This is a genomic window from Luteibacter sp. NPDC104163, from assembly GCF_055584245.1.
Window position 1 is genome coordinate 1 of sequence record NZ_JBVJMK010000019.1, and the last position, 85,483, is coordinate 85,483.

An 85,483-nucleotide genomic window follows, 5' to 3' on the forward strand; every position below is an offset into this window, starting at 1 on the left:
ACCAAATAACCCCAACCACTAGTTACCATCCCCCCCCCGGCCCGCCCCGCTGCTGCACGCCCTTCATAAATAGGGGTGGGGCCCGGCGGGGGGGCGGGGGGGGGCGCCGGCGCCACCCCCCCCCCCCCCCCCCCCCGCTCCCACATACAAAAAAAGGGCGGGGTTGATCCCGCCCTTTCTGATTAGCCCGCCTTTTTCTTCGCCAGGCGCAGCCAGGTATCGACGACGGTATCCGGGTTCAGCGATACCGATTCGATGCCCTGTTCCATCAGCCACTCGGCAAGATCCGGGTGGTCGGACGGGCCCTGGCCGCAGATGCCGACGTACTTGCCCTTTTCACGTGCCGTCTTGATCGCCAGCGCCAGCAGCTTCTTCACCGCGGGGTCGCGTTCGTCGAACAGGTTGGCCACGATGCTCGAGTCACGGTCCAGGCCCAGGGTGAGCTGGGTGAGGTCGTTGGAGCCAATCGAGAAGCCATCGAAGATGTCGAGGAACTCATCCGCGAGCAGCGCGTTGGACGGCACCTCGCACATCATGATGACCTTCAGGTCGTTCTCGCCCTGCACGAGGCCGTTCTTCCGCAGCACCTCGATGACCTTGCGGCCTTCATCCAGCGTGCGCACGAACGGGATCATGACCCATACGTTGTCGAGGCCCATGGTCTCGCGCACGTACTTCACGGCCTTGCACTCCAGCGCGAACGATTCGGCGAAATCCGCCGAGACGTAACGGCTGGCGCCGCGGTAGCCGATCATCGGGTTTTCTTCGTGCGGCTCGTAACGCGAGCCGCCGAGCAGGCCGGCGTACTCGTTCGACTTGAAGTCCGACAGGCGCACGATCACCGGCTTCGGGTATACCGAGGCGGCGATGGTGGCGATGCCTTCGCCAAGGCGATCCGTGTAGAACGACACCGGATCCTTGTAACCGGCGATGCGCGCATCGATGCGGGCCTTCGTCTCCAGATCCTGCTTCGCGTATTCCAGCAGCGCCTTCGGGTGCACGCCGATGTGGCTGGCGATGATCATCTCGAGGCGGGCCAGGCCGATGCCGCCGTTCGGCAGCATGCCGAAGTCGAAGGCGCGCTCGGGGTTGGCCACGTTCATCATGATCTTGAGCGGGGCTTCCGGCATCGCGCCCAGGTCGGCGGTGATGCGATCGAACTTCAGGATGCCTTCGTAGATCGTGCCGGTATCGCCTTCCGCGCAGGAGACGGTGACGTCGGCGCCGTCCGGGATGGTCTGCAGTGCGTTGCCGCAACCGACCACGGCCGGCACGCCCAGCTCACGGGCGATGATCGCCGCGTGGCAGGTGCGGCCGCCACGGTTGGTGACGATCGCCGCGGCACGCTTCATCACCGGCTCCCAGTCGGGATCGGTCATGTCGGCCACGAGCACATCGCCGGGCTGCACCTTGTTCATGTCGGCCAGCGACTTGATGACGCGCGCCTTGCCCGAGCCGATCTTCTGGCCGATGGCACGGCCCTCGGTCAGCACCTTGCCCTTCTCGTTGAGCTGGAAGCGCTCGAGGGTGGTGGCATGCGAACGCGACTTCACCGTTTCGGGGCGGGCCTGCACGATGTAGAGCTTGCCGGTGTTGCCATCCTTCGCCCACTCGATATCCATCGGGCGGCCGTAGTGCTTCTCGATGATGAGTGCCTGGCGCGAGAGCTCCTCGACATCGGCATCGACGATGCAGAACTGGTGGCGCAGGGTGGAAGGCGTCTCCTCGATGCGTACGCGCTCGCCCGGCTGGTCGGAATAGACCATGCGCTGCTGCTTGGCACCGAGGCTGCGGCGGAGCACGGCCGGCTTGCCGGCGCGCAGGGTCGGCTTGAACACGTAGAACTCGTCAGGGTTCACGGCACCCTGGACGACCATTTCGCCCAGGCCGTACGAGCCGGTGACGAACACCACGTCGCGGAATCCGGATTCGGTGTCGAGGGTGAACAGCACGCCCGACGCGCCGACATCGGAGCGGACCATGAGCTGCACGCCGGCGGACAGGAACACGTCCTCGTGCTTGAAGCCCTGGTGCACGCGGTAGGCGATGGCGCGGTCGTTGTACAGCGAGGCGAAGACTTCCTTGACCTTGTGCAGCACGTCGTCGATGCCCACGACGTTGAGGAAGGTCTCCTGCTGGCCGGCGAACGAGGCGTCGGGCAGGTCTTCGGCGGTGGCGGAGGAGCGCACGGCCACGGCGATATCGGTGGCGCCGGCGTCCTTGCAGAGCTTGATGTACGCGTCGCGGATGGCCTGCTCGAGGTCGGCGGGCAGGGCGGTATCGACGATCCAGCCGCGGATTTCCTTGCCGCCGCGGGTGAGCTCATCCACGTCATCCACGTCGAGCGTGGCCAGGCGTTCCTGGATCCGCTTCGCGAGGCCGCTCTTTTCAAGGTAGGTCTGGAAGGCGTCGGCCGTGGTGGCAAAGCCACCGGGGACGGAGACGCCCAGTTTCGCCAGGTTGCCGATCATTTCGCCAAGGGAGGCGTTCTTGCCGCCTACCTTGCCCAGGTCGGTCATGCGTAGCGCGTCGAGCCAAAGTACCAGGTCGCTCAAAGGAAGATCCTCACATCGGTTGGGCGGCGGGCCGCGCTGGTATAAAAACCGGCGCATTGTCGCGGTGGTATGGTCGATGCACAAGGGGCGTTGCATCATTTCCCTCGTGATAATGGGGGGTGGATGGTTATGACGGCGTATTGGTCTTAAGGTGGGAGTCATGGAACCAACCCAGGGAAACCGTCCGATGCGGCGCACCGTCTTTTTCATATCCGATTCCACCGGCATTACCGCCGAGACCATCGGCAACAGCATGCTTACCCAGTTCGACGGGGTGGAATTCGATACCCACAGGCTGCCGTTCATCGATAACCCGGCCAAGGCGGAATCGGCGGCCCTGCGCATCAAGACCAAATACGCGCAGGACGGGCAGCGCCCGATCGTCGTCAACACCATGACCTCGAAGGCGCTGTGCGATATCGTCGCCGGTAGCGGGGCACTGATGCTCGACGTGTTCGCGCCCTTCATCGATCCGCTGGAGCACGAGCTGGGCGTCAAGCAGTCGGGTGCGGTGAACCGTTCCCATGGCCTGGTGGATTCGGCGCGTTACGAGGCGCGGATCGAGGCGACGAACTACGCCCTGGCCCACGATGACGGCCTGGACGTGGATTACAACCAGTCCGATGTGGTGCTCGTGGGCGTGTCGCGATCGGGCAAGACCCCGACCTGCCTGTACATGGCCTTGCATTACGGCGTGTGTGCCGCCAATTACCCCCTCACGGACGACGACCTCGACAAGCTCGAACTGCCGATGCGTCTCCGTCCTTACCGCAGCAGGCTGTTCGGCCTGACGATCGACCCCAACCGCCTGGCCCAGATCCGTGAGCAGCGCCGACCCGGCAGCCGCTACGCCACGCTGAAGCAGTGCCGTTGGGAGCTGGAGCAGGCGGATCGCCTGATGCGCCGGGAGAACATCCCGGTCCTCAACACGACGCACACCTCGATCGAGGAAATCTCGAGCAAGATCTTCGAGTACCTCGGCATCGAACGGCACATGTATTAACCAGAGACATTGACGGAGACCGACCCCGCTTATGACCGCCATCCTCGAACGCCCAGCCTCACTCATCCCGGGACGCTTCGAATTCCTGATGGGGCTGTATTCGGAGAACTACCACCGGCTCGCGCGGCTGTTCGCCCCGCAGCGGCTGGAACCGGGCGTCTATCTGTCCGATGTGGACGACGGCCTGAACGTGCGGCTGGAAATCCAGGAAAAGCACCCGTACACGCTGGAGCTGGAGCTCACCTACGATTTCGTGGATGAAGCCACCGGCCAGCCTTCGCCCTCGGCGCAGCTGCGCATGTATACCGACGCCCACGTGGCCGAGGCCCTGCATTGCCACCCCGGGCGCAAGCTCTGGCAGGTGCTTGGCCCTTTCCCGCCGGCGGACACGGTCCTGCAGCACCGCCTGCGCATGAATGGGTTCCTCAGCCGCTGGCTGGAGTACCTGGCGGAGCAGGGCCACTCGATCGGGACGTTGGCCAGGGTCGAGGGAGCCTGATCGCGGGCGGGTGCCCGTGGGAGCGTGCTTGCACGCGATAGGCCCGCGGAAGAGCTCGTTCGCAAGCTCACTCCCACAGCGGTACCTGGCCCAATGAGACCCCAGGCGACCCGGTAAATTCCAGGCAAAAAAAATCCGCCAGATGGCGGATTCTTCTTTGGAAAGTGGCGGAGCGGACGGGACTCGAACCCGCGACCTCCGGCGTGACAGGCCAGCATTCTAACCGACTGAACTACCGCTCCACACTAGTTTTCCAACTTCCAACAACTACCAACTTCTACATCCATTACACTAACCGGCGGACCGGAAAGTGGCGTCCCCACGGGGATTCGAACCCCGGTCGCCACCGTGAAAGGGTGATGTCCTAGGCCTCTAGACGATGGGGACGTACTAGAAGTTGGTGGAGCCAGCCGGGATCGAACCGGCGACCTCCTGCATGCCATGCAGGCGCTCTCCCAGCTGAGCTATGGCCCCCTGCTGGAAGCCGCAAAGATTACGTCCGAACCCCCAGTCCGTCAAGCATTCGTTACATTTTTTTTTAAATTATTTTCGACAATTTCAGAATAACCATGCAGGGCACGGACTTGCGTGAATCGTGGATTTCAGGGGTCTGGTCAGTGTTTGACCACTGCATGGACGCGGACATGTTTTCGGAAGTTCGTGCGGGTTAACCTGTCCCCTCATACACACAGGGAAAGGCATGCACGGCATCGTTTTCATCCAGGACCTCGCCACCGTGATGCTGGTGGCTGGCCTTACCACGGTGCTGTTCCAGCGCCTTCGCCAGCCGGTCGTGCTCGGCTACATCATCGCGGGCCTGCTCATCGGCCCGCACACGTTCCCCTTCATCTTCATCCACGAAGAAGAGACGATCCGCACGCTCTCCGAGCTGGGCATGATCCTGCTGCTCTTCGCGCTCGGCCTCGAGTTCAGCCTGAAGAAACTGCGCGCGGTCGGCGGCGCGGCCCTGGTGGCCGCCTTTGCCGAGATCGTGCTGATGGTGTGGATCGGTTACGAGATCGGTCGCTTCTTCGGCTGGAGCACGATGGATTCGCTGTTCCTCGGCGCCATGCTGTCGATCTCGTCGACGACCATCATCATGAAGGCGCTGGAGGACCTGAACCTCAAGCGCGAGCGTTTCGCCCAGCTGATGTTCGGCATCCTCATCGTGGAGGACCTGCTCGCCATCGTGCTGATGGCGCTGCTCACCGGTATCGCCAGCACCGGCGGCCTGGAGGCGGAGCAGGCGCTCGCCGCGGTGGGGCGGCTTGGCCTGTTCATGGCGGTCTCGCTCGTGGTCGGGTTGCTGCTGGTGCCGCGGGTGGTGGATTACATCGCGCGGGTGAGCCGTAACGATGTGCTGCTGATCGCCGTGCTCGGCATCTGCTTCGGCTTCTGCCTGCTGGTGACCGAGCTCGGCTACAGCGTCGCGCTGGGCGCCTTCATGATCGGCGCGATCGTGGCCGAGGCGGAGAGCGTCGCTCGTATCGAGCGCATCATCATGCCGGTGCGCGACATGTTCAGCGCCATCTTCTTCGTCGCGATCGGCATGCTGATCGACCCGGCGTTGCTCGCCGAATACGCGTGGCCGATCACCATCGTGACGATCGCCGTGGTCCTGGGGAAGGTAGTGACCTGCAGCTTCGGCAGCTTCGTGGCCGGCAACGACGGGCGAACCTCGCTGCGGGTGGGCATGGGCCTGGCGCAGATCGGCGAATTCTCCTTCGTCATCGCCACGCTGGGCCTCAGCCTGAAGGTCACGAGCAACTTCCTCTATCCGGTGGCCGTGGCGGTATCCGCGATCACCACCTTCCTCACGCCTTACCTGATCCGCCTGTCCGACCCACTCGCCACGGGGCTGGGGCGGGTGCTGCCCGCGCGGGTGACGGGCGTGTTCGGCGCGTACACGGAGTGGATGGGCAACCTTGGCCTGCAGGGGCAGGGCGCCATCGTGATGAAGATGATCCGGCGCCTCGTCTGGCACGTGATCATCAACATGGCGCTGGTCATCGCCGTCTTCATCGGCACGGCGTTCGCCTACCGCCGTGGCTTCATGCACCTGGATCTCTTCAGTGACAACCCGGTCGTGCGGCGCAGCCTCGCGTGGTCCGTGGCCGCGCTGGTGTCGCTACCCATGGTGGTGGCCGCCTACCGCAAGGCGGGCGCGCTGGGCATGTTGCTGGCGGAACTGAGCATCCCCGACCGGTTCGGCGCGCGCACCTACCGGATCCGGGCCGTGCTGGGCCGGATCATTCCGGTGGTGGTCATGTTGATCCTCGGGCTGCTGGTGGCTGCCCTGGCCTCCACGATCCTGCCGCCGCGCGAAGTCGCAGCGGTACTGATACTGATCGGGATCGGCCTGACCTGGCTGCTCTGGCGGGTCCTGGTGCAGGTGCACGCCCGTCTCCAGGCCGCCCTGCGCGATACCCTGGACAAGCCGGGCCAGGGCCACGGGGAGTAAACCGGACGAATTCACGAAAGGTCCATGAACTTTTCGTATGAAACCTTGTCTCTGCCACCGTCATTGCAAGCGGGGCGCGAAGCACAGCACAATGGCGATTCCGCCTCCACACGGAGGTGCACACGGCGGCCTCGCCGATTTTCTCCAAAGAGAGGGAGTAACGAATGAAGCACTTTTTGCGTCCCACGATGATGGCCGTCGCCCTGGCGGTTTCGCTGGGTGCGGCCGCGGGCGCATCCGCCCAGGCTGCCAAGCCGGCAGCTGCCCCCGCGGGCGGCGTCGATAAGCAGAAGGCCAGCTATGTCGTGGGTTGGGACCTTGCCAGCTCGCTTCCGCCGCTCGTCGCGCGCGAAGTCGACCCGGCTACCGTCGCCAAGGCCCTGCAGGCTGCCCTGTCCGGCCAGAAGCCGACCATGAGCGAAGCCGAAGCCAAGACCACGCGCGAAGCCTTCGTGGCCCAGCTGAAGGTCAAGGCCGAAGCCGAGTACAACAAGGTGGCGAGCCAGAACAAGTCGGAAGGCGATGCCTTCCTGGCCAAGAACAAGTCGGCTGCCGGCGTGAAGACCACGGCCTCGGGCCTGCAGTACACGGTCGTCCAGGCCGGTACCGGCCAGCGTCCGGGTCCGAACGACACGGTCACCATCAACTACACCGGCACCTTCGTGAACGGCGAGAAGTTCGACTCCTCGGCCGACCACCAGCCGGCCGGCCCGGCCCAGATCCCGCTCGCCGCGGTCATCCCGGGTTTCCGCGAAGGCCTGCAGCTCATGCAGACCGGCGGCAAGTACAAGCTCTTCATCCCGTCGAACATCGCTTATGGCGCCAAGCCGGAAAACGGCTTCCCGCCGAACGCGACGATCATCTTCGACGTCGAACTCCTGAAGACCGGCCCGACCCCGGCCGGCCAGGGCCCGGGCGCTGGCGCCCCGGCTCCGCAGGGTGGCAAATAATCCGCTTCGCGGCTTATCTGCATGAGAGGGGCGCTTCGGCGCCCCTTCTTTTTGTCCTGGCAGCGCATCGTTGGACTACAATCGGCGACTGATTTCCAGGAAAAGCCAGCAGCATGGCTGATGCCGACGACCGCCTGATGGAACTCGAGGTGCGCCTCGCCTTCATCGATGACACCGTGAATGGCCTCTCGTCCGCGGACGCCGACCTTGCGCGCCGCCTCGATGCCCTCGAGCGCGCCGTGCGCGAGATGCGCTCCGACCTGGCCACGATGCGCACCGGCGCGGGTGGCGACCCCGCGGTCGAACCGCCGCCCCCGCATTACTGATACCGCGTAAAGAGCCTTACCGACCATGGCAGAGTCCCTGCGTGACCAGTTGTTGAAGAGCGGCCTCGTCAAGGAGATCCGCGAAGAGGCGCGTAAGTCCGCGCCGCCGCCGCGCCAGGGCGGCAAGGATGGCCAGCGGCCACAGGGTGGCAACCGCGGTGGCCAGGGCGGCCAGGGCGGTAATCGCTCCGGCCAGGGCGGTAACCGACCCGCGCAGGGCGGTTCCGGTCGCGGACAGGGGAATGGCCGACCGCACGGTGGCCGTCCGCAGGGCGCCCAGGGCAATGCCCAGCGTCCGCCGCGTAAGGATGGCGAGATGGACCTGGCCAAGGCCTACGCCATGCGTGCACAGACCGAGGCCACCGAGCGCCGCCAGGCCGAGGCTGAGGCCGCCGAACAGGCACGCCTGCGCAAGGAAAAGAAGCGCAAGGTCGAAGAAGTATTGAAGGGCAAGGCACTCAACCTCGCCGATGCCGACCACGTGCGCCACTTCCCCTACGGCGAGAAGATCCGCCGCGTGCATGTCGACGCCGCGCAGCTCGCGCGAATCAATGCAGGCGAACTGGGGGTCGTGCAACAGGGCGGCCGTTACCTCGTCGTCGAGAAAGCCGTGATCGATGCGCTGCGCGAGATCGCGCCGGAATTCATCGCACTGCTGGTCGACCCGAATGCACCCAACGAATCCGACGATGGCGTGCCCGACGACCTGATGTGGTGATGACCTGACCGCCTGTGGGAGCGCGCGCAAGCGCGCTCCCACAGGTTATGCCGGCGGCGTGGCCAGTTCCGGGTTGTCCCAGCCTTCCTTCTTCGCGAAGCGCGCGCCGTGCTTCTGCTCAAGCTTCGCCAGGCGTTCGCGTACGACGGCGACGCCTTCAGTGCGCACGTACTGGATCGGGCCGCCGCGGAAGGGCGCGAAACCGGTACCGAAGATGACGCCTGCGTCGAGCAGGTCGGCGTCGTCGACGACGCCTTCGGCGAGGCAGGCGATGGCTTCGTTCACCATGGGCAGGATCATGCGGTCCTGCAGGTCGGCCGGCGGCACGTAGTCGGGATCGACCTCCGGCTTGTCCGGCTTGCCTTCCTTCCAGACGTACAGGCCTTCGCCGTCCTTCTTGCCGCGCTTGTTCGCCGCAAGCTTCTCTTCGAGGCCGGCGGGTACTTCCAGCCCGAGGAACGGCGCGAGTTCCTTGCCCACCGATGCGCAGACATCGAGGCCCACGGTATCGGCCAGTTCGATCGGGCCCATCGGCATGCCGAACTTCTTCGCTTCGCGATCAAGCACCGGGCCCGGGACGCCTTCGTTGTACAGGCGCATCGCTTCCATCAGGTAGGGCATGAGGATGCGATTGACCAGGAAGCCGGGCGTCCCCTTGACCGGCACCGGGAGCTTGCCGATCGCCTTGCAGAAGGCGAGGGCGCGCTTTTCGATAGCCGGGTCGAGCTGGTCATGGCGGACCACTTCGACCAGCGGCATCTGTGCCACCGGGTTGAAGAAATGCAGGCCCAGGAATCGCTGCGGCGCAGCCAGGCCCTGGCGGAGCTGATCGAGCGGGATCGACGAGGTGTTGCTGGCGAGGATCTCGTCAGCCTGGAACTGCGGCTCGATCGCCGCGTACAGCGCGTGCTTCGCTTCGGGATTCTCGAAGATGGCTTCGATGGCCAGGTCGGCATCGGCCACGCCCTTGCCTTCGACATCGGCCCGCAGCCGCGCATTCGCGGCCTCGACCTTGGCCGCGGCCTTGAGCTTTTTCTCGAACATGGCGCGGGCGCGCTTGATCGCGGGCTCGATGAAACGCAGTTCGCGATCCTGCAGGGTCACGTCGAAGCCCTTCAGGGCCGACCATGCGGCGATATCGCCACCCATGGTGCCCGCACCCACGACGTGGACGTGCTTGATCCCGTGATCGATGCCACCGCCGAGGCCCTTGAGGCGCTCCTGCAGGAAGAAGATACGGATGAGATTGCGCGCGGTGGACGTGGTGGCGAGCTTCGCCACCGACTTCGCCTCGAGCTTGAGGCGCTGCTGGATGCTGCTGCCGCCGTTCGCCCAGACATCGATGAGCGCGAACGGGGCCGGGTAGTGTTCCTTGCGCACCTTGGCCGCGGTCTGCTTGCGCACCATGGGCGCAAGGATCAGCCGCGCGGGCAGGGTGTTGGTGGCCCATGCCTTCGCACGCAGCGCGAACGGGCGTGGCGGCGGGCGGCGGGCCAGTTGGCGGGCCTCGGCGAGGAGCTCCTCGGGGCGGGCCAGGCGATCGACCAGGCCGACGGCCTTCGCACGCCGCGCATTGAAGGGCTTGCCGGTCAGCATGGCCGGGAGCGCATCCGGCGCGCCGATCAGGCGCGGCAGGCGGGCGCTGCCGCCCCAGCCGGGATGGATGCCGAGCATGACTTCAGGCAGGCCGATCTTCGTCGCGTCGTCGTCGGCCGCGATGCGGTAGCGGCAGGCGAGCGCGAGCTCGGTGCCACCGCCCATGCAGGCGCCGTGGATCGCCGCGACCGTCGGGAACGGCAGGCGGGCGAGGTTCTCGAAGATGCGCTGGCCGTTCTCGATGTTTTCGAGGACCGTGCCGGTGTGCGCGTACTCGACGAATTCCCTGATGTCGGCACCCACGGCGAAGCCGGACGGCTTCGGCGAGTGGATCACGACACCCTTGGGGCCCTCGATGGCCAGGCGTTCCACCAGGGTGTCCAGCTCATCCAGGACCTCGCGGGCCAGCGCGTTAGCGCTGCTGCCCTCGCGGTCGAGGCTGAGGACGACGATGCCATCGTCGCCTTCGCTGGTCTTCCAGTGCTTGAATCGGAGTCCTTCGAACATGGCGGTCGTGCGTGGCGAATGAGCGCATCACCATACCTTTCCGCCGTGCCGAATGCGAGATACCCCGCCGTATGGTCATCACCGCCCGGGCATCTGGCGCTGCGCTCCCTTAGGTCCGATACTGCGCGCCAGTCAAGTAGCCAGATGGCCGATGCCAGTGGATTCCATCGCAGGAACGGATGTCTTCGACCGCATCCTCTCGGCCGCCGGCCCCCTCGTCGCGCTCAAGGCCGAGGAGCAGGCGCTGCTGGTCGATCAGTTCCGGCTGGTGGCCCGGCGCACCGGCCAGGCCGTGTACCTGTGGCGCGGTGGCGAAGGGCTGACCAGCCTGCGCGACGCCCAGATGCGCGTACCCGGCTGCACCCGCCTGGGCGATGCCCTGCGCTACATCCTGCAGAGCCTGCACTTCGGCGTGTACCTGCTGGACATGCCCGCTGGCGTCCCGAGCGCGACAGACGGTGCACTTTTACGGCAACTTGCGAAGGCCCAGACGGGCCACGTGCGTCGCGTCGTCCTGCTCGGGGCGAGCGCGAGCCTGCTCGCCACCTTTGATGACGACATCGTCCGCGTGGATGCCGACCGCGGGGCACGGGCAGTCATGCCGCGCCTTCGTGACGGCCGCTGGGTGGTCTGACCGATGATGCAGATCCCCGACGCTAGTGGCGTCCTGATCTTTACCCCGCGCCGCGATACCCGCCGCGCCGTGTTCGACGCCCTCGATGCGGATGGCGGCTTCGTGCTGCTCAGTGCGCGCGACGCGTTCCAGCTGGAGGCCTTGCTGGCGGATGCGCCGCCGCTGCAGGTCGCTGTCGTGGGCGGCGATGGCAGTGACGATGTCCGCCTCGGCATGCGCGTGTTGCGCAGCTTCGCGGCGTATCGCGACATTCCCGTGGTGTACCTCGTACCCGATGGCCCGCTGGCCGTCGCCCCGGACGACGGCTCCGCCTGGCTGCGCGAAAGCGCGATCGGCGCGGAACTGGCGCAGCGTGTGCGCATGGCCGTGGCCGTCGAGACCGCGCCGTCGCCCGCGCCCGTGGTAAACGCCGATTTCCGTTTCGCCTTCGACGCGGGTGCCGCGTGGGTGATCGCTTCCGCCGCGGACGGATGCATTGTCGATGCCGGTGCCGCCATGCAACGCCTGTGCGCGGACGACGCTCCGGTGCAGGGCAGGGTGCTGCGCGACGTCTTCAGCATGATGGATGGTGGGGCGTGGCCCATGCCCGATGGCGATGGCATGGCCTGCGTGCTGCGCAGAGCCGATGGCATCGAGATTCCCGGGGAGGTCGATGTCCGTCATCTGCTCGACGGGCAGGGCGGCCACCGTATCGCGGTGGCCTTCCGCGACATGCGCGCAGGCGATTCCGCGGCGCGCGCGCTTTCGCTGCTTTCCGTGCTGGATGCGTGCCCCAGTGATGACGAAGGCCTGGGCGAGGCCGCTGCGATGCTGGCCGACGCGCTCGACCTCGATGTCGTCGGCATCTGGTCCGCGCTGCCGGAGAGTGATGCCGGCCCCGAGGTCATCGCACGCATCTGGAACGGTCCGGGCCAGGTCGAATGGGCCGAGGCCGCCGACCTGCCGCTGCTCAGGCAGTGCCTGGGTGGCGAAGCGCTGGTCCGGCTTGGCGACGGTCGTGCCCAGCCCCTGGCCGATCCGCTGATCGAAGCACTGGGCCTCGGCGCTTTCGTGTTCCTGCCGCTGCTGGATGAGCGGCGCAGCCCGATCGGCGCCATGCTGGCCGGCCGTCGGCGCAGCGCCGGCGACGGCCGGGTCTTCGAGCTGGCCCTGCGCGCCGCCTCCGCGCGCTTCAGCGCCGCGCTGGAACTGCGCCGCGCGCGCGACCAGGGGCGCGAACGGGGCCTCGTCGATACGCTGACCGGCCTGCCGAACCGCCTGTTGTTCCACGATCGCCTCGATACCACCATCCGCGAGGCTTCGCGTACCGGCGAACTGTTCGCCGTGCTGCTCGTCGATCTCGATCGCTTCAAGGGCATCAACGAAACCCTCGGCCATGCCGTGGGTGACCAGGTGCTCTCCGCGGTGGCCCGGCGGTTGCGCGCGAGCGTCCGTGGGTCGGATACCGTCGCCCGTTACGCGGGCGATGAATTCACCCTGGTGCTGCGCCACATCATCAAGCGCGAGGACGTGCTGCGCATCGCCGAGAAGATCGTGCAGGCGATGGAAGTGCCCCTGCATCTCGACGACGGCTCCGAGCTCCAGGCAACGGTATCGGTGGGTATCGCCTTCTTCCCGGACGACGCGGTCGAGGGCGAGCTCCTACTGCGCCACGCCGACGAGGCCATGTACGGCGCCAAGAGCCTGGGCCGCAACAACTACCAGGTCTACGCGGCCAGCGTGGATACGGCCCAGCAGCAGCAGGGCGAACTGAAGGCCCGCCTGCGGCATGCCGAGCGCAACGGCGAGTTGCGGGTGTTCTACCAGCCGCAGGTCGACGCGGGCAGCGAAGACATCGTGGGCATGGAAGCGCTGGTCCGCTGGGAGCATCCCGAGCTCGGGATGATCAGCCCGGGCTTCTTCATTCCGCTGGCGGAAGCCAGTGGCCTCATCGTGCCGATCGGCGAATGGGTGCTGCGCACCGCGTGCGCGCAGGCGAAGGCCTGGGAGGACCGCTACGGCATGGGCCTGCGCCTGGGCGTGAACCTGTCGGCGGTGCAGCTGATGCAGAACAACCTGGCGGCCGTGGTGGCCAGGGCGCTCGAAGACACCGGGCTGGATGCCTCGCTGCTCGAGCTCGAGGTCACCGAGAGCATCAGCGTGAAGACGGTGCCGCACCTGGTGGAAACCCTCGACGCGTTGCATGCCATGGGCTGCCGCATCGCCATCGATGACTTCGGTACCGGCGCCGCGTCGCTCGACTACCTCCGCCGCCTGCCGGCTGACCGGATCAAGATCGACCAGAGCTTCGTCCGCAACATCGGTGTCGATCCGGACGACGAAGCGATTGTCCGCGCCACCATCGACATGGCCCACCGCCTCAAGCGCGGCGTGGTGGCCGAAGGCGTGGAGATCGAGCAGCACCTGCAGTTCCTCAAGGCCAACGGCTGCGATGAGTTGCAGGGCTACCTGTTCTGCCGTCCGCTGCCCACGGTTACCTTCGACAAGCTCCTGGCTGAGCGCGAGCGCATCGTGGCTGAGGGCCAGGCGCTTGCGACGGGTTAGCTTGAGCTTCATCTGGCGAACCGCATATTTTCGTCCAGGGCGCGCATGATTGAACTTGCGGGGCCCCGGCAGGTCTCATCTGCGCCCGCGACTGGACCGAATGATGTTGAGGAGACGGCCCGGATGGGCGAAAACGAACTGGATCAAGCACTTGTCGAACGCGTGCATCAGGGGGACCGCCGCGCCTTCGATCTGCTTGTCCGCAAGTACCAGCACAAGGTGGTCGCGCTGATCTCGCGCTACGTCCATGACTGGACGGAGTGCGAGGACATCGCCCAGGAGGCCTTCGTGCGCGCGTGGCGCGCGCTGGGCTCGTTCCGCGGCGAAAGTGCTTTCTACACATGGCTTTACAAGATCGCCGTGAACACCGCCAAGAACCACCTGGTGGCCATGGGCCGGCGCCCGCCGACCGGCGATATCGACGCCGAGGATGCGGTTTACGTCCCCGGCGCCACCCGCATGCACGAGAGCGCCACGCCTGAGCGTGAACTCATGCGAGAGCAGGTGGAACAAACGGTGTTTTCTACTGTCCAAGCCTTGCCCGAAGAACTTCGGGTCGCGATTACCCTGCGCGAGGTGGAAGGCAAGAGTTACGAGGAAATTGCCGCCGCCATGGATTGTCCCATCGGGACTGTCCGTTCGCGTATCTTCAGGGCCCGCGAGGCCATCGATGAAAAATTGCGGCCGTTGTTGTCCGACCGCGAGGACCAGACCCCATGAGCGAAGCCAATCGGGAAATTCTCTCCGCCGGCATGGATGGAGAACTGTCACGGGAGGAGATCCGCTTCCTGTTGCGCCGCCTCGAGGCCGATTCGGCCCTGGCGAACGCATGGTCGCGCTACCACGTTGGCCGTGACGGCCTGCGCCACGAGGCGTTGCCACCGGTCTCGGCGGGTTTCGCCGATCGGGTCATGGCGGCTATCGAAGCCGAGTCCGCGCAGCAGGTCACGACCGTGGCCGCGCCGCGCCGTCGCTGGCTGCACTGGTCGGCCGGTGGTGCCATCGCCGCTAGTGTCGCGGTCGCCGCACTCATGGTTTCGCAACCCGCCGGTAACCACGGCGCCGCGCCGGAGATCGCACATCATGCCGCCACGTCCGCCGGTGCGGATCTGGCCGATGCCACGCCGGAACCGGCATCCGCCCCGGTCGCCCCGCGCTGGCTCACGGGTAACGTCGCTTCGCAGTTCACCGAGAAGGCGGCGTTCGACAGTTCCAGTGACGACGCGGCCACGGCTTACCTGCCGCGTTCCACGCCTTACCAGATCCAGCGCGCACATCCGGTCGATGCGCGTGATGCCAGCCGCGCGCAGTACCAGTTGCTGATGACCCGCCCGGATGGCACGCGTTACGCGCAGCCGCAAGCGGCGTCCGGCGCCCGCTAAGGCTCCCCGGTGCGCCGCCGTCCCCGGCGCGCCGTATCCCCCCATCTTTGTTAACCCCGTGCGGCGCAGCCGCCGCACGGGCAGCCATGCCTGAAAAATGAAGGAGGAACACCCATGGCATCCTGGCACGTACGCGCGCTGATCGGTGGCGCGCTCGTCTTGGCGAGCGTCGGCGCGCAGGCTCAAACCTTGCCCGATTTCACCGGCATCGTTGAGAAAAACGCTCCCGCGGTGGTTCACGTGGAGGCGAAGTCATCCGGCAAGCCCACGCAAAAGGGAGCCGGCCGGGGCGCACAGATCGCACCCGATGACCAGGACGAACTGCTACGCCGTTTCTTCGGCATGCCCGGCATGCCCATGCAGCCACGCGAGCAGACCTCGCTCGGTTCCGGCTTCATCATCTCCGCCGATGGCTACGTGCTCACCAATGACCACGTGGTCGACGATGCCGATGAGGTGAAGATCCGCCTGCAGGATCGCCGCACCTTCACCGCGAAGGTCGTGGGCAAGGATCCGCAGTACGACATTGCCCTGCTCAAGGTCGATGCGAGCGCGCTGCCCACCGTCACCATCGGCGATTCGCGCAGCGTGAAGCGCGGCCAGTGGGCCCTGGCCATCGGTTCGCCGTTCGGCCTGGATGCCACGGTCACCCACGGCATCATCAGTGCCGTCGGTCGTAACCTCGGTAGCGGGGACCAGCCCTACACCTCCTTCATCCAGACCGACGTGCCGATCAACCGTGGCAACTCGGGCGGCCCGCTGTTCAACCTGCAGGGCCAGGTCATCGGCGTGAACTCGCAGATCTACTCCACCTCGGGCGGCTACCAGGGCTTGTCGTTCTCCATCCCCATCGACGTTGCCATGAACGTGGTCCAGCAGATCAAGGAGAAGGGCTACGTCTCGCGCGGCATGCTCGGCGTCACCGTGCAGCCGGTCGACCAGTTCGTGAAGAACCTCAACCTGCCGGACGCCAACGGTGCGCTCGTCGCCCAGGTCACGCCCGGCAGTGGCGCGGACAAGGCCGGGCTGAAGCAGGGTGACGTGATCCTTGGCTTCAACGGCACGCCGATCACCCAGTCGGTCGACCTGCCCCCGCTGGTAGGGATCACCAAGCCTGGCTCGATGGCGAAAGTGGACATCCTTCGCGATGGCAAGAAGCAGACGGTGGAGGTCAAGGTCGGCGAACTGCCTCGCGATAAGAACGCCATGGCCGACGCTGCGGCCGGCGGCGCGTCGGGCGGTACCGCCGCGGCCCTTGGCGTGGCCGTGGAGGATATCGACGCCCAGACCCGTGGGGACCTCGGCCTCAAGGCGGGCGAAGGCGTGGTGATCAGCAAGATCACCGGTCGCGCCGCCGCCACCGCCGGCCTGCAGTCAGGCGATGTCATTCTCATGGTGAACCAGAAGCGGGTCGGCAGCGCCAGCGCCTTCCGCGACGCCGTGAAGGGCGTGAAGGAGGGCGACACGGCCATGTTGCTGGTCCGTCGCGACGACTCAACGCGCTTCGTCGGTATCACGGTGCCCAGCGACAAATAGCCGGGCAGCGCGGGCCACCCTCGGCGGTGGCCCGCCTTCCATGCGATAATGCGGGATTCGCACCGGCCAAGGCGGCCGTTGCGCGTCGTTCGCGCCGCGAGCGATGGTGAACACGACCACGGCGCTCCATGGAACTCATCCGCAACTTCTCCATCATTGCCCATATCGACCACGGCAAGTCGACCCTGGCCGACCGCATCATCCAGCTGTGCGGCGGCTTGTCCGAGCGCGAAATGGAAGCGCAGGTGCTCGACAACAACCCGATCGAGCGCGAGCGCGGCATCACCATCAAGGCCCAGTCGGTCTCGCTGCCGTACAAGGCGCGGGATGGCAAGACCTACCAGCTCAACTTCATCGACACCCCCGGGCATGTCGACTTCAGCTACGAGGTGAGCCGCTCGCTCTCCGCGTGCGAAGGCGCGCTGCTGGTGGTCGATGCGGCCCAGGGCGTCGAAGCCCAGTCCGTGGCCAACTGCTACACCGCGATCGAGCAGGGCCTGGAGGTCATCCCGGTCCTCAACAAGATCGACCTGCCTACGGCGGACATCGACAAGGCCAAGGCCGAGATCGAGGCGGTGATCGGTCTGGACGCGTCCGACGCGATCCCGGTCAGCGCCAAGACGGGCCAGAACGTGATCGAGGTGCTCGAGGCCATCATCCATCGCATCCCGGCGCCGAAGCCGCGCGATACGGACAAGCTCCAGGCGCTGATCATCGACTCATGGTTCGACAACTACCTGGGCGTGGTCTCCCTGGTCCGCGTCATGCAGGGCGAGATCAAGCCGGGCGACAAGATCCTGGTCATGTCCACCGGTCGCACCCACCTGGTCGACGATGTGGGCGTGTTCACCCCAAAGCGGAAGAAGCTCGAGAAGCTTGCCGCGGGCGAGGTGGGCTGGATCAATGCATCCATCAAGGATGTCCATGGCGCCCCCGTCGGCGACACGCTGACCCTGGCCGGCAAGCCGGCGGAAGAGCCCCTGCCAGGCTTCCAGACCATGCAGCCGCGCGTGTTCGCCGGCCTGTTCCCTGTGTCGGCGGATGATTACCCCGCGCTGCGCGAGGCACTCGACAAGCTGCGCCTCAACGACGCCGCCATGTTCTTCGAGCCCGAGAGCTCCGAGGCCATGGGCTTCGGCTTCCGCTGCGGCTTCCTTGGCATGCTGCACATGGAAATCGTGCAGGAGCGCCTCGAGCGCGAATACGACCTCGACCTGATCACCACCGCGCCCACCGTGGTGTACGAGGTGGCCAAGACCGATGGCACCGTGATCAACATGGATAACCCGGCCAAGCTGCCCCCGCCGCAGCAGATCGCCGAGATCCGTGAGCCGATCATCGTGGCCAACATCCTCACGCCGGCCGAATACGTCGGCAACGTCATCAAGCTCTGCGAAGAGAAGCGTGGCGTGCAGCGCTCCATCCAGTACCTGGCCACCCAGGTGCAGGTCACGTATGAGCTGCCGCTGGCGGAAGTCGTCCTCGACTTCTTCGATCGCCTGAAATCCGTATCGCGCGGTTATGCCTCGATGGATTACCACCTGGACCGCTTCGATGCCGGTCCCTTCGTGCGCGTCGATATCCTGATCAATGGCGACCGCGTCGATGCCTTGAGTCTTATCGTGCACCGCTCGCACGCGGACCGCCGCGGCCGCGAGCTGGTCGAGCGCATGAAGGACCTGATCCCGCGCCAGCAGTTCGACGTGGCCATCCAGGCCGCGATCGGCGCCGCCGTCATTGCCCGTTCCACGGTGAAGGCCCTGCGCAAGAACGTGCTCGCCAAGTGTTACGGCGGCGACGTCTCGCGTAAGAAGAAGCTCCTGGAGAAGCAGAAGGAAGGCAAGAAGCGCATGAAGCAGGTGGGCTCCGTGGAGATCCCCCAGGAGGCCTTCCTTGCCGTGCTGAAGGTCGACAAGTAAGGTTCGCCCCCGGCGGCATGACGTTCTACCCATGGAAACCCGGCGCCGGATGCGCCGGAATGGACCCACCGGGTCCTTCACACGACTAACGGAGTTGGCATGGCGGCATTTGATTTTTCGGCATTCCTGCTGGGCGTGACGGTCCTTTTCGGCGTCATCTGGCTGCTCGACTGGCTGTTCCTGGCCAGGGCACGCCGTGCCCGCGCCGAGGCCGAGGGCACGGAGATCGCCGAGCCGTGGCCGGTCGACTGGGCGCGCTCGCTGTTCCCGGTGATCCTAGTGGTACTGATCCTGCGCTCCTTTGTCGCGGAGCCGTTCCGGATCCCCTCCGGTTCGATGATGCCGACCCTCGACGTCGGCGATTTCATCCTGGTCAACAAGTTCTCGTACGGCCTGCGCATGCCGGCGTTCAACAACAAGCTGGTTGAGAACGGCGAACCGCGCCGCGGCGATGTCGTGGTGTTCCGGTTCCCGGGCTATCGCTGTCCCGATGCGAGTGGCCAGATCGTCCGCAGCGGCGATGCCACGTGCCAGGATCCCAGCGCGCCGGTGCCTAGCGAGAACTGGATCAAGCGCGTTATCGGCGTCCCGGGCGACCGGATCGAAACCCGGGGCAGCGAGCTCTTCATCAACGGCGAGCGCGTCGCGATGGACGAGCTGGGCCCCTACAAGGGTGACGTGAAGCAGCCGGAAGACCACCTGCTGATGACCTACGGCTCGAAGCTGTACACCGAGCACCTGGGCAGCGTGAACCACACGATCGCGCTCACCCCGGCCTACAACATGCCGATGGATATCCCCAACGCCATGGTGCCCTCCGAAGTGCCGAAGGGCTGCTACATCGTCATGGGCGACAACCGCATGAACAGCACGGACAGCCGCTGGTGGGGCTGCATGCCGGAGGAGAACCTGGTCGGCAAGGCCTTCTTCGTCTGGCTGGCCTGGCGCGGGTTCGATAACGGCATCTCCGGGATCTTCGATTTCTCCCGCATGGGCAAGGTCATCCATTGACCCGAACGGTGGCCCCGGTCACGTCCGGGGGCGTTGCACCCCGGCGCGGACAAGGTAATCTCCGCAGCGGGGCGCATCGGCGCCCCGTCGGTATCCGAATCACACAGGGGAGCCGCCTGGCGCGGCGGGGTCAATCTATGAAATCCAGGCAATCGGGCATTACGCTCATCGGCTTTATCATCGTGCTCGTGGTACTGGGCTTCTTTGGCTTCATGGCCATGAAGCTGGTGCCGTCGTACATCGAGTACATGGGCGTGGTGAAGGCCATGAACCAGATGGCTACCGAGGGTGGCAACGACGATGTCGAGCAGGCCCGCCGCCAGCTCGCCTTCAAGATGAGCTTCCAGTACGTCGACGACTCGACGATCAAGCCGAAGGACATTACCGTCATTCGCGAAAACAACCTGCCGACGCTGCATGTCGCTTACGACAAGCGCATCCCGTTTATGTACAACATCGATTTCCTGCTCCATTTCGAGAAGTCGGTGCAGATCCGCAGCAACAGCGCTGGGTAATGAGGTTTCGTGGAATTCCCGCATCGTTTTCGTGATCCCGGTCTGGCGACCCTGGCACTGACCCACCGTAGTGCCGGGAAGCCGAACAACGAGCGGATGGAGTTCCTCGGTGATGCCCTGTTGGGCGTCATGGTGGCCGAACTGTTGTACGAAGCGCACCCGCATGCCAGCGAGGGCGAGCTCTCGCGGCTGCGCTCCCAGCTGGTCAACGGCCAGGCCCTGGCCGTGGTAGCCCGGGAGCTTGAACTGGGCGACCGGCTCAAGCTCGGCCCGGGTGAATTGAAGAGCGGCGGTTACCGGCGGGATTCCATCCTGGCCGACGCTTTCGAGGCCATGGTGGCCGCCGTCTACCTCGACGACGGCTACGATGCCTGCCGCCAGGTCGTGCGCAGGCTTTTCACGCCCCGCGTGGGAGAACTCAAACGCTCCAGCAAGGACGCCAAGACGCGCCTGCAGGAGTGGCTACAGGGCAGGGGCCTGCCGCTGCCCGTTTACGAACTGACCGCCAGTTACGGCGAGGACCATGCCAAGGTCTTCGACGTGAGTTGCGCCATTGAAGAGCCGGAAGCCATCCGCATCGAAGCGAGCGGGGGCAGCCGGCGTGCCGCCGAACAGGACGCCGCCGAGGCGGTGTTGCAAAGGCTGCTGGAAAAGAAACCATGAACGATAACGATTTCGAAGATAACGATACCCTGGTCGACGACGACTTCCGTTGCGGCTACGTCGCGCTGGCCGGCCGGCCCAATGTCGGCAAGTCCACCTTGCTCAACGCGCTGATCGGCGTGCGCCTCTCCATCGTGAGCCATCGGCCGCAGACGACGCGCCATCGCATCCTTGGCATCTCGACCAAGCCGAACGGCCAGATCCTTTACGTGGATACCCCGGGCCTGCACCGTGGCGGCAAGCGCGCCATGAACCGCAGCCTCAACCGCGCGGCGCGCGCGGCGGTGACCGAGGTCGACCTCGCCGTGCAGGTGATCGAAGCCGGCAAGTGGACCGACGAAGACGCCGCGATGTACCAGGCGCTGTGCGAACAGACGGACATGCCCAAGCTGCTGGCCATCAACAAGGTGGACCTGCAGAAGGACAAGGGCGCGATGCTGCCTTTCGTCGCCGACCTGATGCAGAAGCATCCGTTCGATGACGTGTACTACGTGAGCGCGCTCAAGTCGAAGGGCCTGGAGGGCCTCGAGAAGGGCATCCTGAAGCGCCTGCCCGAGCAGGAAGCGATCTACGGCGAGGATGAAATCACCGACCGTAGCGAGCGTTTCCTCGCGGCCGAGATGGTGCGCGAGCAGCTCATGCTGCGTCTCGACCAGGAGCTTCCGTACGCCACGACCGTGGAAATCGAAGGCTTCGCCGACCGCCCCGACGGCGTCGCCGAAGTGCACGCGGTGATCTGGGTGGAGCGCGATGGCCAGAAGGCCATCGTGATCGGTGCCGGCGGCGCCCAGCTCAAGGCCATCGGCACCTCCGCGCGCAAGGCCATGGAGACCATGTTCGAGCGCAAGGTATTCCTGAAGCTCTGGGTGAAGGTGCGCGAAGGCTGGGCCGACGACGAGAACCTGCTTAAGCGTTTCGGTTACGAATAAGCCCTTCGGGCGCCCCGCGCATGCGTGTCGAACAGCAACCCGCTTTCGTGCTGCATGCGCGGCCGTATCGCGAGACCTCGATGCTCGTGGAGTGCCTGTCGCGTGACCACGGGCGCATTGGCGTCGTGGCCCGCGGTGTGCGCAACGAGCGTGCGCGGATGCAGCGCGCGCAGCTCGAACCGTTCCAGAGGCTCGAGCTGGATCTGCTTCTGAAGGGCGAACTGGCGACCCTGCGTTCTGCCGAGCCGGTGGGTACTCCGCTTCGGTTGACGGGTGACGCGGGCCTGGCCGGGCTCTACCTCAACGAACTGGTGGTCCGCCTGACCGGGCGCCAGGACCCGAATCCCGAGTTGTTCGACCACTACGAGCGCACCCTGCAGCGGATGGCGGCAGGCGAGCCGCTCGGCTGGACCTTGCGTCGCTTCGAGCGCGACATGCTCGATGCGCTGGGCTACGCCTTGCAACTGGAGGTGGGCGCGCTCGATGGGGAGCCGCTCGACCCGGGTGGCACCTATGCCTACGACCCCGAGTCCGGCGTCATGCCGGGGCGCCCCGGCGATCCCCGTGCCCTGCGTGGCGCGGACCTGCTCGCGCTCGCGGCGGATACCTCGCCCGACCAGGCCGGTCTCTCCGCGCTGCGCCGGATGATGCGCCAGGTGATTACGTTCTACCTCGGCGGCGGCGAGCTGAAAGCCTGGCGCGTGTTGCGCTGAGCGCGGCGCCATCGCGCGCAAGCGCGCTCCCACAACGTCAGGTGCTACACCGCAAGCGCGGCGATTGTTGCCTCGAGCTCGCGCCGGAATCGCTCCATCATGGCCGGCGCCACCTGCCGCGCCTCGTAAACATGGCCCTGCAACGCCTTGGCCTGCGCGCCCAGGCGGAGCGCCCCGCAAAACCCGCATGCCGAACGAAGGCGATGCAGCCGGTCGACCAGGCTGCCGGGGTCACCGCCCAGCTCGTGCAGTTCGGTACGCAACTGGATCAGCTCCCCACGGAGCAGCTGGCGCAGCGAAGCCATGATCTGTGGATCGCCCGTGGCCACCAGCCCGTCGCTATCGCTCAATACCGCCATGCGCGGGTCCACGCCCAGCGCGGCATCGAGCGCGTGGCCGAGCGAGGCGATCCTGCACGGCTTCTCGATGGCTCCGGCGAAGCCCGCGGCATCGAGATCGCTACGCAATAACGGCGAAATTTCCGCGCTGGTCGCGAACGCCGGCACACCCGCCGATGCGGCATCGATGCTGTCGTGCAGGTCGCGCAGCACATCCAGCGCGCCCCCGTGCGGCATCCGGCAATCGAGGATCAAGGCGTCGAAGCGGGTGGCGCGCGCATGGCTCAGCGCATCCGCGCCATCGACCGCCAGGGTGACGTCGTAACCCAGCGACACCAGCGCGCCGGACAGGAACTGGCGGGTGGACGGATCGTCATCGGCCACCAGCACCTTGCGCAGGTGGTCGCGGTCAAGAGGGGGAGGGCGGCGCGAATCCATGCAACGTTCCATGTTGTTCATCTGAGTTTGGCAGAATGGAGCAGCATGCGCCGCGTATCAACCCGCCCCCTCGTATTCGTCCTGCTCACCTGGGTCGCCCTGGCCTGGGGTGGTGCCGCGCATGCGGGGCTCTCGATCGGCGCGGATAGCCTCAGCGTGCCGGGCCTGGCGATGACCGACATGCAGGCCGACCTGGATCCCCAGGCCGATGGCAAGGGGATCTCGTTGCGCCTCACGGCGAAGAAGGCCGACGTGCCTGCGCTCGGCTGGCGCAAGCTCGGTGTAGCGCTCGACGGGCAGCTCGATCGCGATGAACTCGGCCGCTGGATGTTCGACGGCCGCATCCGCCTGCGCGGCGCACCTGGCGGTGCGTTGACGGATGCCTCGGTGAAGATCGTCGCGGACGAAGCGGCGAACACCCTGGCCATCACCATCAACCAGGACAAGGCGCTCGCCGAGGTCGCACTACCCATCGACCAGGTGACGCATGCACAGATCACCCTGAAGAACCTCCCCGCCGGCTGGCTGCAGGGCCTGCTGTCGACGGCGTGGGCGGGCCACCCGACGGCAGGCAAGGTCAATGCCGACCTGGCGCTCGACCTCCTCGACACCGGCACCCAGGCCGCTGGCCAGTTTGCCCTCGATGGCGTCGGCTTCGAGACGCCGGGGGGTGCGATGGCCGGCCAGAAGATCAGCGGAAGCGGCCGGCTCGGGCTGGATATCGGTCGGGATGGCGCGACCATCGATCTCGACGCAGGCCTGCGCGGTGGCGAATGGCTTCTTGGCCCGCTGTACGCGAGCCTGCCCGACCATGCCGTGCAACTGTCGCTGTCCGCACGCTCGCAGAAGGGCACGCTCGGCGTGCGCCGCCTGCGCCTTACCGATCCGGACGCCCTGCAACTCGAAGGCGAGCTCGGCTTCGATGCCAAGGGCAACCTTGCGCAGCTGCGCTTCGACCGCTTCAACGCGCGCTTCCCGGCGGCTTACGAGCGCTACGGCAAGGGCCTGGTGCGTTCCTGGGGCCTCTCCGGCCTGCAGGCCAATGGCGAAGTGGCCGGCCACGCCGAGATCGGGCCCGATGGCCCCACGGCCTTCGCCTTCCAGACCGGTGGGCTCGATCTCGCCATGGCGGATGGCCGGCTGGGCGTGAACGGCTTGCGTGGCTCGCTGGACTGGAGCGCGAGCGAAGACCGCCCCACGACGAAGCTTGGCTGGCGCAACCTCCAGGTCTACCGGATCCCGAACGGCGCGGCGGAAGGCACCTGGCGCAGCAAGGGCGGCACCCTCGCGCTCGAGAAGCCCATGGCCATCCCGGTGCTCGATGGCGACCTGCGCGTCCTCTCACTGGGATGGAAGCCTGCGGCGGCGAGCGGTGAGCGCCTGCAGACCTCGCTGGCGCTCACCCAGATCGACATGGCCGCGTTCTCCCGCGCGGTCGGCTGGCCGGCGTTCGGCGGCACGCTGGGCGGAGCGGTTCCGTCACTGCGTTACATCGATGACCGCGTGGAACTGGGTGGCGGCCTTTCGCTCAACGTGTTCGACGGCTTCGTCGACATCACCGGCATGACCCTGTCGCGCCCGTTCAGCGATGCGCCGGTACTGGCCGGCAACATCGCGCTGCGCGACCTCGACCTGGCGCGGATGACCTCCGTGTTCGATTTCGGCAGCATCACCGGACGCCTGCACGGCAGCATCGACGACCTGCGCCTGGTGGCCTGGCAACCCTCGGCGTTCAGGGCAAACCTGCTTGCCGACCAGGGTGGCCGGATCAGCCAGCGAGCGGTCAACAACCTCACCTCGGTCGGCGGCGGCGGCATCGCCGGCGGGTTGCAGGGCACCGTGCTGAAACTGTTCAAGACCTTCGGTTACCGGCGCATCGGGCTCAGCTGCACGCTCAAGGGCGATGTCTGCAGCATGGGTGGATTGGGCGCCGCGAAGGATGGCTACACTATCGTCGAAGGCAGCGGGCTGCCGCACCTGACCGTGGTCGGCCACCAGCGCGAAGTCGACTGGCCCACCCTGGTCCGCCGCCTGCAAGCCGCCACGAAAGGCGACGGCCCGACCATCCAGTAACACCCTGTGGGACCAGTAGCATCCGTGGGAGCGCGCTTGCGCGCGATACGCCAACAACGCGGTGATGCAGCAAACCTCAAAAGGACGTAAAAAATGTCGCGCAAGCCACTGATTGCCATGATCTTAGCCGCAGCAGTCGCCCTGGTCGGCTGCGTCACCATCAACGTCTACTTCCCCGAGGCCGCAGCCCAGAAGGCCGCGGACCAGTTCATTGGCAACGTGCTCGACGAAAGCGGCGTCGCCCCGGCGGCCAACGGAAGCAAGGCGCCACCCAAGCCCGCGGCCGGCAAGCAGCCCTCGGCGTCGCTGCTCGATCTGGTCATTCCCAAAGCCATGGCCGCGGAAAGCCCCGACATCCAGGTGCGTTCGCCGGAAACCGACGCGATCCGCGCGCGGATGAAAGCCCGCTTCGGCGGCCCGCTCAAGGGCCTGATGGACTCGGGCGCCGTCGGCTTCACGAACAACGGCCTGGTCGCCGTGCGTGACGCGGGGTCGCTCCCGCTCGACCAGCGCTCCCAGGCCAGTAACACCGTCCGTGATGAGAACAGCGACCGCGACCAGCTCTACGCCGCAATCGCCAAGGCCAACGGCCATCCGGAGTGGGAGCCGCAGATCCGCAAGACCTTCGCCGCCGGCTGGGTCGAGCGTGCACCCTCGGGCTGGTATTATCAGGACGCCTCCGGCGCCTGGAAGCGCAAGTAGGCCCTCTCCGCCAGGATCGCTCGCCGCGCTGTTCATCCGCGCGGCGCCTCCCAGCCCCGGCCCGGACCCAACGTCCGGGCTTTTAGTTTTTGAGCGCATGACCGAATTCGAAGCCACCATCACCGACCTCAGCCACGACGGCCGGGGCGTCGCCCGCATCGATAACAAGGCCACGTTCGTGTCCGGCGCGCTGCCGGGCGAGCGCGTGCTGCTGAAGTACCGCAAGCGCCACCGCAACTACGACGATGCCGAGGTGGTCTCGATCCTCGAGGCCTCGCCCGATCGCGTTGAGCCGAAGTGCCGCCACTTCGGCCAGTGCAGTGGCTGCTCGTTGCAGCACATGGCGCCCGGGGCGCAGATCGCCGCGAAGCAGCGCGTACTGGCTGAGAACTTCGAGCGCATCGGCAAGGTCACGCCAGAGAGCTGGCTGGCGCCGCTCACCGACCAGCCGTGGAGCTACCGCCGCAAGGGTCGCTTCTCGGTCCGCTTCGTCAACAAGAAGGATCGCGTGCTGGTCGGCTTCCGCGAGGAATCCAACCCGCGGTTCGTGGCGGATATCGATGTCTGCGAGGTGATCCACCCCGCGATCGGCCCGAAGGTCGGCCTCCTGGCGACCCTGATCCAGGGCCTGGATACCGCCCGCGACATCCCGCAGATCGAGTTCGCCGCCGGCGACGACACCGTCGCGCTCGTCTTCCGCCACCTGTCGCCGCTGACCGAGGGCGATCGCGCGAAGCTCACCGCCTTCGCGCAGGAACACGGTTTCGCGATCTACCTGCAGCCCGGCAACCACAGCACCGTCGCGCCCCTGTGGCCGGAATCGCCGCGCCTGTCGTTCGCCATCGCGGCCGATAACGTCACGCTCGACTTCCTGCCGCTGGATTTCGTCCAGGTCAACGCCGGCATGAACCAGAAGATGCTGGCGCGCACGCTGGAACTGCTCGACCTCCAGCCGGGCGACAAGGTGCTCGACCTGTTCTGCGGCCTCGGCAACTTCACCCTGCCGATCGCGCGGCATGCCGCGGAGGTCGTTGGCGTGGAAGGCGAACACGGCCTGGTCCAGCGCGCGGCCGAAAACGCGGCCCGCAACGGCCTGGCCAACGCGAGCTTCCGCGTTGCCAACCTGTTCGAGGACCAGCGCAACGAACCCTGGGCTAAGCAGGCATGGGACAAGATCCTGCTCGATCCACCCCGCGCGGGCGCCGACAAGGTGCTGGAGTACCTGCCGCGCAAGGGCACCAATCGTATCGTGTACGTCTCGTGCCACCCGGGCTCGCTGGCCCGCGACGCCGGCATCCTGGTCGAGAAGCACGGCTTCCGGCTGGTCTCGGCGGGGGTGATGGATATGTTCCCGCACACCGCGCACGTCGAATCCATCGCGCTGTTCGAGCGCGGCTGACCGGGAAGAACGCATGGGCGTCGAAATCGAACGCAAGTTCCTGCTCGCCGGCGAGGGCTGGCGTGCCCTGGTCGAGCGCAGCGAACCCATCGCGCAGGGGTACCTCGTCGCGATGGCCTCGATCGCCGCCGGGCACGCGAAATCCTCGGTGCGCGTGCGCATCTCGGGGGAGAAGGCCTGGCTGAACATCAAGTCGGCCACCCTCGGGATCGAGCGCCAGGAGTACGAGTACCCGATCCCGCTGGACGATGCCCGGCACATGCTGGACACCCTGGCCGACGGCGTCCTCGAGAAGGTTCGCCACCATGTCATGCTCGATGGGGCACACTTCGAGATCGATGAGTTCGGCGGCGCCAACCAGGGCCTGGTGGTGGCCGAGATCGAACTCGAGGCGGCGGACGCGGCTTGCCCCACGCCCGCGTGGCTTGGCGCGGAAGTCAGCGACCAGGTCCGCTACTACAACGTCAACCTGATCGACCGGCCGTTCAACACCTGGACGCCGGCCGAGCGCGAAGGGAAGGAGAACGCCTGATGCTGCTGATCGGTCTCGAAGGCAAGGAGCTCAAGCCGCACGAGCACACGCTGCTCACCGCGCACGGCGTGGCGGGCATCATCCTGTTCGGCCGTAACTTCGAATCGCGCGAGCAGGTCACCGCGCTGATCGATGCGGCGCGCGAGGTGGCGGGCGACGACCTGCTGGTCTGCGTCGACCAGGAGGGCGGCCGCGTGCAGCGGTTCCGCGAGGGCTTCACCCGGCTGCCGCCGTTGCGCGCCATCGGCAAGCTCTACGACACCGACCCCGGCGAGGCCGTGGACCGTGCCGAGGAGCACGCCTGGATCATGGCCAGCGAAATGCGCGCCATCGGCGTGGATTTCAGCTTCGCCCCGGTGGCCGACCTCGACCGCTGCAGCAAGGCCATCGGCGACCGCGCCTTCCACGCCGACCCGGCCATCGCCGCCGAGCTCACCCAGGCCTACGTGCGCGGCATGCACCTCGGTGGCATGGCCGCCGTGCTCAAGCATTTCCCCGGGCATGGTTCCGTGGCCGAAGACACCCACGAATCCGTCGCCGTGGATACCCGTAGCAAGGATGAGATCCTGCGCACGGACCTCCTGCCGTTCGTGGCCGGCATCGAAGCCCGCGCCGAGGCGGTCATGGCCGCGCATGTGAAATACACGTCGGTCGACGACCAGCCGGCCGGTTACTCGCACGTGTGGATCGAAGAGATCCTGCGCGGCGAGCTGGGCTTCCGTGGCTGTGTCTTCGGCGATGACATCAGCATGGCGGCCGCCGCCAGCGCCGGCGGCATCGCCGCACGCGCGCACGCCAACCTCGATGCCGGCTGCGACCTCGTTCTGGCCTGTTTCCCCGATGTGGTCCCCGAAGCGATCGCCGCGGTCAAGGGCCGCCGGCTGTCGCCGCCCGAGCGCCTCGCACCCTTGCGCGGTGCGATCGGCTCGACGTGGGAAGGCCTTGTCGACAATCCCCAACGCGACCGCTTCATCGCGCGCGTCACCGCCCTGGAGTCCTGATCCGCCCATGACCGCCGCCTCGCTTGAGCAAGCGCTCCAAAACTCGGATGTCCTCTTTACCCGCGACCAGCTCGATACCGAGATTGCGCGCATGGGTCGCGAGATCGATACCGCCCTGGCCGGCGAACGCCCGGTCTTCCTGACCGTCATGCACGGCGCGCTGATCTTCGCCGGGCAGCTCTCGCTGGCGATCCGGACCGACCTCGAGTTCGATTACGTGCACGCCACGCGCTATCGCGGCGCGCAGACCGGCAGCGACCTGCACTGGCTGCGCGAACCGCACGTGCCGCTGGCTGGCCGCACGGTGTTGCTGGTCGATGACATCCTCGATGAAGGCCACACCCTCAAGGCCGTGCGCGACGCGTGCGTCAAGATGGGGGCGAAGCGCGTCCTGCTCGCCGTGCTCTGCACCAAGCTGCACGGCCGCCGCGCCGAGGGCATCGAGGCCGACTTCAACGGCGTGGACCTGCCTGACCGCTACGTGTTCGGTTACGGCATGGACTACAACGAACAGGCCCGCAACCTGCCGGCCATCTACGCACTGAAGGATTGACCCCGTGAGCATCGATCTGGCCGTCATCGGCGGCAGCGGCCTCTACGCTTTCGAAGGCCTGGCGAATCCGCAGCGACATGCGGTGGAAACGCCGTTCGGTCCGGCGTCCGGCGACATCGTCGTCGGCGACTTCAAGGGCCGGCGCCTGGCCTTCCTGGCCCGCCATGGCGAGAGCCACACCGTGCCGCCGCACCGGGTGAACTACCGCGCCAACCTCTGGGCCCTCCATTCGCTGGGGGCCCGCAAGGTCGTCGCCGTGAACGCCGTGGGCGGCATCCGTGACGACATGGGTCCGCGTGCGCTGGTGGTGCCCGACCAGATCATCGACTACACCCACGGCCGCTACACGAGCTTCAACGACGTGGAAGGCGCCGAAGTCCGCCACATCGATTTCAGCGAGCCGTACACCGAGGGCCTGCGCCAGGCGATCCTGGCCGCGGCCCGCGCCGAAGGCCTCGCCATCATTGACGGCGGCGTGCACGGCGTCACCCAGGGTCCGCGCCTGGAAACCCGTGCGGAGATCGCCCGGATGAAGCGCGATGGCTGCGACCTGGTCGGCATGACCGGCATGCCGGAAGCCGCACTGGCCCGCGAGCTGGACCTGGAGTTCGCCTGCCTCGCCCTGGTCGCCAACTTCGCCGCCGGTGCCGGCGACGAAGCCGAGATCAGCATCGAGGAAATCTTCGCCCACCTCGCCGCGGCCACGGCCAACGTGGCGCCGATCCTGGGCCGCATGCTCGCCTGACCGCGGGCCTGCGCGCCCCTGTGGGAGCGCGCTCGCGCGCGATGGGTGCTCGCCGCAAGCCCGGATCGCGCGCAAGCGCGCTCCCACAACGGTGGGCCCGGATGGCATATGGGAAAGAGTCCCAGTTGCGCTTTGGTCTAAAACATGATGATACTTCGCACGCGCCGCGGGGGCAGGCAAGGGGATCTAGGGGAAGCCTCGCCATCCGGGTGCTTCCAGTCCATGTCCAGAGGTTTCCGCAAATGCGTTTCGGTACGGTCAAGTGGTTCAACGACGCCAAGGGTTTCGGTTTCATCGCGCCCGAGGACGGTGGGGAGGACGTGTTCGTCCACTTTTCTGCGATCAACTCCAAGGGCTTCCGTAGCCTGCAGGAAGGTCAGCGCGTGAAGTTCGAAGTGACGACTGGCCCGAAGGGTGCCCAGGCGTCGGGCGTCGAAATCGCTGCCTGATCGATAGCGCTAAGCCACCGAAAAACCCCGCGCTCGTCGCGGGGTTTTTTTTCGTGGGCGGCGCCTACATCGCGCGGGTAGTCCGGCCGGCTGCCATGGCACGGCGGCACGGGCACGCTGCGCGCATGACTACGCTTATCGAATCACTCACCGCCGCGGCGGTATTCGCCATCGGTGCCTCCGCGACCGCCACCTGGGTGGCGCAGTCCTCGTTCCGTTCAACGCAAGCCGGCGCGCAGGTCCGCGCGCTCACGCTGGCGGCCGACATGGAGGCGCGGCTGCGCGCCAATCCGGTCGGCGTGCGCGCGGGCGACTACCACTACGCGAATCCGGCACCACCAGCGTGCGGCGTCGGCTGCGCGCCCGGTCAGGTCGCCGCCGCTGACCTCGCGGCCTTCCAGGCCGGGCTGGCCGGGGCGCTGGGCCCCGCTGCGCACGGCGGCGTGGCCTGCGAAGTCCACGCCTGTGTTGTCCGCATCCGTTGGCCGGGTGGTGCGCTGGACTGGGGCGTCGGGCCATGAAGGCGCGGGGCATGACGCTCATCGAACTGGCCATGGGCCTCGCGATCGCGGCGGTGGTGTCGGCCGCCGTTCTCACGGGTGCGGCGGCGGTCGCGCGCGGCGTTCGACACCACCTCGCGTCAGCCCAGGCGGCCAGCCGGCCCGCCGATGCGCTGGAGGCGATGCTCGCCGATGTGGCGGCCGACCCACGGTGGTCGGTATGCCAGGCGAGCCGTTGCTCGCGCTACGTCGGCGAGAGCCATGGTGTCGTCGTGGTGACCCGGGAGCGTGCGTGGGCGATCGGGCCGGGCGGCCTCCGAGTGTGTTCGGGAGAGCACTGCGAACGGGTGCTGGCGTCCGCGACCGCGCTCCAGGTCATCGCGGACACGGCGGAGGGTGATCGCACCACCCGCGGGGAAATCATGCGGCGCCCCGAGGGTGCGGTGCGCCGGCTCGAGCTCCGCCTTTGGCTCGCCGATGGCAAGCCCCGCTCCCGCAGCCTCTGGATCGCCCCGTGAAGGAGCGCGGTGCCGTGCTGCTCCTGGTCCTCGCCATGCTCGCCGTCATGGCGCTCGTTGGCGCACAGGCCGCGCGCTTCGCCCATGCGCGGCAACGCGAGGCCGCCGACGCGTGGTGCCGCGAGCGCGAACGCGCGATCCGTGACGACGGTCGTGGTGGTCAGGTCCGCATGGGCCGTGCGACCATCGGTGATGGCGCGGCTCGCGCGTCGTCTTCCGAGGGGTTCCATGGATCGCAGGCGTTTTCTCCAGGGCGCGACGATTGCGTCCGGCGTCGCGTTGACAGCGCGCGGCATGGCTAAGTCGGTGCCTGCGGCACCCGCGGCCGCGGGCATGGTCCCGCGCGTGTGCTCGACCTGGGATTTCGGCGTGCCCGCCAACCAGGCGGCGTGGAAGGTGCTCGCGAACGGCGGCCGCGCGCTCGATGCGGTGGAGCAGGGCGTCCGCGTCCCGGAAGCCGACATGAAGAACCACAGCGTCGGCCGTGCCGGTTATCCCGACCGCGATGGCAAGGTCACGCTCGATGCCAGCATCATGGATGAGCACGGCAACTGCGGCGCCGTCGCGGCTATCGAACACATCGCGCACCCGATATCGGTGGCGCGCCGCGTGATGGAGCGCACGCCGCACGTGCTGCTCGTCGGCGATGGCGCGTTGCAGTTCGCGCTGGAGCAGGGCTTCCCGCGCGAGGAACTCCTGACCCCGGAAAGCCGCGAGGCCTGGCAGGCCTGGCTGAAGACGGCGAAGTACAAGCCGCAGGCCAACAGCGAAGTGAAGACCTATAACGCGGGACCGGGCGGCACGCCCGGCGATGCCTCGAACCACGACACCATCGGCATGCTCGCGATCGATGCGAAGGGCAACCTTTCCGGCGCGTGCACGACCAGCGGCATGGCGTGGAAGCTGCACGGCCGCGTGGGCGACAGCCCGATCATCGGCGCGGGCCTGTATGTCGATAACGAAGTCGGCGGTGCGACCTCGACCGGCGTGGGCGAGGAAGTGATCCGTAACGTCGGCAGCTTCCTGGTGGTGGAACTGATGCGCCAGGGCCGCTCGCCGGAAGATGCCTGCCGTGAAGCGGTCGAGCGCATCCTGCGCCGCAAGCCGGACGCGAAGGATCTCCAGGTCGGCTTCCTCGCGATGGACAAGAAGGGCAATGTCGGCGCGTGGGCGATCCAGAAGGGCTTCTCGTACGCCGTGTGCGATGCGAACAGGCAGGACACGCTGATCCCCGGCAAGAGCACGTACTGACCATGGCGCTGCTCGAAGTCGCCGCGAATTCCGCCGCCTCCGCCTTCGCGGCGCAGGAGGGCGGCGCAGGCCGCGTGGAGCTGTGCGCCAGCCTGGACGAGGGTGGCGTGACGCCCTCGCACGGGACGCTGGTGCTGGCGCGCGAGGGCCTCGAGATCCCGTTGTACGTCTTGATCCGTCCGCGCGCCGGGGATTTCGTGTACGAGGATCACGAGATCGAAGCCATGCTCGACGACATCATGCATTGCCGGGAACTCGGTTGCGATGGCGTGGTGGTGGGTGCGCTCACCCCCGAAGGCGAAGTGGACACCGACGCATGCCTGCGCTTCCTCGATGCTGCGCAAGGCATGGGCATCACCTTCCATCGCGCGTTCGACCTCGTGCCCGACCAGGGCGACACGCTCGAGACGCTGATCGACCTGGGCTTCGAACGCGTGCTCACGTCCGGTGGCATGGCCAGTGCGGTCGCTGGCGCCGGGCGCCTCGGTCGGCTGGTATCGCAGGCCGCGGGGCGTATCGTCGTGATGCCGGGCGCAGGCATCGAGCCGGGCAATATCGCCGACCTGCGCAAGCTGACGGGGGCCGCCGAGTTCCACGCATCGGCCAAGCGCCGCCTGCCGTCGGCCATGCGGCGCAAGCCGGCCGATCCGCTCGGCATGGGGGCAGGAGAGACGCGTTCGGATGTGGAGACGGTGCGGGCGTTGGTGGCTGGGCTTTCCTGATGATCTTGTGGGAGCGCGCTTGCGCGCGATGCTCCCCTAACGCAGCGAGGGGTGATGTGATGCGCTGGATCGGATCGTTAGTGGTCGCGGGACTTTTCTTCTGCGGTAGTGCGTTGGCCGCGGATGCGGTGCAATACACCGCGCCTGGCAAGCCGACCATCGGGCTGGATACGCGCGCCTTGCCGCGCGTCGAGGTGAAGGCGGGCGCGCATGGCGCTGCACCCAGCGCCTGGCAAGGGGTGAACCTGCTTGATGTCCTGCGTGCGCAGGGCGCGCCGGTCGGCAAGGATCTGCGCGGCAAGGCCCTGACGGACTTCGTGCGGGTCACGGCATCGGATGGCTACCAGGTGATCTTCAGCCTGGCGGAACTCGACCCGGACTTTGGCGGCCGCAAGGTCGTGCTGGTCGATCAGCACGAGGACAAGCCGCTTGATGCGAAGGATGGCCCGTATCGCCTGGTCGTGCCGGATGACGCGCGCCCGGCACGCTGGATCCACAACGTCACGGCGATCGAGCTGGTGGAAGCCTCGACCGCCGAGCGCAAGCCGAAGCCTTAGCCGTTGTTATCCAGCGGCGTAGTCAGCTTCAGGCCGCTGTTGACGAGGTAGAGGCCATCGTCGGGGAGCGCGTCCGCGCTCTGGCCAGGGTCCTTCGCCCACGAGATCGCTTCCTTCGGCCCCGGCACATACACTTCCCAGGTGCCGTAGCGGTCGTCCCGCGTGATGCCGCGGTTGAGGCGATAGGTGATCGGCACACGCGTGACGTATTCCGGATCGTTCCGGTGCGTGCCCTGCGTCGGCAGGTTGAAGGTCCAGTCCTTCGCGACGCGCAGCGCCGGGTTAGCCAGCACATTGCGCCATACGCGCATCTCGGTGTCGGAGCCGGCCACGCCCAGGTTCACCTGTTCGACGGAGGCGTCGGCCACCTTGCCATCGCGACCGACGCGCAGCAGCAGGTACACCGTACCTTGCACACCCGCAGCCACCGCGTTCGGGGGATATGACGGCGGCGTACGCTTCGCATACGTGATGGTTTCACCACCCGCGCCGTATTCGCCAAAGCTGGCGCCGGCGATATGGATGACATAACTCTCGCTATCCGGTGCCTGCCTCTGCGCGATGAGGCGAATGCTCATGTGCGCCTTCGCGCTGACCGCCTGGCCATCCTGCTTCACGGGCTCGAAGCGCCACTTCGGTGCCGCGCGGCCGATCAGGCCCGCCACTTCAGGCGGAAGGCGGTCGGGCCGGTCGAGCGTGTAGCCGCTGACACTGCCATCCGGTGCCACCGTGATATCCCCCGTGACCAGCATGCTCGCTTCCGCGCGCTTGCGTGCCGCCCCCGGTCCTGCCGCAAACGCCAGCCCCGTCATTGCGAACGCGGCCAGTCCCATCACCCACTGCTTCTTCATCCGTGCCACTCCCTGCCTGGTGGTGTTGTTGTGGTTGCAAGTATGCCATCGCGACGTTATCGCGTTGTTGCACCGCGCGTAGGAATAACACCTGCAGGCGTGACGGCGAATATCTGCCGTCCTTGTAAGGCGACTACCTCATGCAGGCCAGTTAGTGTCCCGAACGCGGGCAGCATCCCGACGTCGCGATCGAACACGAAAGCGGGGAGCCGGTGTTTGCGCCATCCGTCGCGCACCACCGCGCCAGGATGCACATGGCCCGCGAGCACGTAGCCCTCGGCGTGCGCATGCGGGTGATGCGACAGCACGAACGGCGGCATCGCGAGCCGGTCCGGCTGCACCGTGATGCCGAGCGATGCGACGTCGAAGTGGCGGTCGTGATTACCTGCGACCAGCACCATGTCGATCGCAGCATGCTGCTGGCGCCACGCTCGTACATCCTCCACCCATGCACTGCGCGCGGTCGCCGCGCCGTGGACGAGGTCCCCGAGGATGACCAGCCGTTCGGGGGCAAAGGCGGCGAAGAGTGCATCGAGCCGGCGCAGGTCGTCGTCGGTATCGCCGCTCGGCACCGCGATGCCGGCGCGACGGAACACGGCGCCCTTGCCGAAGTGCACGTCGGAGACCAGCAGGGTGCCGCGTGCGGCCCAGTAAAGGGCGCGCTCGACATGCATCGTCAGCGTTTCGCCGGCGATCGCTACGTCACGCGTATTCATGCGGCACCGGCCTCCAGCGTCGCGAGCATGCGTTCCACGCGCGATTTCCAGTCATCGGTGGCAATGCCGCCACGCAGGCGCTCGACCCATAGCGGAAACGCAAGCGGGCTAAGCCGCTTCGGCTCGCGCCAGAGCAGGCGCGAGCGCGCGATGCGCAGCAGGCACGCGCGCAGCCGGGTGAAATCGAGCTGCTGGTCGAGCACCTCGCGCTCGGCCTGCCACAGCAACGGGTGCTCCGGATCGTGGCGGCGCAGTACGTCGAAGAGCAGGCCGCTCGATGCCTGCAACTGCCGCAAGGTCTTGGCCTGCGCCGGGTAACCGTTGAAGACCAGGCCGGCGACGCGCGCGATCTCGCGGAACTGGCGCCGGGCCAGTTCGGAGAGGTTCACGCTCGCGCGGATGTCCCTGCGCAGGCCCGCGGGGTGCAGGAGCATGCGCATCGTTTCGGCATCGAGCGCCGGCATGCGCGCGGCGGTGATCGTCAGGCCGTAATCGTTCACGGCATAACCATAGTCACCCGGCTGGATGCGCGCGAGCCGCCAGGCGAGGACGGCAGCCAGACCTTCGTGAGCCAGCCGGCCGGCGAAAGGGAACACGAAGAGGTAATCGCCCTCGCGGGTGCGCGTGCGTTCGCAGAGGGTCTCATCGAGCGCGGGCACCGCCGATTGTGCGTTTTGGATCGCCAGCAGCGGTGCGAGCGCCCGCATCTCGCGGCTGCGCGGGTCCGGCTCGGCAAGGGTGCGGCGGAGCTCATCGGAGAGTTCGCCCGACAACGGCATGCGGCCTCCCATCCAGCGTGGCACGCCACCACGGCGGTTTGGCGCGGCGCGCACGTATGCGGTCATCTCGCGCACGCGCACCAGCTCGAGGTTGCGGCCGGCGAAGAGGAAGCGGTCGCCCGGGCGCAGCCGGGACACGAAGCTTTCTTCGACCGTACCGAGCCGCGCTCCCTTCATGTAGCGCACCTGCAGCGTGCCGTCCGAGGTGATGGTGCCGATCGAGAGCCGGTGCATGCGCGCGACGCGTCCGCTTTCGACCACGTAGCGACCGTCGGCAGGTACGAGCTTGTGGTATTCGGGATAGCTTGCGAGGGCGGTGCCGCCGGTGCACAGATAAGCGAGCACGGCATCGAACCGGTCGCGCGGCAGTTGGGCGTACGCCAGTGACGAGGTCACTTCGGCATACGCCTCGTCGGCGGTGAATCCGCCGCCCAGCGCCATCGTCATCAGGTGCTGGGCAAGGACGTCCAGGCAACCGCGCATGGGGTGGCGCGGTTCCAGGTGACCTTCGTCGAGGGCACGCCGCGCCGCGTCGACTTCGGCAAGCTCGAGAAGGTGGGTCGGCACGCACAGGATCCGCGAGGGCAGGCCGGGACGGTGTCCGCTACGTCCCGCGCGCTGGAGCAGGCGGGCCACGCTCTTGGGGCTGCCGACCTGGATCACCCGTTCGACACTCGAAAAATCCACGCCGAGATCGAGGCTGGAGGTGGCGACCACGCAGCGCAGCGTGCCGACGCGCAAGCCCTCCTCGGTCGCGAAACGCAGCTTGGGATCGATCGAGCCATGGTGCAGGGCCAGCGTCTCCGGCGCCTCCGGCCACACGGAGGCGAGCGCTTCATGCCAGAGCTCGGCCTGCGAGCGCGTGTTGGCGAAGACCAGGCTGCTGCGCGCCTCGAGCACGGCTTTCAACACACGCGGCAGCTGGGTGAGGCCGAGGTGGCCGGCCCACGGGAAGCGCTCACCACCCTCGGGCACCGCGGTATCGATGATGGTTTTCTTTTTCGACGCGGCGCCAACCAGCACGCCATCACCGGCGAGCGCACGCATCGCTTCGTCCAGGTTGCCCAATGTCGCGGAGAGCCCCCAGATGCGAGCTTGCGGATGCCAACGGCGCAGCCGGGTGAGGCCTAGCTGAAGGAGGGTGCCGCGCTTATTGCCGACCAGCTCGTGCCACTCGTCAACGACGACCCCGCGGAGTGATGCGAAGCGTTCGCGGGCATCGGGGTAGCTGAGCAGCAGCGCGAGGCTTTCCGGCGTCGTTACCAGCAACTCGCAGGCGCCGCGCCGTAGCCGCGCGCGTTCGGCGCTACCGCTGTCACCGGTCCGGCGCAGGACGCGCCACGGCAGTTGCATTGCCTCGACCGCAGCGGTGAGGTGCTGGGTCGTATCCGTCGCCAGCGAACGTAAGGGTGTGATCCAGAGCAGGCGCAGGCCCGTGCCGGGGTTAAGCACGCCGTCGATCAGCGGCCCGCCCGCGGCGGCGAGGGTCTTGCCCGTGCCCGTGGGCGCATGCACGAGGCCATGCCGGCCCTCTGCCCAGTGTTTCCATGCGGCGCGCTGGAACGGCGCCGGCCGGCGCTCCTGGGCGGTGAACCACGCCACCAGGCGCGCTTCAGCCCGACGCCAGGCGGCGGAGGTCGTCGAGGCGGTCGGCATCTTTGATCGCAAGGTCGGTTCGCCAGCGGAGGATGCGCGGGAAGCGCACCGCCACGCCGGCCTTGTGGCGGCCCGAAGCCTGGATGGCTTCGAAGGCGAGTTCGAATACGTGGGTTGGCGTGACCGAGCGCACCGGACCGAAGCGGTCGATGGTGTTGGCGCGGATCCAGCGGTCGAGGCGGCCGATCTCGGCATCATCCAGGCCGGAGTAGGCCTTGGCGACCGGCACCAGCGTTTCGCCTTCCCACACGCCGAAGGTGTAATCGGTGAAAAGCCCGGAGCGCCGGCCATGGCCGGGCTGCGCATAGAGCAGCACGGCGTCGATCGTGTACGGGTCCACCTTCCACTTCCACCAGTCACCACGCTTGCGCCCGACGCGGTACGGCGAATCGAGCCGCTTGAGCATCAGTCCCTCGGTGCGACGCTCGCGGGACTCGCCGCGAAGGGCGGTGAGGTCATCCCAGCTCGACGCGGGCACGGTGGGCGAAAGCATGAAGGTGGGGCCAAGCCCGTCGAGCAGCGTGGCCAGTTGTTCGCGGCGCGCTTTCAGCGGCACCTCGCGCAGGTCGTGGCCGTCGAACTCGAGCAGGTCGTACGCCATCAGCCGCACCGGCGTTTCCGCCAGCAGCTTCGGCCCGGGTTTCAGCTTGCCGATGCGCTTCTGCAGCGACGCGAACGGCAGCGGGTGGGCTTCATCCATCGCCCACGCGAGGATCTCGCCGTCGATCACGCAGCCGTCGGGCAAGGATTGCGCCGCGCTTTCCAGTTCGGGGAAGCGTCCGTCGAGGCGCTCCTCGCCGCGTGACCACAGGATGGCGCTGTCGCCGCGTCGCATCAGCTGCGCGCGAATGCCATCCCACTTCCACTCGGCGATCCAGTCGTTGACGGGGCCGAGCGTCTCGATCGCGTGTTCGAGTGGCGAAGCCAGGAAGAACGGGTAGGGCCTTTCACCCGCGTGTTCGTCGGCGCGCTCAGGACCCGCCAGATCGCGAAATGCCTCCGCGGAAGGTTTCCACGTGCCGCTAAGGCGGTGGGCGATGAGGTCGGTGGGTAGCGTCGTCCATTGCGCGATGGCCTGCACGACGAGGCGGTGCGACACGCCGACGCGGAGCGAGCCGGTGAGCAGCTTGTTGACGAGGAAGACCTGGTCAGCCGGGAGCTCACGCCACCATTCGCGCAGCGTGTCCATCCGCTCGGCAGGCTCCAGCCGCGACAGCGAGGGCAGGCGGGCTTCCATCCACACGTGCAGGGGCGTGTCGGTGCCTTCCGCCGCCTGGCGCGGAAGCATGAGTGCGATGGTTTCGGCGAGGTCGCCGACGTGGGCATAACTGTCGTCGATCAGCCAGTCGGCGTAGCCGGTCTCCGCGGCGAGTGCGGAACGGAGTTCCGTCGATGAGGCCGTGCGCCTTAGCTTGCCGCCACCCAGTACGTAGACGGCCCACGCGGCGTCCTCGGCCGGTGCCTCGGCGAAGTAGGCGGCCATGGCCTCGCGCTTGGCGCTGGTGGACGCCGTGCGATCCAGCGCGTCGTAGAGGGCGGCGAAGCGGCGCATCAGTCGCCTTCCTTGCTGGCGCGCACGTCGGGCATCTGGCCGAGTGAACGCAGGGCCCGCGCATCGTGGCCGCGTTCGCGCAGGTAGCGGATCAACGCTTCGCCATCACCGTGGGTCACGTAGATGCGCTTCGCGCCGCAGTCTTCCACGCTGCGGATCAGCCCGGGCCAGTCGGCATGGTCGGAGACGATGAAGCCGCGATCGTAGCCGCGCCGGCGCCGCGCACCGCGTACCTGCATCCATCCGGAGGCGAAGCCCGTCGAGGCCTTCGAGAAGCGCTTCATCCACGGTGCACCGGCTGCCGATGGTGGTGCGAGGATGAGCTCACCGGCGAAGTCCCGGCCCTTGGCGGTCTCGCTCACGGCTTCGGTGGGCACCATGCGCACGCCAGCCTCGCGGTAGTCCTCGACCAGGCGAACCATGGCGCCATGGAGGTACACCGTCCGCTCGGTACGCGTGGCGAGCTCCGCGAGGATGCGCTGGGCCTTGCCGAGCGCATAGCAGAACAGCACAGCGGGGATGCCGCGGCGCGCGCAGTCGTCCCACCAGGCCATCAGGTCGTCGATGACCTCACTCATCGGTGGCCAGCGATAGATCGGGAGGCCGAAGGTCGATTCGGTTACGAACACATCGCAGGGCACGGGCTCGAAGGGCACGCAGGTCGGGTCGGGGTCGCGCTTGTAATCGCCCGAGACCACCGCGACCTTGCCGCAGCCCTCGATGCGTACCTGCGCGGCGCCGAGCACGTGCCCGGATGGGTGCAGGCTCAGCACGGTTTCGCCCAGGGTGAACTTCTCGCCATAGTCATAGGCGCGGATCGTCGCCGTCGCACCCAACCGCTCGCGCATCAGCGACGCCCCGGCGCTCGCCACGTGATACAGCGCGCTGCCCGCGCGCGCATGGTCGCCGTGCGCGTGCGTCACCACCGCCCGCGCGACGGGGAGCATCGGGTCGATGAAGAAATCACCCGCGGGGCAGTAGAGGCCTTCCGGACGGGGAAGCAGGAGGTCGCTGTCCATGCGCTGACGCTAGGCGGCGGGGCGTCAAGGGCGTGGCAAGGGCGCGGCTTGGCATCACCCCACCCCAATCGCGCGCAAGCGCGCTCCCACAAGAGCTGTGCCCATGGGCGGGAGCCGAGCCCTTGTGGGAGCGCGCTTGCGCGCGATGGCTCAGGCCACGAACTGCAGCCTGGCGAGTTCCGCATAAAGCCCACCCTCGGCCAGCAACTGCTCGTGCGTGCCCTGCGCCACGATCCGCCCGGCTTCCATCACCACGATCCGGTCGGCACGCTGCACGGTCGCCAGGCGGTGGGCGATGACCAGCGTGGTGCGGCCCTTCTCCAGCCGCTCCAGCGCCTGCTGGATCGCCGCTTCGGATTGCGCGTCCAGCGCCGAGGTCGCCTCATCGAGCAGCAGCAGCGGCGCATCGCGCAGGATCGCGCGGGCGATGGCGATACGCTGCTTCTGCCCGCCGGAGAGGCGCACGCCGCGTTCGCCTAGCGCCGCGTCGTAGCCCTCGGGCAGCGCGGAGAGAAAGCCATCGGCCTCGGCCAGCCGCGCTGCCTCACGCACTTCCTCGTCCGACGCGTCCTCGCGGCCGAAGCGGATGTTGTTCGCCGCGCTGCCGCCAAAGATGATCGTCTCCTGCGGCACCAGCGCGATCGAGCCGCGCAGGTCGGGCAGGGCGAGTGCCTTGAGGTCCACGCCGTCGAAACGGATGGCACCCGATTTCGGATCGTGGAAGCGCAGCAGCAGGCTGAAGACCGTGCTCTTGCCTGCACCGGAGGGCCCGACGAGGGCCACGGTTTCACCCGGCGCGATATCCAGCGTGAAGTCCGACAGCGCGGCGACATCCGGCCGTGACGGGTAGCGGAATTCCACATGGTCGAAATGCAGCGAGCCCGTCACCGGTACCGGCAGCGGCTCGGGCGCTTCTGGCGTGCGGATGACCGGTTCCTCGGCGAACAGTTCGCCGATGCGCTCCATGGCACCCGCGGCGCTCAGTACATCGCCCCAGACCTCGGAGAGACCGGCCACGGATCCGGCCGCGAAGATCGCATACAGGACGAACTGGCTGAGCACGCCGGGCTCGAGCGTGCCGGCGATCACGTCGCGGGCGCCACTCCACAGCACCAGCGTGATCGCGCCGAAGATCAGCACGATGACGGCGGCAGTCAGCAGCGAGCGCATGCCGATGCGGCGGCGGGCCGTGGCGAGGGCGAGGGCGATGGCATCGGCGTAACGGCGGCTTTCGATCGGCTCGCGGTTGTACGCCTTGACGGCCTGCGCGGCATTGAGCGTTTCGTTGGCGATGGCGGCCGCATCGGCGATGCGGTCCTGGCTATGCCGCGACAGCTTCTGCACGCGACGGCCGAAGATGAGGATCGGCAGCATCACCGCCGGGATCACCAGCGCCGTGAGGCCGGCAAGATGCGGGCTGGTCCAGGCCATGGCCACTGCGGAACCGATCAGCATCACCGCGCTGCGCAGCGCCACCGAGATACCCGAACCCACGAGGGTCTGCACGACCTCGGTATCCGTGCCGAGGCGCGAGGTGAGCTCACCGACGCGGGTGCTTTCGTAGAAGCCGACGTCCAGGGCGATCACATGGCGATACAGGGCCGAGCGCAGCGACGCCAGCGAACGCTCGCCGAGCAGCGCGATGCAGTAGTAGCGGCCGGCGGTGGCGACGGCGAGCACCACCGCCACCCCGAACAGGGCCAGGAAGGTGCCATTGATGGTGGCCACGTTCGAGGCCAGGAAGCCACGATCGATGATGTGGCGGATCGCCGGGGGCAGGGCGAGGGAGGCACCCGAGGAGAGGGCCAGGAACACCAGCCAGCCCGCGACCAGGCCCTTGTGCGGCCGCATGAACGGCCAGAGGTTGCGCAGCGCGCCGATATTCCGTGATTTCGCCCTGCGTTCGCCGCTCATTCCCATTCCCGCCACCAGACCATTCCGAGACGGATGGGGCCGGGGAGTGCAGTATTCAATCCACACGTTTCGGGTGCTATCCTCCCACCCGTCGGAACAGGGGGCATGGAAGCGCCGACACGCACCGGATGCGGGCGAAAGGGGCTTCCAGCAGTCAGCGCGCAGCGAACGGGGTTCGCGCGTGTCGCCGTGTGTCCCTTGCCACGGCAGACCCTGGGTCTTCAAAGGAACTGATCCGTGCGCGCCTCACTTTACCTGGTCGCTCTTCTTGGCTTGTCCGTGTCCATGCCGGGCCTCGCCGCCAATGCCTATAGCAAAGCCTCGTCCAAGGTCGCCGATAGCTGGCTCGGCCATGATGCGAGCGAGCTGCTCGTCCAATGGCCCGTCGATCGTGGCTTCACCTCCTACGAGGTGGGCAAGACGGGCGAGATGGCGTACGAGTACAACTTCGGCAGCGAAGCGTATTCGTATGACTCCCAGAACACGCAGGCGGTCGGGCAGATGAACAACACGCTCATCCTGCAGACCACCTACGAACACCACGACGTCGATGCCCAGCATCACTGCACAGTGGTGTTCTATGCGAATGCCGACGGCATCATCAGCCGTTACGAGTACGACGGCGTGAAGTGCGCGCCGTACATCAGCAGCTGGGGCAAACCCAAGGGCAGCTGAGCCACGCCCGCGCCCGGCGTGCGGGCGCAATCCCTCCCACGATCTCGCAGGTGATCTATGAAATGGATGCTCGCCGCCGCGCTGGCGGTTACTTCGCTTGTCCCCTTCGCTAATAGCCATGCCCAGTCGGGTGTGCGCCACGGCACCATCGTCGACATGAAGCCGATCGATAACCGCGGCGATGATGAGAGTGAACAGCACAAGCAGGGCAAGCAGAGAGGCAATGTCCTCGGTGGCCTGTTCGGCATGGTCGCCGCCAACAAGACGGAGAGTCCGATTGCGGCAAGGGTGGTGGCGAATGGCTCGCAGGACATGGGCTCGCGGATCGGTGGCGCCGTGGCGGGTGAAGGCCCGGCCGCGCACTACATGGTCAAGGTGAAGACGGACGACGGTAAGACCCTGGCGCTGGTCCAGACGGGCAAGGGCGTGGAAGGCCTGAGCGTCGGCAGCAAGGTGTCGGTCACCGGTACGGGCTCCGCCACGGAGCTGGCCGCCGAGTAAGCAGGCCCTGCTGCACTGTTCAATCCATGGTGCCCGCTTGTAGGCTGCGGGCACCTTGGATCAGGGCCACCGCTGCGGTGGCCGGGAGCGGCTGGCATGCGGGCTCTGTTCGGTTGGGGTGGCCTGAGGGTCGTCATGGGCGCGGTCCTGTTACTGGGGATTCCAGCCGTGGCCGTGCATGCCGCTGCGAAGCCGCCGGCAGAGGCCCGGCGCATCGTCATCGAAAAGGCGTCGACCACGATGGCCGATGGCAAGGTCCTCGCCTACGAGATCGGCACGCTCTACGTACCCGAAAATCGCCGTGACCCGCATAGTCGCCTCATCGGGGTGGGCTTTGCCCGCATCCGTGCGCCGAAACCGACCGGAGCACCACCCGTGTTCTGGCTGCCGGGTGGTCCCGGCCTCAGTGTGCTCGACAGTTTCACCGCGAAGACCGAATCGGCGCAGTCGCGGCTGCGTGCGTGGACAGCGTTTGGCGCCGTGGGCGATCTGGTGATCGTCGAGCAGCGCGGGTACACCGCGCGTGGTGAATTCCTGCGCGAAACGAGCGATGCGTTGCCGCTCGACCGGCCGACGACGCCGGACGCCGATGCACAGGCCATGCGCGCGCTCGCGAAGCGTGCCGTCGCCGCGCATCCGGGCGTGGATCTCTCCGGCTACACGATCGAAGCGTTCGCCGCCGATGTGGATGATCTGCGTCAGGCGCTGGGCTATCCGAAGATCAGCCTGTTCGGCGGCAGCTTTGGCTCGCAGTGGTCGCTGGCGGTGATTCGCTTCCATTCCGACAGCGTCGCGCGTGCGGTGCTTTCTTCCGTGGAGCCGCTGGATGGCGGGTTCGACGTGCCCTCGCATGTCTACGCCGCGCTCCAGCGCATAGCGTTCGACGCCGACCGTGCGCCGGAGCTGAAGCCGTACCTGCCGCCGGGCGGCATGCGCGAGGTCATCGCCACGCTGCACGATCGCTTCGAGACGAAGACGGTTTCGGTGCAGGTCACCGGGGCGGACGGCAAGAAGCAAACCGTCGTGCTGGGCAAAGGTGACCTGCAGCAGGCGCTGCTATCGCATTCGCAGGATGCCGACGAGTGGCCGGCGTGGGTCCTGGCTATCTACCACGGTCACTACGACGACTGGGCGCGCGAAAGTATTCACGACCGCGCAGCCAGTCCGGTCACGCTGATCGGACCGCTGGCGGACAGCAGCCTGGGCGCGACGCCCGAGCGTACGTACCTGCTGCGCACGGACCCGGTCGTGGACCTGCTGGGCCCATGGAACTTCGAAGCGAACTTCGATTCGGCCGCGGACTGGCCGACACCCGACATGGGCGACGATGTGAGGCGGCCACGCGTTACCGCCACGCCGATAGTGTTCGTGCATGGTGACTGGGATACCTCGACGCCGATAGAAAACTCCCTCGGGCTCCTGCCGTACTTCCCGAATGGGCATGTCATCAAGGTGCACCGTGCGGGCCATGATGGGCCGTTCTACCAGTTGCGCGAGAGCCCGGAAGCGAAGGCCGCTATCTACGAATTTCTCCGCTCGGGCAAGACCTCGGCGCTTCCCACGGACGCGACGTTGGCGACGCCCGAATTCCACGTGCCGGAGGTTGAAATCGCGCCGCCGTAGCAGCGAAAACATGCGGGTCCGCCGAAAGAAATTGCGAGTCTTCAGCCCGTCTGGATGTTGATGAACGCATGCCTTGCGGCGTCGCAAATTCTATTGACTCGTGTCTCCGGAACGGCGACGTTGTGGTCGCCCACCACGACACGGAGAACGTTTCATGACCACTCATATCGCCGCGCGCCCTCCCCAGCGTCGCACGCGTTTCGTCGGCCTGCTGATCCTGGGTGCCGCGTTCCTCGCGCCGTTCGCCGCCAACGCAGACAGCCACCGGCCGCCGCCGCACCACGTGACGCGCCACAAGGTGTGCAAGCCGCATCGCGTATATGACCATCACCACCACTACCACACCGTGCAGCAGTGCCATTGGGTTAACCGCTAAGCAAGGCTCGTTGTGGGAGCGCGCTTGCGCGCGATGGAACTGGCGGCAAGCACCCATCGCGCGCAAGCGCGCTCCCACGGGCGTTTTCAGGGATCCAGACGTTTAGGGACGATACGTCCACGCGTGGTATCGACAACCCGGGCGATGATGGCCGCGAGTTTGTCGATGGGTGCGGAGACGATGAGGTCCGCACCGTCTGTGACGAAGTCTTCTTTTTCGATGGTGCCGTCGAGCTCGCGGATGCGTGCGCTTACCAGCGCCAGGTCGGCGAACTCAACGCGTAGCGCGAGCCGTCCCGTGGCAATGATCGGTACGCGCGGCGCGAGGCGCAGGCATTCGGCGGCACTGCCGCCATAAGCACGCACGAGCCCGCCGGCGCCGAGCTTGATGCCGCCATACCAGCGGGTGACGACGACCGCGACCCGGTCGCAACCCTGGCCGTCGATGGCAGCGAGGATGGGGCGACCGGCAGTACCGCCGGGTTCGCCGTCGTCGTTGAAACGGTACGCATCGCCGATGCGGTAAGCCCAGCAGTTGTGCGTGGCGCCCGGGTCGCCGACGGCCTGGAAGAAGGCGAGCGCTTCGGCGGGCGTCGCCACCGGTGCGGCCTGCGCGATGAACCGGCTTTTCTTGATGTCTTCCTCGTGGCGGTACGGCGCGGCGAGGGTGTCCAGCTGGGTGCTCAACGTTTCAGGTCGCGGAGGTCTTGCGGTACGTCGTACGCAGGATACAGGCGGCGGAGTTCGGCGAGCTTGCGCAGCGCTTCCGCGCGCTGGCCGTTGTCGAGCAGGCGGCGGATTTCGCCGACGCGGTCGTCGGGGGCGAGGCCAGGTAACTGGGCCTTCGCGGCGGCGAAGCCCTGGATGGCCTCGGCGGGCATCGGGGCCGAGGCGACGCCTGCTCGTGGGGCGGGCGTCGGTGTCTCGTCGATGGCTGCCGGGGGCGCGGGTGCGGCCGCCGGTGCGGGCATGGGGGCTGCAGCGATGTCGGCGGGTGGCGCGGGTGGCGCGGGTGGCGCGGGTGGTGCGGGTGGTGCAGGTGAGGCCGGTGGCGCCATCGGTGCCGCCGCGGGTGCGGGCATGGGCGCGGGCATCGGTTGCATCATCGGCTGCGCGATGGGCTTTGTTTCGCTTCGGGCCTCGAGGTGCTGGGGTTGGGGGCGTGCGGGGGTGGCGCGAACGGCGTCGCGCACAGGGTGCGCTCCTACAGTCGAGGCAGTGGTGTCGCGAGGTTGAATCGCGCGCGAGCGCGCTCCCACAGAAGGTGGGGCGGCGCGTTGGGATAACTCGAAGGTGGCGCCCGGAGTCGGCGCCGGTGCCGCAACAGGTGTCGATGGCGGTGCCGCAGCCGGTGCCGCAGCCGGTGCCGGAGCGGGTTCGGCGGCGGTGAGTGCGGCGGCTTTCTCAGCGATGGGATCGCGGATGGGGGTCTGCTGCATGTGCCAGCCGACGCCGACCGCGAGGACGAGGACGGCGGCGGAGCCGAGCGCGACGGGCCAGCGCGGGCGGCGGCGGACCGGCAGGCCGCGCGTCGCGGCGGCCAGCACGGCGGCGTCGAGCGCGGCGTCGGGCTCCGTCTTCGGCAGGCGGGCGTACAGCGCGGCGAGCTCGCGCTCGTCGGGCAGTTCGTCGTCGCTCGGGGGTGGCATGTTCGGATTCATATCGTCAGGCGAACCACTGCTTGATGCGTGCCATGGCATAGCGCAGGCGTGACTTGGCGGTTTCACGGCCCACGCCGGTGATGGCGGCGATGTCCTCCAGGGAGAGTTCGTACTCCATGCGCAACACGAACGCTTCGCGCTGGTCATCCGGCAGGCTGTCGATCGCCTGCTGCATGCGCCGGCGCAACTCGAATTCCGACAATGCATTCTCCGGCTGCTCGCGTTCCGGCGCCGGCTGGGCGGCAAAAACCGCCTCGGCCTCGTCGCTGCTGGCCAGTGGCTTCAGTTTGCGGAAGCCATCGATCGCGAGGTTGTGCGCGATCTGCAGCAGCCAGGTGCTGAACTTCGCTTCAGGCCGGTAGCGGTCGCGCGCCGCGATGACGCGCGCCCACGTTTCCTGGAACAGCTCGTCGGCCACGGCGCGGTCCTTCGCCGTCTTCAGCAGGAACCGGTACAGCGGCCCCTTGTGCCGTGCGTATAGCGTCCTGAACGCGGCCGCGTCTCCGCCCGCCCAGGCGAGCATCAGCGAGGCATCGTCGGCCAGGGGAGCATCCATGGCCGACGAGGTTACGGCATTAGCTGGCGTCATGGCAGCCCGGATCAGCGCGAGCCTTCAGCCACCGGCGTCTGCATCCCGCTCGCGAGGTCGGCCAGCCGGGCCAGGCCGGCACGGTAGCCGCCTTCATCCTTGCCCTGCGCCCCGCGGGCCAGCGCGGCGACCTTGTCGTAGCCGAAGCCCTCGCTGAACTTGCCGCCGCGCAGGTTATCGGCGAATGCAGCAACCGCGGCGGCGAAGCGCAGGCGATCGCTGGCGGTGCCGACGTTCGCGGACAACGGCTGTTCGATCAGCTGGCTCGCACCGCCTTCGGGTGCCTTGTAACGCAGGCGGAGGAAGGCCAGCTCATTGCCCTTCGCCGGTGCCGCTTCGGTGTTGCCGTAGCGTAGCGGATCCACCTGTGCGCCCTTCGCACCCTTCAGCGTGATCTCGTAGAGCGCGGTGACATTCGCGCCGGCGCCGATCTCGCCTGCATCGACCGCATCGTTGCTGAAGTCCTCGCGGGCGAGCATGCGCTTCTCGTAACCGATGAGGCGGTATTCCGCGACGACGCCCGGGTTGAACTCGACCTGGATCTTCACGTCCTTCGCGATCGTCATCAGCGTCGCCGACATCTCGTCGACCAGCACGCGGCGGCCTTCTTCGAGGCTGTCGATGTAATGGTGGCTGCCGTTGCCGGCGTCGGCGAGCGTTACCGCCATCTCGTCGTTGTAGTTGCCTTCGCCAAAGCCGAGCGTGGTCAGGGCGATGCCGCTGCGGCGCTTGTCGGCGATGCGGTCCTTCAGCTGCTGGACGCCGACCGTGCCGACATTGAAATCGCCATCGGTCGCCAGGATCACCCGGTTCACGCCGCCCTTGATGAAGCCTTTGGCAGCCTGCGCGTAAGCGAGGTCGATGCCCGCCGCGCCGTTGGTGGATCCACCGGCACCGAGCGCATCGATCGCCGCGTTGATCTTCGCGTGCTGGTCGCCGGCCGTCGCGGGCAGGGCGACGCAGGTGGCACCCGCGTAGGTCACGAGCGAGATGCGGTCCTGTGCGCGCAGCTTCGGCACGATCTGCTTCAGCGAGGCCTTGAGCAGGGGCAGTTTGTCAGGCGAGTTCATGGAGCCCGACACATCGACGAGGAACACGAGGTTGGCCGCGGGGATCTCGCTCGCCGGCACGCGGTAACCCTGGATGCCGACCAGCAGCAGCTGGCGGTCCGCGTCCCACGGCGACGGCGCGAACTCGGTCGTCACGCTGAAGGGACGCGAACGATCCTTCGGCGCGGCGTACCCATAGTTGAAATAGTTGATGAACTCCTCGCTGCGCACGGCATCGGCCGGCGGCAGCTGGCCTTCGTTCAACATATGGCGCACGTTGGTGTACGAGCCGGTGTCCACGTCGATGCTGAAGGTGGACACCGGGTCGGTCGCGGCCAGGTGCACCGGGTTGTCGTCACGATGCGCGTAGCGGCTGGTGTCGACGTCCTGCATGGGAAGCATCGCGACCCGGTAGGCAGGCTGCATCGCCACCTGCGGGGCCGGCGCGCTGCGTTTCGCCGCGAGATCGGCGGGTGGCGCGGGCGGCGCGGGCGGCGCCGGCGGAGCGGGAAGGGTGGCTTCCTGTGCGGCATAGCCTTGCATCGCGCCAGCCGCGGCGGGTGCGGCGACCGCCTTCTGCTGCGCGATCGGTCGGCCCGCGGGCACAGGCATGGGCATGGGCAACGGCGCCGGAGCCGGAGCGTAGCCGTACCCGATGGGCTGCGCATCAGTGCAGTTCACGCCTGCTTCGGGGACCGGCGCATAACCGACATGCCGGGCCTGCGGCGGCTCGGCTCCGGCAGCGCCCGCCGCGGCGACCAGGCCGGTGAAGAGCAGGGAGAGGGAAACGCGGATCGTGTTCATCGTGCATGGCCTCCTTGGGGTCATGACGATGAAACGTGGCTCCCTGGCAAACGGGGTTAACCGGCGCGCGCGGAGGGTTCCTGGCGGACCTCGCCCAGGCTGCCCGTGCGGTTCCTGCCGCTGTGCTTGGCCCGGTACAGCGCGCGGTCCGCGGCATTCAGCAGTTCCAGCGGGCCGCCCACGGTGCTCGGCTGGATCGCCGCGACACCTACGGTAATCGTGAGCACCCCGAACGGGCTGCGTGGGTGCACGATGGCCTGGGCTTCGACATGGGCGCGGAGGTCCTCGGCGAGCACCATGGCTTCCGCCAGGCGGGTACCGGGCGCCACCACGGCGAACTCCTCGCCGCCGAAGCGGGCCAGGAAATCGCCCGCACGCAGGCCGCGGGCCATCATCGTCGCCGCGAGCGCACGCAGGCAGTCGTCGCCGGCGAGGTGGCCGTAGCGGTCGTTGTATTCCTTGAAGTAATCGACATCGATCATCAGCAGCGCGATCGGCTCACGCTGGCCGGGGCGGTGCCATTCACGCAACAGGCGTTCATCCAGCGCGCGGCGGTTGGCCAGCCCGGTCAGGCTATCGACGAACACCAGGCCTTCGAGCTCGTCACGGCTGCGCGAGAGACGGAACTCTTCTTCCACCAGGTCCACCTGGGCCAGCGTGCCGCGCAGGCCGATACCGATGACCGCGGCGATCGCACCGGTGATGCCGAGCGACGGATACCCCGGGATCACCATCAGCCCGAAGCCGAGTACGCTCATCGCCAGGAAGGTCGGGCTGGCACTCTGCACGAACCGCACGAGGTAGACCGGCGGATGCCAGTGGCGCTGCGGCTTGCGTGAAAGCGTGGTGACGCACAGGGCGAGGAACGGGATATCGAGCAGGGCATCCCACGGCGAGTCGCCAAAATCGGGGTGGCCGCCCAGCGCGACGTAATGGTTGTAGAAGTAGCCGGAGATCGCGTAGCAGACGAAGAACGCCATGACCGCGCGGAAGAAATAGTGGTCATCCGCGCGATCGGTCGCGAGGAAGCGCAACAGCGCGGCGACCGCCAGGCAAAGGTTCTCGAAGTCGAGCATGTGCGCGACATCCACCGCCTGCTGCGGGCCCATCGCCCCTTCCACCGAGACGATGGAAAAGGTGCGCACGTAGAACAGCACGCCCAGGAGCGCCGCGAGGACCAGGTCGATCGACCGGGCCCACTTCTTGCGGGCGGCCACGGGCGCCGACGAGACGGCCACCAGCACCGGCAGCACGTACAGGATGTAGAAAAACATGCTGTCGCCGGGCGCCGGATTGGAGTTATCCATCACGTAGTTCTGCCGGGCGGACAACGACATGCCGACGGTCCACAGCACCAGGCTGGCCAGCAGCAGCCACCAGCGCGGATCCCGTGGCTCGCCCGAGCGGTGCCAGGCCAGCACGGTGCTGGACATCGCGGCCACCGCCACGGCGAAGAAAAAGCCGTACGAGATCGCCATGCCGCCAGCCGGGGTCAGCACCAGCGCGATCACGTGGACCGCGAGGATGGCCACCGCGGCAATGACGAGTTTCATGGCGCGCTTTTCCCCCTGCTTGCAACGCTATGGTCATATCGGCCGGCTCGACTGGAAGTTGAGCCTTGGCGTCAATATCTTACGTACGCTTTCTCGACAAATGTGAAGATGGTGCATGCGGGCTTGCCCCGTCACGCCAGCGCGACCATGCCCCGGCCACCCTCGGCCGGCACACAAGGATCCTTCCCGTGACCATGAAACGCCTGGTGCTCGCCCTGATCGGCGCCTGCCTTCCCGCTGCCCACGCCGCCGATCGTTTCGCCGGCGACGCCATGCCGCGCAATGGCGGCCCCGTGCTGTACCGCGAGATCCATTACGTGGATGGCCCGCGCCAGGTGGTCAGCTACCAATGCCCCGATGGGACGCCGTTCGCCCGGAAGCTGCTGCAGGCGGGCAGCGACCTCGCGCGCCCTGACATGACCTACGAGGACGCCCGTGAAGGCTTCCACGAAAGCGTGCGGGCCGTGGGCGACCGCCTGGAGATCCGGGTAAAGCGCCCGGGTGCCGATGAAGAGACCCGCACCATCGACGTGCCGAAGGGCGCCGTGATCGATGCCGGCTTCGACCCGTACATCCGCGCCCACTGGGACGCGCTGGATGTCGGTGTCTCGGTGCCGTACCTCGTCGCCAGCCGGTTCCGCTTCTACGACGTGAAGATCATGGGCGGGAAGGTGGCCCAGGGCCAGCGGCACCTGGCCATGAAACTGGATGCCTGGTATTCGTTCGCCGCCCCGACCATCGGGATGACCTATGGCGCGGACGATCGGCGGATCCTGCGTTACGAGGGGAAGGGCACCGTGCGCAACGCGAACGGCAAGAGTTCGGACGTGCGGATCGACTTCCCGGTGGCGGGCAGGGCCACGGGCCTGCCTTCGAGCACGCTCGATGACGTGCTGAAGGCGCCACTTGCGGGAAAGTGCGCCAGCTGACCGGCAGGACGCATGAATGTCCAATCCTGCCATCTGTGCCTGCGAGACATTTCACCTTTTCCAGCCTGTTGGCTTGGCTTGGGCGGCGGCGGGTCCCACGATCTCCTGTCTGCAAGCCCGCAACGTAGGAGAGTGGCATGTCCTCCCGTCCCGTCAGGATCCCCGGCCCCGACCATCCGATCACGATAAGCCCGGCGAAGGGCCGCGTCGTGGTCCGCTTTGGCGACCAGGTCATCGCCGACACGCGTAATGCGCTGAGCCTGAAAGAGGCCAGCTACCCCGCCGTGTTGTACATCCCGCGTGGCGACGCGGACATGGCCTTGCTGCGTCGCACGGAGCACACCACGTGGTGCCCGTACAAGGGCGAGGCCTCCTATTACAGCCTGCCTGGCAACAGCGAGGCGGCGATCAACGCGATCTGGACGTATGAAACGCCCAGTGAGTCGGTGGCGCCCATCGCAAGCCATCTTGCTTTCTACCCCGACCGCGTGACGATCGAGCACACGCCCGACTGAGCCGCCGGAGCCCCATCCCATGCAAGCCATCCTCGAAAACCAGGCCGCGGGTTGCGCCGCGGCCTCCACGAATGCTGCGGCCGCGCCGGCGCTGACCCTCGCAGAACGCTTCGATGCCGTGCGTGCACGCACCGAGGCCCTGGTCGCCGCACTGGGCGCCGAGGACATGCAGGTGCAGTCCATGCCGGATGCGAGCCCGGCCAAGTGGCACCTCGCCCACACGACATGGTTCTTCGAAACCTTCCTGCTGGGACCCAACCTCCCGGGCTATTCGGTGTTCGATGCCACGTATGGCTACCTCTTCAACTCGTACTACGAGACGGTGGGCCCGCGTCACCCGCGACCCACGCGTGGCCTCGTGACCCGCCCGGGAATCGACGGCGTCCGTGCGTACCGGCACCACGTGGACGCACACATGCGCGAGCTGATCGCCATGGGGCTGGATGCCGAGCGCGAAGCACTCCTGCGGCTAGGCCTCGCCCATGAAGAACAGCACCAGGAACTGCTCGTGATGGACGTGCAGCACCTGTTCGCGCAGTCGCCGCTGAAGCCTGCGTTCGATCCGGCATGGCCGGCGATGCCCGCCGGTCCGGCGGGGCGCTACCGGCATGTCGCCGGCGGCCCGGTCCGCATCGGTGCCGCCGATGAGCCGTTCGCGTTCGACAACGAGGGCCCGCGGCATACGGTGTGGCTGGAACCGTTCCAGATCTCCGACCGCCTTGTGACCAACGGCCAGTGGCTCGCCTTCATGGCGCTGGGTGGCTACCGCCGCGCGGAACTTTGGCTCTCCGATGGCTGGGCGCAGTGCCAGGCGGAAGGCTGGGAGGCGCCGCAGTACTGGCAGCGCGAAGGCGAGACGTGGTTCCACATGACGCCGGGTGGCTGGACGCCGGTGGACCCCGACGCCGCGGTCGTCCATGTCAGCTATTACGAGGCCGATGCCTATGCGCGCTGGACCGGCGCGCGCCTGCCTACCGAAGCCGAGTGGGAGCATGCGGTGCGCACGCGGCCAGACCTGGAGCAGGTTTACGACAGCGCGTGGCAATGGACCGCGAGTGCGTACACGGCGTACCCCGGGTTCCGTGCCGCGGACGACGCCGTCGGCGAATACAACGGCAAGTTCATGAGTGGGCAGATGGTGTTGCGCGGTGGCGCGTCCGTCACGCCTCCCGGCCATTCGCGGCCGTCGTATCGCAACTTCTACCGCCCGGGCCAGCGCTGGATGTTCGCGGGCCTGCGCCTCGCCCGCGACCTGGCGATCAGCGAAGACGACGATCGGCAGGCGTTCCTGCGTGACACGCTCGCCGGCCTGGCCGCTCCGCGCAAGACCTTTTCACCCAAGTACTTCTACGACGGTGCGGGCTCGGCCCTGTTCGAAGCGATCTGCGAGACACCCGAGTACTACCCGACGCGCACCGAGATGGCGTTGCTGAAGGCGATCGCGCCGGCGCTTGCCGAGGCGATCCCCGACGGCGCGGTGCTGCTCGAGCTGGGTAGTGGTGCGAGCGAAAAGACGCGCCTGCTGCTGGACGCGAAGCCGGGGCTGGCCGCGTACGTGCCGGTGGACATCAGCCCGGACGCACTGGAGGGTGCCGCGGAACGGCTACGCGCGGCGTATCCCGAGCTCCCCATCGTGCCCGTGGTGGCCGACTTCACGCGCGGCATCGACGTGCCCGAGGCGTTCGCCGCGCATCCGGCGGTCGCCTTCTTCCCGGGTTCCACCATCGGCAACTTCGAGGCCGATGAAGCGGTGGCGCTGATGCACGCGGTGCGTCGCCGGCTCGGTGCCGGTGCGCGTTTCATTGTCGGCGCGGACCAGGTGAAGGCGATCGACACGCTGCTGGCCGCCTATGACGATGCCGACGGCGTCACGGCCGCGTTCAATCGCAACGTGCTGGTGCGCATCAACCGCGAGCTCGGTGGCGATTTCGATGTAGGTGCGTTCGAGCACCGCGCGATCTGGAACGCCGGCAAGTCGCGCATCGAGATGCACCTCGAAAGCGTTTCAGCCCAGACCGTCACCGTGTCGGGCCAGCGCTTCGCGTTCGAAGCGGGCGAGACGATCCACACCGAGAACTCACACAAGTTCACGCCGGCGACGTTCGCCGCCCTGGCCGCGCGCGCGGGCTGGGCGGTTGAGCAGCAGTGGGTTTCGGAAGACCCGGCCTTCGGGGTGTTCCTGCTCAAGGCGGTGTAGTCCCTGAAATGGGATACAGCCCCGTGGGAGCGCGCTTGCGCGCGATGGGTGCTCGCGCAAGCACCCATCGCGCGCAAGCGCGCTCCCACAGGGCCTTAGCTAGCATCCTTCAGCGTCATGAACCCATCATCCGCCACGCTGACCACCGCGCGGCGGGTGCCCTGCATGCGTATCGCATCGTCGGTGTGCGCGCCGATCTTCGCTGCCGTCTCGGCCACGCCTACCGGTGAATTGCCGCGGCGCTTCTGCTTGCCCACGAAGCGCGCGTAGTTGTATGCCGACCAGCTGGTGAAGATCACGGCGGTGACGACGGCCACGGTCAGCACGACGTAGATGTCGCCGCCGTCGGTGATCGGATCCATGAGGTGCAACTGGGTCAGCGCATCGCGGATGCCGTAGGCCCACGCGCCGAGCGTGACCAGCGGGAGCCAGAGGAAGGCCCACGCAACCCATAGCGTGATGGTCACCACGCCGAACAAGGCTTTCTGCGCACCGCTCTGGCGCTCGGGCCGCTGGATGACAATGGCTTCGGCTTTCATCGGAGTCCCCGGTCCGGGCTGACCCATACGGCACGCGTGCCCTTGCGCTTCATGATCGCCTTGGGCAGCGCCACGATGGAGGTGGCGGTGTTGAGGACCCAGTACACCAGCGGGTACCAGATCATCCAGTAGTAGTTGCGGCCAATCCGCGTTTCGTAGCGTCGATCGACGAGGAGGCTGATGCCGAACTGCAGCAGGCAGATGATGCCAAGCACGACGCCGTGCCACTGCGGCAGCAGCGTGTCGATGCGCAGCGACGGCGGCAGCGGCAGGAAATGCCCCAGCGCCCATAGGGCGATGATGGTGCCCATGGTGTAGGACCAGAGCAGGCTGGTGAAGTACTCGAACGCGACCGGCCACATGCGCCGCTGGCGCCAGTTCAGCAGCTTCTTCGTGTAACGCAGCAACACTTCGGATCCGCCCTGGGCCCAGCGCAGGCGCTGTTTCCACAGCCCGCGGATGGTCTCGGGCATGAGAATCCAGCACAGGGCATTGGGTTCGTAGCGGATCTCCCAGTGGCGCATCTGCAGGCGCCAGCTCACGTCGATATCCTCCGTGACCATGTCGGTGCTCCAGTAGCCCACGTCGTGCAGTGCGCTCTTGCGGAAGCACGCGATGACACCGGAGACCGTGAAGATGCGCCCGTAGACGCGCTGCGCGCGCTTGATCAGGCCGATGATCGACGAGAACTCACCCACCTGCAGCTTGCCGAGGAGCGTGGAGCGGTTGCGGATGCGCGGGTTGCCGGTGACCGCGGCGACGCGCGGGCTATCCAGCATGTGCGAGATCATCCAGTGCGTGGCGTAGTCGTCGAGCAGGGCATCGCCATCGACGCACACCAGGAAGTCGGCGTTGGACGCGAGCGCGGCGGCACGCAGGCCCATCGCCTTGCCCTGGTTCGACGCCATGTGGATGACCCGGAGCTTCGGGTACTGGTCGAGCAGCTGGTCGAGCTGCGCGCCGGTGTCATCGGTGGAGCCGTCGTTGATGGCGATGATCTCGAAGTTCGGCCACTGCTGCGAGGCGAGATGGGCGATGGTCTCGCGCACCTGCTCCCCCTCGTTATGGCAGGGCACGATCAGCGTCACCATCGGGTACTCCGCGAGTGTCGGCGGCTTGACCCGGATCGGCTCGTTGCGTTCCCAGCGCAGGTAATAGATGACCCCGCCGCTCATCCACACCAGCGACATCGCCAGCGGGTAATAGAACGCGAATTCCAGCAGGAAATGCAGGACCCCGTAGTTCATCGGGCGGGCTCCGGGTAAGGGTAGTCGGACGCTGAAATGTACGGCCGGATCGCTTCCAGGTCAGGGTGGTTGTGCAGGAAGTCGTCGGGGTAGTAGCCGATGTGGCGGGCGCCCGCTGCCTGCGTCGCGCGGATGCGGTCATTGATATCGCGCACGTCGATCGGCTGCTTCGTGCGCCAGTTGACCGTGGCGAACTCGAACAGCACGCGGTCTTCCGCGCCCGGCTGGGCCAGCGCTTTCCCTACGAGTTTCCGGTACCAGCCGATGCGGTCCGCCTGCTGGTCGAGCTGCGGCATGGCCATGATCGCGGTCATGTCGTAGGCCTTGATGAAGGCAGGCAGGCTCTGCGCCGTCCAGGCCTCGGCGTTCGGCTGCAGGACGTTGCGGGCATAAAGGTTGCGCGCCGTGAGCAGTTGCGGCCGCCACTTCTTCATCCGTGTCACCAGCTCCTGGGTGAAGTCGATCAGCGCCTGGGTGTTCTGCGCGGGGCTGTTCTTCGCCCACGGCCCCAGCTGGTCGGTGTCGCGCACGTAGGCATCATCGGAGAACAGCACGCCGGCCTCGTCGGTGTGCATGGCAAGGTCTTCATACACGTCGCCGATCATCTGGCGGACGCGCGGGTCGTACGGCGCGAGGCGGAAGTGATCGCCACCGGGCTTCGGTTCGCCGGCCAGCGAAGGCAGGTCCTTGCCGTCGGGGAAGCGGAAGGCCAGCACGGGCATCCACGCGTAGACGCGCACGCCGGCGCGGGTGCGCAGTTGCCACGAGACGCGGGAGAACAGGTCCGCGCGCACGGGGAGATGGCGATTGGCGAAGTACACGGCATCGGCGACGCCGTCCCCATCGGGGTCGGCATACGCCTGCAGCCACACCTGGCTGGGATGCATGCGCTTGATCCGGTCCAGCAGCTTCGACAGGTTGCGATCCTGCTGGGCGGGGTCCGGGTCGTACACGTAATCCAGGTCGACCTGTACGGCGCGGGTGGGGTCGACGCGGGTCTGGTGGCGGATCAGCCAGCCGAGGCGATTGGCCGTGATGTTGCCGCTGACCAGCAGCCGCGGGATCGTGCCGCCCGTGCCCAGCGAGGGCACCGCGTCGCCAAGGCTGAACGTAACGGTCATCCCGAGGCCGATCGCAACGTTCTTGCCGACGCGGGAGTACGCACCGTACGGCCATGCGATGGCACGCGGGCGCACGCCGGTGTGCGCGGCGATCTCGTCCGCGCTTTTCGACAGGTCGGCGCGCACGCGCTCGACGTACTCGGCCTCGGTTTCGTAACGCTGCTTTGCGGCGTCGTACTGGAGGTACGCGGCCGCGGGCATCTGGTTGCCCTGCGGGTTGCCGTTGGTGCCCTGGTGCAGGGCATACGAGTGCGAGGCGATTTCGACAAGCCCGGATTTCTGCATCTCGCTGACCTGGTCCCAGGTCAGGAAGCACGAGCGGTCGCAATCGCTGCCGTTGTACGGCATGCGCTTGCCATCGGGCAGGTCCATCCAGGAACCGACCACGGCCTGCAACGCGGGGAAGTTGTAAGCCTTGAGCAGCGGGTAGACGCGCGTATAGAAGCTCTCCAGGCTGTCATCGAAGGTGAGCAGCACGGCATCCGGGGGCAGCGCGCGGCCGCCTTCGGAGGCTTCCTTGACCTGGTCGAAGCTGACGACGTGGTAGCCATTCGCCTTCAGCCATTCGAAATGCGCGACCAGGTGGTCGGTGCTCGTGGCATCCGGATCGCGGTCGGCATCGAGCCCGACATCGTCGCGGACATCGTGGTAGGCAAGCACGATAAGGTTCGGCCTGACGGGCGTGACCGCCTGCGCGCGCGCGGAGGGCGCCGTCGCAAGGAGGGCCAGGCCAAGCAGGGCCAGGGTGGACAACAGCGGACGCATGGACTTCATTCTCCCCAGTGGAGCGTCAGGTCGAGGACGAAGCGGTGCTCGCGACGTCCGTCGTAGGGTTGGTTGTGCCAGCCGATGCCCCAGCCGAGGCGCAAGCCTTCGCGGGCCTGCAGCACCTGGCCGTAACGGACGGTCGCCATCCAGTCGGTGGCGTAGCCCTTCTCGGCGTACTGGCCCACGGCGACGTCGACACGCTGGGTGATGCTGCGCTCGTAGAACTGGCCAAGCAGGTTCTCGAGCCGGCCGGTGAGGGCGTAGCTGTTGTCACGGCGCGGATTGAAGTAGGGCCGGTCGGTATCGGTGTTCATGGAGCCGCCGAGTTCGACACCGCCATCGATTGTCAGGTTGGGTTCGGTGTGCAGCCGCTGCACCACCGAGGCGAGCCAGCCCGTGCGGGTATTGCCGTCGCTGAACTTATCGCGCGACAGGCCCACGCGCGCCTGCGTGAGTTCGCTGGCGCGCCATGTCACGGCGGTATCGAGCGTCTTCGCCGAGATGCCGTAGTACTGGGCACGCAGGGGGGTGTCGTCGCCTGCGGTGCTGTAATCGGCGGCGACAGCCCAGTGATCCGTGATCGACCAGTCGAAGCCAGCCTCCAGCGCCGTCTTGCCGACATAGCGATCCGCGGCGGGAAGGGCCTGCACATAGGCCATGAGGCCTTGCGCGTAACCACGGATACCCACGCCGAAGCGAGTGCGGCGGACATCGCCCTCGGGCAGGTCGGCTGTCGAATAGCGTCCCAACGCCAGCACGCGCCAGTGATCATCGATCAGCGGGCTGGCCACCGTGGCCTGGGTGGTGCCATCGCGGTCACCGTAGTCGGGGCTGGAGCCCTTGCCCTGTTCGGTGCTGATATCGAACTGCCAGCCCTTTTCACGCGCCCAGGCGCGTTCAGCGCGATCCACGCGGCCGTTGCGATCGGCGCGGGTCTCGGCTTCGGCCAGGATGTCGTCGACCTGCGCATAGTCGTTGAGCGTGCGATAGGCCTCGGCTTCGCCGACGAGCGCGCCGATGTCGCGGCGGTCGAGCGTCGTGGCGATGTGGAAATCATCCAGCGCCCGGCGCGGCCAGCCACGGGCGAGTTCGACGTTGCCGAGCTCGCGGCGGATCTGCGCGCTGGCGGGGGCCTCGCGGGTCATCGCGTAAAGCTGGTCATACGCCGCGCGGGGCATGCCGACCGAACTGCGCAGCACTGCGGCGTTGAGGTCCGCATCGACCTTGCGCGGGTTCTGGATGGGCAGGCGGATGCCGGGGATGCGCACCCACGGCTGCTCCTTCGCCGCGAGTTCATCGATCGTCGCGAAGGCCTTATCAGTCTGGTTGGACTCGGCGTAGGCGTACATCAGGCCGATCCGCGGTTCGTTCTCGGTGCGTGCGTAGGGGCCGGGTTCCTTGCGGATGCTGTCTTCGTAGACCGCGGCGGCTTCCAGCGGGCGGCGGCGCACGAGCAGCGCATCGGCCACGCCACGTTCGGCGTAGGCGGGCACGTCGACGCCATCCTTCTTCAGCGCCTCATAGCGCAGGATGGCTTCATCAGGGAGGCCCGCCTGATCCAGTGCCACCAGCAGGTCGAACGATTCGCGGCGGCGCAGGTCCGCGGGCAGCGAGGGGTCGTCGGCGATCCGGCGGGCGTCCGCCACGGACCGGTCCGCCTCGGCATAGGGTTTGGCCGGATCGGCAGGCTCGCCGTTCGCCCAGCGAATCTCATGCGCGACGTGGTCGGCGTCGATGCGCGCGAGGTCCGCAGGGCCAGGGGCAGGCGACAGGCCCGGCGCCAGCTCCCTGGCGCGACTGGTCGCGCCGAGCTCCGTCAACAAAACGACGTTCATCTCGCGGGCTTCGCGGTCGTCGGGCCACTGGCCCAGGATCACCTGGAGATGACGCAGCGCGTCCACGCGGTGGCCTTGCGACCGCTCCTCGCGGACCTGGGCCATGAGGGCATCGCGGGTGGCGCCCGGCGCGGTCGCCGCGAGGGCGCCATGACCCTAGAAAACCAAGGCGAGCGCCAGGCACAGCCTTCCCCGTGGCACGCGCGCGCTGCGCGGAGGTGTCGAGTTTGAGATTCCCATGCCGCCTTTTGACCTTATTTTCGTTGGCCAGATGTCCATTTCCGGCAGCGTTGCATTTTTTGTGAGAGAGCCAGCGGGCGTATCGAAGCAAAGCGGATGCCAAAGAGGCGTGTAAAGGCCTGGTGAAGACTCAACCGAGGCTGGGGAAGGCGTTACGCAACCCCGACACCATCATCTGCACGGCGATCGCGGCGAGGATCATACCCATGAGGCGGCGTGCGATGCCGACCGCCTTGGCGGAGAGATAGCGCGCGATGTACGGGGCGCCGAGGAGCGAAATCGCCAGCACCACGAGGAACGCCCCGAGTCCCAGCGCCATCGACATCTCGGTGTGCACGTTGCGCGCCGTCTGGCCGAGCACGATCAGCGTGGCGATGGCGCCAGGGCCCAGGAGCAGGGGAATGGCCAGCGGATAGATGGCGACATCCTCCGCGGCGGCCAGCGCTTCCGCTTCGGGCAGCGTCGGGTGATGCTGCGTGCTCGGCGAGCCGTTCAACATCGAAAGGGCGATGAGCAACACCATGATGCCGCCGGCGATGCGGAAGTCGTTCACCGTCACGCCAAACACCGAGAGGATGGCCGCGCCAGCCGCCGCCGACACGACGCAGCCTATGGTGACCGCGATCAGTACGGCCCAGGCGACACGCAGGCGGTCGCGATCCGTGATGCCGTCAGTCAGCGAGAGGAAGAGTGGCACGTTCGCGATCGGGTTCATGATGGCGAACATCGCGGTGAACACCTTGATGGCGAACGGTATGTCCCAGGACATCGCTGGCTCCCTCGCATGGGCCGGGCTGGCCCCACCGTCACCCTGGTGACGTGCGAAGCACACTACCTTTGCGAACTGCGCGGGGCAAGGCGGAGTGGCACGGATGACGTGAATACAAAAAGCCCCGGGCGAAGGCCCAGGGCTTGATGTCTGAATCGTTGGTGGAGCCAGGGAGGATCGAACTCCCGACCTCGTCATTGCGAACGACGCGCTCTCCCAGCTGAGCTATGGCCCCACATGAGCGGATGATGTTATCAGGGCACCCGGCGCCCGCCAAGCCCCTCGGGCCTCGCTCACCCGGGCAGCAGCGCCGCGAGGCGGTCGTGGAGGACTTCCTTGCGCCAGCCCTCGAGGGCTTCGGGCCATTCGCCGCCGGTCATCACGTATTCCTCCATGGTCCGGCGGGAGCAGAGCAGGCCGGGCGGGAGGTCGAGGTGGCTGGCCAGGGTGTCGACGGCACTGCGCATTTCGTTGATGGCGCGCTTGGCATCGCCGGCGGGGTGGCCGACGATGGCCGCGGTTGCCTCCACGTCGGCGGCTTCCACGGGGCGATGCAACAACGCGAACAGTTCCTCGCGCTGGGGCGCGCGCAAGGCGCGCGTGCCACGGGTGACTTCCTCGAGCTTGCCCAGGTCGGCCGGCAGCTTGCCGGCCAGGTCGAGCGCGTGCTGGTCTTCCAGCAACCACGAACGCGGCTTGTCGAGCGCGCGGGCGGTGGTCTCGCGCCAGCGCAGGATCCGGCGGAGCAGGGCCTGGCGTTCACGCGGCCAGTCCGCGGCGGGCTTGAAGCCGCGCTGCGGCTGCGGATCGCCTTCGCGCTGGCTGGCACGGCGCTTCATGCGCGCGCAGTCCTCCGCGTGCCATGCGCCGCGGCCACGTTCCTCGAGCCGCTCGGTAAGGATCGCGTGCACCGGATGCAGGTGGACCACGTCGAGCGTGGCATACAGCTTCTGCGATTCGGTGAGCGGCCTCTGCAGCCAGTCGCTGCGGGTTTCACCCTTGTCGAGTTCGGCGCCGACAAGCTCGGCCACCAGTGCGCGATAGCTGATGCCCAGGCCCATCCCGACGAAGGCGGCGGCGATCTGCGTATCGAACAGCGTATGCGGGCCATCGGGCAGGAACGGCGCCATGGCCTCGAGATCCTCGCCGGCGCTATGCATCACCGTGGTCACCGGCTGCTCGGCGAAGACCGGGCGCAGCACTTCGCCGAGCGGGACGGCCAGCGGATCGATGAGCGCATAGCGGCCGTCATGTGCGAGCTGCAGCAACGCCAGTTGCGGATAGAACGTGTTGCGCCGCATGAACTCGGTATCGAGTCCGACGATGTCGCCCGCTTTGACCGGCGCCAGCCAGGCGGCCAGGTCGTCGCGGTGTTCGATCCATGGGGCGGCGGGAGCGAGTTCGCTCGATGACATGGGGCATCCTTGTAAATAAACGGGAGCGTGCGCGCGTGTTGCCCTGCAGCGCACGATTCCCTAAGGTGGCACCGCACGATAGCAGGCCCACGCGGAACCGCCCACCATGCCGAACACCGAGACTGTCCGCCGACAGCGCGCCATAGGCGGCGCCATGGGTGTGGCCGTCCTCGGTTTCGCCTTGTTCTATCACTTCTTTCCGCAGCTGCTGCATGTCGAGCCGGGCCAGACATCCTCGGCCCGCATGCCCTCGCGAAGCCAGCCGGGGACGATTGGCTTCGACCAGCGCCCGCAAGCCGCGCCGCAGGCGGTCGCTTCGGAAATCGATGCAGGGCCGCCGCTCGTGCTGGCCCCGGCGGCGGTGATCGCCGCGCGGCGCCGCGAGAAGTCGAGCGAAGTCCAGCTCCCGCCGCAGGCCTCGCCGGACACACCTGAACTCACCGCGCTGCTTGATCGCGCCGACAAGGCGTTGGCGGCGGATCGCCTCGTCGGTGGCAAGGACAGCGCGGCGGCGTTGTTCGCCGCGGCGCTGAAGGAAAAGGCGGATAGCCAGCGTGCGCTGGCCGGCATGGAGGAAATCCGTGCCCGGCTGGTCGCCGAGATCGAGCAGGACATTGCGCTGGGTGATGCGGACGCGGCGCGGGACGCGCTCGCAGCCCTCAAGGCCCTGCCCAACAGCGCGAAGGACGCGCAGCCGCTGGTGCAACAGCTGGCGGTACTCGACAAGGTCCGCCCGCTGCTCACGACCGCGGCGACCCAGCTGCAGGCGGGCAAGGCCAACGAGCCGCGCGGCGACAGCGCGCTGGACACCTATCGGCAGGTGCTCCAGCTCGATCCGCAGAACGCGGTTGCTGTCCAGGGCATCAGCCAGGTCCAGCACGTCGTGCTCGACAAGGCGCTGGCGGCGGTCGCGCAGAGCGATTTCCCCGCCGCGGACAACGCCCTCGCCGAGGCGGCGACCATCGAGCCGGGCTCGCAGGCCCTGCAGGACACCCGCGGCCGGATCGAAGGCATGCGCAGGCAGAGCGGCGCGGCGATGCTTGCCCAGGCGCGTTCGGCGCTTGATGGCGGCAACGTGGAGCTGGCGCAGCAGCTAGCGGCCAAGGCGCAGCAGATCAGTCCCGACCTTGCCGGCATCGATGATTTCAATGAGCGCGTGACCAACGCGAAGCTGTATTCCAGTTACAAGCCGGGCCAGGTCTTCGCCGACCGCTTCGTGGATTCCACGGGCCAGGCGCCCGCGATGGTCGTGGTGCCCACTGGCAAGTTCGTGATGGGTTCGCCCGATGGCGAAACCGGCCATGATGCGAACGAAGCCCCCGCGCATGAAGTCGATGTCGCGAAGGGCGTGGCGCTGTCGCGCAGCGCGATTACGATCGGCCAGTTCCGCGACTTCGTGCGCGCGAGCGGTTACGTGCCGCAATCCCAGACCCTGGGCGGCGGCAGCGTGTACGACGAACAGAGCGGCGGCCTGCGCGACGACGCCTCGGCCACCTGGGAAGACGACTACGCCGGCAAACCCGGCCAGGACCGCCTTCCGGTCATCAACATTTCCTGGAACGATGCCAAGGCCTACGCGGACTGGCTCTCGCAACGGACCGGCAAGAAGTACCGCTTGCCCAGCGAAGCGGAGTTCGAATACGCACTGCGGGCGGGCAGCACGTCGCGTTACTGGTGGGGCGACGGCGCCCCGGCCTCGCACGTGGAAAACCTCACCGGCGCGAACGATCGGTCCGGCTCGGGTCGCCGCTGGAGCAATGCCTTCAGTGCTTACAAGGATGGTTACTGGGGGCCGGCGCCGGTCATGAGCTTCTCGGCCAACCCGTTCGGCCTCTACGACATGGGCGGCAACGTATCGGAGTGGGTCGCCGACTGCTGGCACGATAACTACATCCGCGCGCCGCGCACCGCCGAGGCCTGGGTGAATCCGGGTTGCGGCCGCCGCGTGATCCGCGGCGGCTCGTGGGGCAGCGCGCCGGAAATGGTGCGCTCCGCCTACCGCCAGGGCGCTTCGGCCGACGTCCGCAGCGCCCGCGTCGGTTTCCGCGTTGCACGCGAGCTCTGACCGGGCGAAGGTCTTGCCGAATTGACAGTGCGCCCCGCTTGACGGCGACCGGGGCCGTGTCGATGCTTGTCACGTTTACCTGAGCAGCGGAGGCGACGTGCCGTGGCCACTTCGATCATCGTAGGCTACAGACCCTTTCCCGGCCGTACCGACCTTGTCATCTCCATACTCCTGGAGATCTATGAAGCCATGCAGCGGGCCGGGCTGATCACCGCGCGCCGCCCGTGGATCATGCGTAGCGAAGAAGGCAATGTCGTCGCCGCCTTCGAGATGACCAACGAGTACTCATTCGCGGCCTCCGAAAAGATCCGCGAGGTCGCCGCCTTGCGGGCCCGCCTGATGGGCGTGGCCGAGCGCCTGCCGCTTGGCAACCTCCGCGAGGCCAGCCAGCCCTACGCCGAGTTCGAGACGACCACGGAATACCCGGCACCCGCCGCCGCGCGCTGAGCCGGGGGGCTCAGACAGCGAGGAGCTCGCGTTCCATGGCCCGCTGCACGAACTGGTTGAGGCTGATACCGAGCGCGGCGGCCGCCTCTGTCGAGCGCAGATGCAGCTCAGCCGAGACCCTGGCCTGGAATTTCCCGGAGAACGTGCGCACCGGCGGGATACCGGCTTCGCGGCAGGCATCGAGGAAGACGTGCAGCGAGATGACGCCTTCGTTGCGCAGGCCATGCACATCGGGGGCATAGAAGTCGGCGCCTCCGTTGAGGCCAACGAACTCGCCGCGGAACATGTCGATCTCGGGATCGTACTGGACGACAGCGCGGTAGCCATCGATGACCATGATGTTATTCATGCGATCACTCCATTGTGGTTGAGCCACTTCCGAATACAGGCCACGGCGCCTTTATCGGTATCGGGACGCGGGTGAGGGCGGTGGAATACGCGGACCTCCCCGAACAGGAAAACGGTGACGCGCGACCCTTCGGCTTCTTTCATCCGTGCACCGAGTTGGAGAAACAGCGCTTCGATATCGCTCCACCGGATGTTGCCGGACGGCGGGTGTCCTGCGATGAGGGCGAGCGTTCGCTGGTGACGTGGCTTCATGGAATGGTACCAAATTGTGGTACCTGTGCAAGCTACGGACCGGCGGCAAGGCGCGGAATCGGCGGCGACCGCCGCCTGGCGTCAGGGATTGCTTTCACAACCAGGCGAGCGCGTCGAAACCATGGGCATCGACACGTTCGATCGCGCTTTCGCCGTCTTACGGTAGATGGCGGCTACCTCTCAGGAGTCACCGGTGCGTCACGCCCGGCCGTAAACGCTGTCGAGCTGGGCGACGGCCGCGTTGACGCGTTCGATACCGGTCGACTGGACCTGTGCGCTTTCGCCGATGGCGCTGGTGACCTCGGTGACGTGATCCACGGCGCCGAGGATTTCCTGCATCACCTGGCCGGCGTTGCCGACCAGTTCGGCGCCTTCGTCCACGCGGTCGCGGGCGCTGCCGATCAGCGCGTGGATCTGTTTCGACGCGTGGCCGCTACGCATCGCCAACTGGCGCACCTCGTCAGCGACCACGGCGAAGCCCTTGCCGGTCTCGCCGGCGTGCGCGGCTTCGATCGCCGCATTCAGCGAGAGCAGGTTGGTCTGGAACGCGATCGTGTCGATCATCTCGAGGATGTCCTCGACCGAACGCGTGCTGTCCTGGATCGCACCCATCGTGCGGACCACATCGGCGACGACACCGCCGCCGCGCTGGGCTGCGGCGCGCGCGCCGTCGACGAGTTCTTCCGCGCGGCCGGCCTTGCGTGCGTTATCCAGCACGGCATGCGAAAGCGATACCACCTCGCGCTGCAGAGTCTGGGCGGCCATGGTCTGCGCGGTGATATCGGTCGCGTACTTGATGATGCGTACCGGCTTGCCCTGCGCATCCAGGATCGGGTTGTAGGTGGCCTGGATCCAGACAATGCGTCCGCCGCGGCCGAAGCGCCGATAGAGGCCGCCATCATGCCGGCCTTCGCGAAGGCCGGCCCAGAAGCGCGCGTAACTTTCCGAAGCGACTTCCGCCGGATCGACGAACATGCGGTGATGTCGGCCCTGGATGTCTTCCAGGGTGTAGTCCATCGCGGCCAGGAAGTTGGCATTGGCGTCGAGGATCGTGCCGTCGAGCGCGAATTCGATGGTGGCCTGGGCCCGGTCGATCGCCTGCAGGCGGCCATCCATGTCGGCCTCGGTGCGGCGGCGCTCGGTGACGTCTGTCGCATACTTCACGACGCCGGCGACCCGGCCGAACGCGTCGAAGATGGGGTTGTAGGAGGACTGCAGCCAGACGTCGCCACCGTGCTTGTGCAGGCGGCGGTACAGCCCCGCATCGGCCTTGCCCGCGCGCAGGCGGGCCCAGAACTCGGCGTACGCCGTGGAACCGGCCTCGGCGGGGTCCACGAACTGCCTATGGTGCTTGCCCACGATCTCGCTGAGCTGGTAGCCCATGGTCTGGAGGAAGAGGGGGTTGGCATGGACGACGTTGCCGTCCGGGCTGAATTCAATGATGGCCTGGACCTTGTCCAGGGCCGCGAGCTTCCCGCGCATCGACTGCTGCTGCCGCATCCACCGAGCCAACATCCCGGCACCCCGTCCATAAATGTGATGTGGATCACATATCGGCTGTCAATTTACTCACTTTAGGCAAAAAACGTGAAGGTGGTAAAAACACCATTCGTCCGGTGAAAAACATAAAAAAAGCCTCCGCTAGGGAGGCCTTCTGATCCTGGTGCCGAAAGTGGGACTCGAACCCACACTGTATCTCTACAAACGGATTTTGAGTCCGCCGCGTCTACCGGTTCCGCCATTTCGGCATGGGGCTGGCGATTATGCGGGAATCAATGGACCTGGTCGAGCCCTAGCTGGCGCTCGTCGCGCAGGTACCAGTCGTCGCCCTGCGGGTTGAATACGGCGCACTGGGTCATGCGGCCCGAGTAGATGTGCAGGCTGACCGCCACGGCATCTTCGCTGGGGTTGCGGATGGTGTGGTACTCGTGCGGCGGGATGAGGCTGCCTGCCGATCCCGGGCCGGCCTCGATCGAGCCGACCGGGCGGAAGTGGTAGCGGGTCGCGTCGTGTTCGATCAGCTCGTACTGGACGATTTCCAGCGCGCCGTTCCAGACGCCTTCGACGCACCACATGCCGCTGTGGTCATGGATCTTGGTGCCCTGGCCGGGACCCCAGGTCATCGCGACCACGCTGTAGCCGTGCTCCTCACTGCGGTAGAGCTCACGGCGCCCGTAATGGTCGCGGAAGGCTTCGTTGACGCTGGCCGGAAGGACGACTTCGCGCGAGCGGATCAGCTGGCAGAGCGATTTGCGCAGGGTATCGGTAATCGCCGGGGTGCTCGCCTGGCTCACCGCGTGGTCGATCGCATCGATGAGCTTGCGGCTGCCCGGGAATTCGACCGTGATCATGGGTGGAACCTCTTACAGGGACGTGGGGACGGAGCGCTGCCGCCGATGATAACAGGGCGGCCGGGGCGCTGCCGTGCCATAGCCCTTGTGGGAGCGCGCTTGCGCGCGATCCCCGTCAGAGTGAGCGCAGGAACCCGCCGATCGCCCGGCTGTAGTTCTCGATATCCACCAGGAACGCGTCGTGGCCCTGGGGCGAATCCAGCGCGACGAACTCCACGTTCGCGCCGGCCTTCTCCAGCCCCTTGGCGATCGTCTCCTGCTGCTCCAGCGGGAACAGGATATCGGTGCTCACGCCGATCACCATGGCGCGCTCGATGCGGATGCGGCCAAGCGCGCGCATGACATCGCCCTCGCCGTATTCAGAGATATCGAACCAGTCGCTGGCGCGCGAGAGGTAGAGGTAGGCATTGGGATCGAACTGCCGGTTGAAGCGCCGCGCGTGGGCTTCCAGGTACGACTCCACCTGGAACTCGAAGCCAAACGGTTCGTTGGCTTCGCGTTCGTCGGCATCCAGGCGGATGCGGGCGAAGCGGCCGTTCCATTCCATCGCCGAGCGATAGGTGATGACGCCCAGCTTGCGCGCGATGCTCATGCCGTGGTCGGGCCAGATGTCGCCGCCGTAATGGCCTTCGCGCCAGTTCGGGTCCAGGCGGATCGCCTCGCGCTGCAGCGAACGGATCGCGATGGCGAAGGGCTGCGCCTGCGGCGCCGTATCGACGCTGATATGCGTCCGCGCCGCGCCCGGGTGCAACACCATGTAGGCCAGCGCGCTCATGCCGCCCATCGAACAGCCGACGAGGCAGGCCAGCTGGGTGATGCCCAGCGCGTGGGTGACCGCTTCATGCGCCGCATTGGCGACATCTTCCAGGGCCAGCTCGGGGAATGTGAGGCGATACGGTTCGCCGGTCGCCGGATTCACCGACGCCGGGCTGGTCGAGCCCTTGTCGCTGCCCAGCGAATTCACGCAGATGACGAAATAGCGATCGGTATCGAAGGCGCGGCCCGGCCCGATCATGTCTTCCCACCAGCCCGGCGTCGGGTCTTCGGCGTTCTTCGCGGCGTGCGCGCTTGGCGAGAGGCCGGTGAGGATCAGGATCGCGTTACCGCGCTCCGCATCCAGCGTGCCCCAGGTCTCGTAAGCCACCCGGGCGCCGTGCAGTTCGCCGCCCCGCTTCATGCGGAACGGTGAGCTCAGGTCATGGTATCGGCGGGCGTCGCCCATGCGCTGCTCCTTGGATCAATGCAGCGAATGGTGACACGGACGCAGGCGTTTCGTCCTATGGCGTCGCGCCGGCGGCCCGCTTTTCCGCGAGCGCGATCTGTTCGGCCACGGCATGGGCGACGTTCGAATCCGGATCGAGCAGGGGCTGCAGCTTGCGCCAGGTCGCGGCGGCATCCGTATAGCGTTCCTGCTGGAACTGGGCGATACCCAGCAGCCACAGGGCCTTCTGGCTGTCGGGCTGGGCGGCGACGGCCTGCTCGAGCAACGCGAGCCCGCGCCCTTCGATACGGTGGTCGGGGCGCACGAGGGAATCGGCCTCGGCCCAGCCGACCATGGCGGCGACGTTGCGCGGGTCCGCCTTGAGTGCGCCGTCGTACGCGTCACGCGCAGGCGCGGGCTGCTTCACCATGGTGTAGGTCTGGCCGAGCAGCAGCCAGCCTTCCACGTCGCCAGGGTTGGCCTTCAGGCGCGCGGTCAGCGCATCGATCGCCTGGCCGACGGTCATTTCCTTGGGCGGCTCGACGCCGCCCAGCGTGGCGGGCGTGCCGACCAGCGCATACAGGCCGACACTGGCCAGTGGCAACACGACGGCCAGCGTCACGGCGATGGCGAAGATCGCTTTCGACCGACCCTGGCGGCGCCCATGGCGCACCAGCGGAACCAGCAGCAGGGCAAGGGCCACGGCCAGCATGGCCGCGGCGGCAACGTAAAACGCAATGGTCACCAATCGTCCTCGGCATCATTGGCAGGCGCCTGCGTGGTCACGGGGGCCTGGCGCGCGCGGCGGCGGACCTGCACGGCGACGACGACGCCACCGATCGCCAGGACCACCAGCGGCCCGAACCACAGCAGCCAGGTCTTCGGCTCGACCGGTGGCTTGTAAAGCACGAAATCCGAATAGCGGTCGACGAGATACGCCTTGATCTCGGCGTCGCTCTTGCCCGCCTGCATCATCTCGAAGATCTGCCGGCGCAGGTCGTGCGCGATCGGCGCGTTGGAATCGGCCAGCGTTTCGTTCTGGCACATCGGGCAGCGCAGTTCGGTGCTCAGCTTCTGGAAACGCACTTCCTCCGCGCGGTCGCGGAACGGCAGCGGCTGGATCGCCTGGGCGATCGCCAGCAGCGGCAACAGGCAGAGCAGGGCGAGCAGGCCGAGGCGACGCATCAGCTGCCTTCCTTCGCCAGCGCGGCAAGCGCCGGCTGGATTTCCCTGACCACCACGTCAGGCGTGATCGGGCCGACGTGCTTGTAGCGGATCACGCCCTTGCCATCGATCAGGAAGGTTTCCGGTGCGCCATACACGCCGAAGTCGATGCCGGCACGGCCATCGCGATCGACGATCACCAGGTTGAACGGATTGCCATGCTCGGCAAGCCACGCGGTGGCGTCCTTCGGGTCGTCCTTGTAGTTCATGCCGATGAGCGGCAGGCCAAGCGCCTTCACGTCGGTGGACAGCACGGCGTGCTCATGCACGCACTCGATGCACCAGCTGCCGAACACGTTGAGGATGTACGGCTTGCCGAGCAGGGATTGCCTGTCGACCGTGCGTCCTTCTTCGCCGAGCACGGGCAGTACGAAGGCGGGCGCCGGCTTGTTGATCAGGGGCGAGACGATTTCGTGCTGGTCATGCTGGGTGTTCCACCAGATGCCGAAGCCGAACAGGACGACCAGCAGGGTGAAACCAATGAGCGGGAGGAAGCGGCTCATGCAGCCTGCTCCGTCGCGGGCGCTGCCACGGTGGTGGCCGCCTTTTTCGCGCGGAAGCGGCGTTCGCCCGCGGCGAGGAACCCGCCAGCCATCATGAACAGGCCACCCAGCCAGATCCAGCGCACGAAGGGCTTGTGGTACAGGCGCAAGGCCCACGCGCCTTCCACGTCACCGCCATCCATCGGCTCGCCCAGGGCGACGTAGATGTCGCGGAACAGGCCGGGGTCGATCGCCGACTCGGTCTGCACCTGGCCGCGCGAGTACGTGCGCTTCTGCGGATGCATGGTCGCGAGTACCTCGCCACCGTGCAGGATCGTCACGACGCCCTCGTCGGCGCGCCAGTTCGGGCCGGTGGTCTCACGCACGCCATCGAAGCGGAACTGGTAGGCGCCCACGGCTTCCACCTGGCCCGGCGCCATGCGCACGTCGCGCTCGGTGCTCAGCGATTCGGAAAGCAGGACGCCGATCAGGAAGATCGCAACGCCGAAGTGGGCGACCAGCATGCCGGCCATTTCCGCGGGATAGCGGCGACCGAACGGCATCTCGCGCCAGCGCTTCACGACATACGCCAGCGTGCCCGCCGCGACCCACACGGCGCCAGCGACACCGGCGATCGCGCGGAGCTTGCCGTCGACGAAGAACACCGCGGCGCCGGTGCAGATCACCGCGGCAATTGCCGCGCGCATCGCCATGCTGGTCAGCTGGCTGCCTTCGGCGCGACCCCAGCGCAGGTACGGCCCAAACGGCAGCAGCAAGACGGCAGGCGCCATCAGCAGCACGAACAGGAAGCCAAAATACGGCGGACCCACCGAGACACGGCCCAGGTTCAGCGCATCGCCGACCAACGGGAACAGCGTACCGAGCAGCACCATCGCGGCCGCCGTCGTGAACAGCAAGTTGGCCACCATGATGCCGGTCTCGCGCGAGAGCGCGGCGAACGGTTTGCCCGTCGCGACCTTCGGCGCGCGGATCGCGTAGAGCAGCAGCGAGCCGCCAATCACGACGATAAGGAAACCGAGGATGTACAGCCCGCGGCGCGGGTCGGAGGCAAAGGCATGCACGGAGGTCAGCACGCCCGAGCGGACGAGGAAGGTCCCGAGCAGCGAAAGCGAGAAGGCGAACAGCGAAAGCAGTACGGTCCATGCCGGTAGCGACCCACGCTTCTCCGTCACCGCCTGCGCGTGGATCAGTGCGACGCCGACGAGCCACGGCATGAACGACGCGTTCTCCACCGGATCCCAGAACCACCAGCCGCCCCAGCCAAGTTCCGCGTACGCCCACCAGCTTCCGGCGACGATGCCCATGGTCAGGAACGCCCACGAGACGTTCGTCCATGGGCGCGCCCAGCGCACCCAGCCCTGTTCCAGCTCACCGCCGAGCAAGGCGGCGATCGAAAAGGCGAACGCGACCGAGAAACCCACGTAGCCCATGTAGAGCACCGGCGGGTGGAAGGTCATGCCCGGATCCTGCAACACCGGATTCAGGTCGCCGCCGTCCGCGGGCATGGGCAGCTCGCGCAGGAACGGATTGGACGTGAACAGGATGAAGGCAAGGAAGCCGACGCCGATGAGACCCATGACGCCCAGCACCCGCGCCACGAATGGCTGCGGCAGGTGGCGGCTCAAGGCGGCTAGCGCGACGGTCCACACGTTGAGGATGAACACCCACAGGAGCATCGAACCCTCGTGTGCACCCCACACCGCGGTGATGCGGTAGTACCAGGGCAGGGCGAGGTTCGAGTTGTCGGCGACGTACGCCACCGAGAAGTCATAGCTGAGGAACGCGTGGACCAGGATGCCCATGGCGGCGAAGACGAACACCGCCTGGCCCGCCGCGGTGGGCCGCGCCAGGGCCATCAGCGCGGCATTGTTGCGCCACGCGCCGATGATCGGCAGCACGCCCTGCACGAGCGCCAGCAGCAACGCGAGGATGAGGGCGAACTGGCCAAGCTCGGGGATCACTTCGGCGCGTCCTTCATGGCGGTGTCGTCGATGTTGCGCTTCTGGTGCGCCTTCGCCATGGCGTCCTTCAGTTCCTTCGGCATGTAGTTCTCGTCATGCTTGGCGAGCACCTCGCCGGCGATGAAGCGGCCATCGGCCATGCGCCCGGTGGCGATCACGGACTGGTTGTCGCGGAACAGGTCGGGAAGGATGCCGGTGTATTCGACCGGCATGGCGCCCGCATCGTCGACGACGATGAAACTCACCTTCAGGCTGTCCTTCGCGCGCTGGATGGAGCCGGCTTTCACCATGCCACCGAGGCGGAACGTGGGGTACTGCGTGGCCTGCCCTTCCTGCACCTGGCTCGGGGTGAACAGGTAGCTCATGTTCCGCTGCAGCGCGAACACGGTGAGGCCCACCGCGATGGCGGCAGCGACAAGGACCGAGATGACGACGGCGAGACGGCGTTTACGCGTTGGATTCATTACGGGCAGGGGTTCCGGGACGGCGGCGGTTCTCGTGGCGCGCGATGCGTGCGCGGATATCGCGCAGGTTGCGGCGGCGCCGGGCGAGGGGTGCCAGCGTATCGATCAGGAGGACGATGAAGAAGACCGCGAACGCGGTCCAGACGTAGGCGCCATAGCCGCCCATCGCGAAGAAGGTGCTCATGCCTTGCCTTCCTCCGCATGGCCCAGCGCGAGCTCGCGCACCCAGGCCTTGCCGCCTTCGGAGGCGATGAGGTCGGCGCGCACCCGGGCGAACAGGCTGGCGATGTAATACAGCTTGGTGGCCGCCATCATGGTGAGCAGCGGCCATACCATGCTGGCATCGATGTGCGAGGGGCCAAGCAGGCGGATGGTGGCGCCCTGGTGCAGGGTGTTCCACCAGTTCACCGAGAAATGCACGATCGGTACGTTCACCGCGCCGACCAGCACAAGGAAGGCCGCGGCGCGTGCGCCCTGGCGGCGATCCTCGAACGCGTGGTACAGGCCGATGATGCCGAGGTAGATGAAGAGCAGCACGAGCTCGGAGGTGAGCCGCGCATCCCAGGTCCACCAGGTGCCCCACATGGGCTTGCCCCACAGGGAGCCGGTGGCCAGGGTGATGGCGGTGAAGGCGGCGCCGACCGGCGCGGACTCCATGGCCACCGTCTCGGCCAGCTTGATCCGCCAGACCAGGCCGATGAACGCGGCGAGCGTCATCACGCCGTAGATGAACAGGCTCATCCACGCACTGGGCACGTGGATGAAAATAATGCGGTACGCATCGCCTTGCTGGTAATCCGCCGGTGCGACGAACAGGCCGCCGTAAAGGGCTATGCCGCCGAGCACGATGGCGAGGCCGAGCGCCCACGGGTATACCGCGCCCGCGAAGCGGTAGAAGGTCGGCGGTGATCCCAGGCGGTGCAGCCAGAGGGGAACCCAGTTAGCCATTCGTCCTCATCAACGGTTCGTGCATCGCGGTGAGTCCCCCATGGACACCCCGTGGTTGCGTGCGCTCATGAATCCATCGCGATCCGCAGCGCGGCCGCGCATGCCAGCGGCGCGAGGACCACGGCCAGCGCGAGCCCCGCGCCCAGCCATGCGACAGGCGCAACCCACGGCAGGCCATCCTGCGCGGCGGCCACGGCGCCCGCGGCGAAGATCACCACCGGTACGCACAACGGCAGCAACATCAGCGCCAGAAGCATACCAGAGCGTTTTGCCCCGGCCGTCAGTGCCACCAGTACCGCGCCCAGCAGGCTGAGCAGGGGCGTCGCCAGCGCCAGCGCGACCACCAGCACGGGCATGGCCGCGGCGGGAAGGTGCAGCATGCTCGCCAGCACCGGGGCGATGACGACCAGCGGCAGGGCCGCCGTGATCCAGTGCGCGAGGATCTTCATCGCCACGAGCAACGCCAGCGGCTGCGGGGCCAGCATCAGCTGCTCCATCGAGCCATCCTCGATATCCGGCCGGAACAGGCCATCGAGCGACAGCAGCATCGCCAGGATCACGGTGACGAACACCACGCCGCCCGCGATGCGCGCGAGGAGCGCGGGCTCGGGGCCGAGCGCGAAAGGAAAGAGGGTCACGACGATCACGGCGTAGAGCACGGGCAGCGCGATGTCGCCGCGCCGGCGCCAGGCCAGGGTGAGGTCGCGGCGCAATAGGGCGGCGCAGGCGGCGGGCGTGCTACCAGGCGTCACGCGTGCAGCCGGATGCGGCGTGGCTCATCGCCCGCGAAGGTTACCGCGCCGTGGCTCGTGACCAGGGCGGCACCACCGCGCGCGGCATGCTCGCGGAGCAGGCGGTTGACCAGGGCGATGCCTTCGCGGTCGAGGTTGGCGTACGGCTCGTCGAGCAGCCACACGCGCGCCGGCAGCAGCAGCAGGCGGGCAAGGGCGGCGCGCTTTTTCTGGCCGGCGGAGAGGCGGCGGATCGGCTCGTCCTCGAAGCCAGGCAGGCCGACGTCTGCGAGCACGGCAGCGATCGTGGTGCCGGCGCGCACGCCGTAAAGACCCGCAGACACGGCGAGGTTTTCGCGCGCGGTCAGGTCGAACTTCAGGCCGAGGTGGTGGCCGAGGAAAACAACCGCACCCGCCATGGTATCCAGCGCGAAGGGTGCGCCGTCGAGCAGCACCTCGCCTTCGCCGGCGTGCAGCATGCCGGTGAGCACGCGCATCAGCGTGGTCTTGCCGCTGCCGTTGTCCCCTTCGACCAGGGCGATCTCGCCACCATGCAAGGCGAAGTCGACCGGCCCGAAGACCGGCTCGTCCTGGCGCAAAAAGCACAGGGCACGGGCTTCAAGCAAGGGGGCGGAAGAGATCATCGGACGATTGTTGCGGGCCGGACGCCGGTTGTCCATGCGGCAGGCGTATCCAGTTAGCCGCGTTCGAACGCCTGGGCCGGCAGCGGCGGAAGGGTGGCTTCCAGGGTCCGGACCGCGGCATCGAGGTCGACGGATGCGACCTCATCGTGCCCGCGCAGCAACTGCTCCACCAGCGTGTCCTGGGCCTGGCCGCGTTCCAGTGCGTAGGCATAGGGCAGGTGGGTGAAGGTCACCATGCGGTAGCGCGGCAGGTAGTGCGTGGGTGAGCGCTGGGCGAGCAGGCCGCCGAGTTCGCGCATGCGCAGGAAGTGCGGGTCGGCGACCTTGTCGCGCATCTCCACGTAGTTCTCCAGCGCCATCCGCGCGATCGCGTCGGCATTCGGCTTGCGGCTGGCTTCGAACGCGGCGAAGACCGCCGCCGGATCATCCGGCGTGGCTTCGAACAGTTGCGCCAGTTCCGCCGCATCCTCGAACCCGCAGTTCATGCCCTGGCCGTGGAACGGGACGATGGCGTGCGCGGCGTCGCCGATGAGGAGTGCGCGGCCGCCGATATGCCAGCGATCGAGGTAAAGCGTTGCCAGTGAACCCACCGGGTGCGCCGACCAGTCGTTCGCGAACTCCGGCATCAGCTCCAGCGCATCGGGAAATTCGGTGCGGAAAAAGGCCTCGGCGGCACCGGCGCCCGCGATCGTCCGGAAGCTGGGATGTTCGCCGTCGTTGGGCAGGAACAGCGTGACGGTGAAGCTGCCTTCGCGATTTGGGAGCGCGATGCACATGTAGTGCCCACGAGGCCAGATGTGCAGTGCGTTGCGTTCGATGGCGAACGGTGCCGCGGGATCCGTACCCGGCGGGATCTCGAGTTCCTTGTAGCCGTGCCCGAGTTCCTCGATGCGTTCGCCGAGCGGCGAATGCTTGTGCATCGCCGCGCGCAACGCAGAGCCCGCGCCGTCGGCGCCGATCACCACGGGTGCATCGACCGTGCGCTCGCTGCCGTCGGCCGCGCGCAAGGTCAGGGTCCCGTTTTCCAGGTCGGCCGCGGCCAGGCCCTGGTCGAAATGGATGGTGGCGCCCGCTGCTTCGGCGGCGTCGAGCATCAGGCCATTGAGCCCACCACGCGATACCGACCAGATCACTTCGGAATCATCCACGCCATAGCGCTGGAGGCCGCTGTGGCCCGCGGGGTCGTGGACCATGCGCCCGCGCATCATCACTGCCTGGGCGAGGACCTGGTCGGCCAGCCCGGTGGCGCGCAGGGCGTGCAGCCCGCGTTCGGCCAGGGCGAGGTTGATCGAGCGGCCGCCGGCGAAACCGGCTTTCCGGGGATCGGGGCGCTTCTCGTAAACGGTGACCCGGAACCCGCGCTGGGTCAGCAGGGTGGCTACCAGGGCGCCGACCAGGCCGGCGCCGACCACGGCGATGTCGTTACGGGGCATGGAGCCTGCCTGGGCGATATTGCGGGGCAGCGCATCGTGCGCCGCAACGCCGCCGAGGGCAAGCCCCGGGCGGCGCCGGTGATCAGCTGGCTTTCTTGCCGCCGCGCGGCGGCACGTGGGTAGCGGCCGCCGGCTTGGCGGTGGCCGCGTCGAGGAACCCGCGCTGCATCGACTTCCAGACGTCGAGGTTGCGCTCGGTCATCTCGTTGAGCATGGACCAGGGGGTCTGGCCCATCATGGTGTTGAGCTGGTTGCGGAACTGCTGCTGCTGGTCGAGGAAGACCTGCAGGCTGCGCTCCAGGTACGGCCCCATGAAGCCCTGCAGCGAATCCCCGTAGAAACGGATGATGTGCGACAGCAGCTGCGAGGAGAGCATCGGCTGGCCGTGCTCCTCGTGCTCCGCGATGATCTGCAGCAGCACCGAGCGCGTGAGGTCCTCGCCTGACTTGGCGTCGCGGACCTCGAAATTCTCCCCGTCGAGGACCAGCTGGCGGACTTCCTCCAGCGTGATGTAGCTCGAAATTTCCGTGTCGTACAAACGACGGTTCGGATACTTTTTGATGATGCGTAGGGTTTGTGCCATGCGGCGAACGCTACCACGAGGTATTGCGCCGCACCAGTTGGTTTCACGGCGTGTAAACGTTTTCAGTCACAGTGCGTGAATTTGGATCGATTTACGTAACTTGGATTTAATGACCCGCCGCGCCGCCCGCATTGCCGAACGGTGGCCGGGCCAGCCAGAGGATCGGGATGAGGGCCAGGAACAGGATCCCGCACAGCCAGAACACGTCGTTGACAGCCAGGGTGAGCGCCTCGCGGTTCACCACCTGGTCGAGCACCGTGAGCTGTGCCTGGCCGTGCAGGTTGACCGCCTGCAGCTTGTCCACATAGGCCATGGCGGCCGGCGAGGCCGGATTGACGTATTCCGTCAGCGAGGCGTGGTGCGCTTCGCCCCGGTGCTGCCACAGGGTCACGGTGATCGCGGTGGAGATACTCGAGGCGAGCGTGCGGCAGAAGTTCGCCAGGCCCGAGGCGCCGGCGATCTGGTCTGGCCGCAGGCCCGACAGGAAGATCTGGTTCAACGGGATGAAGAAGCACGCGATGCCGATGCCCATCACGAAACGCGGCAGCACCAGGGTCGCGAACGACGCGCCGCTGTTGAACGTCGAGAACCAGAACGCGGTGAACGCGAACACGATGAAGGCGAAGGTCACCACCGCGCGCAGTTCGAGCCGCTGGATGTTCTTGCCGATGATCGGCGACATGAGGAACGCGAGGATACCGACCGGCGCGGTGGCCAGGCCGGCCCAGGTTGCGGTGTAGCCGAGCGTCGTCTGCAGCCACAGCGGGAACACGACGGTAATACCGAAGAACCCGAGCATGCCGAGCGACAGCGCCGTGACGCCGACGGTGAAGTTGCGCCGCGCGAACAGCGAAAGATCCACCACGGGGTGCTTCGCGGTCAGTTCCCAGATGATCAGGAACGTGATCGATACGAGCGCCACGAGGCCCAGCGTGAGGATCAGCGGCGAAGCGAACCAGTCGTGGTCATTGCCGTTGTCCAGCATGAACTGCAGGCAGCCGACGCCAAGCACGAGGAGGAACAGGCCGACGGAATCGATCGGCGCCTTGACCGTCTTCGTTTCGCGGGTGCGCAGGATCGACCAGGTGATCACACCGGCCGCGGCGCCCACGGGCACGTTGATGTAGAAGATCCACGGCCAGGAGAAGTTGTCGGTGAGGTAACCGCCGAGGATCGGGCCGAAGATCGGCGCGACGACCACGGTCATGGCCCACATCGCCAGTGCGATACCCTGTTTTTCCTTCGGGTAGCTTGCGAGCAGCAGCGAGAGCGATAGCGCCACCATCGGCCCCGAGCCCGCGCCCTGCAGCAGGCGGAACAGCACCAGCATCGGCATGCTCGTGGCCAGGCCGCAGAGCATCGAGAACACGACGAACAGGCCGACGGAAAAGCAGAACGTCTTCACCTCGCCGAAGCGCTTCGCGATCCAGCCCGTGAGCGGCTGCATGACGGCGCTGGCCAGGGCGTACGAGCTGATCGCCCAGGTGCCCTCGTTGGCGCTGACGCCGAGGCTGCCCGCGATGTGCGGCACCGCCACGTTCACGATCGTCATGTCGAGGATCTCCATGAAGGTGGAGAACGCGACCGCGATCGTCAGCAGGACCAGGGGCAGGCCATGCAGCGGTTTCGGGCCCGCGGGTGCGGGCGCGGCATCCGGGGTGGCGAGTGCGTCGCTCAAGGCACGCGCGCCCCGAGGTTCTGCTGGACGATGGCGTCGGCGGCTTCGTCCGCCTTGGCCGCCACGTCGTCATAGACGGTGGTCTGCGCCACCGGCGTGGTCGAGGGCGACTTCGCCAGCACATCGCCCTTGTCGTCCGTGATGTTCACCGTGACGGCGGTCGAGAGGCCGATGCGCAGCGGGTGCTTGTCGAGGTCGCTGGCATCGAGCGCGATACGCACCGGCACACGCTGCACCACCTTGATCCAGTTGCCGGTCGCGTTCTGCGCGGGCAGCAGCGAGAACGCGCTACCGGTGCCGGCACCGAGGCCGATGACGTGGCCGTGGTACTCGACGCCACCGCCGTAGATGTCCGCTTCCACCTTCGCCGGCTGGCCGATGCGCACGTGGCGTAGCTGGCTTTCCTTGAAGTTCGCCTCGACCCACAGGTCGTGCAGCGGCACCACGGTCATCAGCTGCTGGCCGGGCTGGACGCTGTTGCCCACCTGCACGCTGCGCTGGGCGACGTAACCATCGATCGGCGCGACGATCGCATTGCGCTGCGCCGCGACCCACGCTTGGCGGAAGTTGGCACGCGCCTGCTGCACGGCGGGGTTCGTTTCCACGTCGGCGCCATCCACGAGGGCGCGCGCGGCGTCTGCCTGGCGCTGCGCAGAATCGAGGGCCGACTGGGCGCTTTCGACCGCGTCGCGAGCGTGCTGCACTTCTTCCGGAGCGACGGCTTTCTCGGCGAGCAGCGGGATGCGGCGCTTCAGGTCATCCTGGGCGCGCTTGAGGTCCTGCCGGCGCGCGCCAAGCGAGGCATCGGCGCTGGCGGCGGACTGGGTCTGCTGGCGAACCTGGCGAACGGCCTGGGCCAGCGCGGTGCTGGCCTTGCGCAGGGCGATGTCAGCATCGGTGGCATCCAGCTTGACCAGGACCTGTCCTGCATTCACGCGCTGCGTGTCGTCGGCGAACACGCCGGTGACGATGCCGGGCACCTGCGCGGAGATGCCGACCTGGTTGCCGCCGACGTAGGCGTCATCGGTCGTCTCGCGCGTGGAGAATACGAACAGCCAGAGCAGCAGCCAGATGACGGCGGCCAGCACGAAGACGACAAGGGCGATCAGCAGCGCGCGGCCGCGCTTGCGCTTGTCCTTCGGCGCGTTGCCGCTCTCGGCCGGCTGCGTCGTGTCGTTGGGATTCGCGCTCATGGGCTGTGGTTTCCGTCGGTGCTGGGCGTGGAAGAGGATTCGGGGGATTCGGCGCGGTACCCGCCACCGAGCGCCTTGATCAGGCTCACGTCGGTGGCAAGGGCCTGGCCGTGCAGGTCGGTGGCCATGTCCTGCTGCTGGAGCAGCACGGCCTGGGTGGCGAGCGATTCGCGGTCGTCGCGCACGCCGCGTGCGGCACGGGCCTTCGCGCTGGCGAGCAGGGTGCTTGCCGCGTTGAGCGCATCGTCCTGCTGCGTGCGGCGCGCGGCGAGTTGCTGCGCGCCCAGCGCCTGCGTCGACACATCGCGTGCTGCCGAGGCGACGGTCGCGTTGTACTGCGCCACGGCGGCGTCGAGCTGGGCGCGGGTGACGCCGTGGTTCGCTTCCAGCGCACCGCCTTCGAAGATCGGCAGGTGCAGGGCAGGGGTCAGCGAGAACACGCGGCTGCTGGCGTTGAACACTTTGTCCAGGTCGATGCTGGACAGGCCGGCCATGCCGCTCAGGCTCACATCGGGGAAGAACTGCGCACGCGCGGCGTCGGTCTGGCGCAGCGCGGCTTCCACCTGCCAGCGGCTTGCGGCGATATCGGGGCGGCGCGCCATCAGGTCGGTACCGACGTTGTCCGGCAAGCCCGGCGCCACATCGGGGAGCGCGCGCGGCGTCAGCGCCGGCAGGTCCTGCGGCGAGACGCCGACGAGGGCGGCAAGCGCTGCCCTGCGGATGGCGGCGGAACCTTCCAGCGCGGTTTTCTGCTGGCGTGCGGCCGACAGGTCGCCGCGCGCCTGCTGCACCGTATCGGGCACGTCCACGCCCTGCTTCACGCGCAGCTCGGCAATGCGCAGCGCCCGCTCGCGCGAGGCGATCAGCTGGTCGGCAAGACCCGAGCGTGCCTTGTCCGTGAGCCAGCCGAAGTACGTGTCGGCCACGGTCGACTGGATCGAGAGCGATGCGGCCGAACGCTCGGCCTCCGCCGCACGCGCGCTGTCGATCGCCGATTCGATGGTGAAACGCTTCTTGCCCCACCAGTCGAAGTCGTAGCTCACCTGCACGCCGAGATCGGCCTGGTTGTACCAGGTGAAGCCAAGGAACTGGGCGGGGATGAGGCCGTGCTCGCTCATGCGCTGGCGGGTGACCTGTGCGCTGCCATCGACGCGCAGGCCCGCCTGTGCGGCGGCGACGCGGATGTTCTGTTGGGCGCTGTCGACGCGGGTCTTCGCCTGCGCCAGGTCGGGTGCGCCGCGCAGCGCCATCTCCATCAACTGGTCGAGCTGCGGATCGTTATAGGCGCGCCACCATTGTGCCGCGGGCCAGCCGGCGCGCGTGCCGGCATCGACGCCAGCGAGCGGCACGTCATCGCGCAGCGTGGGGTGGTCGATCTTCGTCGGCACGTGGCAGGCGGCGAGCACGGTGGCCAGCGCCGCGGCCAGCAGGGCGGGGCGGAAAGCAGTGCGGATCATGTCGAGGCATCCGTGGGATCGAGGTGCAGGGCGAGCTTCTTCAGCAGGTGCTCGAAGGTCTTACGCTCGGGGGCGGTGAAGCAGGCGAACTTGGCGGTCAGCTCCGGGAACATCGGCGGGAGCATCTGGCGGACGAAGTGCTTGCCTTCATCGGTGATCTTCAGCACCACCTGGCGGCGATCATGCGTGGCGTGCGTGCGCGTGATGAGCCCGCGCTTGGCCAGCAGGTTGGTGATCCGGGTCATGTTGGTGGGCTTCTGCTCGGCCAGCGCGCAGAGCTCGCCAGGCGTGGAACTGCCCTCGGCGGACGAGTACAGCATCATCAGCGTGCGGAAATCGCTGTCGTTCATGTCGAACGGCTTCAGCTTGGCCTCGACGTCACGCTGCAACGCCTCGCCGGTGAGCAGGAGCAGGCGGATCAGCAGGACCTCGCACTTCGGCAGGCCCGGGATGATCTCCGCGACGCGGTCAACCCCGTCGTACAGGGCATCGACACATGGTTTCAGGCTGGACATTTCGCTGGGGAATAGTTCGCTGGTGAACTATTAGGCTAGCAAGGGATGCTTGCCCCGGCAAGTGGCGGCCGATCTTGTGGGAGTGAGCTTGCGAACGATGGACCCGCGGGAGGGCATCGTTCGCAAGCTCACTCCCACAAAAGCAGCAAGCAGGGCCGTTAGCGGAGGGCGAATAGCTTCCCGGCGTTGACCGTGGTCGCGCTGGCGATCTGGCTTGCGTCGACCTCGCGCAGGCGGGCGATGGTCTCCAGTACATCGACCATGTACGCCGGCTCGTTGCGCTCCCCGCGGTGGTGCACGCAGGGCTGGTCGGGGGAATCCGTCTCGAGCAGCAGCCACTCCAGCGGCATGTTTGCCACGACGCGGTGGATGCGATTCGCGCGATCGTAGGTGACCGGGCCGCCGATGCCGATATGGAAGCCCAGGTCGAACAACTGCCGCGCCTGCTCTTCGCTGCCCGAGAAGCTATGCACGACGCCGCGCAGGCCGCCGATGCGGCGGAGGGTGTGGATCACTTCCTCGAACGCGCGACGGGCGTGCACGATCACCGGGAGATCGTGTTCCTTCGCGATATGCAGCTGGCGCTCGAAGATCGCGCGCTGGCGTTCGGGGTCGAGCCCTTCCACGTAGAAATCGAGCCCGATCTCGCCGACGGCGACCGGGCGCTTTTCCGCGAGCCAGGTAGGAAGCTCGTCGAGATGCTCATCGCGGTGGCTGGCGAGGAACATCGGGTGCAGCCCGTAGGCCGGGTGGACCCCTTCACGCGAGGCACACAAACGGTCGATGGCCTCCCAGTTTCCGCGATCGATCGCCGGTACGATCCAGCGCCGCACGCCGGCCTGGGCGGCGCGCTCGAACATGGCGCCGCGATCGGCGTCGAACGAGCTGTCGTCGAGATGGGCGTGGGTATCGATCAGGTCATGCATCCGGTTTGCTGCCGTTTTGCTTGGTGGGGTCAGTCTAAGGCGTCGTTCAGTTTAACGATTGTCAAATGTCTACGAGGCGTTCTTACGAACTTTCGGGGCGTTGTTGCCCCGGTAGGACGCCGCACTATCCAGTGGAGATTAGGGTTATGAGCAGGTTGAAGATTTCCGTCCTGAACGCCGGTTTGGGCGCGGCCCTGGTGCTGAGCCTTTCTGCCTGCAACCGCGATGCGAACGCCGATGTGGCCAATGCGCCCGCACCGGCCTCTGCGCCGGCAGCCGCGCCCGAGCCGGCCGGCCCGAAGTACGCCCGCGTGGTCAGCGTCGACCCCGTCCGCCAGGCGGCGACGTCGGCCCAGAAGGAGTGCCACGACGAGGTCGTGACCCGCCGTGCACCGGTCAAGGACCAGCACCAGATCGCCGGTACGGCGATCGGCGCCGTGGCCGGCGGCCTGCTCGGCAACCAGATCGGCGGCGGCAAGGGCCGCACGCTCGCCACCGTGGCGGGTGCCGTGGGTGGCGGTTACGCCGGCCACGAGATCCAGGAGCGTCGCCAGGAGACGAACACCGTCACCAGCACCGTGCGTAAGTGCAGCACCGTGCCGGGCACCAGCGGCGACAAGATCGTGGCTTACGACGTGCGTTACGAATACAACGGCGTGACCCGTTCGATCCGCATGGACCACGACCCGGGCGATCGCGTTGAAGTGCAGGAAGGCGTCTCGGTCGTTTCCGACGCCCGCCAGTAACCATCCCGATCCATCGCGAGGGCGTATCCCCATGCATAGCATCGTCCGCAAGTTTGGCCTCGTCGCCGCCGCCATCGTGCCGCTGTCGCTGACAGCGTGCTATGAGCAGCCGCGCCGGGTGTATCGCGAGGATCGCGTGGTTTACGACGACCGTGGCGGTTCGCGTCGCTGCGCGCAGTGCGGCGTCGTGGATGACGTGCAGCAGATCTATACCGACCGCCAGTCCTCACCGCTTGGCGCGGTGATCGGCGCGGTGGCCGGCGGCCTGCTGGGCAATACGATCGGCAAGGGCGATGGCCGCTCCGCGGCGACCGTCGGTGGTGCCGTGGTCGGTGGCGTCGTCGGCAACCAGGTGGGCAAGCGCAATGGCCAGGATATCGCCTGGCAGGTGCGGATCCGCCTGGACGATGGACGCTCCGCCGTCGTGACGCAGGCGGAGGATCCGCAGCTTCGCCGCGGTGATTACGTCGAGATCCGCGGCGACCACGTGTACCGCATGTAGCCGTCTAGACGTCTATTTGCAAACTATTGTGGGATATCTGAAAGCTATTGTGGGAGCGGGGGTGGGGGCGGGGGGGGGGGGGGGGGGGGGACCCAACGGGGCAAAAGGGGGTCCCCACGGTTATTGGAAAGGGTTTTTTTAAACGCCCCCAGGGCGGGTTTTTTTTGGGCAAAAAAAAAA

83 protein-coding genes and 5 tRNA genes are annotated in these 85,483 nt (G+C 67.2%); 42 read left to right on the forward strand and 46 right to left on the reverse strand.

What is annotated here, in order from left to right:
- Positions 1-182: 182 nt before the first annotated feature.
- A complete protein-coding gene (gene ppsA / locus ACZ6YI_RS18255; RefSeq protein ID WP_465779899.1) occupies positions 183-2,555 on the reverse strand; it encodes a phosphoenolpyruvate synthase in 2,373 nt (790 codons plus the stop codon).
- Positions 2,556-2,742: 187 nt separating this feature from the next.
- Here ppsA and ppsR point away from each other — a divergent pair, with 187 nt between their 5' ends.
- Positions 2,743-3,558: a posphoenolpyruvate synthetase regulatory kinase/phosphorylase PpsR gene (gene ppsR, locus ACZ6YI_RS18260; protein ID WP_045829776.1), complete on the forward strand. Its 816-nt coding sequence runs from the start codon at positions 2,743-2,745 to the stop codon at positions 3,556-3,558.
- A 31-nt stretch (positions 3,559-3,589) separates the two neighbouring features.
- A complete protein-coding gene (locus tag ACZ6YI_RS18265; RefSeq protein ID WP_465779900.1) occupies positions 3,590-4,057 on the forward strand; it encodes a DUF1249 domain-containing protein in 468 nt (155 codons plus the stop codon).
- Between the two features lie 165 nt (positions 4,058-4,222).
- Here the strand turns inward: ACZ6YI_RS18265 and ACZ6YI_RS18270 are convergent.
- The 3 genes from ACZ6YI_RS18270 to ACZ6YI_RS18280 all read right to left on the reverse strand — a co-directional run bounded on the left by ACZ6YI_RS18270 (position 4,223) and on the right by ACZ6YI_RS18280 (position 4,531).
- A tRNA-Asp gene (locus tag ACZ6YI_RS18270) sits at positions 4,223-4,299 on the reverse strand.
- A gap of 69 nt (positions 4,300-4,368) precedes the next feature.
- A tRNA-Glu gene (locus ACZ6YI_RS18275) sits at positions 4,369-4,444 on the reverse strand.
- Between the two features lie 11 nt (positions 4,445-4,455).
- Positions 4,456-4,531 (reverse strand) — tRNA-Ala (locus tag ACZ6YI_RS18280).
- A 226-nt stretch (positions 4,532-4,757) separates the two neighbouring features.
- On the opposite strand from ACZ6YI_RS18280, the gene ACZ6YI_RS18285 reads away from it, so the two are divergent.
- The 4 genes from ACZ6YI_RS18285 to ACZ6YI_RS18300 all read left to right on the forward strand — a co-directional run bounded on the left by ACZ6YI_RS18285 (position 4,758) and on the right by ACZ6YI_RS18300 (position 8,512).
- A complete protein-coding gene (locus ACZ6YI_RS18285; protein ID WP_465779901.1) occupies positions 4,758-6,518 on the forward strand; it encodes a cation:proton antiporter in 1,761 nt (586 codons plus the stop codon).
- A gap of 164 nt (positions 6,519-6,682) precedes the next feature.
- Positions 6,683-7,468 carry an FKBP-type peptidyl-prolyl cis-trans isomerase gene (locus ACZ6YI_RS18290; protein WP_465779902.1) on the forward strand — a complete coding sequence of 262 codons (786 nt, stop codon included), beginning with the start codon at positions 6,683-6,685 and terminating at the stop codon, positions 7,466-7,468.
- 113 nt (positions 7,469-7,581) lie between these two features.
- Positions 7,582-7,794: a SlyX family protein gene (locus ACZ6YI_RS18295; protein ID WP_440327309.1), complete on the forward strand. Its 213-nt coding sequence runs from the start codon at positions 7,582-7,584 to the stop codon at positions 7,792-7,794.
- Between the two features lie 25 nt (positions 7,795-7,819).
- Complete coding sequence (locus tag ACZ6YI_RS18300) at positions 7,820-8,512, forward strand: DUF2058 family protein (protein WP_465779903.1); 693 nt, start codon at positions 7,820-7,822, stop codon at positions 8,510-8,512.
- 45 nt (positions 8,513-8,557) lie between these two features.
- Here ACZ6YI_RS18300 and ACZ6YI_RS18305 read toward each other — a convergent pair whose 3' ends face one another.
- Positions 8,558-10,615 carry a 3-hydroxyacyl-CoA dehydrogenase NAD-binding domain-containing protein gene (locus tag ACZ6YI_RS18305; protein WP_465779904.1) on the reverse strand — a complete coding sequence of 686 codons (2,058 nt, stop codon included), beginning with the start codon at positions 10,613-10,615 and terminating at the stop codon, positions 8,558-8,560.
- Positions 10,616-10,766: 151 nt separating this feature from the next.
- On the opposite strand from ACZ6YI_RS18305, the gene ACZ6YI_RS18310 reads away from it, so the two are divergent.
- The 11 genes from ACZ6YI_RS18310 (at position 10,767) to recO (ending at position 22,461) form a co-directional block, all read left to right on the forward strand.
- On the forward strand, positions 10,767-11,249 hold the full coding sequence (locus ACZ6YI_RS18310; RefSeq protein WP_465779905.1) for a hypothetical protein: 483 nt from the start codon (positions 10,767-10,769) through the stop codon (positions 11,247-11,249).
- Between the two features lie 3 nt (positions 11,250-11,252).
- Positions 11,253-13,793 carry a putative bifunctional diguanylate cyclase/phosphodiesterase gene (locus ACZ6YI_RS18315; protein ID WP_465779906.1) on the forward strand — a complete coding sequence of 847 codons (2,541 nt, stop codon included), beginning with the start codon at positions 11,253-11,255 and terminating at the stop codon, positions 13,791-13,793.
- A gap of 123 nt (positions 13,794-13,916) precedes the next feature.
- On the forward strand, positions 13,917-14,513 hold the full coding sequence (gene rpoE / locus ACZ6YI_RS18320) for an RNA polymerase sigma factor RpoE (protein WP_465779907.1): 597 nt from the start codon (positions 13,917-13,919) through the stop codon (positions 14,511-14,513).
- Positions 14,510-15,175 carry a sigma-E factor negative regulatory protein gene (locus ACZ6YI_RS18325; protein ID WP_465779908.1) on the forward strand — a complete coding sequence of 222 codons (666 nt, stop codon included), beginning with the start codon at positions 14,510-14,512 and terminating at the stop codon, positions 15,173-15,175. Before rpoE ends, ACZ6YI_RS18325 begins: the two co-directional genes overlap by 4 nt.
- A gap of 114 nt (positions 15,176-15,289) precedes the next feature.
- Entirely contained in the window at positions 15,290-16,711 is a 1,422-nt protein-coding gene (locus tag ACZ6YI_RS18330) for a Do family serine endopeptidase (RefSeq protein WP_465779909.1), read from the forward strand.
- 128 nt (positions 16,712-16,839) lie between these two features.
- Positions 16,840-18,630, forward strand: coding sequence for a translation elongation factor 4 (lepA, locus tag ACZ6YI_RS18335; RefSeq protein ID WP_465779910.1), 1,791 nt, complete (start codon positions 16,840-16,842; stop codon positions 18,628-18,630).
- Between the two features lie 99 nt (positions 18,631-18,729).
- The gene (lepB, locus tag ACZ6YI_RS18340) at positions 18,730-19,641 is read left to right on the forward strand and encodes a signal peptidase I (protein WP_465779911.1); all 912 of its coding nucleotides are present in this window, start codon (positions 18,730-18,732) and stop codon (positions 19,639-19,641) included.
- 137 nt (positions 19,642-19,778) lie between these two features.
- Entirely contained in the window at positions 19,779-20,156 is a 378-nt protein-coding gene (locus ACZ6YI_RS18345; RefSeq protein WP_465779912.1) for a DUF4845 domain-containing protein, read from the forward strand.
- A 9-nt stretch (positions 20,157-20,165) separates the two neighbouring features.
- On the forward strand, positions 20,166-20,819 hold the full coding sequence (rnc, locus tag ACZ6YI_RS18350; RefSeq protein ID WP_465779913.1) for a ribonuclease III: 654 nt from the start codon (positions 20,166-20,168) through the stop codon (positions 20,817-20,819).
- Positions 20,816-21,748 carry a GTPase Era gene (gene era, locus ACZ6YI_RS18355; protein ID WP_465779914.1) on the forward strand — a complete coding sequence of 311 codons (933 nt, stop codon included), beginning with the start codon at positions 20,816-20,818 and terminating at the stop codon, positions 21,746-21,748. Before rnc ends, era begins: the two co-directional genes overlap by 4 nt.
- 20 nt (positions 21,749-21,768) lie before the next feature.
- Positions 21,769-22,461: a DNA repair protein RecO gene (recO, locus tag ACZ6YI_RS18360; protein WP_465779915.1), complete on the forward strand. Its 693-nt coding sequence runs from the start codon at positions 21,769-21,771 to the stop codon at positions 22,459-22,461.
- Positions 22,462-22,505: 44 nt separating this feature from the next.
- Here recO and ACZ6YI_RS18365 read toward each other — a convergent pair whose 3' ends face one another.
- Positions 22,506-23,237 (reverse strand): response regulator, encoded by a 732-nt coding sequence (locus ACZ6YI_RS18365; protein WP_465779916.1) that lies wholly within the window; start codon positions 23,235-23,237, stop codon positions 22,506-22,508.
- Between the two features lie 45 nt (positions 23,238-23,282).
- On the opposite strand from ACZ6YI_RS18365, the gene ACZ6YI_RS18370 reads away from it, so the two are divergent.
- The 14 genes from ACZ6YI_RS18370 (at position 23,283) to ACZ6YI_RS18435 (ending at position 34,239) form a co-directional block, all read left to right on the forward strand.
- Entirely contained in the window at positions 23,283-25,310 is a 2,028-nt protein-coding gene (locus ACZ6YI_RS18370; RefSeq protein ID WP_465779917.1) for a translocation/assembly module TamB domain-containing protein, read from the forward strand.
- 117 nt (positions 25,311-25,427) lie between these two features.
- Entirely contained in the window at positions 25,428-26,012 is a 585-nt protein-coding gene (locus ACZ6YI_RS18375; RefSeq protein ID WP_465779918.1) for a YdbL family probable chaperone protein, read from the forward strand.
- A 97-nt stretch (positions 26,013-26,109) separates the two neighbouring features.
- On the forward strand, positions 26,110-27,411 hold the full coding sequence (gene rlmD, locus ACZ6YI_RS18380; protein WP_465779919.1) for a 23S rRNA (uracil(1939)-C(5))-methyltransferase RlmD: 1,302 nt from the start codon (positions 26,110-26,112) through the stop codon (positions 27,409-27,411).
- Positions 27,412-27,424: 13 nt separating this feature from the next.
- Positions 27,425-27,943, forward strand: a complete 519-nt coding sequence (locus tag ACZ6YI_RS18385) for a CYTH domain-containing protein (protein ID WP_465779920.1) — start codon at positions 27,425-27,427, stop codon at positions 27,941-27,943.
- Positions 27,943-28,944, forward strand: a complete 1,002-nt coding sequence (gene nagZ, locus ACZ6YI_RS18390; RefSeq protein WP_465779921.1) for a beta-N-acetylhexosaminidase — start codon at positions 27,943-27,945, stop codon at positions 28,942-28,944. Before ACZ6YI_RS18385 ends, nagZ begins: the two co-directional genes overlap by 1 nt.
- 7 nt (positions 28,945-28,951) lie before the next feature.
- The gene (locus tag ACZ6YI_RS18395; RefSeq protein ID WP_465779922.1) at positions 28,952-29,497 is read left to right on the forward strand and encodes a hypoxanthine-guanine phosphoribosyltransferase; all 546 of its coding nucleotides are present in this window, start codon (positions 28,952-28,954) and stop codon (positions 29,495-29,497) included.
- Positions 29,498-29,501: 4 nt separating this feature from the next.
- Positions 29,502-30,242: an S-methyl-5'-thioinosine phosphorylase gene (locus ACZ6YI_RS18400; protein WP_465779923.1), complete on the forward strand. Its 741-nt coding sequence runs from the start codon at positions 29,502-29,504 to the stop codon at positions 30,240-30,242.
- Between the two features lie 242 nt (positions 30,243-30,484).
- Positions 30,485-30,691: a cold-shock protein gene (locus tag ACZ6YI_RS18405; protein ID WP_036117760.1), complete on the forward strand. Its 207-nt coding sequence runs from the start codon at positions 30,485-30,487 to the stop codon at positions 30,689-30,691.
- A gap of 125 nt (positions 30,692-30,816) precedes the next feature.
- On the forward strand, positions 30,817-31,212 hold the full coding sequence (locus tag ACZ6YI_RS18410; RefSeq protein ID WP_465779924.1) for a type IV pilus modification PilV family protein: 396 nt from the start codon (positions 30,817-30,819) through the stop codon (positions 31,210-31,212).
- A gap of 11 nt (positions 31,213-31,223) precedes the next feature.
- The gene (locus ACZ6YI_RS18415; protein WP_465779925.1) at positions 31,224-31,709 is read left to right on the forward strand and encodes a hypothetical protein; all 486 of its coding nucleotides are present in this window, start codon (positions 31,224-31,226) and stop codon (positions 31,707-31,709) included.
- Positions 31,706-32,011, forward strand: a complete 306-nt coding sequence (locus ACZ6YI_RS18420; RefSeq protein WP_465779926.1) for a hypothetical protein — start codon at positions 31,706-31,708, stop codon at positions 32,009-32,011. Before ACZ6YI_RS18415 ends, ACZ6YI_RS18420 begins: the two co-directional genes overlap by 4 nt.
- Positions 31,938-32,960: a N(4)-(beta-N-acetylglucosaminyl)-L-asparaginase gene (locus ACZ6YI_RS18425; RefSeq protein ID WP_465779927.1), complete on the forward strand. Its 1,023-nt coding sequence runs from the start codon at positions 31,938-31,940 to the stop codon at positions 32,958-32,960. Before ACZ6YI_RS18420 ends, ACZ6YI_RS18425 begins: the two co-directional genes overlap by 74 nt.
- A gap of 2 nt (positions 32,961-32,962) precedes the next feature.
- Positions 32,963-33,682: a copper homeostasis protein CutC gene (locus ACZ6YI_RS18430; RefSeq protein ID WP_465779928.1), complete on the forward strand. Its 720-nt coding sequence runs from the start codon at positions 32,963-32,965 to the stop codon at positions 33,680-33,682.
- A gap of 80 nt (positions 33,683-33,762) precedes the next feature.
- Entirely contained in the window at positions 33,763-34,239 is a 477-nt protein-coding gene (locus ACZ6YI_RS18435; protein ID WP_465779929.1) for a molybdopterin-dependent oxidoreductase, read from the forward strand.
- On the opposite strand, the gene ACZ6YI_RS18440 is transcribed toward ACZ6YI_RS18435, so the two are convergent.
- The 6 genes from ACZ6YI_RS18440 to ACZ6YI_RS18465 form a co-directional block, all read right to left on the reverse strand.
- A complete protein-coding gene (locus tag ACZ6YI_RS18440; RefSeq protein WP_465779930.1) occupies positions 34,236-35,090 on the reverse strand; it encodes an energy transducer TonB in 855 nt (284 codons plus the stop codon). The genes ACZ6YI_RS18435 and ACZ6YI_RS18440 overlap by 4 nt on opposite strands.
- 56 nt (positions 35,091-35,146) lie before the next feature.
- Positions 35,147-35,806: a ligase-associated DNA damage response endonuclease PdeM gene (gene pdeM / locus ACZ6YI_RS18445; RefSeq protein ID WP_465779931.1), complete on the reverse strand. Its 660-nt coding sequence runs from the start codon at positions 35,804-35,806 to the stop codon at positions 35,147-35,149.
- Positions 35,803-38,253, reverse strand: a complete 2,451-nt coding sequence (locus ACZ6YI_RS18450; RefSeq protein WP_465779932.1) for a ligase-associated DNA damage response DEXH box helicase — start codon at positions 38,251-38,253, stop codon at positions 35,803-35,805. The genes pdeM and ACZ6YI_RS18450 overlap by 4 nt, the downstream gene beginning before the upstream one ends.
- Positions 38,198-39,793: an ATP-dependent DNA ligase gene (locus ACZ6YI_RS18455; RefSeq protein WP_465779933.1), complete on the reverse strand. Its 1,596-nt coding sequence runs from the start codon at positions 39,791-39,793 to the stop codon at positions 38,198-38,200. The genes ACZ6YI_RS18450 and ACZ6YI_RS18455 overlap by 56 nt, the downstream gene beginning before the upstream one ends.
- Entirely contained in the window at positions 39,793-40,812 is a 1,020-nt protein-coding gene (locus ACZ6YI_RS18460; RefSeq protein WP_465779934.1) for a ligase-associated DNA damage response exonuclease, read from the reverse strand. Before ACZ6YI_RS18460 ends, ACZ6YI_RS18455 begins: the two co-directional genes overlap by 1 nt.
- Positions 40,813-40,962: 150 nt before the next feature.
- Positions 40,963-42,732, reverse strand: coding sequence for an ABC transporter transmembrane domain-containing protein (locus ACZ6YI_RS18465; protein ID WP_465779979.1), 1,770 nt, complete (start codon positions 42,730-42,732; stop codon positions 40,963-40,965).
- Between the two features lie 231 nt (positions 42,733-42,963).
- Between ACZ6YI_RS18465 and ACZ6YI_RS18470 the strand changes: the two genes are divergently transcribed.
- The 4 genes from ACZ6YI_RS18470 to ACZ6YI_RS18485 all read left to right on the forward strand — a co-directional run bounded on the left by ACZ6YI_RS18470 (position 42,964) and on the right by ACZ6YI_RS18485 (position 45,901).
- On the forward strand, positions 42,964-43,401 hold the full coding sequence (locus ACZ6YI_RS18470; RefSeq protein WP_465779935.1) for a hypothetical protein: 438 nt from the start codon (positions 42,964-42,966) through the stop codon (positions 43,399-43,401).
- A gap of 57 nt (positions 43,402-43,458) precedes the next feature.
- A complete protein-coding gene (locus ACZ6YI_RS18475) occupies positions 43,459-43,902 on the forward strand; it encodes a hypothetical protein (protein WP_465779936.1) in 444 nt (147 codons plus the stop codon).
- Between the two features lie 96 nt (positions 43,903-43,998).
- Positions 43,999-45,525 carry an alpha/beta hydrolase gene (locus ACZ6YI_RS18480; RefSeq protein WP_465779937.1) on the forward strand — a complete coding sequence of 509 codons (1,527 nt, stop codon included), beginning with the start codon at positions 43,999-44,001 and terminating at the stop codon, positions 45,523-45,525.
- A 154-nt stretch (positions 45,526-45,679) separates the two neighbouring features.
- Entirely contained in the window at positions 45,680-45,901 is a 222-nt protein-coding gene (locus ACZ6YI_RS18485) for a hypothetical protein (protein WP_465779938.1), read from the forward strand.
- Between the two features lie 86 nt (positions 45,902-45,987).
- Here ACZ6YI_RS18485 and ACZ6YI_RS18490 read toward each other — a convergent pair whose 3' ends face one another.
- From ACZ6YI_RS18490 to ACZ6YI_RS18510, 5 genes are read right to left on the reverse strand one after another with little or no spacing between them, the layout of a single operon-like run.
- Positions 45,988-46,587 (reverse strand): IMPACT family protein, encoded by a 600-nt coding sequence (locus ACZ6YI_RS18490; RefSeq protein WP_465779939.1) that lies wholly within the window; start codon positions 46,585-46,587, stop codon positions 45,988-45,990.
- Entirely contained in the window at positions 46,584-47,549 is a 966-nt protein-coding gene (locus tag ACZ6YI_RS18495; RefSeq protein WP_465779940.1) for a hypothetical protein, read from the reverse strand. The genes ACZ6YI_RS18490 and ACZ6YI_RS18495 overlap by 4 nt, the downstream gene beginning before the upstream one ends.
- 16 nt (positions 47,550-47,565) lie before the next feature.
- Positions 47,566-48,117 carry an RNA polymerase sigma factor gene (locus ACZ6YI_RS18500; RefSeq protein ID WP_440326239.1) on the reverse strand — a complete coding sequence of 184 codons (552 nt, stop codon included), beginning with the start codon at positions 48,115-48,117 and terminating at the stop codon, positions 47,566-47,568.
- A 44-nt stretch (positions 48,118-48,161) separates the two neighbouring features.
- Complete coding sequence (locus ACZ6YI_RS18505) at positions 48,162-50,003, reverse strand: vWA domain-containing protein (RefSeq protein ID WP_465779941.1); 1,842 nt, start codon at positions 50,001-50,003, stop codon at positions 48,162-48,164.
- A 56-nt stretch (positions 50,004-50,059) separates the two neighbouring features.
- Complete coding sequence (locus ACZ6YI_RS18510; RefSeq protein ID WP_465779942.1) at positions 50,060-51,556, reverse strand: GGDEF domain-containing protein; 1,497 nt, start codon at positions 51,554-51,556, stop codon at positions 50,060-50,062.
- Between the two features lie 188 nt (positions 51,557-51,744).
- On the opposite strand from ACZ6YI_RS18510, the gene ACZ6YI_RS18515 reads away from it, so the two are divergent.
- The 3 genes from ACZ6YI_RS18515 to egtB all read left to right on the forward strand — a co-directional run bounded on the left by ACZ6YI_RS18515 (position 51,745) and on the right by egtB (position 55,197).
- On the forward strand, positions 51,745-52,485 hold the full coding sequence (locus tag ACZ6YI_RS18515; protein ID WP_465779943.1) for a hypothetical protein: 741 nt from the start codon (positions 51,745-51,747) through the stop codon (positions 52,483-52,485).
- A 137-nt stretch (positions 52,486-52,622) separates the two neighbouring features.
- Positions 52,623-53,000, forward strand: a complete 378-nt coding sequence (locus ACZ6YI_RS18520; RefSeq protein ID WP_440326231.1) for a DUF427 domain-containing protein — start codon at positions 52,623-52,625, stop codon at positions 52,998-53,000.
- Positions 53,001-53,019: 19 nt separating this feature from the next.
- The gene (gene egtB / locus ACZ6YI_RS18525) at positions 53,020-55,197 is read left to right on the forward strand and encodes an ergothioneine biosynthesis protein EgtB (protein WP_465779944.1); all 2,178 of its coding nucleotides are present in this window, start codon (positions 53,020-53,022) and stop codon (positions 55,195-55,197) included.
- A 95-nt stretch (positions 55,198-55,292) separates the two neighbouring features.
- On the opposite strand, the gene pgaD is transcribed toward egtB, so the two are convergent.
- The 7 genes from pgaD to rnd form a co-directional block, all read right to left on the reverse strand.
- A complete protein-coding gene (gene pgaD, locus ACZ6YI_RS18530) occupies positions 55,293-55,736 on the reverse strand; it encodes a poly-beta-1,6-N-acetyl-D-glucosamine biosynthesis protein PgaD (protein ID WP_440326229.1) in 444 nt (147 codons plus the stop codon).
- A complete protein-coding gene (gene pgaC, locus ACZ6YI_RS18535) occupies positions 55,733-56,983 on the reverse strand; it encodes a poly-beta-1,6-N-acetyl-D-glucosamine synthase (RefSeq protein WP_465779945.1) in 1,251 nt (416 codons plus the stop codon). Before pgaC ends, pgaD begins: the two co-directional genes overlap by 4 nt.
- Complete coding sequence (pgaB, locus tag ACZ6YI_RS18540) at positions 56,980-58,869, reverse strand: poly-beta-1,6-N-acetyl-D-glucosamine N-deacetylase PgaB (RefSeq protein WP_465779946.1); 1,890 nt, start codon at positions 58,867-58,869, stop codon at positions 56,980-56,982. The genes pgaC and pgaB overlap by 4 nt, the downstream gene beginning before the upstream one ends.
- Before the next feature lie 5 nt (positions 58,870-58,874).
- Positions 58,875-60,812, reverse strand: a complete 1,938-nt coding sequence (gene pgaA, locus ACZ6YI_RS18545) for a poly-beta-1,6 N-acetyl-D-glucosamine export porin PgaA (RefSeq protein ID WP_465779947.1) — start codon at positions 60,810-60,812, stop codon at positions 58,875-58,877.
- Between the two features lie 265 nt (positions 60,813-61,077).
- On the reverse strand, positions 61,078-61,716 hold the full coding sequence (locus tag ACZ6YI_RS18550) for a MarC family protein (RefSeq protein WP_465779948.1): 639 nt from the start codon (positions 61,714-61,716) through the stop codon (positions 61,078-61,080).
- Positions 61,717-61,875: 159 nt separating this feature from the next.
- Positions 61,876-61,951: transfer RNA gene (locus tag ACZ6YI_RS18555), tRNA-Ala, on the reverse strand.
- 58 nt (positions 61,952-62,009) lie between these two features.
- The gene (rnd, locus tag ACZ6YI_RS18560; RefSeq protein ID WP_465779949.1) at positions 62,010-63,131 is read right to left on the reverse strand and encodes a ribonuclease D; all 1,122 of its coding nucleotides are present in this window, start codon (positions 63,129-63,131) and stop codon (positions 62,010-62,012) included.
- A 106-nt stretch (positions 63,132-63,237) separates the two neighbouring features.
- Between rnd and ACZ6YI_RS18565 the strand changes: the two genes are divergently transcribed.
- Both ACZ6YI_RS18565 and ACZ6YI_RS18570 read left to right on the forward strand, forming a co-directional pair.
- Positions 63,238-65,196, forward strand: a complete 1,959-nt coding sequence (locus ACZ6YI_RS18565) for a formylglycine-generating enzyme family protein (protein ID WP_465779950.1) — start codon at positions 63,238-63,240, stop codon at positions 65,194-65,196.
- A gap of 102 nt (positions 65,197-65,298) precedes the next feature.
- Complete coding sequence (locus ACZ6YI_RS18570) at positions 65,299-65,643, forward strand: hypothetical protein (RefSeq protein ID WP_440325739.1); 345 nt, start codon at positions 65,299-65,301, stop codon at positions 65,641-65,643.
- Between the two features lie 10 nt (positions 65,644-65,653).
- On the opposite strand, the gene ACZ6YI_RS18575 is transcribed toward ACZ6YI_RS18570, so the two are convergent.
- The 22 genes from ACZ6YI_RS18575 to ACZ6YI_RS18680 all read right to left on the reverse strand — a co-directional run bounded on the left by ACZ6YI_RS18575 (position 65,654) and on the right by ACZ6YI_RS18680 (position 84,055).
- Positions 65,654-65,992: a type II toxin-antitoxin system HicB family antitoxin gene (locus tag ACZ6YI_RS18575; protein WP_465779951.1), complete on the reverse strand. Its 339-nt coding sequence runs from the start codon at positions 65,990-65,992 to the stop codon at positions 65,654-65,656.
- Complete coding sequence (locus ACZ6YI_RS18580; protein WP_465779952.1) at positions 65,989-66,243, reverse strand: type II toxin-antitoxin system HicA family toxin; 255 nt, start codon at positions 66,241-66,243, stop codon at positions 65,989-65,991. Before ACZ6YI_RS18580 ends, ACZ6YI_RS18575 begins: the two co-directional genes overlap by 4 nt.
- Before the next feature lie 198 nt (positions 66,244-66,441).
- Entirely contained in the window at positions 66,442-67,725 is a 1,284-nt protein-coding gene (locus tag ACZ6YI_RS18585) for a methyl-accepting chemotaxis protein (protein WP_465779953.1), read from the reverse strand.
- Between the two features lie 179 nt (positions 67,726-67,904).
- A tRNA-Leu gene (locus ACZ6YI_RS18590) sits at positions 67,905-67,991 on the reverse strand.
- A 24-nt stretch (positions 67,992-68,015) separates the two neighbouring features.
- Complete coding sequence (locus ACZ6YI_RS18595; protein WP_440325727.1) at positions 68,016-68,594, reverse strand: cysteine dioxygenase family protein; 579 nt, start codon at positions 68,592-68,594, stop codon at positions 68,016-68,018.
- Positions 68,595-68,709: 115 nt separating this feature from the next.
- Positions 68,710-69,816, reverse strand: a complete 1,107-nt coding sequence (gene metX, locus ACZ6YI_RS18600; RefSeq protein WP_465779954.1) for a homoserine O-acetyltransferase MetX — start codon at positions 69,814-69,816, stop codon at positions 68,710-68,712.
- A 55-nt stretch (positions 69,817-69,871) separates the two neighbouring features.
- Positions 69,872-70,540, reverse strand: coding sequence for a tetratricopeptide repeat protein (locus ACZ6YI_RS18605; RefSeq protein ID WP_465779955.1), 669 nt, complete (start codon positions 70,538-70,540; stop codon positions 69,872-69,874).
- Complete coding sequence (locus ACZ6YI_RS18610; RefSeq protein ID WP_465779956.1) at positions 70,537-70,980, reverse strand: cytochrome c-type biogenesis protein; 444 nt, start codon at positions 70,978-70,980, stop codon at positions 70,537-70,539. The genes ACZ6YI_RS18605 and ACZ6YI_RS18610 overlap by 4 nt, the downstream gene beginning before the upstream one ends.
- Complete coding sequence (locus ACZ6YI_RS18615; RefSeq protein WP_465779957.1) at positions 70,980-71,522, reverse strand: DsbE family thiol:disulfide interchange protein; 543 nt, start codon at positions 71,520-71,522, stop codon at positions 70,980-70,982. Before ACZ6YI_RS18615 ends, ACZ6YI_RS18610 begins: the two co-directional genes overlap by 1 nt.
- A complete protein-coding gene (locus ACZ6YI_RS18620; RefSeq protein ID WP_465779958.1) occupies positions 71,519-73,483 on the reverse strand; it encodes a heme lyase CcmF/NrfE family subunit in 1,965 nt (654 codons plus the stop codon). Before ACZ6YI_RS18620 ends, ACZ6YI_RS18615 begins: the two co-directional genes overlap by 4 nt.
- Positions 73,480-73,947, reverse strand: a complete 468-nt coding sequence (ccmE, locus tag ACZ6YI_RS18625; RefSeq protein WP_440325716.1) for a cytochrome c maturation protein CcmE — start codon at positions 73,945-73,947, stop codon at positions 73,480-73,482. The genes ACZ6YI_RS18620 and ccmE overlap by 4 nt, the downstream gene beginning before the upstream one ends.
- The gene (gene ccmD, locus ACZ6YI_RS18630) at positions 73,931-74,131 is read right to left on the reverse strand and encodes a heme exporter protein CcmD (RefSeq protein ID WP_440325714.1); all 201 of its coding nucleotides are present in this window, start codon (positions 74,129-74,131) and stop codon (positions 73,931-73,933) included. The genes ccmE and ccmD overlap by 17 nt, the downstream gene beginning before the upstream one ends.
- Positions 74,128-74,895: a heme ABC transporter permease gene (locus ACZ6YI_RS18635; RefSeq protein WP_440325712.1), complete on the reverse strand. Its 768-nt coding sequence runs from the start codon at positions 74,893-74,895 to the stop codon at positions 74,128-74,130. The genes ccmD and ACZ6YI_RS18635 overlap by 4 nt, the downstream gene beginning before the upstream one ends.
- A 65-nt stretch (positions 74,896-74,960) precedes the next feature.
- On the reverse strand, positions 74,961-75,647 hold the full coding sequence (gene ccmB, locus ACZ6YI_RS18640) for a heme exporter protein CcmB (RefSeq protein ID WP_465779959.1): 687 nt from the start codon (positions 75,645-75,647) through the stop codon (positions 74,961-74,963).
- Entirely contained in the window at positions 75,644-76,270 is a 627-nt protein-coding gene (ccmA, locus tag ACZ6YI_RS18645) for a heme ABC exporter ATP-binding protein CcmA (RefSeq protein ID WP_465779960.1), read from the reverse strand. Before ccmA ends, ccmB begins: the two co-directional genes overlap by 4 nt.
- A gap of 53 nt (positions 76,271-76,323) precedes the next feature.
- A complete protein-coding gene (locus ACZ6YI_RS18650) occupies positions 76,324-77,703 on the reverse strand; it encodes an FAD-dependent oxidoreductase (RefSeq protein ID WP_465779961.1) in 1,380 nt (459 codons plus the stop codon).
- Positions 77,704-77,785: 82 nt separating this feature from the next.
- Positions 77,786-78,286: a polyhydroxyalkanoate synthesis repressor PhaR gene (gene phaR / locus ACZ6YI_RS18655; RefSeq protein WP_440325704.1), complete on the reverse strand. Its 501-nt coding sequence runs from the start codon at positions 78,284-78,286 to the stop codon at positions 77,786-77,788.
- Positions 78,287-78,392: 106 nt separating this feature from the next.
- On the reverse strand, positions 78,393-79,964 hold the full coding sequence (locus tag ACZ6YI_RS18660; RefSeq protein WP_440325702.1) for a DHA2 family efflux MFS transporter permease subunit: 1,572 nt from the start codon (positions 79,962-79,964) through the stop codon (positions 78,393-78,395).
- Positions 79,961-81,157: an EmrA/EmrK family multidrug efflux transporter periplasmic adaptor subunit gene (locus ACZ6YI_RS18665; protein ID WP_465779962.1), complete on the reverse strand. Its 1,197-nt coding sequence runs from the start codon at positions 81,155-81,157 to the stop codon at positions 79,961-79,963. Before ACZ6YI_RS18665 ends, ACZ6YI_RS18660 begins: the two co-directional genes overlap by 4 nt.
- On the reverse strand, positions 81,154-82,614 hold the full coding sequence (locus tag ACZ6YI_RS18670; RefSeq protein ID WP_465779963.1) for an efflux transporter outer membrane subunit: 1,461 nt from the start codon (positions 82,612-82,614) through the stop codon (positions 81,154-81,156). The genes ACZ6YI_RS18665 and ACZ6YI_RS18670 overlap by 4 nt, the downstream gene beginning before the upstream one ends.
- Positions 82,611-83,129 (reverse strand): MarR family winged helix-turn-helix transcriptional regulator, encoded by a 519-nt coding sequence (locus ACZ6YI_RS18675; RefSeq protein ID WP_440325696.1) that lies wholly within the window; start codon positions 83,127-83,129, stop codon positions 82,611-82,613. The genes ACZ6YI_RS18670 and ACZ6YI_RS18675 overlap by 4 nt, the downstream gene beginning before the upstream one ends.
- 158 nt (positions 83,130-83,287) lie before the next feature.
- A complete protein-coding gene (locus ACZ6YI_RS18680; RefSeq protein WP_465779964.1) occupies positions 83,288-84,055 on the reverse strand; it encodes a TatD family hydrolase in 768 nt (255 codons plus the stop codon).
- A 146-nt stretch (positions 84,056-84,201) separates the two neighbouring features.
- Between ACZ6YI_RS18680 and ACZ6YI_RS18685 the strand changes: the two genes are divergently transcribed.
- The gene (locus ACZ6YI_RS18685) at positions 84,202-84,801 is read left to right on the forward strand and encodes a glycine zipper 2TM domain-containing protein (RefSeq protein WP_465779965.1); all 600 of its coding nucleotides are present in this window, start codon (positions 84,202-84,204) and stop codon (positions 84,799-84,801) included.
- A 31-nt stretch (positions 84,802-84,832) separates the two neighbouring features.
- Positions 84,833-85,303 carry an outer membrane lipoprotein gene (locus tag ACZ6YI_RS18690; protein ID WP_440325655.1) on the forward strand — a complete coding sequence of 157 codons (471 nt, stop codon included), beginning with the start codon at positions 84,833-84,835 and terminating at the stop codon, positions 85,301-85,303.
- Positions 85,304-85,483: the final 180 nt, after the last annotated feature.

Excerpts from the sequence above, each read along its gene's own strand:
- ppsR (WP_045829776.1), top strand. The coding sequence starts at position 2,743 with ATGCGGCGCACCGTCTTTTTCATATCCGATTCCACCGGCATTACCGCC.
- ACZ6YI_RS18265 (WP_465779900.1), top strand. The coding sequence starts at position 3,590 with ATGACCGCCATCCTCGAACGCCCAGCCTCACTCATCCCGGGACGCTTC.
- ACZ6YI_RS18285 (WP_465779901.1), top strand. The coding sequence starts at position 4,758 with ATGCACGGCATCGTTTTCATCCAGGACCTCGCCACCGTGATGCTGGTG.
- ACZ6YI_RS18290 (WP_465779902.1), top strand. The coding sequence starts at position 6,683 with ATGAAGCACTTTTTGCGTCCCACGATGATGGCCGTCGCCCTGGCGGTT.
- ACZ6YI_RS18295 (WP_440327309.1), top strand. The coding sequence starts at position 7,582 with ATGGCTGATGCCGACGACCGCCTGATGGAACTCGAGGTGCGCCTCGCC.
- ACZ6YI_RS18300 (WP_465779903.1), top strand. The coding sequence starts at position 7,820 with ATGGCAGAGTCCCTGCGTGACCAGTTGTTGAAGAGCGGCCTCGTCAAG.
- ACZ6YI_RS18305 (WP_465779904.1), bottom strand. The coding sequence starts at position 10,615 with ATGTTCGAAGGACTCCGATTCAAGCACTGGAAGACCAGCGAAGGCGAC.
- ACZ6YI_RS18310 (WP_465779905.1), top strand. The coding sequence starts at position 10,767 with ATGCCAGTGGATTCCATCGCAGGAACGGATGTCTTCGACCGCATCCTC.
- ACZ6YI_RS18315 (WP_465779906.1), top strand. The coding sequence starts at position 11,253 with ATGATGCAGATCCCCGACGCTAGTGGCGTCCTGATCTTTACCCCGCGC.
- rpoE (WP_465779907.1), top strand. The coding sequence starts at position 13,917 with ATGGGCGAAAACGAACTGGATCAAGCACTTGTCGAACGCGTGCATCAG.
- ACZ6YI_RS18325 (WP_465779908.1), top strand. The coding sequence starts at position 14,510 with ATGAGCGAAGCCAATCGGGAAATTCTCTCCGCCGGCATGGATGGAGAA.
- ACZ6YI_RS18330 (WP_465779909.1), top strand. The coding sequence starts at position 15,290 with ATGGCATCCTGGCACGTACGCGCGCTGATCGGTGGCGCGCTCGTCTTG.
- lepA (WP_465779910.1), top strand. The coding sequence starts at position 16,840 with ATGGAACTCATCCGCAACTTCTCCATCATTGCCCATATCGACCACGGC.
- lepB (WP_465779911.1), top strand. The coding sequence starts at position 18,730 with ATGGCGGCATTTGATTTTTCGGCATTCCTGCTGGGCGTGACGGTCCTT.
- ACZ6YI_RS18345 (WP_465779912.1), top strand. The coding sequence starts at position 19,779 with ATGAAATCCAGGCAATCGGGCATTACGCTCATCGGCTTTATCATCGTG.
- era (WP_465779914.1), top strand. The coding sequence starts at position 20,816 with ATGAACGATAACGATTTCGAAGATAACGATACCCTGGTCGACGACGAC.
- recO (WP_465779915.1), top strand. The coding sequence starts at position 21,769 with ATGCGTGTCGAACAGCAACCCGCTTTCGTGCTGCATGCGCGGCCGTAT.
- ACZ6YI_RS18365 (WP_465779916.1), bottom strand. The coding sequence starts at position 23,237 with ATGGATTCGCGCCGCCCTCCCCCTCTTGACCGCGACCACCTGCGCAAG.
- ACZ6YI_RS18370 (WP_465779917.1), top strand. The coding sequence starts at position 23,283 with ATGCGCCGCGTATCAACCCGCCCCCTCGTATTCGTCCTGCTCACCTGG.
- ACZ6YI_RS18375 (WP_465779918.1), top strand. The coding sequence starts at position 25,428 with ATGATCTTAGCCGCAGCAGTCGCCCTGGTCGGCTGCGTCACCATCAAC.
- rlmD (WP_465779919.1), top strand. The coding sequence starts at position 26,110 with ATGACCGAATTCGAAGCCACCATCACCGACCTCAGCCACGACGGCCGG.
- ACZ6YI_RS18385 (WP_465779920.1), top strand. The coding sequence starts at position 27,425 with ATGGGCGTCGAAATCGAACGCAAGTTCCTGCTCGCCGGCGAGGGCTGG.
- nagZ (WP_465779921.1), top strand. The coding sequence starts at position 27,943 with ATGCTGCTGATCGGTCTCGAAGGCAAGGAGCTCAAGCCGCACGAGCAC.
- ACZ6YI_RS18395 (WP_465779922.1), top strand. The coding sequence starts at position 28,952 with ATGACCGCCGCCTCGCTTGAGCAAGCGCTCCAAAACTCGGATGTCCTC.
- ACZ6YI_RS18405 (WP_036117760.1), top strand. The coding sequence starts at position 30,485 with ATGCGTTTCGGTACGGTCAAGTGGTTCAACGACGCCAAGGGTTTCGGT.
- ACZ6YI_RS18410 (WP_465779924.1), top strand. The coding sequence starts at position 30,817 with ATGACTACGCTTATCGAATCACTCACCGCCGCGGCGGTATTCGCCATC.
- ACZ6YI_RS18415 (WP_465779925.1), top strand. The coding sequence starts at position 31,224 with ATGACGCTCATCGAACTGGCCATGGGCCTCGCGATCGCGGCGGTGGTG.
- ACZ6YI_RS18425 (WP_465779927.1), top strand. The coding sequence starts at position 31,938 with ATGGATCGCAGGCGTTTTCTCCAGGGCGCGACGATTGCGTCCGGCGTC.
- ACZ6YI_RS18430 (WP_465779928.1), top strand. The coding sequence starts at position 32,963 with ATGGCGCTGCTCGAAGTCGCCGCGAATTCCGCCGCCTCCGCCTTCGCG.
- ACZ6YI_RS18440 (WP_465779930.1), bottom strand. The coding sequence starts at position 35,090 with ATGAAGAAGCAGTGGGTGATGGGACTGGCCGCGTTCGCAATGACGGGG.
- pdeM (WP_465779931.1), bottom strand. The coding sequence starts at position 35,806 with ATGAATACGCGTGACGTAGCGATCGCCGGCGAAACGCTGACGATGCAT.
- ACZ6YI_RS18455 (WP_465779933.1), bottom strand. The coding sequence starts at position 39,793 with ATGCGCCGCTTCGCCGCCCTCTACGACGCGCTGGATCGCACGGCGTCC.
- ACZ6YI_RS18460 (WP_465779934.1), bottom strand. The coding sequence starts at position 40,812 with ATGGACAGCGACCTCCTGCTTCCCCGTCCGGAAGGCCTCTACTGCCCC.
- ACZ6YI_RS18465 (WP_465779979.1), bottom strand. The coding sequence starts at position 42,732 with ATGGGAATGAGCGGCGAACGCAGGGCGAAATCACGGAATATCGGCGCG.
- ACZ6YI_RS18475 (WP_465779936.1), top strand. The coding sequence starts at position 43,459 with ATGAAATGGATGCTCGCCGCCGCGCTGGCGGTTACTTCGCTTGTCCCC.
- ACZ6YI_RS18480 (WP_465779937.1), top strand. The coding sequence starts at position 43,999 with ATGCGGGCTCTGTTCGGTTGGGGTGGCCTGAGGGTCGTCATGGGCGCG.
- ACZ6YI_RS18485 (WP_465779938.1), top strand. The coding sequence starts at position 45,680 with ATGACCACTCATATCGCCGCGCGCCCTCCCCAGCGTCGCACGCGTTTC.
- ACZ6YI_RS18495 (WP_465779940.1), bottom strand. The coding sequence starts at position 47,549 with ATGCCACCCCCGAGCGACGACGAACTGCCCGACGAGCGCGAGCTCGCC.
- ACZ6YI_RS18500 (WP_440326239.1), bottom strand. The coding sequence starts at position 48,117 with ATGGATGCTCCCCTGGCCGACGATGCCTCGCTGATGCTCGCCTGGGCG.
- ACZ6YI_RS18505 (WP_465779941.1), bottom strand. The coding sequence starts at position 50,003 with ATGAACACGATCCGCGTTTCCCTCTCCCTGCTCTTCACCGGCCTGGTC.
- ACZ6YI_RS18510 (WP_465779942.1), bottom strand. The coding sequence starts at position 51,556 with ATGAAACTCGTCATTGCCGCGGTGGCCATCCTCGCGGTCCACGTGATC.
- ACZ6YI_RS18520 (WP_440326231.1), top strand. The coding sequence starts at position 52,623 with ATGTCCTCCCGTCCCGTCAGGATCCCCGGCCCCGACCATCCGATCACG.
- egtB (WP_465779944.1), top strand. The coding sequence starts at position 53,020 with ATGCAAGCCATCCTCGAAAACCAGGCCGCGGGTTGCGCCGCGGCCTCC.
- pgaD (WP_440326229.1), bottom strand. The coding sequence starts at position 55,736 with ATGAAAGCCGAAGCCATTGTCATCCAGCGGCCCGAGCGCCAGAGCGGT.
- pgaC (WP_465779945.1), bottom strand. The coding sequence starts at position 56,983 with ATGAACTACGGGGTCCTGCATTTCCTGCTGGAATTCGCGTTCTATTAC.
- pgaB (WP_465779946.1), bottom strand. The coding sequence starts at position 58,869 with ATGCGTCCGCTGTTGTCCACCCTGGCCCTGCTTGGCCTGGCCCTCCTT.
- pgaA (WP_465779947.1), bottom strand. The coding sequence starts at position 60,812 with ATGGCCCAGGTCCGCGAGGAGCGGTCGCAAGGCCACCGCGTGGACGCG.
- ACZ6YI_RS18550 (WP_465779948.1), bottom strand. The coding sequence starts at position 61,716 with ATGTCCTGGGACATACCGTTCGCCATCAAGGTGTTCACCGCGATGTTC.
- rnd (WP_465779949.1), bottom strand. The coding sequence starts at position 63,131 with ATGTCATCGAGCGAACTCGCTCCCGCCGCCCCATGGATCGAACACCGC.
- ACZ6YI_RS18565 (WP_465779950.1), top strand. The coding sequence starts at position 63,238 with ATGCCGAACACCGAGACTGTCCGCCGACAGCGCGCCATAGGCGGCGCC.
- ACZ6YI_RS18575 (WP_465779951.1), bottom strand. The coding sequence starts at position 65,992 with ATGAATAACATCATGGTCATCGATGGCTACCGCGCTGTCGTCCAGTAC.
- ACZ6YI_RS18580 (WP_465779952.1), bottom strand. The coding sequence starts at position 66,243 with ATGAAGCCACGTCACCAGCGAACGCTCGCCCTCATCGCAGGACACCCG.
- ACZ6YI_RS18585 (WP_465779953.1), bottom strand. The coding sequence starts at position 67,725 with ATGCGCGGGAAGCTCGCGGCCCTGGACAAGGTCCAGGCCATCATTGAA.
- ACZ6YI_RS18595 (WP_440325727.1), bottom strand. The coding sequence starts at position 68,594 with ATGATCACGGTCGAATTCCCGGGCAGCCGCAAGCTCATCGATGCGATC.
- metX (WP_465779954.1), bottom strand. The coding sequence starts at position 69,816 with ATGGGCGACGCCCGCCGATACCATGACCTGAGCTCACCGTTCCGCATG.
- ACZ6YI_RS18610 (WP_465779956.1), bottom strand. The coding sequence starts at position 70,980 with ATGCGTCGCCTCGGCCTGCTCGCCCTGCTCTGCCTGTTGCCGCTGCTG.
- ACZ6YI_RS18615 (WP_465779957.1), bottom strand. The coding sequence starts at position 71,522 with ATGAGCCGCTTCCTCCCGCTCATTGGTTTCACCCTGCTGGTCGTCCTG.
- ccmE (WP_440325716.1), bottom strand. The coding sequence starts at position 73,947 with ATGAATCCAACGCGTAAACGCCGTCTCGCCGTCGTCATCTCGGTCCTT.
- ccmD (WP_440325714.1), bottom strand. The coding sequence starts at position 74,131 with ATGAGCACCTTCTTCGCGATGGGCGGCTATGGCGCCTACGTCTGGACC.
- ACZ6YI_RS18635 (WP_440325712.1), bottom strand. The coding sequence starts at position 74,895 with ATGGCTAACTGGGTTCCCCTCTGGCTGCACCGCCTGGGATCACCGCCG.
- ccmA (WP_465779960.1), bottom strand. The coding sequence starts at position 76,270 with ATGATCTCTTCCGCCCCCTTGCTTGAAGCCCGTGCCCTGTGCTTTTTG.
- ACZ6YI_RS18650 (WP_465779961.1), bottom strand. The coding sequence starts at position 77,703 with ATGCCCCGTAACGACATCGCCGTGGTCGGCGCCGGCCTGGTCGGCGCC.
- phaR (WP_440325704.1), bottom strand. The coding sequence starts at position 78,286 with ATGGCACAAACCCTACGCATCATCAAAAAGTATCCGAACCGTCGTTTG.
- ACZ6YI_RS18665 (WP_465779962.1), bottom strand. The coding sequence starts at position 81,157 with ATGAGCGCGAATCCCAACGACACGACGCAGCCGGCCGAGAGCGGCAAC.
- ACZ6YI_RS18670 (WP_465779963.1), bottom strand. The coding sequence starts at position 82,614 with ATGATCCGCACTGCTTTCCGCCCCGCCCTGCTGGCCGCGGCGCTGGCC.
- ACZ6YI_RS18675 (WP_440325696.1), bottom strand. The coding sequence starts at position 83,129 with ATGTCCAGCCTGAAACCATGTGTCGATGCCCTGTACGACGGGGTTGAC.
- ACZ6YI_RS18680 (WP_465779964.1), bottom strand. The coding sequence starts at position 84,055 with ATGCATGACCTGATCGATACCCACGCCCATCTCGACGACAGCTCGTTC.
- ACZ6YI_RS18685 (WP_465779965.1), top strand. The coding sequence starts at position 84,202 with ATGAGCAGGTTGAAGATTTCCGTCCTGAACGCCGGTTTGGGCGCGGCC.
- ACZ6YI_RS18690 (WP_440325655.1), top strand. The coding sequence starts at position 84,833 with ATGCATAGCATCGTCCGCAAGTTTGGCCTCGTCGCCGCCGCCATCGTG.